General features: G+C 45.8%; 118 protein-coding genes and 2 pseudogenes (1 of these 120 running past the window's edge). 99 read left to right on the forward strand and 21 right to left on the reverse strand.

Annotation, left to right across the window (positions count from 1 at the left end; all coding sequences use genetic code 11):
* Window positions 1–476 carry the beginning of a DHA2 family efflux MFS transporter permease subunit gene (locus B9D94_RS12775; protein WP_148247173.1) on the reverse strand. Its footprint begins 988 nt before the window's first position, so only the first 476 of its 1,464 coding nucleotides appear in the window; the start codon lies at window positions 474–476; its stop codon lies beyond the left edge, outside the window.
* Between the two features lie 167 nt (window positions 477–643).
* Here B9D94_RS12775 and B9D94_RS12780 point away from each other — a divergent pair, with 167 nt between their 5' ends.
* The 13 genes from B9D94_RS12780 to B9D94_RS12840 all read left to right on the forward strand — a co-directional run bounded on the left by B9D94_RS12780 (window position 644) and on the right by B9D94_RS12840 (window position 12,479).
* Window positions 644–1,207, forward strand: a complete 564-nt coding sequence (locus tag B9D94_RS12780; protein WP_006210444.1) for a TetR/AcrR family transcriptional regulator — start codon at window positions 644–646, stop codon at window positions 1,205–1,207.
* Window positions 1,208–1,670: 463 nt separating this feature from the next.
* On the forward strand, window positions 1,671–2,462 hold the full coding sequence (locus tag B9D94_RS12785; RefSeq protein ID WP_063480770.1) for a squalene/phytoene synthase family protein: 792 nt from the start codon (window positions 1,671–1,673) through the stop codon (window positions 2,460–2,462).
* A gap of 363 nt (window positions 2,463–2,825) precedes the next feature.
* Window positions 2,826–3,560 (forward strand): hypothetical protein, encoded by a 735-nt coding sequence (locus tag B9D94_RS12790; protein ID WP_063480666.1) that lies wholly within the window; start codon window positions 2,826–2,828, stop codon window positions 3,558–3,560.
* 175 nt (window positions 3,561–3,735) lie between these two features.
* The gene (locus B9D94_RS12795) at window positions 3,736–4,146 is read left to right on the forward strand and encodes a BlaI/MecI/CopY family transcriptional regulator (protein ID WP_148247174.1); all 411 of its coding nucleotides are present in this window, start codon (window positions 3,736–3,738) and stop codon (window positions 4,144–4,146) included.
* Window positions 4,146–6,059 carry a M56 family metallopeptidase gene (locus B9D94_RS12800; RefSeq protein WP_148247175.1) on the forward strand — a complete coding sequence of 638 codons (1,914 nt, stop codon included), beginning with the start codon at window positions 4,146–4,148 and terminating at the stop codon, window positions 6,057–6,059. Before B9D94_RS12795 ends, B9D94_RS12800 begins: the two co-directional genes overlap by 1 nt.
* A 183-nt stretch (window positions 6,060–6,242) precedes the next feature.
* Window positions 6,243–6,656 (forward strand): BlaI/MecI/CopY family transcriptional regulator, encoded by a 414-nt coding sequence (locus B9D94_RS12805; RefSeq protein WP_148247176.1) that lies wholly within the window; start codon window positions 6,243–6,245, stop codon window positions 6,654–6,656.
* A 39-nt stretch (window positions 6,657–6,695) separates the two neighbouring features.
* The gene (locus B9D94_RS12810) at window positions 6,696–7,607 is read left to right on the forward strand and encodes a helix-turn-helix transcriptional regulator (RefSeq protein WP_148247177.1); all 912 of its coding nucleotides are present in this window, start codon (window positions 6,696–6,698) and stop codon (window positions 7,605–7,607) included.
* Between the two features lie 201 nt (window positions 7,608–7,808).
* Window positions 7,809–8,135: an ArsR/SmtB family transcription factor gene (locus tag B9D94_RS12815; protein ID WP_006210432.1), complete on the forward strand. Its 327-nt coding sequence runs from the start codon at window positions 7,809–7,811 to the stop codon at window positions 8,133–8,135.
* A gap of 79 nt (window positions 8,136–8,214) precedes the next feature.
* Window positions 8,215–9,222 carry an NADP-dependent oxidoreductase gene (locus tag B9D94_RS12820; protein WP_148247178.1) on the forward strand — a complete coding sequence of 336 codons (1,008 nt, stop codon included), beginning with the start codon at window positions 8,215–8,217 and terminating at the stop codon, window positions 9,220–9,222.
* A 68-nt stretch (window positions 9,223–9,290) separates the two neighbouring features.
* Window positions 9,291–10,493 (forward strand): macrolide family glycosyltransferase, encoded by a 1,203-nt coding sequence (locus tag B9D94_RS12825; RefSeq protein ID WP_148247179.1) that lies wholly within the window; start codon window positions 9,291–9,293, stop codon window positions 10,491–10,493.
* 120 nt (window positions 10,494–10,613) lie between these two features.
* Entirely contained in the window at window positions 10,614–10,997 is a 384-nt protein-coding gene (locus B9D94_RS12830; RefSeq protein ID WP_040680669.1) for a GntR family transcriptional regulator, read from the forward strand.
* A complete protein-coding gene (locus tag B9D94_RS12835) occupies window positions 10,994–11,860 on the forward strand; it encodes an ABC transporter ATP-binding protein (protein WP_148247180.1) in 867 nt (288 codons plus the stop codon). Before B9D94_RS12830 ends, B9D94_RS12835 begins: the two co-directional genes overlap by 4 nt.
* Entirely contained in the window at window positions 11,853–12,479 is a 627-nt protein-coding gene (locus B9D94_RS12840; RefSeq protein WP_148247181.1) for an ABC-2 transporter permease, read from the forward strand. Before B9D94_RS12835 ends, B9D94_RS12840 begins: the two co-directional genes overlap by 8 nt.
* Before the next feature lie 20 nt (window positions 12,480–12,499).
* Here B9D94_RS12840 and B9D94_RS12845 read toward each other — a convergent pair whose 3' ends face one another.
* On the reverse strand, window positions 12,500–13,627 hold the full coding sequence (locus B9D94_RS12845) for an MFS transporter (protein WP_148247182.1): 1,128 nt from the start codon (window positions 13,625–13,627) through the stop codon (window positions 12,500–12,502).
* Window positions 13,628–13,711: 84 nt separating this feature from the next.
* Window positions 13,712–14,245, reverse strand: coding sequence for a TetR/AcrR family transcriptional regulator (locus B9D94_RS12850; RefSeq protein ID WP_148247183.1), 534 nt, complete (start codon window positions 14,243–14,245; stop codon window positions 13,712–13,714).
* Window positions 14,246–14,695: 450 nt separating this feature from the next.
* Between B9D94_RS12850 and B9D94_RS12855 the strand changes: the two genes are divergently transcribed.
* The 9 genes from B9D94_RS12855 to B9D94_RS12895 all read left to right on the forward strand — a co-directional run bounded on the left by B9D94_RS12855 (window position 14,696) and on the right by B9D94_RS12895 (window position 22,913).
* Complete coding sequence (locus B9D94_RS12855) at window positions 14,696–15,718, forward strand: ROK family protein (RefSeq protein ID WP_148247184.1); 1,023 nt, start codon at window positions 14,696–14,698, stop codon at window positions 15,716–15,718.
* 111 nt (window positions 15,719–15,829) lie between these two features.
* Window positions 15,830–17,056 (forward strand): MFS transporter, encoded by a 1,227-nt coding sequence (locus B9D94_RS12860; RefSeq protein WP_063480676.1) that lies wholly within the window; start codon window positions 15,830–15,832, stop codon window positions 17,054–17,056.
* 277 nt (window positions 17,057–17,333) lie between these two features.
* Complete coding sequence (locus B9D94_RS12865) at window positions 17,334–17,975, forward strand: DUF8580 domain-containing lipoprotein (protein ID WP_148247185.1); 642 nt, start codon at window positions 17,334–17,336, stop codon at window positions 17,973–17,975.
* A 199-nt stretch (window positions 17,976–18,174) separates the two neighbouring features.
* Window positions 18,175–18,873, forward strand: coding sequence for a response regulator transcription factor (locus B9D94_RS12870; protein ID WP_036637685.1), 699 nt, complete (start codon window positions 18,175–18,177; stop codon window positions 18,871–18,873).
* 3 nt (window positions 18,874–18,876) lie between these two features.
* Window positions 18,877–19,815, forward strand: coding sequence for a sensor histidine kinase (locus tag B9D94_RS12875; protein ID WP_148247186.1), 939 nt, complete (start codon window positions 18,877–18,879; stop codon window positions 19,813–19,815).
* A gap of 174 nt (window positions 19,816–19,989) precedes the next feature.
* The gene (locus B9D94_RS12880; RefSeq protein WP_148247187.1) at window positions 19,990–20,904 is read left to right on the forward strand and encodes an ABC transporter ATP-binding protein; all 915 of its coding nucleotides are present in this window, start codon (window positions 19,990–19,992) and stop codon (window positions 20,902–20,904) included.
* A 7-nt stretch (window positions 20,905–20,911) separates the two neighbouring features.
* Window positions 20,912–21,610, forward strand: a complete 699-nt coding sequence (locus B9D94_RS12885; protein WP_148247188.1) for an ABC transporter permease — start codon at window positions 20,912–20,914, stop codon at window positions 21,608–21,610.
* 19 nt (window positions 21,611–21,629) lie between these two features.
* A complete protein-coding gene (locus B9D94_RS12890; RefSeq protein ID WP_148247189.1) occupies window positions 21,630–22,508 on the forward strand; it encodes an intracellular short-chain-length polyhydroxyalkanoate depolymerase in 879 nt (292 codons plus the stop codon).
* A gap of 96 nt (window positions 22,509–22,604) precedes the next feature.
* Entirely contained in the window at window positions 22,605–22,913 is a 309-nt protein-coding gene (locus B9D94_RS12895; RefSeq protein ID WP_148247190.1) for a hypothetical protein, read from the forward strand.
* A 354-nt stretch (window positions 22,914–23,267) separates the two neighbouring features.
* On the opposite strand, the gene B9D94_RS12900 is transcribed toward B9D94_RS12895, so the two are convergent.
* On the reverse strand, window positions 23,268–24,458 hold the full coding sequence (locus tag B9D94_RS12900; protein ID WP_148247191.1) for a YhgE/Pip domain-containing protein: 1,191 nt from the start codon (window positions 24,456–24,458) through the stop codon (window positions 23,268–23,270).
* 12 nt (window positions 24,459–24,470) lie between these two features.
* Window positions 24,471–25,115, reverse strand: coding sequence for a TetR/AcrR family transcriptional regulator (locus B9D94_RS12905; RefSeq protein ID WP_006210413.1), 645 nt, complete (start codon window positions 25,113–25,115; stop codon window positions 24,471–24,473).
* A gap of 562 nt (window positions 25,116–25,677) precedes the next feature.
* Here B9D94_RS12905 and B9D94_RS12910 point away from each other — a divergent pair.
* From B9D94_RS12910 to B9D94_RS12930, 5 genes are all read left to right on the forward strand, one after another.
* Window positions 25,678–26,604, forward strand: a complete 927-nt coding sequence (locus B9D94_RS12910) for an ABC transporter ATP-binding protein (RefSeq protein WP_063480684.1) — start codon at window positions 25,678–25,680, stop codon at window positions 26,602–26,604.
* Between the two features lie 4 nt (window positions 26,605–26,608).
* Window positions 26,609–27,511 (forward strand): ABC transporter ATP-binding protein, encoded by a 903-nt coding sequence (locus tag B9D94_RS12915; RefSeq protein ID WP_148247192.1) that lies wholly within the window; start codon window positions 26,609–26,611, stop codon window positions 27,509–27,511.
* A complete protein-coding gene (locus tag B9D94_RS12920; protein ID WP_006210407.1) occupies window positions 27,504–28,289 on the forward strand; it encodes an ABC transporter permease subunit in 786 nt (261 codons plus the stop codon). Before B9D94_RS12915 ends, B9D94_RS12920 begins: the two co-directional genes overlap by 8 nt.
* Before the next feature lie 193 nt (window positions 28,290–28,482).
* The gene (locus tag B9D94_RS12925) at window positions 28,483–29,517 is read left to right on the forward strand and encodes a helix-turn-helix transcriptional regulator (RefSeq protein WP_253806150.1); all 1,035 of its coding nucleotides are present in this window, start codon (window positions 28,483–28,485) and stop codon (window positions 29,515–29,517) included.
* Window positions 29,518–29,613: 96 nt separating this feature from the next.
* Window positions 29,614–30,408: an SDR family NAD(P)-dependent oxidoreductase gene (locus tag B9D94_RS12930; RefSeq protein WP_148247194.1), complete on the forward strand. Its 795-nt coding sequence runs from the start codon at window positions 29,614–29,616 to the stop codon at window positions 30,406–30,408.
* A 98-nt stretch (window positions 30,409–30,506) separates the two neighbouring features.
* Here the strand turns inward: B9D94_RS12930 and B9D94_RS12935 are convergent, their stop codons facing one another.
* The gene (locus B9D94_RS12935; protein ID WP_006210405.1) at window positions 30,507–30,938 is read right to left on the reverse strand and encodes a DUF4395 domain-containing protein; all 432 of its coding nucleotides are present in this window, start codon (window positions 30,936–30,938) and stop codon (window positions 30,507–30,509) included.
* A 213-nt stretch (window positions 30,939–31,151) separates the two neighbouring features.
* Between B9D94_RS12935 and B9D94_RS12940 the strand changes: the two genes are divergently transcribed.
* The 3 genes from B9D94_RS12940 to B9D94_RS12950 all read left to right on the forward strand — a co-directional run bounded on the left by B9D94_RS12940 (window position 31,152) and on the right by B9D94_RS12950 (window position 33,300).
* Window positions 31,152–31,649, forward strand: coding sequence for a DinB family protein (locus B9D94_RS12940; RefSeq protein ID WP_036637698.1), 498 nt, complete (start codon window positions 31,152–31,154; stop codon window positions 31,647–31,649).
* Window positions 31,650–31,829: 180 nt separating this feature from the next.
* A complete protein-coding gene (locus tag B9D94_RS12945; RefSeq protein ID WP_006210403.1) occupies window positions 31,830–32,315 on the forward strand; it encodes an RrF2 family transcriptional regulator in 486 nt (161 codons plus the stop codon).
* A gap of 97 nt (window positions 32,316–32,412) precedes the next feature.
* Window positions 32,413–33,300, forward strand: a complete 888-nt coding sequence (locus tag B9D94_RS12950) for a class I SAM-dependent methyltransferase (protein ID WP_148247195.1) — start codon at window positions 32,413–32,415, stop codon at window positions 33,298–33,300.
* A gap of 157 nt (window positions 33,301–33,457) precedes the next feature.
* Here the strand turns inward: B9D94_RS12950 and blaOXA are convergent, their stop codons facing one another.
* Window positions 33,458–34,267 (reverse strand): class D beta-lactamase, encoded by an 810-nt coding sequence (gene blaOXA / locus B9D94_RS12955; protein ID WP_006210401.1) that lies wholly within the window; start codon window positions 34,265–34,267, stop codon window positions 33,458–33,460.
* 182 nt (window positions 34,268–34,449) lie between these two features.
* Here blaOXA and B9D94_RS12960 point away from each other — a divergent pair, with 182 nt between their 5' ends.
* The 5 genes from B9D94_RS12960 to B9D94_RS12980 all read left to right on the forward strand — a co-directional run bounded on the left by B9D94_RS12960 (window position 34,450) and on the right by B9D94_RS12980 (window position 39,042).
* Complete coding sequence (locus B9D94_RS12960; protein ID WP_148247196.1) at window positions 34,450–35,814, forward strand: aminotransferase-like domain-containing protein; 1,365 nt, start codon at window positions 34,450–34,452, stop codon at window positions 35,812–35,814.
* Window positions 35,815–35,986: 172 nt separating this feature from the next.
* Window positions 35,987–36,352 carry a hypothetical protein gene (locus B9D94_RS12965; RefSeq protein ID WP_148247197.1) on the forward strand — a complete coding sequence of 122 codons (366 nt, stop codon included), beginning with the start codon at window positions 35,987–35,989 and terminating at the stop codon, window positions 36,350–36,352.
* A 58-nt stretch (window positions 36,353–36,410) separates the two neighbouring features.
* Complete coding sequence (locus B9D94_RS12970) at window positions 36,411–37,082, forward strand: DNA-3-methyladenine glycosylase family protein (RefSeq protein ID WP_148247198.1); 672 nt, start codon at window positions 36,411–36,413, stop codon at window positions 37,080–37,082.
* Window positions 37,083–37,121: 39 nt separating this feature from the next.
* A complete protein-coding gene (locus tag B9D94_RS12975) occupies window positions 37,122–38,258 on the forward strand; it encodes an epoxide hydrolase family protein (RefSeq protein WP_148247199.1) in 1,137 nt (378 codons plus the stop codon).
* 277 nt (window positions 38,259–38,535) lie between these two features.
* On the forward strand, window positions 38,536–39,042 hold the full coding sequence (locus B9D94_RS12980; RefSeq protein WP_148247200.1) for a DoxX family protein: 507 nt from the start codon (window positions 38,536–38,538) through the stop codon (window positions 39,040–39,042).
* 59 nt (window positions 39,043–39,101) lie between these two features.
* Here the strand turns inward: B9D94_RS12980 and B9D94_RS12985 are convergent, their stop codons facing one another.
* On the reverse strand, window positions 39,102–40,004 hold the full coding sequence (locus B9D94_RS12985; RefSeq protein ID WP_036637708.1) for a LysR family transcriptional regulator: 903 nt from the start codon (window positions 40,002–40,004) through the stop codon (window positions 39,102–39,104).
* A gap of 197 nt (window positions 40,005–40,201) precedes the next feature.
* On the opposite strand from B9D94_RS12985, the gene B9D94_RS12990 reads away from it, so the two are divergent.
* The 15 genes from B9D94_RS12990 to B9D94_RS13060 all read left to right on the forward strand — a co-directional run bounded on the left by B9D94_RS12990 (window position 40,202) and on the right by B9D94_RS13060 (window position 51,118).
* Window positions 40,202–40,669, forward strand: a complete 468-nt coding sequence (locus tag B9D94_RS12990) for a DinB family protein (protein ID WP_006210391.1) — start codon at window positions 40,202–40,204, stop codon at window positions 40,667–40,669.
* A gap of 87 nt (window positions 40,670–40,756) precedes the next feature.
* Complete coding sequence (locus B9D94_RS12995; RefSeq protein WP_063480695.1) at window positions 40,757–41,161, forward strand: nuclear transport factor 2 family protein; 405 nt, start codon at window positions 40,757–40,759, stop codon at window positions 41,159–41,161.
* Between the two features lie 126 nt (window positions 41,162–41,287).
* Window positions 41,288–41,827 (forward strand): DinB family protein, encoded by a 540-nt coding sequence (locus B9D94_RS13000; RefSeq protein WP_148247201.1) that lies wholly within the window; start codon window positions 41,288–41,290, stop codon window positions 41,825–41,827.
* 47 nt (window positions 41,828–41,874) lie between these two features.
* Window positions 41,875–42,291 (forward strand): DUF1761 domain-containing protein, encoded by a 417-nt coding sequence (locus tag B9D94_RS13005; RefSeq protein ID WP_148247202.1) that lies wholly within the window; start codon window positions 41,875–41,877, stop codon window positions 42,289–42,291.
* A gap of 98 nt (window positions 42,292–42,389) precedes the next feature.
* Window positions 42,390–42,749: an MBL fold metallo-hydrolase gene (locus B9D94_RS13010; protein WP_063480696.1), complete on the forward strand. Its 360-nt coding sequence runs from the start codon at window positions 42,390–42,392 to the stop codon at window positions 42,747–42,749.
* A gap of 153 nt (window positions 42,750–42,902) precedes the next feature.
* On the forward strand, window positions 42,903–43,457 hold the full coding sequence (locus tag B9D94_RS13015; protein WP_148247203.1) for a biotin transporter BioY: 555 nt from the start codon (window positions 42,903–42,905) through the stop codon (window positions 43,455–43,457).
* A gap of 64 nt (window positions 43,458–43,521) precedes the next feature.
* Window positions 43,522–45,015, forward strand: coding sequence for an AMP-binding protein (locus B9D94_RS13020; protein WP_148247204.1), 1,494 nt, complete (start codon window positions 43,522–43,524; stop codon window positions 45,013–45,015).
* Window positions 45,012–46,163, forward strand: coding sequence for a thiolase family protein (locus B9D94_RS13025; protein ID WP_063480699.1), 1,152 nt, complete (start codon window positions 45,012–45,014; stop codon window positions 46,161–46,163). The genes B9D94_RS13020 and B9D94_RS13025 overlap by 4 nt, the downstream gene beginning before the upstream one ends.
* Window positions 46,160–46,552 (forward strand): FAS1-like dehydratase domain-containing protein, encoded by a 393-nt coding sequence (locus B9D94_RS13030; protein WP_006210381.1) that lies wholly within the window; start codon window positions 46,160–46,162, stop codon window positions 46,550–46,552. Before B9D94_RS13025 ends, B9D94_RS13030 begins: the two co-directional genes overlap by 4 nt.
* Window positions 46,537–46,887 (forward strand): MaoC family dehydratase, encoded by a 351-nt coding sequence (locus tag B9D94_RS13035; RefSeq protein WP_006210380.1) that lies wholly within the window; start codon window positions 46,537–46,539, stop codon window positions 46,885–46,887. The genes B9D94_RS13030 and B9D94_RS13035 overlap by 16 nt, the downstream gene beginning before the upstream one ends.
* Complete coding sequence (locus tag B9D94_RS13040; protein WP_148247205.1) at window positions 46,884–47,711, forward strand: SDR family NAD(P)-dependent oxidoreductase; 828 nt, start codon at window positions 46,884–46,886, stop codon at window positions 47,709–47,711. The genes B9D94_RS13035 and B9D94_RS13040 overlap by 4 nt, the downstream gene beginning before the upstream one ends.
* Window positions 47,705–48,514, forward strand: a complete 810-nt coding sequence (locus B9D94_RS13045; RefSeq protein WP_148247206.1) for an energy-coupling factor transporter ATPase — start codon at window positions 47,705–47,707, stop codon at window positions 48,512–48,514. Before B9D94_RS13040 ends, B9D94_RS13045 begins: the two co-directional genes overlap by 7 nt.
* Window positions 48,499–49,347, forward strand: a complete 849-nt coding sequence (locus B9D94_RS13050) for an ATP-binding cassette domain-containing protein (RefSeq protein ID WP_148247207.1) — start codon at window positions 48,499–48,501, stop codon at window positions 49,345–49,347. The genes B9D94_RS13045 and B9D94_RS13050 overlap by 16 nt, the downstream gene beginning before the upstream one ends.
* 2 nt (window positions 49,348–49,349) lie before the next feature.
* The gene (locus B9D94_RS13055; RefSeq protein WP_148247208.1) at window positions 49,350–50,150 is read left to right on the forward strand and encodes an energy-coupling factor transporter transmembrane component T family protein; all 801 of its coding nucleotides are present in this window, start codon (window positions 49,350–49,352) and stop codon (window positions 50,148–50,150) included.
* A gap of 5 nt (window positions 50,151–50,155) precedes the next feature.
* Window positions 50,156–51,118 carry an NAD(P)H-dependent flavin oxidoreductase gene (locus B9D94_RS13060; protein WP_148247209.1) on the forward strand — a complete coding sequence of 321 codons (963 nt, stop codon included), beginning with the start codon at window positions 50,156–50,158 and terminating at the stop codon, window positions 51,116–51,118.
* Here the strand turns inward: B9D94_RS13060 and B9D94_RS13065 are convergent.
* Window positions 51,115–51,474, reverse strand: a complete 360-nt coding sequence (locus B9D94_RS13065; protein ID WP_148248776.1) for a MerR family transcriptional regulator — start codon at window positions 51,472–51,474, stop codon at window positions 51,115–51,117. The two genes, B9D94_RS13060 and B9D94_RS13065, sit on opposite strands and share 4 nt — an antisense overlap.
* 117 nt (window positions 51,475–51,591) lie before the next feature.
* Here B9D94_RS13065 and B9D94_RS13070 point away from each other — a divergent pair, with 117 nt between their 5' ends.
* Together B9D94_RS13070 and B9D94_RS13075 are read left to right on the forward strand one after the other, a co-directional pair.
* Entirely contained in the window at window positions 51,592–52,230 is a 639-nt protein-coding gene (locus B9D94_RS13070; RefSeq protein ID WP_006210373.1) for a nitroreductase family protein, read from the forward strand.
* A gap of 494 nt (window positions 52,231–52,724) precedes the next feature.
* Window positions 52,725–53,009, forward strand: coding sequence for an SDR family NAD(P)-dependent oxidoreductase (locus B9D94_RS13075; RefSeq protein ID WP_301337250.1), 285 nt, complete (start codon window positions 52,725–52,727; stop codon window positions 53,007–53,009).
* On the opposite strand, the gene B9D94_RS13080 is transcribed toward B9D94_RS13075, so the two are convergent.
* The gene (locus tag B9D94_RS13080) at window positions 53,006–53,623 is read right to left on the reverse strand and encodes a TetR/AcrR family transcriptional regulator (protein WP_006210368.1); all 618 of its coding nucleotides are present in this window, start codon (window positions 53,621–53,623) and stop codon (window positions 53,006–53,008) included. The genes B9D94_RS13075 and B9D94_RS13080 overlap by 4 nt on opposite strands.
* A 285-nt stretch (window positions 53,624–53,908) precedes the next feature.
* On the opposite strand from B9D94_RS13080, the gene B9D94_RS13085 reads away from it, so the two are divergent.
* The 4 genes from B9D94_RS13085 to B9D94_RS13100 all read left to right on the forward strand — a co-directional run bounded on the left by B9D94_RS13085 (window position 53,909) and on the right by B9D94_RS13100 (window position 59,133).
* Window positions 53,909–55,309: an FAD-binding oxidoreductase gene (locus tag B9D94_RS13085; RefSeq protein WP_148247210.1), complete on the forward strand. Its 1,401-nt coding sequence runs from the start codon at window positions 53,909–53,911 to the stop codon at window positions 55,307–55,309.
* A gap of 557 nt (window positions 55,310–55,866) precedes the next feature.
* The gene (locus tag B9D94_RS13090) at window positions 55,867–57,348 is read left to right on the forward strand and encodes an alanine/glycine:cation symporter family protein (RefSeq protein WP_036637737.1); all 1,482 of its coding nucleotides are present in this window, start codon (window positions 55,867–55,869) and stop codon (window positions 57,346–57,348) included.
* 335 nt (window positions 57,349–57,683) lie between these two features.
* The gene (locus B9D94_RS13095) at window positions 57,684–58,751 is read left to right on the forward strand and encodes an undecaprenyldiphospho-muramoylpentapeptide beta-N-acetylglucosaminyltransferase (RefSeq protein WP_063480712.1); all 1,068 of its coding nucleotides are present in this window, start codon (window positions 57,684–57,686) and stop codon (window positions 58,749–58,751) included.
* 97 nt (window positions 58,752–58,848) lie between these two features.
* The gene (locus B9D94_RS13100; protein WP_148247211.1) at window positions 58,849–59,133 is read left to right on the forward strand and encodes a hypothetical protein; all 285 of its coding nucleotides are present in this window, start codon (window positions 58,849–58,851) and stop codon (window positions 59,131–59,133) included.
* A 154-nt stretch (window positions 59,134–59,287) separates the two neighbouring features.
* Here the strand turns inward: B9D94_RS13100 and B9D94_RS13105 are convergent, their stop codons facing one another.
* The 3 genes from B9D94_RS13105 to hisC form a co-directional block, all read right to left on the reverse strand.
* On the reverse strand, window positions 59,288–60,034 hold the full coding sequence (locus B9D94_RS13105) for an EcsC family protein (protein WP_148247212.1): 747 nt from the start codon (window positions 60,032–60,034) through the stop codon (window positions 59,288–59,290).
* 468 nt (window positions 60,035–60,502) lie between these two features.
* On the reverse strand, window positions 60,503–61,369 hold the full coding sequence (dapA, locus tag B9D94_RS13110) for a 4-hydroxy-tetrahydrodipicolinate synthase (RefSeq protein ID WP_367613815.1): 867 nt from the start codon (window positions 61,367–61,369) through the stop codon (window positions 60,503–60,505).
* 46 nt (window positions 61,370–61,415) lie between these two features.
* Entirely contained in the window at window positions 61,416–62,525 is a 1,110-nt protein-coding gene (gene hisC, locus B9D94_RS13115) for a histidinol-phosphate transaminase (RefSeq protein WP_063480715.1), read from the reverse strand.
* Between the two features lie 251 nt (window positions 62,526–62,776).
* Between hisC and B9D94_RS13120 the strand changes: the two are divergent.
* The 3 genes and pseudogenes from B9D94_RS13120 to B9D94_RS13130 all read left to right on the forward strand — a co-directional run bounded on the left by B9D94_RS13120 (window position 62,777) and on the right by B9D94_RS13130 (window position 65,158).
* A pseudogene (locus tag B9D94_RS13120) lies at window positions 62,777–63,378 on the forward strand (bifunctional 4-hydroxy-2-oxoglutarate aldolase/2-dehydro-3-deoxy-phosphogluconate aldolase).
* A 346-nt stretch (window positions 63,379–63,724) separates the two neighbouring features.
* Complete coding sequence (locus B9D94_RS13125) at window positions 63,725–64,114, forward strand: SRPBCC family protein (RefSeq protein WP_172963941.1); 390 nt, start codon at window positions 63,725–63,727, stop codon at window positions 64,112–64,114.
* A gap of 219 nt (window positions 64,115–64,333) precedes the next feature.
* Complete coding sequence (locus tag B9D94_RS13130) at window positions 64,334–65,158, forward strand: manganese catalase family protein (protein ID WP_367613816.1); 825 nt, start codon at window positions 64,334–64,336, stop codon at window positions 65,156–65,158.
* A gap of 212 nt (window positions 65,159–65,370) precedes the next feature.
* Here the strand turns inward: B9D94_RS13130 and B9D94_RS13135 are convergent, their stop codons facing one another.
* Window positions 65,371–66,333, reverse strand: a complete 963-nt coding sequence (locus B9D94_RS13135) for a helix-turn-helix transcriptional regulator (protein ID WP_063480716.1) — start codon at window positions 66,331–66,333, stop codon at window positions 65,371–65,373.
* Between the two features lie 110 nt (window positions 66,334–66,443).
* Here B9D94_RS13135 and B9D94_RS13140 point away from each other — a divergent pair, with 110 nt between their 5' ends.
* From B9D94_RS13140 to B9D94_RS13220, 17 genes and pseudogenes are all read left to right on the forward strand, one after another.
* Window positions 66,444–66,923, forward strand: a complete 480-nt coding sequence (locus tag B9D94_RS13140) for a GyrI-like domain-containing protein (protein ID WP_006210348.1) — start codon at window positions 66,444–66,446, stop codon at window positions 66,921–66,923.
* A 94-nt stretch (window positions 66,924–67,017) separates the two neighbouring features.
* The gene (locus B9D94_RS13145; RefSeq protein ID WP_036637757.1) at window positions 67,018–67,482 is read left to right on the forward strand and encodes a DUF8821 family protein; all 465 of its coding nucleotides are present in this window, start codon (window positions 67,018–67,020) and stop codon (window positions 67,480–67,482) included.
* Window positions 67,483–67,719: 237 nt separating this feature from the next.
* Window positions 67,720–70,329, forward strand: a complete 2,610-nt coding sequence (ppsA, locus tag B9D94_RS13150; protein ID WP_148247215.1) for a phosphoenolpyruvate synthase — start codon at window positions 67,720–67,722, stop codon at window positions 70,327–70,329.
* Window positions 70,330–70,530: 201 nt separating this feature from the next.
* Window positions 70,531–70,809, forward strand: a complete 279-nt coding sequence (locus B9D94_RS13155; protein WP_006210345.1) for an ArsR/SmtB family transcription factor — start codon at window positions 70,531–70,533, stop codon at window positions 70,807–70,809.
* A gap of 39 nt (window positions 70,810–70,848) precedes the next feature.
* On the forward strand, window positions 70,849–71,232 hold the full coding sequence (locus B9D94_RS13160) for a VOC family protein (protein WP_006210344.1): 384 nt from the start codon (window positions 70,849–70,851) through the stop codon (window positions 71,230–71,232).
* Window positions 71,233–71,483: 251 nt separating this feature from the next.
* The gene (locus B9D94_RS13165) at window positions 71,484–72,287 is read left to right on the forward strand and encodes an undecaprenyl-diphosphate phosphatase (protein ID WP_006210343.1); all 804 of its coding nucleotides are present in this window, start codon (window positions 71,484–71,486) and stop codon (window positions 72,285–72,287) included.
* 103 nt (window positions 72,288–72,390) lie between these two features.
* The gene (locus tag B9D94_RS13170) at window positions 72,391–72,936 is read left to right on the forward strand and encodes a TetR/AcrR family transcriptional regulator (protein ID WP_036637761.1); all 546 of its coding nucleotides are present in this window, start codon (window positions 72,391–72,393) and stop codon (window positions 72,934–72,936) included.
* 303 nt (window positions 72,937–73,239) lie between these two features.
* Window positions 73,240–74,151 carry an alpha/beta hydrolase gene (locus B9D94_RS13175; RefSeq protein WP_006210341.1) on the forward strand — a complete coding sequence of 304 codons (912 nt, stop codon included), beginning with the start codon at window positions 73,240–73,242 and terminating at the stop codon, window positions 74,149–74,151.
* Between the two features lie 44 nt (window positions 74,152–74,195).
* Window positions 74,196–74,834, forward strand: a complete 639-nt coding sequence (locus tag B9D94_RS13180) for an SDR family oxidoreductase (protein ID WP_006210340.1) — start codon at window positions 74,196–74,198, stop codon at window positions 74,832–74,834.
* 261 nt (window positions 74,835–75,095) lie between these two features.
* The gene (locus B9D94_RS13185) at window positions 75,096–75,560 is read left to right on the forward strand and encodes an MEKHLA domain-containing protein (RefSeq protein ID WP_006210339.1); all 465 of its coding nucleotides are present in this window, start codon (window positions 75,096–75,098) and stop codon (window positions 75,558–75,560) included.
* 192 nt (window positions 75,561–75,752) lie between these two features.
* Window positions 75,753–75,974, forward strand: a complete 222-nt coding sequence (locus tag B9D94_RS13190) for a hypothetical protein (RefSeq protein ID WP_148247216.1) — start codon at window positions 75,753–75,755, stop codon at window positions 75,972–75,974.
* 182 nt (window positions 75,975–76,156) lie between these two features.
* Window positions 76,157–77,011, forward strand: a complete 855-nt coding sequence (locus B9D94_RS13195) for a stalk domain-containing protein (protein WP_063480720.1) — start codon at window positions 76,157–76,159, stop codon at window positions 77,009–77,011.
* A 687-nt stretch (window positions 77,012–77,698) separates the two neighbouring features.
* Complete coding sequence (locus B9D94_RS13200; RefSeq protein WP_063480722.1) at window positions 77,699–79,066, forward strand: cytochrome ubiquinol oxidase subunit I; 1,368 nt, start codon at window positions 77,699–77,701, stop codon at window positions 79,064–79,066.
* Window positions 79,063–80,076 (forward strand): cytochrome d ubiquinol oxidase subunit II, encoded by a 1,014-nt coding sequence (locus tag B9D94_RS13205; RefSeq protein WP_006210333.1) that lies wholly within the window; start codon window positions 79,063–79,065, stop codon window positions 80,074–80,076. Before B9D94_RS13200 ends, B9D94_RS13205 begins: the two co-directional genes overlap by 4 nt.
* Before the next feature lie 69 nt (window positions 80,077–80,145).
* Entirely contained in the window at window positions 80,146–81,942 is a 1,797-nt protein-coding gene (gene cydD / locus B9D94_RS13210; protein WP_148247217.1) for a thiol reductant ABC exporter subunit CydD, read from the forward strand.
* Window positions 81,935–83,662, forward strand: coding sequence for a thiol reductant ABC exporter subunit CydC (gene cydC, locus B9D94_RS13215; protein ID WP_036637769.1), 1,728 nt, complete (start codon window positions 81,935–81,937; stop codon window positions 83,660–83,662). The genes cydD and cydC overlap by 8 nt, the downstream gene beginning before the upstream one ends.
* A gap of 23 nt (window positions 83,663–83,685) precedes the next feature.
* Window positions 83,686–84,091 (forward strand): annotated as a pseudogene (locus B9D94_RS13220) (FAD-dependent oxidoreductase); the annotation flags it as partial.
* Between the two features lie 733 nt (window positions 84,092–84,824).
* Here B9D94_RS13220 and B9D94_RS13225 read toward each other — a convergent pair.
* Window positions 84,825–85,475 (reverse strand): anti-sigma factor C-terminal domain-containing protein, encoded by a 651-nt coding sequence (locus B9D94_RS13225; protein WP_148247218.1) that lies wholly within the window; start codon window positions 85,473–85,475, stop codon window positions 84,825–84,827.
* Window positions 85,476–85,668: 193 nt separating this feature from the next.
* On the opposite strand from B9D94_RS13225, the gene B9D94_RS13230 reads away from it, so the two are divergent.
* From B9D94_RS13230 to B9D94_RS13265, 8 genes are all read left to right on the forward strand, one after another.
* On the forward strand, window positions 85,669–86,535 hold the full coding sequence (locus B9D94_RS13230; RefSeq protein ID WP_148247219.1) for a carbohydrate ABC transporter permease: 867 nt from the start codon (window positions 85,669–85,671) through the stop codon (window positions 86,533–86,535).
* Between the two features lie 17 nt (window positions 86,536–86,552).
* Window positions 86,553–87,431, forward strand: a complete 879-nt coding sequence (locus B9D94_RS13235; protein WP_148247220.1) for a carbohydrate ABC transporter permease — start codon at window positions 86,553–86,555, stop codon at window positions 87,429–87,431.
* A 37-nt stretch (window positions 87,432–87,468) separates the two neighbouring features.
* A complete protein-coding gene (locus B9D94_RS13240; protein ID WP_148247221.1) occupies window positions 87,469–88,626 on the forward strand; it encodes an efflux RND transporter periplasmic adaptor subunit in 1,158 nt (385 codons plus the stop codon).
* A 41-nt stretch (window positions 88,627–88,667) separates the two neighbouring features.
* Window positions 88,668–89,975: an ABC transporter substrate-binding protein gene (locus B9D94_RS13245; RefSeq protein WP_148247222.1), complete on the forward strand. Its 1,308-nt coding sequence runs from the start codon at window positions 88,668–88,670 to the stop codon at window positions 89,973–89,975.
* A 95-nt stretch (window positions 89,976–90,070) separates the two neighbouring features.
* Window positions 90,071–92,989: a hypothetical protein gene (locus B9D94_RS13250; RefSeq protein ID WP_148247223.1), complete on the forward strand. Its 2,919-nt coding sequence runs from the start codon at window positions 90,071–90,073 to the stop codon at window positions 92,987–92,989.
* Window positions 92,990–93,397: 408 nt separating this feature from the next.
* Window positions 93,398–94,093: a response regulator transcription factor gene (locus B9D94_RS13255; protein ID WP_148247224.1), complete on the forward strand. Its 696-nt coding sequence runs from the start codon at window positions 93,398–93,400 to the stop codon at window positions 94,091–94,093.
* Window positions 94,086–95,192, forward strand: coding sequence for a sensor histidine kinase (locus tag B9D94_RS13260; protein WP_063480731.1), 1,107 nt, complete (start codon window positions 94,086–94,088; stop codon window positions 95,190–95,192). Before B9D94_RS13255 ends, B9D94_RS13260 begins: the two co-directional genes overlap by 8 nt.
* Window positions 95,193–95,234: 42 nt before the next feature.
* A complete protein-coding gene (locus B9D94_RS13265; protein ID WP_253806151.1) occupies window positions 95,235–95,930 on the forward strand; it encodes a copper amine oxidase N-terminal domain-containing protein in 696 nt (231 codons plus the stop codon).
* A gap of 131 nt (window positions 95,931–96,061) precedes the next feature.
* On the opposite strand, the gene B9D94_RS13270 is transcribed toward B9D94_RS13265, so the two are convergent.
* Window positions 96,062–97,081: an alpha/beta fold hydrolase gene (locus tag B9D94_RS13270; RefSeq protein WP_148247225.1), complete on the reverse strand. Its 1,020-nt coding sequence runs from the start codon at window positions 97,079–97,081 to the stop codon at window positions 96,062–96,064.
* A gap of 149 nt (window positions 97,082–97,230) precedes the next feature.
* On the opposite strand from B9D94_RS13270, the gene B9D94_RS13275 reads away from it, so the two are divergent.
* The gene (locus B9D94_RS13275) at window positions 97,231–98,160 is read left to right on the forward strand and encodes a LysR family transcriptional regulator (protein WP_148247226.1); all 930 of its coding nucleotides are present in this window, start codon (window positions 97,231–97,233) and stop codon (window positions 98,158–98,160) included.
* A gap of 157 nt (window positions 98,161–98,317) precedes the next feature.
* Here B9D94_RS13275 and B9D94_RS13280 read toward each other — a convergent pair whose 3' ends face one another.
* Window positions 98,318–98,938, reverse strand: a complete 621-nt coding sequence (locus B9D94_RS13280) for a flavin reductase family protein (protein WP_148247227.1) — start codon at window positions 98,936–98,938, stop codon at window positions 98,318–98,320.
* Between the two features lie 98 nt (window positions 98,939–99,036).
* Here B9D94_RS13280 and B9D94_RS13285 point away from each other — a divergent pair, with 98 nt between their 5' ends.
* Window positions 99,037–99,726 carry an ArsR/SmtB family transcription factor gene (locus B9D94_RS13285; RefSeq protein WP_148247228.1) on the forward strand — a complete coding sequence of 230 codons (690 nt, stop codon included), beginning with the start codon at window positions 99,037–99,039 and terminating at the stop codon, window positions 99,724–99,726.
* Window positions 99,727–99,980: 254 nt separating this feature from the next.
* Here B9D94_RS13285 and B9D94_RS13290 read toward each other — a convergent pair whose 3' ends face one another.
* Window positions 99,981–100,322 (reverse strand): winged helix-turn-helix transcriptional regulator, encoded by a 342-nt coding sequence (locus B9D94_RS13290; protein WP_006210310.1) that lies wholly within the window; start codon window positions 100,320–100,322, stop codon window positions 99,981–99,983.
* Window positions 100,323–100,577: 255 nt separating this feature from the next.
* Here B9D94_RS13290 and B9D94_RS13295 point away from each other — a divergent pair, with 255 nt between their 5' ends.
* The 5 genes from B9D94_RS13295 (at window position 100,578) to B9D94_RS13315 (ending at window position 103,499) form a co-directional block, all read left to right on the forward strand.
* The gene (locus B9D94_RS13295; RefSeq protein WP_148247229.1) at window positions 100,578–100,940 is read left to right on the forward strand and encodes a hypothetical protein; all 363 of its coding nucleotides are present in this window, start codon (window positions 100,578–100,580) and stop codon (window positions 100,938–100,940) included.
* A 235-nt stretch (window positions 100,941–101,175) separates the two neighbouring features.
* Window positions 101,176–101,508 carry a PadR family transcriptional regulator gene (locus tag B9D94_RS13300; protein ID WP_006210308.1) on the forward strand — a complete coding sequence of 111 codons (333 nt, stop codon included), beginning with the start codon at window positions 101,176–101,178 and terminating at the stop codon, window positions 101,506–101,508.
* Window position 101,509: 1 nt separating this feature from the next.
* Window positions 101,510–101,854: a DUF1048 domain-containing protein gene (locus B9D94_RS13305; RefSeq protein WP_148247230.1), complete on the forward strand. Its 345-nt coding sequence runs from the start codon at window positions 101,510–101,512 to the stop codon at window positions 101,852–101,854.
* A gap of 133 nt (window positions 101,855–101,987) precedes the next feature.
* Window positions 101,988–102,749: an ABC transporter ATP-binding protein gene (locus tag B9D94_RS13310; protein WP_148247231.1), complete on the forward strand. Its 762-nt coding sequence runs from the start codon at window positions 101,988–101,990 to the stop codon at window positions 102,747–102,749.
* On the forward strand, window positions 102,750–103,499 hold the full coding sequence (locus B9D94_RS13315; RefSeq protein WP_006210304.1) for an ABC transporter permease: 750 nt from the start codon (window positions 102,750–102,752) through the stop codon (window positions 103,497–103,499). It abuts the gene before it with no gap.
* 175 nt (window positions 103,500–103,674) lie between these two features.
* On the opposite strand, the gene B9D94_RS13320 is transcribed toward B9D94_RS13315, so the two are convergent.
* On the reverse strand, window positions 103,675–104,253 hold the full coding sequence (locus tag B9D94_RS13320; protein WP_148247232.1) for a class I SAM-dependent methyltransferase: 579 nt from the start codon (window positions 104,251–104,253) through the stop codon (window positions 103,675–103,677).
* A gap of 177 nt (window positions 104,254–104,430) precedes the next feature.
* Here B9D94_RS13320 and B9D94_RS13325 point away from each other — a divergent pair, with 177 nt between their 5' ends.
* The 8 genes from B9D94_RS13325 (at window position 104,431) to B9D94_RS13360 (ending at window position 113,352) form a co-directional block, all read left to right on the forward strand.
* Window positions 104,431–104,775 (forward strand): PadR family transcriptional regulator, encoded by a 345-nt coding sequence (locus tag B9D94_RS13325; protein ID WP_172964046.1) that lies wholly within the window; start codon window positions 104,431–104,433, stop codon window positions 104,773–104,775.
* A complete protein-coding gene (locus B9D94_RS13330) occupies window positions 104,756–105,964 on the forward strand; it encodes a DUF2812 domain-containing protein (RefSeq protein WP_148247233.1) in 1,209 nt (402 codons plus the stop codon). The genes B9D94_RS13325 and B9D94_RS13330 overlap by 20 nt, the downstream gene beginning before the upstream one ends.
* Before the next feature lie 71 nt (window positions 105,965–106,035).
* Window positions 106,036–106,671 (forward strand): Vat family streptogramin A O-acetyltransferase, encoded by a 636-nt coding sequence (locus B9D94_RS13335; protein ID WP_148247234.1) that lies wholly within the window; start codon window positions 106,036–106,038, stop codon window positions 106,669–106,671.
* A 500-nt stretch (window positions 106,672–107,171) separates the two neighbouring features.
* Window positions 107,172–108,518, forward strand: coding sequence for a lytic polysaccharide monooxygenase (locus B9D94_RS13340; protein WP_148248780.1), 1,347 nt, complete (start codon window positions 107,172–107,174; stop codon window positions 108,516–108,518).
* A gap of 128 nt (window positions 108,519–108,646) precedes the next feature.
* Complete coding sequence (locus B9D94_RS13345) at window positions 108,647–109,567, forward strand: protein phosphatase 2C domain-containing protein (RefSeq protein WP_148247235.1); 921 nt, start codon at window positions 108,647–108,649, stop codon at window positions 109,565–109,567.
* 112 nt (window positions 109,568–109,679) lie between these two features.
* Complete coding sequence (locus tag B9D94_RS13350; protein ID WP_148247236.1) at window positions 109,680–110,360, forward strand: hypothetical protein; 681 nt, start codon at window positions 109,680–109,682, stop codon at window positions 110,358–110,360.
* Between the two features lie 231 nt (window positions 110,361–110,591).
* A complete protein-coding gene (locus B9D94_RS31770) occupies window positions 110,592–111,734 on the forward strand; it encodes a collagen-like repeat preface domain-containing protein (RefSeq protein ID WP_148247237.1) in 1,143 nt (380 codons plus the stop codon).
* A 271-nt stretch (window positions 111,735–112,005) separates the two neighbouring features.
* On the forward strand, window positions 112,006–113,352 hold the full coding sequence (locus B9D94_RS13360; RefSeq protein ID WP_006210291.1) for an FAD-binding oxidoreductase: 1,347 nt from the start codon (window positions 112,006–112,008) through the stop codon (window positions 113,350–113,352).
* 178 nt (window positions 113,353–113,530) lie between these two features.
* On the opposite strand, the gene arsC is transcribed toward B9D94_RS13360, so the two are convergent.
* Entirely contained in the window at window positions 113,531–113,950 is a 420-nt protein-coding gene (arsC, locus tag B9D94_RS13365; RefSeq protein ID WP_036637801.1) for an arsenate reductase (thioredoxin), read from the reverse strand.
* Window positions 113,951–113,975: 25 nt separating this feature from the next.
* On the reverse strand, window positions 113,976–115,271 hold the full coding sequence (locus B9D94_RS13370; protein WP_148247238.1) for an arsenic transporter: 1,296 nt from the start codon (window positions 115,269–115,271) through the stop codon (window positions 113,976–113,978).
* Window positions 115,272–115,343: the final 72 nt, after the last annotated feature.

The following is a 115,343-nucleotide window of genomic DNA, read 5'->3' on the forward strand; positions in this document are numbered from 1 at the left end:
ATAAATCCAGCTAAGGTTGGGGCAATAGCAGGGGCGAAGATAATGGCAAAGCCGATTAGGCCCATGACGCTGCCCCTTTTTTCAATTGGAAAAACAATCAGTATGACACTCATCATAAGCGGGGTAATGATCGCCGCTCCGGCTGCCTGGATCATGCGTCCCATCAGTAAGATGCTGAAATTTGGTGATACAGCGCAAATCACTGTGCCAATCAATAAAAATAACATAGAGCTGACGAATAACTGCCTCGTCGTAAATCGTCTCATCAAATATGCCGTAACGGGGATTAACACGCCATTCACAAGCATAAAACCCGTTGCAAGCCATTGGACGGTCGTTGCTGAAACCTGAAATACATCCATAAGGTCATTCAGTGCAACATTTAATAATGTTTGGTTCAAGGTCGATAAGAAACAACCTAAAATCAGTATAAATAATAGTATCCCTTTTTTTACATTCGGCTTCTCTTGCTGCATTATTGTACTCCTTCCAATCATTGCTTTCTCAACACCATATCGATAAAATAGATAATATCATACCGGAAAAAGAGTGCCTATTTGCAATTTCACTCAATATGTCGACTAATCAACGATGGATCTTGATTCGTTGATAAAATAGAAATTAATCGATAAAGGAGCAGAGAATGACAATCGAAAAAAAAGAAGATCCTAGGGCTGTCCGCTCAAAGAAGCTGTTTAAACAAGCTGCACTATCTCTACTGATCGAACAACACTCCATCTCACAGCTAACCGTTCAGAAGGTAGCGGATCGCGCTGAATTGAACAGGGCCACGTTCTATCTGCATTTTGAAGACATCCACGATTTAATGTCGATTGTCACGAATGATATTTTTGACGAACTGTCAATAAAATTGGAGCCGTTGGTGAATTCCGAGATCCATGATAATCGGGAGGGCTTGACTGTGTTTTTGGATTATATCTATGAGAACCGGAAATTCTTTGCCGTATTGTTTGAGTATAAGCATTATGAAGGCAGACTGTTCGGCCTATTTAAACAGCTGATAGAAGCCCGAAGGGACAGAGCAAAAAACGAAGGCAGAATCTCAAAAGACTGGGTTTCCATTGAGATTCTCACGGCATCAATCATCGGCATCATCATGTGGTGGATTCGAGAAGGGATTCATTTCAGCTCTGAGCACATTGCAAACCAAATCACGCAATTGTATAAGAAATCGCCAATTACTTAATATGGAAAGAAGTCCCCACGGTAAGTATTTGCTGCTCTTGTAGAAGGAGCAGGCGCATGTCGATGACAGAGGAAATCCTGCTTCAACAGACGATCCAAAAGACCATGTTGATTCATCCTGGATCATTTGGTGTATACGTAGGTATAAATTCTTAACAAACAATTCATCGTGGCGGCGAATCCCGGTGCTGCTCTGGCATTCGTGGTGACCTATATCCCTAGACAGGAGCTGCATTTGGGATCGAAAAAGGGTGGCTTCTATGAGGTCACCCTTTTACTTGAGGTATCTACTTGCATTGCCGAGGGCTGCGCTGTGCAGCAGCTTCTCTTTTGTACGAGGACCGGAGTATCATATTTGGATTGAGAGTACAAAATTATGTTATCATGGTAAAACAACGAAAAATAAAAAGCTGAGCTGATACTTGGAGGGAGTAGTCATTAATAACGTCGCATTGAATGAAGCAATGACCATGCTAAAGAAGACGAGCCGAACGTTTTATATACCCATAAGTTATTTGGAATTAGGCTTAAGGGAGGCTGTTGCCTCTGCCTATCTATGCATGCGGGCAATAGATGAAATCGAGGATCATCATGAGCTCTCGAATGAACTGAAGATCGAACTGCTTCGTGGCATTTATGAAACATTTAAATCCCAGGATGATAGAATGGGTGTACCGCAAGCACATATTGTACTATCACCCTATCGGACGGTATTACCGGATGTTACGATGCAGCTGGACGAATGGGCCGCTCTGTGTCCCCCCACCGCAGCTCCAATCGTATATCGTTACACTGCTAAGATGTCGTTACATATGGCTGACTGGGTTCAGCACGGATGGAACATTCATACCGAAGAGGATTTGGACAAATACACCTACAGCGTTGCCGGAATGGTTGGTGAAATGCTGTCAGAGCTTTGGTTATGGTATGATGGAACGCAATCCGATTTAACGAAGGCCGTTGCTTTCGGAAGAGGGCTGCAAGCGGTGAATATTCTCCGAAATCGGGAGGAGGATCTTAAACGTGGCGTTGACTTTTATCCTGACGGATGGGGATTCAAGGAAATGCAGCAGTACACTCGGCGCAATTTGCAAACCGCAGACTCTTATGTTGCAGACCTGAAACATGGTCCAGCATTAAAATTTTGCAAGATTCCACTGGCGTTAGCTCACGCTACGGTGAACCTCATCTCCGCAGGTGGAAGCAAATTAACAAGAGATGCCGTTCTGAAAATTGTAAATCGTGTGACAGGATAACATCCCTTGTCGCATCTAGAGAACAAGAAGCCGGAAGCTATGGGTAACGGCTTCTTTTCTGTTTGTTCTGATAAAGAGCCGATGTATGCCGCAAGTGAACCAAAAATGTTATTATGGCTAACCGAGAACTATAGCTTAACGAACAGCGGCAGTCCAGGACGTTCTCGTCTTGGCTGCCGCTGTTTTGGGTGGATTCACAGGGTCATCAACAATATCAAGCGGAACAATAGAAGGTAAGTTTGACATGAAGCCAAAAAGGGTCTGAACAAAATAGTTGACATTATCAAACTACAGATGTAGTATTGAATTGTAACTACAGCTGTAGTCTTACTTAAAAAATTATAGCAAAGGAGCATTACAAAAATGAAAGCACCAACAAAAGTGGCAATAGCAGCATTAAGTTGCATTCTATTGCTAGGTTCTTCCGTAAACCTTGGGGCAGAGGCGGCATCCACCAAAGGGGCCCCGAAAAACGTTGTTGGCAAAGCGGCCAAACCAGCCAAGTCCATATCTGCGGAGGACAAAAAGTTTATCGAAAATGAGATCAACCGCGTTAAGGAGTTAACTAAGAATTCAGATGATATGTATGTCTTATATCATAAATACAAGGAACTGAATAGCGGATTCGATCTTAGTTATTGGGGAGGGATTCATCAGTACACCTCATACGAAAACTATTTGAAAAAGGCATCTGCCCTGGAAGGCTCCATCTTGGTGCATCCTTCAAACCTGCCAAAAGGATATAAGTTTTCCAAGGCCAGGATTGAAGGGCCAACGAAAGGAAAGTTCAATGATGAAGTGAGAGCCGAGGGCAAGAAAAGCGGAAAACCTATCTACATGAAAAAGATAGATTGGAAAGAGGCTGTAACTATCCGCCTTGAGTATATAAAAGGGAAAGACACACTGGCCATTTCCAAACATGCATTGGACTCAGAAGGAAGTGCAAAAAAAGGATTCTTTGAAGATGACTTCCCGGCTCATATTTATCCCAAATACGTTTATTGGCATACCGACAAATTCGAATATAGTATTTCAACCTCAACGAATATGCCTAAGAAACAAAAGATCGAGATTCTGAAAGCTGCGGTCAAAGAATAACTTTTTGTGATCCAGTCTATAAGTTTTATGCACAGACTATACGGCTAGTTATTGCATGTAACAGAGAGATAACGTTATTCTCTGCCAAAACGTGTTGACATTACGAAACTACAGATGTAGTATTTATTTAAACTACACATGTAGTCTGAGTAAATTGATTTTGGAGGTTTCATGCATGAATCACATACCACCGATTACCGAAGCAGAACTGGAAATTATGCGCGTCCTATGGACAAATCCGGATTCTCCTTCCAGTCACGTCGTACAACAGATGACCGAACGAATGGAATGGAGCCCCAATACAACCAGGACGCTCCTCAGTCGATTGGTGCAGAAGGAAGCGGCTGGGGCGAAGCCGGGAACGAATTCGAAGCGCACCCAGCTGTTTTATCCTCTCATTAGCGAACAGGAATATCTGCGATCAGAAACCAAATCCTTTATGAAAAAGCTGTATGGCGGAGCTTTACATCCAATGCTGGCTAATTTCTTGAAAGATAAAAAGCTGAATGCGCAGGAAATCGAGGATCTGAAGGCTTTATTTGATGAAAACGGCAGCTGCGGTGAAGCAGAAAAGAGAGATACGTGATGAGTCCTTCCTTGCATGCAAGTCTTTTGTCTGTTTTTGGCTGGGTCCTGCGTGGATCATTCATGGCTGGCATCTTAATTGTTCTTATCCTGGCCCTGCAGTTTCTAATGAAAAACAAGCTTGAATCCAGATGGAAATACTTGCTTTGGATTCCTGTGGTGATCCGCTTGCTGCTTCCTTCGGCACCGGAATCTTCATTAAGCTTATACAATGTTTTTTCTCTGGAGGCTATAGCGCCCGGTATTCATCAGCAAACCCAAGGCTTGTCATTCTGGCATAAATGGTGGAAAGAATCAGGTACCGAGAGCGAAATAGCAGTTCAAGCGGAGCCAACTTTCGTTGCAGAGAGAAATGGCTTCATAAGAGAAGCTGCGGGAGCAACCGACCCGTCTCAACTATCGGTACACTCGCAGGATAGGCCAATGTGGTGGAGTGGGTTCAAGCAATTGAGCTTCACCAATATGCTAATGTTGGCTTGGTTATCCGGTGTTCTGATCCTAACCGTAAAAACAGTATGCGATCAGCTTCGACTAAAACAAGCTCTCCGCACAGGACGTCCTATTGAAACTCCTCGTTTATCATCATTGTTCGATGAAACGAAGCTGCTATTGGGTGTGAAGCGTAAGGTGCGGTTTGTGGCATCGGAACACATTCCCGGGCCTGCGGTGGTCGGTTTTTATAAACCTGTGGTTGTTATTTCACCTCGTTTGCTTGTTACGTTGAAAAAGGAGCAGATTCAATATATTCTGGCGCATGAGTTCGCCCATATACGACGCTGGGATGTGGCCATGAACTGGATCATGCACATCGTTCTGATCCTTCATTGGTTTAATCCATTAGTATGGCTTGCCATACATAGAGCAAGGCAGGATCAGGAAATAGCCTGCGACGCATGTGCCCTGGACCGGCTGAGCCCGCAAAAAAACAATGCATACGGGCAAACGATCATTCATGTGCTGGAGCATTTTTCAGGCAGCCCTCATCAGCCTGGACTTGCTGCCCTGTCTGCGACGCATAAACAATTAAAAAGGAGACTTACCATGATCAAACAATTTCAGAAAAAATCTTATCATATGTCCATCCTGGGGATGACAATGATTCTCGCCCTTGGCAGCGTAACATTGGTTGATGCAAAAGAAAGCGATGCAAAAAGCACAGCGCAAATGGCTTCCGTTCAATCGGAACAGGATTCAAAAGCCGCCCTGAATAAACCATGGAATTATAACCTTCCCGAGCAAATTACGGCTTCTTCGGTGAATCTTGAGAGCTATACTAAAGAACAAGAAAAAGCCGTGAAAAAAGCAACGGAAGCAGCGAAGCTTATACCTGCAGAGGACATAAAGTTTATCGAAAATGAGATCAATCGAATTAAGGAGCTAACGCTGGAGTCCGATGATATGTACGTCTTGTTTCATAAATACAAAGACTTGAACAGCGGATTGGATTTAAGTTATTGGGGAGGGATCCAACAATACACAGCATACGAGGACTACTTGAACAAAGCTGCTGCGCTGGAAGGCTCCATCTTGGAGCACCCTTCAAATCTGCCAGCGGGGTATACATTTTCCAAAGCGAGAATTGAAGGTCCGATCGAAGGAAAATTCATCAATGAAGTCAGAGCCGAAGGTAAGAAGAGCGGTAAACCTATCTATGCGAAAAAGATAGACTGGAAAGAGGCGGCAACCATCCGTCTTGAGTATAGTAACGGGAAAGACGTATTGGCAATTTCCAAATCTACATTAGACTCTGAGGGAAATACGAAAAAAGGATTCTTTGAAGATGACTTCCCTGCTCATATCTATCCAAAATACGTTTTTTGGCATACCGACAAATTCGAATACAGTATTTCAACCACAACGGATATGCCCAAGAAACAAAAAATTGAAATCCTGAAGGCAGCGGTAAAAGAATAACGATTTTGGTCCATCTATGTAATTCTATATTAGACCCATGCCATTCTGGAAACAGGATGGCATGGGTTCTTTAGACTGCCAAATTGTCCTGAACAAAACATGTTGACATTAGCAAACTAGAATTATAGCATGGATGTAACTACATGCGTAGTTTGAATTGAATTGACTTTGGAGGTTTCATATATGAACCCAATACCACCCATTACGGATGCAGAGCTGGAAATTATGCGTGTCTTGTGGGCAAATCCGGATTGCCCATCCAGTGAAGTCGTAAAACAAATGACGGATCGAATGGGGTGGAGCCCGAATACGACCCGGACGCTTCTCAGCCGTCTGGTGCAGAAGGAAGCAGCGGGTGCGAAGCTGGAAAAGGGCTCAAAACGTACCCAGTTATTTTACCCGATTATCACTGAAGAGGAGTACCTGCGGTCCGAAACCAAATCTTTTATGAAAAAACTGTATGGTGGATCATTAAAGCCGATGCTGGCCAACTTTTTGCAGGATAAAAAGCTGAGCGCACAGGAGATTGCGGATCTGAAAGTTTTATTCGACGAGAACGGGGACGACGAGGATCCCGAAAAAAAGGATAACACATAAGCAGGAATTAAAAATTGTGTGATAACGGGTGGGGATATCATGAAATTGGAAAGATTGATCTCGATGATCTACAAGCTGTTAAACCACGAGGTTTTATCCGCCTCCACCTTGGCCGAAGAGTTTCAGGTTTCCCCAAGAACCATCTATAGAGATATCGATGTGATCTGTGCAGCCGGCTTTCCGGTCATATCGTATCAGGGAAACAAAGGTGGATTTGGCATCATCGACGGATTTAAAATGGATAAAAGCTTGCTCGGTTCGTATGATGTCTCTACTTTGATCACGGTGCTCAGCAGCCTCTCCTCGGTATTTGAAGACGGCCGTGCGCAAGGAACCATTGAACGATTGCAAACGATTGAAACGGAGTATCGGTCTTCCAGTTTAGCGGTGGATTTTGAGACCCATCGTACGGATTTTGGAGCACTTCCTGTTTTGCGCACGGCCATTACGAAGCGTAATATCATCCGTTTTGATTACATTAATGGAAAGAATGAACTTACAACCCGTGAGATGGAGCCTGTGAGACTTCATTTTAAATATAGCAATTGGTATATCTATGGTTATTGCATGAAACGGCGAGATTATCGAGAATTCCGGCTATCCCGGATGATGAATTTGTTCTTAACAGAGGAAACCTTTCAGCCGCGTCACGATACGGACGAGATTGGTTTGTCTAATGGGGCAGGGCAAGATCAGGTGGAGGACGTAGTGATCCGAGTGGGACCTGATGCTTTAGCAGAGGCGATGGATCAGTTTCACCAGGTGGAGAAGCAATTTCATGAAGACGGCAGCATGATCATGCGAATTCCTGTTAACAAGCCTTTGCAAGCACGCTGGCTTTGGTCTATACTGCTGGGTTTTGGCAGCGGGGTCGAAGTCCTTGAACCTTCTGTACTGCGAGAAATTTTAAGAGAAGAGCTCCAGAATACACTTAAACATTATGAAGTATGAAGTCGTATGACAAGCAGTTGTCATGCGACTTTTTATATATGCTAAACCACACTATCATTCCATCGTCAAGGAATTCTGGACCGCATTGTATATAATTAACTGTGACCGCAATCCAGACGGTATAATCCAGTTTGATTTTATCAACAAGAGGATTATAATAGGTTTATATAGTTAAACGAATAAACGGAAGGCGGGAGCTATATGAGCCAGAAAACGGAGCATATTGTGCAACAATTCAAAGAATGCATTCCTTTGCTGGACGTGCTGACAGATGAAAAACGCCAAGCCATCATTTTACTGCTTGCGCAGCATAAAGCGGGGCTTAATGTCAATACAATAGCAGAGCACATCAATTTGTCCAGACCTGCCGTCTCTCATCATCTGAAGGTATTGAAGCAGTCGGGTTATGTAAGCTTTGAAAAAAAGAGCGTGGAAAATTACTATGTACTGACTGTTCGCAAACCACTGGATCAGCTCAAATCATTAATTGCGGCCATCGAAGAGTGCACGAGCCTTCCAGACAAGTAAGAGATATTAAGGGCAGCTTGTTTTATCGTCTGATTGGTCTATATGTTTAAACATAACAACATAATGGGAGTGATGTGTGATGAAAGCCATGACAATCGAGAAATACGGAAAAAATGTTCCCTTGCTACTGACAGAAATGCCTGTGCCTCATGTCGGGGAACAGGATGTGCTGGTGGAAATTTATGCCGCAAGCTTAAATCCCATCGACATTAAAATCAAAGAAGGAAAGGCAAAATTTCTCCTGCACTATGAGTTTCCACTGATCTTGGGAAATGATTTTTCCGGAGTCGTCGTCAAGGTGGGCGAGAAGGTTAAAACATACAAACCTGGAGATGAAGTATACGGCAGACCCCGCAAAAACAGAATCGGGACACTAGCCGAATATATTGCGGTTCATGAAGAGGATATATCTCTGAAGCCACGGAATCTGAGTTTTGAACAGGCGGCTTCCATACCACTGGTCGGGCTTACGACTTACCAAGCCTTTTACGATATATTGAACCTTCAAAAAGGCCAGAAAATATTAATTCACGCAGGATCAGGGGGCGTAGGCACTTTTGCTATCCAGCTTGCTAAACAGATGGGAGCCTATGTTGCGACTACAGCTAGCGAGAAAGGTTACGATTTAGTCAAATCACTTGGTGCCGACCGGATCATTAATTATAGAGAAGAGAAATTCGAAGAACTGCTGTGGGGATATGACGCGGTGTATGATACATTAGGGGGTGAAGTGCTGGAAAAATCTTTTCGAGTCCTCAAACCCAATGGAAGAATCGTATCCATCTCCGGTTGGCCAAACGCAAGATTCGGTAAAGAAGCACAGTTAGGATGGATTAAGACGTTCCTGTTGTCCATGGTTAGTCGTAAGATCACGAGCCTGGAGAAGAAAAGTCACACGAGGTTTGATTTTCTCTTTATGAAACCAAGCGGAGCGCAATTACAGCTGATCAGGGAATGGATTGAAGCAGGTCATCTTCATCCTGTGATAGATAAGGTATTTGAATTTAAGAATGCCGCTCAGGCGCTTCAGTATCTTGAAGGCGGAAGTGCCAAAGGAAAGGTTGTTGTTACTGTGAAGGAGTTATAATGGAACAATAGAGCCCTATGGTAATCTAAGTTGTCTTACACACTGTAGAGAACAAGGAGTGGTAGAAATTGGCACGTGTTTTGTTTATCAATGGCGGATCAGAAGGGCATGTCAATCCAACGATTGGAGTTGTGCAGGAGCTTGTGTCGCGCGGGGAAGAAGTTGTGTACTTTTGTGCAGAAGCTTTTCGGGAGCGTATTGAGAAGACAGGGGCTTCGACGCGAACATTCGACGACCAACAATTCATCAAAGTCTTTATCTCAGGTGGAAGAGATTATTTGCTTGAAAGGATCAACGGTCTCTTACTTACGGCGGATATCGTCATACCAAGCGTTCTTGAACAGATCAAGGGAGAACAGTATGACTACATCATTCATGATTCCATGTTTGGTTGCGGACGTTTGCTCTCCCAAATTCTTAGGCTTCCAGCCATCAATTCCTGCACCTCATTTGCACAAACCAAAGAATCCTTCGATCACACGCTGAAGCATTTTTTCGAACAGGTTCCTGCTGAAGTTGTTAAACCCATAGAAGATAAATATCAAAGCCTGACGGCAAGTGTGTGCAAAAAATACGGCGTAGAAATACATTCGCCATTTGAAGTGTTTTGTAATCCCGCTCCCCTAACCCTCGTATATACAACCCGAGAGTTTCAATATGAAGGAGAGGCACTCGACGCAACGTATCAATTTGTAGGACCCTCCATTTCTTCGCGATTGAATCAGGAGCCCTTTGACTTTACTGCAATCGAGGGAGGAGAACCCATTTACATTTCACTGGGTACGGTCTTTAACCAGGCGCTGGAATTTTACAAGCTTTGTTTAGAGGCATTTGGGAACACGGGTTACCCGATTGTCATGTCGATTGGACATCAGATCCGTTTATCCGATTTAGGGGAAATCCCGGAAAACTTCATCGTAAAACATTATGTTCCGCAAACTGATGTATTGCAGTACGCCAAATTGTTTATCACACATGGTGGAATGAACAGTGTCCACGAAGGTCTCTATAACGGAGTTCCGTTAATTGTAATTCCACAGAGCGCGGATCAGCCTGTAATCGCAAGGCAAGTGGCTAATGTCGGAGCAGGCATCACCTTATCCATGCAAAGCTTGACCGCAAATGAACTTCGTGAAGCTGCAGATCAAGTGTTAAACAACCTGTCTTTCAAGCAAGCTGCTGCACACATGAGGAACTCGTTTCTAGAATCAGGCGGGTATTATCAAGCAGTGGATGAGATATTCAAATATAAAAGTCAATACAATATCTAGCTGCCGAAGATGGCAGCTTTTTTTTGATTTCACGTGGGCGAATGATTGACGAACTTGTGTATAGTGTATATATTATATATATACGGTATGCATTCAACTTCGACTGTGAGGTGACAGAACATCAACATCATTATATCCAACGCATCCAGCGATCCGATTTACATACAGATTATCAATCAGATTCGACAAAGCATCCTCAGTGGAGAAATGCAGGCAGGGGACAGCCTTCCCTCGATTCGGCAGCTTGCGAAAGACTTGCAGGTTAGTGTAATTACAACAAAGCGCGCCTATGAAGAGCTGGAGAAAGAAGAGCTCATCGACTCCGTTGTAGGCAAGGGCTGCTTCGTATCAGGAGCCAATAAGGATTTTATCAGGGAACAGCGCATGAAGAGACTGGAAGAGAAGATGCTGGAGATCATTCGGGAAAGCAAGGAGTTAACCATGAGTCAACAAGATCTCATCGATCACTTGAACCTATTGTTTGAGGAGGACAACACCCCATGAATGCAATCGAATTGCGCAATTTAACCAAAAAATATCCTCTGTTTTCCGTCGATCAGATATCTCTGGACGTGAAACAAGGCTACATTACCGGACTCATCGGTCCGAATGGCGTGGGTAAAAGCACTTTAATCAAGATGATACTCGGCAACGTTCGCCCGGATTCCGGCAGCGTCAAAATATTAGGCAATGATATGCCTGCGCATGAGGTCGATATCAAACAGCGTATTGCCATTGTCTCGGATGATTGCTTCTATTATGAGCATCTCACGATATCCGATACCAAGAAAATGATTGCGCCCTTCTATAAGAAATGGAATGACAAGAAATTCAACAACTATCTGGAACAATTCGAGTTGTCACCCAAAAAGAAGATTGCCGACTTGTCCAAGGGGATGAAAATCAAGTTTGCTCTTGCTGTGGCATTATCTCACGCGGCTGAGCTGCTTATCATGGATGAGCCGACCTCTGGTCTGGATCCTGTATTTCGAAGGGAACTGCTGGATCTGCTTGCGGATATGATGCAGGACGAGAGAAACACAATCATCTTCTCGAGCCATATTACGACGGATTTGGATCGTATTGCCGACTATATAACGTTTATTAATCGGGGGAAGATTGTGTTTAACGAAACGAAAGAAGAAGTCATGGAGAGATACGTTATTGTGAAGGGCGACAAGCAGCTGCTGGATTCCGACATTCGAAATGACTTTATCGGGCTTCGTGAGACAGCAGTTGGTTTCGAAGGTTTAGTGGATGACAGGCAGGAGGCGGAACGATTGTTTGGAGGGTATGCTCTGTTGGAGAAGCCATCCTTAGAAGACATCATGTATTTTACCGCCAAAGGAGGACGAATCCATGCTTAATCTGCTTCGTAAAGACTTCATTGCAATCAAAAGCTCACTTTGGACGATCCTCATATATCTCGCTGTATTCAGCCTCGCTTTTATACCAAGCAGCGAGATATCATTTCATTTCGTTGGAATCTATACAGCTTTCGGAGCGGTTATTCTCGTTACCATGATCGATATCAAAAACAATAACCATCATTTTCTGGTCACACTTCCGATTAGCCGCAAGCATATCGTGCAAGCGAAATACTTAACAGCCATTGTATATATGTTATTTGGAATTCTGGCCTCCTACGGAATTCACTGGATCGTTAGACTTGCTGTCCCACAACTCAACAAACCGGATAATTCGATTGCAACTATACTGGTGTCCATGGGAATCGTGCTTGTTCTCATTTCAATCTATATGCCGCTTTTTTATGCGCTGAACAAGAAAGGAGCCGGCATCATTAATGCGGTATTCATGATCGCCCTCATTGTTCTGGCGCAGCCCGCAGCTTTCCTCATGCAGCAGATCAGCGTAAATGGAGGCATTGGCGGTAGGGCATTGCTGTTAATCCCCGTTGGCCTCATCCTGTTATGCATCGGTTCCTATTACTTGACGGTGTATTTGTTTAACCGGAAGGACATATAAGCTCCACGGAAGGTGGCCGTTCAGCATGAATCGGCTGCCTTTTCTGTAGGAAAGAATAGACCGATCAATCCTATTCCAGCAAACAGAATAAAACTAAACGGGTAACTGGTCATCTCTATCAATCTTCCAGCAAAGAAAGAGCCGAGCGCTTGCCCAATGCCCAATGCTAGGAAAGATAAGCTTACTCCCAAAGCTGGTAGGACGCTAAATATTCTTGTTGCCCAAACGATAAACAAACCTGTTAGAAATATATAGGAACTCCCAAATAACGCTGCGGAAAAATAATGAGTCCAATTCAATGGAACCGTAAGAAGAACTATAGAAATAAACAATAAAAATAGAAGGAGGCGGTAAGACCAGGCTAATCCGAGTTTTTGGATAAACCCGCCTGCTGCTCCGCCTACAATACCAGCCACCCCCATTATGATCCAAAAGACCACACTTTCATTTGTTGTCATATTATATTCAACCGTTATATAGCTTCTTGAAAATGTCCAGTAAATGGATGAACTTATACCACTTATGAGGGAAGCTAATAATAAAAACTTCGATTTATTCATGACGGATAGCCAATTCATTTTTTGATCCATAGCTTGTTTCTGGTCATAACGAGATGGAATAGAATAATAATTCCAATACAACACGCCTATAGCGATAATAGCAAAGAAAATATACGATAGTCGCCAATGTTCCGCAAAAAGTAATACAATGGGACCTGTTAAAATGACGCCAAAACTTGTTCCACTGTTTATCCATGTGTTCCCCTGATCAAGCTCTTGTTTGGAGAGTGCACTTTGCGCCGCTTGACTTAATGCGGGGGAGGCCAAGCCACTGCCAATACCAGCGATAAACATGCTAATCACCAGGTGCAGATAAGATTGTGCAGAAGCAATTCCTGACAACCCCAAAACTGCCGTCAGACCCGCAATGACTATTACCTTGTGTTGTCCCAGCTTTTTAATTAAGGCTGCAGAAACAAGCAAAGCGATTGAATATGATAGGTAAGCAGTAGAGCCGACAAGCCCGCTGTCGCTTTCGCTTAATTCTAAAGAATTTGAAATATCGGGAAGAAACAACCCGAAACTTAAACGAGCTAAAGCATACGTTACAGCAATCATGGCCAAGCCCGGAAACACGATTTTCCACACGATACGATCACCTCATAATGTAGATTACCCAAAAATAGATAGAACGATCATTCTATTTTAGATCAAATAAATGACTTAACCACATTAAGAAAATAATTTCTCAACAGAGTAAGCTAATTCTTGAGCGACTGTTTCTACCTCAAATACTTCCGCCAATGCTGTAGCTCCTTCAAATAATAAGACTAGTCGAATAGCTTCTCTTATATCTAACCCTTTTTCTTGAAAAAAGGTTAACAAGTGATTTTTATGTGCTTCTGCAAAAACGACAATTTCACTATTCTCCGACTGCTCCAGAGAAAATTCTTCTTTTGCCCTTAAGAACATACATCCATTTGAATCGTAAGAACGTATCCAGTCCATGTGAGCTTTTGCTAATGCTTGTGCTAATTCAGCGTTTGTTTTTTTGTCCAAGGCATCATTTAATGAGTTAAGATATCTTGTTTCTCTTCTTTTTAGTACTTCCAGGATCAAATCTTCTTTGGAATCAAAATGATTGTATAAGGTCATAAGAGCAACACCGGATTGTTTGATGATCTGCTTAAGACCTACAGTATGGAACCCATGTTTATCAAATAAACGTTCGGATTGTTCAAGCAGCTGTTCTCGTTTTTTACTCATATGGCATCCCGTCCTTTGGATATAACGATCGCTCTATTTTATCCCAATGTCTTTTGTTAAGCAACCATTACAAATGCATATCGTGTCCTTAATAGTAGATAACACCTAAGACGGGGGATTTAATGACAGATACGCTGCCCGCAACATGAGAATTAGAGTTCTCTATAAAACAATAGTTTACATAATAAATGTTATGATCCTATCTCATTCAGCAACCTGTATTCCATATTCTATCAAATTCATTATCTGGTTCTACTGGGACCTATACCTTGTTTGCATCGGTCTGCCATGAGATACTGTGTAATATAAGTTTCCAACTACAGTTATGATTATGAACGAAGAGGGATCAAGACCAAGACCATGGCAAACGGAAGTTCTGACGTTGTATAATGACGTCATCCAGGTCCGACCGCCGTACAAACCAAGTGAACATGTCATGAAGGGGGACGTATGAAAAAAGCTGACGCCAATCTAATGAAAGAAATCAACTTAAACAATGTTCGTCAAGCCATGAAGTTAGTCGAGACGGCTACCAAACCCCAATTGGCTTCGTTGACCAACCTGAGTGTCGTAACGGTGAATTCCTTGGTTAAAGAACTGCAGGAGCTTGGAGAACTGTTTGAAGACGACACGGTTCCGTCCAATGGAGGAAGACCTGCGTTAACTTATAAATACAATTATGATCATAGCCTTGCTCTTGTGATCTATATAAAGGAGAATGACGGTCAGGAACTGATTTCGGCTACCGTCGTGAACTTAAGAAACGAATCACTGGATAAAAAAGATGTCATCCTGTCCGTGTTCCAACGCAAACGAATGTATCAAATGATCGAGCAATTGGTGGGACTATATCCTTCAATCAAAGTCATCGGCATTGGCATACCCGGGCAGGCCGTGAATGGCGAGATTATGGTCAGCAGCCATCGCGAGCTGATGGGAGTCCGGTTGATCGAGGAGTTGGAAACGCAATTCAAGTTACCCGTTATGGTCGAGAATGACGTAAATGCAGCTATTTTCGGATATGCCATGAATCAAGACTTGGAAGAAGACCAGTGCATGCTCGGAATCTACTTGCCCCAATCCTATCCTCCCGGTATGGGCATTTATCTGAACGGAAAGATATTTCGAGGCAAGAATGGCATGTCTGGCGAAGTGAAATATCTCCCGCTCGGCCTGGACTGGGCAGGGGAGATGGACCCAAAGCTATTTATAGACGGAATATGTCGGTTGATTCAAACCGTAAACATTGTATTGGCACCTGACAGAGTGGTGATTTATCAAGATATCGTTGATCCTGAAACCTTGCAAGCAGCGTGGAAAGCATTCAACAGGGAACATTGGATGCCGTCGGATCCGGATCTGATCTGGGAACAAACCTTCCAACAGGATTTCGAATCGGGATTACGCAAGCTCACACTGCAAGAGTTAGAGCCAGCCCAGAATAGGAGTGCCAGCCACAGCCCCTGGAATTAGAATCCGGGGGTTTTTCGGAGATAAACGATTGACAAAGGTGCAAAGCTGCAGCATATTAATAAATATACTTTATAAAGATCATTTATTAATGGAGTGGAAGAGGGTGTACGTTTGGCAACTTGGTTTTTGGTCATTATTTATTTGGCTTTTATTAGCTTGGGACTACCGGATTCCCTGCTGGGGTCGGCTTGGCCGGTTATCTGGCCGGATATCGGTTCTTCCGTAGGTTCTGCCGGCATCATCTCCATGATCATCGCAGGAGGAACCATCGTTTCGAGTCTTGCCAGCGGTTCCATGATTCAACGCTTCGGGACCGGCACCATCACATTGGTCAGTTGTTTTCTGACCGCCGGTGCTTTGCTCGGCTTCTCTATGGCGCCGTCCATGGCCTGGTTCGTCGTGATGGCCATCCCTTTGGGTTTAGGCGCAGGTGCTGTGGATGCGGCCTTGAACCATTATGTAGCCGATAACTATAAGGCGCATCACATGAATTGGCTGCACTGTTTCTGGGGAGTCGGGGCCACGATGGGACCGATTATTATGTCCGCTTCCATTGCCGACCATAACTCTTGGAGATCGGGTTATACTGCCGTTGCAGTCATTCAGTTTGCGCTGGTTGTGATTCTCCTTGTTACGCTGCCGCTGTGGAAACGTGTGGCAGCCAAACGTGTTCATGTCGGTCAAAACGATGAGTCCCATGGACGCCTCGATCAGGATACGCCGGCGCCGTCAAGGCTAACACCGACTGCAAAAGCCAACTTGTTCGGCATCCGGGGCGTGAAACCCTCCCTGCTCGCATTTCTATTCTACTGCGGCGTGGAAACCACCGTGGGATTATGGGGAGCGAGTTACCTCGTCGGTACTGGAAATATCACGGCAGAGAAGGCCGCCCTCTGGATATCCCTGTATTACGGGGGCATAACGATAGGAAGGCTGGTCACCGGTTTCATCACGCTGAAAGTGTCCAACCGATGGCTGATTCGTTACGGACAACTTGTTACAATTGTCGGCGGTATCATCTTGCTGCTTCCATTGCCCATTTCCTCTTCGCTGGTCGGCATCATTCTGATCGGACTTGGACTTGCTCCGATTTATCCAGGCCTGCTGCATGAGACGCCAGCCCGATTCGGACGAGAGAATTCCGCCAGGTTGATGGGATTCCAGATGGCCTTTGCTTACACGGGAACAACAACGATACCCCCTTTGTTCGGACTGGTCACGACCCAATTCAGTATCGGATTATTTCCGTACATCGTGCTTGCTTTACTGGTCCTGATGTTCTTGAGTGCCGAGATTGTGAACCGGATTTTGGGTAAACAGGTGCTTGGTACCGGGTAGTTAGAAAGGTTTGAGATGGTTTATAAGCCATTTCGAACCTTTTTTTAAAGACGCTATCGCTGACGATCCGTGATGTAACCATGAAATTCTAATGCAATACATCTAAACCCGCCATTAAAGGCTGCCCAGCCAGGCGGGCTTTTTATCTTCTAGACATGAACAGCAAAGCATGGAATAAGGATAGGATCATAGGACCCGGCACTTAATCGAGAAGTTTTGCGTATTATTTTCCAAATAAGGGTAATAACTCGAAACCATCGAAAGGCGTGATCCAATCGTGAAACCAAGATGCTCCGTATTCTTGAAAATGTCGGTATTCGTCATAGCGTTATCGCTAACAGCGTGCTCAGGAAATGGAACAACGGAACCTGTCGCCACACCGGAAACACCACCACCGGTGAATGAAGAAGTTCCGGCACCTGAGACAGATAACGAACAATCCCCGAAAGAGACGCGTCCCGAGAGTGAAACTTTTGACATCATGACCGGCGAAGGCAACCAGCCGCATTCCGCCAGCTTGCAGCAAGGCGAAGGTTTTTCCTTATATGTGTTTGAGAATTTCGATTTCGATGCTGCGAAGGGACGTCTTTTTCTCACCAGCAATCCGGAATACTATGTAGATATCGAATTGCTGCCAGCCGATTATGATCTAACGGAACTTGAAACGGCAGGCCAGGAGGAATTGAAAGCGTTTGGGGAAGTATCCAATCACAGCGGTGAGCTTGTCGAGCATCCTCTCGGTCTCGCAGAGCTCTACCTTCAAACCTCAAGCGAGGAAGGAATCCGCGATTATATCGTATGGCAGTCAGAGACTGGCGATGCTTTCTTGTTCCGTCTTCGCAATCCAAAAGGCGAAGAGGCTTCGGATTTTGCCGGACCAGTTCTCGTCTCGTTATCTACGGTTCAAATCGATTCATAATGAATGAGGTCAGGCAGCAGGATCTTGGCCAAAGGGACATCCGCTTCTTTAGGAACGGATATCCCTTTTTTTTATGTTTTACAAAGTCCAAATCTGCAGCCTAGCTCATGCCAATTTGTGTTAAAATCGAAAAATAACAACTGTTCCGTGATGATCGGAGCATCGATATTACCCTTTCATGCTCAGGAGGATTTCAGATATGCAAAAGCGAATTTTGCTCGTTGAAGACGACCATGACATTCATCAGTTGATTGAAAGCCAGCTGCAGCAGGATCATTACCATGTAGATTCGGCACGCGACGGGGAGGAAGCCGTTGCTCTTTTTCACAGCGGGAAGTTCGATCTTATATTGCTTGATTTGATGCTCCCCAAGATCAACGGGATGGATTTGCTTCGGCATTTCCGGGAGAGCAGCAAGGTTCCCGTCTTAATCATATCTGCGAAAGGCAGCGATCTCGACAAGGCCATGGGCCTTGGATTCGGAGCGGATGATTATATCAGCAAGCCTTTTTCCATGATCGAATTGACCGCAAGGGTTCAGGCTGCTATCCGCAGGGCAACGCTATACGCCGAAACGGACAGTAAATCTGCCGAACCTCCTGTTATTTCGTTTAAGGATTTGATCCTGGATTTGCATTCGTTCTCTGTAAAAGTAAGGGGACACCATGTCCCGCTCACCTCGAAGGAATTTCATATTTTGAAGCTCCTTATGACGAATCACAGCAGGGTATTCACCAAGGAGCAGATCTATCAATTCATTTGGGAAGACGATTATTACGGGAATGAGAACGTGATTAATGTACATATTCGAAGGCTTCGGGAGAAAATCGAAGAGGATCCGTCCACGCCGCAATACATTCGGACGATTTGGGGAATCGGATACAAGATGGGGGACTAAGCCATGATTCTTCTTTTATCCCTCATTATTGGAGTATTAGCTGCGATCATTGGCTGGCAATGGCATTCCACAAGAAAACGGAGCCATAGCATACTTGAAATTACAAGCACAATCTCCGATATTATGAAACATGATACCGCCGAGAAAGTGCTGGTGCCAACCGACGATGACCACATTAGGCAGCTGCTCATTCAGATCAACCGTCTTCTGGATAATAAACAGAAGATCTTTGCCGATTATGCCAGAACGAAGGACAGCCAAAGGAAAATGATCTCGAACATGTCCCATGATTTGAAGACGCCCCTCACGGTCATTCTGGGTTATACGGAGAAACTGAATCAGAAGCCTACGTTGACAGAGCAAGAGGAGGAGCGAGTCATTCTAAGACTGAACGAAAAAGTAAACAGTCTGATCGCATTGCTGAATCAATTTTTCGACCTGGTCAAAATCGAATCGGAGGACTATGATATCCCGTTAAACAAAATATCACTTAGCGAGGTTAGCCGGAACAGCGTCCTTGAATTTTACGATCTGCTTGTATCCAGAAATCTTCGTGTTGAGATCGACATTCCCGAACTCCCCTTTTATTTCCTCGGTAACAAAGATGCGCTGCAGCGAATATTAAGCAATTTAATATCGAACTCCATTCGCTATGGAAGCGACGGAGGGGTGTTCGGTTTAACGGTTCGTGAAGAAGGGGAATTCGTAGTGCTTGACGTGTGGGATCATGGCAAAGGAATTGCCGAGATTCATCAGGAGCACGTATTTGAAAGACTCTATACGCTGGACGATGCCAGAAACCCGAATTTTCAAGGAAGTGGGCTGGGACTCAGCATTTCCAAACGTTTAACGGAGGAGATGAATGGATTGATTAGTCTAAGCAGCTCACAGGCTGAGAAAAAGACGACCTTTACTTGCAAGTTTAAGAAATTAACCTATTAAAATCATTCAAGAGATGTTGCTTCGTTGTTCAACGTCTCTTTTTTTATTCCAATCGCAACCGGCTGTTTCATTCTTAAGAAACATGTAAGGAATGGGAAAGGAATATCTTAATTCTTCAGTCTAAGATAAAGGTAACAAAGGAATACACATTGTAATCAAGGTGGTGCATCTTCCATGAATTTCATTATTCAAACTTCCGAACTAACCAAAACGGTGAAAGGAAAATCGATTGTATCCGGAGTTAACCTGAACGTGGGAAAGGGCGAGATTTATGGTCTGCTGGGTCCTAACGGCGCTGGCAAAACAACCATCATGAAAATGCTCACCGGACTCATTCTTCCGACCTCTGGAGCGATTATGTTGTTCGGTAAGCCATTTTCCGAAACTTCGAAAGAAGGATTGAAACGCGTAGGGAGCATCATTGAATACCCGATATTTTTCGAGCATATGACGGCTATGGAAAATCTTGAAATTCACTGCGAATACTTGGGTTATTATGATAAAAAGGCTATTCGTCAAGCGCTGGATTTGGTCCAATTAGCAGAAATCGAAGATAAAAAAGTGAAGGATTTCTCGCTTGGCATGAAGCAGCGCCTTGGCATTGCAAGGGCCGCCATCACCAAGCCGGAACTGATCGTGCTGGATGAACCTACAAACGGACTCGATCCCATCGGCATTAAAAACATGAGGGATTTGATTCGAACGCTGAATCAGGAATACGGCATCACATTTCTGTTGTCGAGCCATATCTTAGGGGAAATCGAGCAGGTTGCGGATCGGATTGGCGTCATACAAGACGGTCAAATGGTCGACGAAGTGTCATTGTCGGACATTCGGATGCAGCGAACCGATTATATTGAGCTTCTAACCTCGAACGTGCAAAAATCCTCCTTTTTGTTAGAGCATGAGCTTCGAATTTCCAATATCAAAATCGTACAGGATCAGCGAATCCGAATCTATGATGACGATATAACGACAAGTCAAATTACAAAGCTCCTGATTGCGCATGAGATTGAGATCGAGGAGATCCAGAAGCATACCAGCACGCTGGAAGACTATTTCTATCATCAAATTCAAGGGAAGGGGTGAATCCCATATGATGAAGTTAATTGAGCTGGAATGGAAGAAGCTGGAGCGTAAGAAAGTGATAGGCGAAGCCATTACGTACTGGGTCATTCTCATGTTTCTGCCGATCTTTTTTCTCAAAGTGGTCTTTGCCGATATGCCGATGGTTCGTTTTGGCGAGAGTTATACAGCCGCGATGGATCTGATGCTGCCGATGCAGATGGGACTCCTCTTGTTCGGAGCGTCGCTGATCAATCATGTATTCATAGAAGAATATAAGAACAAGACGATAGCCCTATCATTCGGATATCCGCTCAGTCGAAAAAGACTCGTGGTAGCTAAAGTTCTATTTATCGTATTGGGGGTTTTCTTCGGCACGCTGGTATCCTTTGTGCTTAGCGGCATAGCGACCTATGCGCTTAATCAGATCATGAATGTCATTCCCGGAACACCAACCGTGGCTGAACTGATGAACTATGCGGTCCGGATGGTCATTCACTCCATTGTCGTTGCGCTTGCCTCGTTGACTCCGTTATTTTGCTTTGGGATATGGAAGAGGGCGGTCATCCCTACAGTCATTTGCGCTATTTTCCTGGCGCAGTTTCCTAATTTCCTCGGAATGATGGGGATTACATTGAACCTGGACTTTCTCTATGCGGTCCTCAGCGTATTAGGTGTAGTAAGCGTTTTGTTGTCTGTTAAATTCGTGAATATACTAGGGGATATATAAATGAGAGGATGTGGCGATTATGACGATTGACGTCAAAACAGTATTGCTTCATAACGGAGAAAAGCTGACCTACAGAGAAAGAGCCGGAACTGAACCTCCTCTGTTATTGATACACGGGAATATGGCTTCTTCGGAGTTGTGGGAACCCCTATTAGAGCATGAAGGCATCACCCAGCGTATAATTGCAGCTGATATGCGCGGTTATGGCGAGTCCAGCTATTATCATCCCGTAGGTGATATGAAGGATTTTTCTGCAGACCTATATGATTTCACAGAACAACTCGGTCTGAATGATGTCATGATTATGGGTTGGTCAAATGGGGGAGGAATCGCTATGCAGTTTGCGGCCGATTATCCGGATCGTGTGCGGAAATTGATTCTGTTAGCCTCCATATCGACAAGAGGTTATGCAGCTGTAAGTGCAGATGGCGATCGCCTACAGACCAAGGAACAAATTGCTAAAGACCCTGGACTTGCGATGACCTTTCAGGCTAATCAGGAGCAAAATCAGGACTATTTTGAACAGGCGCTGAATTACTTATTGTTCAATAATCATCAGCCGGATGCCGCAATCCGTACGAATTACATCAAAGCCTGCATGAAGCAACAAAATATGATCGATGTTGCCGATGCCGCCAATCGATTCAATATCAGCTCCTCATCGAACGGTCTTACCAATGGAACAGGAGATCTAAACCGAATTCAATGTCCGGTACTCGTCATCTGGGGCGTTCAGGATTTGATCACCATGCAGCAGATGACAGGGGAAATACTCGAAGACTTTGCAAGCCATGGCAAGTCGGTCCAATATATAACCCTGGACGCGGGTCACTTTCCACTCATCGATGATTTATATGGATTGGTTGCTTCCGTGAATTCGTTTATCGCACTGCCTTAGAAATGAACCTGGGACAACAATCTCCATTGACAGAGATCAATGAAATGATTAAGGTGATGAATAGGACACAGGTTTCATTTATTTTGGAGGATATTTATGAATCAACGTTTTCGAATAACCAGATCCATGCAACAAAACAGTGAAGCTCAAGCGATTTCACTGGAGGAATGCAAACTCTATTTTTCATCTAGAGCTGATTTCACTTATCAGACAGCGTTAACCGTGAAAGGACCAGAGAGCACCATGTCGGTAGAAGGGGATTTCTTCATGTGGAACTTTGAAGGAACGCATATTCCATTCCGACACTATATGGGGGACTTGTATGCAGCCATTACGCGTCAAGAGATCATGCCCGTCATGATCGAGATTGCAACGGATCTGCGTGCAGATATTGTGGAAGGCTGATGGGTTGCAAAATTTCTACGGTGGCTCATTGTTCAAGGCGTCCCTGATCGAATTTCTAGCCGAACAAGCAAATTACTCGAGCCGAATATACGGTGGCTGGTCCGGGCTCTCGGATTTCATTCAATGGATCAGCCTGCCAGCTGTATGAACGTTAAGAGGGTCTGTGGTCTTCTGTGGTATTATGAAGCGGTCTCCATTGAGGCAAGCTAGAGCTATGGCTTCCAGCGCTTCCTGGAGGCGGCCAAATTGAACTAAAGGCAGCAAAAAAGCCTTCAACCACCATTCAGTTGGTTGAAGGCTCACTTTTACAAAAGCATGCGAGTCCCATGGACAACTCGCATGCTTTTTTTTGTTCTACCCTTCAAGTTTATAGGGTTGTTCAGCCGCTCGCGGCTTCCATGCGGAAGCCAGGATGACGATAACACTCCCCAGACCGATCCAGGTAAGCGTGGATACGGCATGATTCCAGTGCAGCCCGTTGCCGAAGAAGAACAGATCTCGAAGACCATCCACCATAAAACGCATCGGCAGCCATGAGTGTACCCAGTCCCGGTAGAAAGGAGACATCATCTCCGGAGCTAAAGCAAGCAGCGGTGCACCAAAGAACAGAATTAAGGCAAAGATGGCAATCCCTTTGATGCCCACAAGGGACATCACGGCGGAAATCATAAGGAAAAAGCTGAAAAAGGTAATGGATAAGAACAGTGCTGTATCCGTAAACTGTGGGATATGCAGTCCGATCATGCTGTCAGCGAGCCAAGTTATGCCAAATCCCACGACTAATGATACAACGGCTCCCATGGCAATCTGGATGGATTTGGCTGTCAAGTTATCTTTGCGGGATGTAATCTTACTCTTGCTGACTGCTAAGAAGAGGACCGCCGCGCTTGCCATACTAGCCATCCAAAGCGGCTGGAAGAGAGAAATCGGGGAATTGCCGTTGGCGCTGTGGGTCCCGATTTCATTGACATTCGTTACCTTCTTGGTAATCGGATTTACCAGGCTGGAAGCCTGCTTCACGGATAGCGTTGCACCTTGGGCATCGAATCCTTCAAGGATCTGCGTGCGGACTTGGTTATTCATGTTATCCACGATGCCGTTCAGGATTTGTCCTGCCATGGTGGAAGCGGCCGTGTTCATGCCTTGATTGATGAAAATTTCAACTTCAGGCGATTCCGGCGCCGGACTGCTTAAGGAAACTTGCTTCGCACTGAAATCCGCAGGTATGACCAGCGCAGCGTAGTAATCCTGGTTATCCAAGCCGGCTTGTAATTCTTCCATACCGTCGACTTTGACCCACTTGACAGCCGGTTCCTCTCCAGATGCGGACGAAGCGGTCTGCTCGATTGTGTCCAAGAACGTTTGCCAGATATTTCGCTTCGGTTGATTGGGAAGCTCAACTCCTTGATCCTCGTTGACAATGGCCACCGGCAGATTTTTGGGCTTGACTTGAACAGATGGAAATAACGTAAGCGAGAAAATAAAAATGACCACGAATGCCAGGATGGGCGCTACCCATACAAGTTTGTTATTCAAGACTTTCATCAACTTTCACTCCTATCGATGTCGAATGCCATCCATGACGAAAGTGATTGCCTCTTCAATTTCCTCGTCAGGGATGGAATCCATATTGAACAATACAAAACGCGAAATCATAAATCCGCCAATGAAACCGAAAACCAATTTCAATATTTTGTCGACCGGGATGTCGGCGAGTTCACCCCTTTCTTGGAAGGCTTCAATCAATTTCGTCAAGCGCGGTACAATCAGATCGGATACGTAAGGCAGGAATTCGTGCTTCAATTCTTCCTTGTATATGACCTCCTTGATAAGTACCTGAAAGATCTCCTTGTTTCCCCGGATGAATTCGATGCGATTATGAAGAAAGGTCCGCAAGAATCCTTCGAATGTCGAATCCCCATTGCTTATAATCTGATCCAGCGCCTCGTTCGCCATGGAAGGAAAAAATTCCCTAATGTACGGGACGATAAGGGACAACAGCAAATGGTCCTTTGTTCCGTATTGCTTAAAGATACTTGCCTCAGATACCTCGGCGACCTTAGCGATTTCAGCCGTTGAGGTATTGGAATAGCCTTTATCAGCAAACAATGAAATGGCTGCCTCGACAATCCGTTGCTGCTTCACCGTTCGCTTGGTGGAGTGTATGGACAGGATTTCGTTAAACAGGTTGTGCTTGGGCAAAATTCGGTTCACCACTTTCAGTATGTCGATGATAACTTCAGCAAAAAGTAAGTAATCACTCACTATGCTAATATGGTTTTAACACTGCAGCTGTCGATTTGTCAACAAAAAAAGTGAGTGCTTACTCACTTTTATCTATCATGCCGAACACCTTATCATGTATACTGTAACCAGATGATGATTAGACTCGTTTTGGCATCGAATAAGGAAAGGGATAGATAAATATGACAGAGCGTCTACATGGCCAAATGGTTGAAAGAACGCGCCAATTAATTAACATATAAAATCCATGATTTAAATCAATGAACAACGTGCTGATCATCGATCTGTTAACGGGTCCCGAATAACGCCATCGTGCGGTTCATGCACAAAGCCTATTGTATGGCGCAGCAGCTCTGATCTTCTATATGAAATAATGTACATAAAAGGAAAAGGTGTTGTTTATCCAGCACATCAGATAATTCTGATCATTGTTGAAGTTTGCTTAAGTGATTATAATGAACTCATATAGAAAAACAACACGTTGTCTATTTGAGTGATGAGCAGAAAGGTGGAGTTTATCATGCCTGTCATCGAAATTGAGCATCTGACTAAGGATTATGGTCATCATCGAGGCATATTCGATGTTTCTTTTAACGTTGAGAAAGGGGATGTATACGGATTTCTAGGTCCCAATGGAGCTGGCAAAACCACAACCATCCGCCATATCATGGGATTTTCCCGTCCGCAGCAGGGACACACCTTAGTCAATGGGCGCAGGAGCTGGGACCATGCAGCAGATATTCAGAAGGAGCTGGGTTATTTACCGGGAGAGATCGCGCTGCCTGAGTCGCTCACCGGGACACAGTTCATAAAAATGATGGCGGAATTACGCGGGATTACCGATATGACCTACACGCAATCTTTGGTAAAAAAATTTGCGCTCGACCCCTCCGGGAGCCTGAAGCGGATGTCGCTTGGCATGAAGCGAAAGCTGGCCATTGTCACGGCGTTCATGCATGACCCGGCCGTGCTTGTGCTTGACGAGCCTACAAGCGGATTGGATCCCATGATGCAGGCTTTATTCATCGAGTTCATTAAGGAACAGAAGGCAAAAGGCAAAACGATATTGATATCGAGCCATATTTTCTCCGAGATTGATGCGACCTGTGACAAGATTTCCATCATTAAGGACGGCCGGTTAATCTCTTCGTTTGTGGCGGATGATTTGCGACATCAAGAATCCAAAACCTATGAAATCGAGTTCAAATCCGAAGTTGCATTCCAGCGTTTTGAACTTGAAGTTAAGGCTGAGCCCGAACTTGAAGTGCTTTCGTTGACGCCTTCCAAGCGGCAGACGATATTACGAATCCGGGATACGGATATCAATCGCTTTATTTCGTTCATTGCTGATTATGACATGAAGTTCTTCTCGGAGATCAAGTTCACTTTGGAGGATTATTTCATGAAGTTTTACGATCGCAACACAAGCCTTAAGGAAGGGGAGTAAACGTATGCCATGCATCGAAATTAGCGATCTAACAAAAGACTTTGGCGATGGGAAAGGCTTGTTTAACCTCAACCTGAAGATTGAAAAGGGCGAGGTGTTTGGATTCGTCGGTACGAATGGAGCCGGCAAAACAACGACCATCCGTCATATCATGGGATTCTTGAAACCGGACAGCGGTTCCGTGACTGTTCAGGGGCTGGACTGCTGGGCTGATTCCGCCAAGATCAAAAAGCTGATCGGTTATATTCCTGGGGAGATTGCGTTTCCTGATGCCCCGACGGGGAGCGAGTTTTTGAAGCGGCAAGCAGAGCTGTTGGGTTTGCAAGATATGTCGTACGCAGAGCGTATGATCCAAAAGCTGCAGCTTGATCCGTCAGCCCATTTGAAAAGAATGTCCAAGGGGATGAAACAGAAGACGGCGATTGTCGCCGCATTCATGGCCGACCCGGAAATATTGATTTTGGATGAGCCGACAACGGGCTTGGATCCGCTCATGCGAGCGGAATTCGTAGATATTTTGCAGGAAGAGAAGAAGAGGGGCAAAACCATATTCATGTCGAGTCACATGTTCGAGGAAGTAGAGCATACGTGTGACAAAGTCGCCTTAATCAAGGAGGGAAAGCTGATTGCCGTCAAGCCGACGGTCGAGGTCAAGCACAATGAGAACAAAGTCTATAAATTGGAGTTCCTTCAGCAGGAGGACTACAAGCGCTTCTTGTCAGAGCCCTTTCAGATCACGGAGAAACGGGAGAATCAGAATCAAGTGCTTATCGAAATCCATGATCGTGACATCCAAATGTTATTTCGTACATTGAGAGGTTATTCCGTGAAATTTATATCCGAGAAGAAGTTTACGCTTGCGGATTATTTTAATGGCTTATATGAGGAGGAAAGCGCCCATGCTTAGCAAACCGATCTTCAAACAAACGCTTAAGGCCAATTTTAAGTTATGGTTTATCTTCACACTCATCATGACCGCGCTTCATATCGTACTGATTGCCGTATTTAATCCAAGCACCTTATCGGACATGTCGAACATGGTGAAGGATACTCCGCTTGCAAATCTGCTCGGAGAAGCGACATTCCTTGGCATGCTGTCCAAAACCTTCTATGGCATACAAGGGGTGCTTCTGCCGATTGTGTTCATCATTATGACCGCTAACAGTCTCATCGCTTCGCAGGTGGACCGAGGTTCCATGGCATACTTGCTGTCGACGCCGACCAAGAGAAGCACCGTTGTCTTGACTCAAGCTGCTTACCTGATCCTGTCCCTGATCCTGATGATTCTCATCGTGACACTGGCAGGTCTGGTTTCCATCTCGGTATTTCAGGCTGACATTCAAGTAGATACGACAAATTATCTCATGCTAAACCTGGGCTTGTTTCTGCTGATGTTTGCAACCAGCGGGATTTCGTTCTTTTTCTCCTGCGTATTCAATCTCTCCAAGAACTCACTGGCTTGGGGGGCCGGCCTCCCGATGGCTTTTTTCCTCCTGAAATTGATGGGAGATGTTGATAGCAGCCTGGAGGGTCTGAAATACGTATCCATGAATTCGCTATTTGATACTTCCGCGATTATAGATGGCGGCAATGTTGCGGTTCCGTTCGCTGTGTTGGCGGTTATCGGGATTGCACTGTATCTGTTCGGAATGCGTGTATTCAAGGAAAAGGATTTGCCGTTGTAAGATCGTATACAGAGTTAGCAGCCGCTGCAAATGCGGCTTTTTTGCTTTTGGGTGTGTAAACATTCCACGAGAGCAGCTTTTTTACATGGTAATAACTGTAAGGAGTGGCATGCTGCCCTATCGTTAAGTTATGATTCTCTCTATATCATGGTATCATTTGAAATACGCGATTTGTGAAAGGAGGCCCATACGAGTGAAGTCTACTACTTCGGATCGTGTAAAAATCCCGCCGGGATTTTGGGAAGGATTACGTCAATTGGGGATCACTTCTCACGACGTGGTTCGCTCAGCAGGGCTGCCGTTAACCGTTATAACTGACCCTATCGTTACAAGCGCCCAGTATTTCGCAATTTGGCATGCGTATTCCGATCTCATGGGCGACACGGCCAAGGGAATCGTCGAGCTTGCCACCGTATTTGAAACAGCGCAGTATCCACCGACCGTCTTAGCGCCTTATCACGCACGTGATTTCCGCGACGCCTTACAACGAATGTCACGGTACAAGCAAATGTGTCCCCCTGAAGGCTTGCGCATCATCGAGGAGGACGAGTATTGCTTAATCGAGTTGGAATGGCGGCATACCGAGCAAAGTGGTCCCCCCGTGTTAGTGGGAATCACATTGGCATGTCTTCTGGAGCTCGGCCGGAGGGGCACAGGCCAACCATTGACGGCACAGTTGGTCGAATTTTCGAACGACATGGGTGATGTAGAAGCCCTTGAAGCGTACTTCGGCTGCCCCATACGGACAGGTGCAGCATGCAACCGATTGACACTGCATCGAAGGGATTTGGATATCCCTTTTGCTTCATACAATGAAGAGCTGTTAGAGATCTTGACCCCGGTATTGGACCGAACGCTTGATGAACAGCAGCGCAGCTGCTCCATCACAGAGCGGGTCAAATGGATCATGAAACGCAATCTGACCGGAGGGCGGGCAGATGTTCAAGCCGTCGCGAGAGAGCTTGGCGTGAGTGATCGAACCTTGCAGCGCAGGCTGATGGAGGCGAACACAAATTTTAAGCACCTGTTGGTACAAGCAAGACATGAGTCGGCCTTGGAGTACTTGAGAGACCCTTCGCTTGATATTAAGGAAGTAGCATTCCTGATTGGATATGAAGACCAGAACTCATTCTATCGCGCCTTTCGAAACTGGGAAGGGGAGACTCCCTCAAGTTGGCGTGTGAAGCAAGAAGATTGGCGTCATGCGCTAGTTACCGAATCATCCTGACAAGATAATATTATCAATACCCGGAGCACAAGACTGTTTCCATTATGACTATGAAGCAGCTTGCCGTGAATGATAAATTGAAGGAGATTTGAAGCAATGGAAATGGGATTAAATCATAAAACAGCATTAGTTACGGGATCGACAAAAGGCATCGGAAAAGCCATTGCCATGGAGCTTGCAAAAGAAGGCGTGCATGTACTAATCAATGGGCGAAATGAGGATGAGGTGGAACGAACGGTACATGAAATAAAGTCTAATTATCCGGCGACCTCTCCCCAACCCGCTGCTGCCGATATGGTGGACATAGAGCAAAGAGAGGCTTTATTCCTGAAATACCCTCATGTAGATTTGCTGGTCAACAATATGGGAATGTATGAAATTATGCAGTATGAGGACGTGGTCGATGAGGTGTGGGAGAAATACTTTCGTACGAACGTTCTTGCCGCCAACGCATTATCTAAATTTTATTTGCCTCAAATGCTGAAAAATAACGATGGCCGCGTGATCTTTATTGCAAGCGAAGAAGCCTTGATGCCTTCAGGACAAATGCCGCAATATGCAATGACCAAGTCCATGCTCCTGTCCTTATCGAAAAGCTTGTCCAAATTAACGATCGGTTCGGAAGTTACAGTCAATACGATCTTACCGGGACCGACACTCTCTGAAAATGTACAGCAGATTATTGAGGGAATATATCCGAATGAAGATTTGACTTTCTCGGAAAAAGAGAAAAGATTTATGAAAACAAACCTGCCTCAATCTGAAATCCAGCGATTTATCAAGCCTTCTGAAATAGGCAGGCTGGCCGCATTTATATGTAGTCCTTATGCATCCGCATTTAAAGGATCTCCAATTCGCATGGATGGGGGAATGATACCGACTATTTTTTAACAACAGCTGGCGGGTTCATGGTAATTGAAAAAAAAGGGTGACTTCCTAGTGGAAGTCACCCTTTGCATGTTAGAGAGCGGCTGGCTGCATCACTTTATTCATGACGGATGACTGCGCGAGCGCAGCAGCTTCCAGCGCTTGTATTGATAATAGATCGTGCAGCCAACGCAATAACCCATGACGGCTACAATGGCCGCTACAGCTACCATAGCGGATGCAGCATACGCAGCCACTTGCCATCCCAACAAATAAGCTGCGGCTGAGATGCCAAGCAAAATGACCGCGATGGATTGATTGAATCGAGCCAGTTCCTCGGCCTGCCCTTCCGATTTCTTCAGCCTTTCTCTGCCAATAACAGCCTTGGCCAGCTGAATGAACAGATTGCCCTTGGCACCTGCCAGTAAAGGAATTACCTGTATCAGGAATAGAATGTAAATAAACCAGGGTTGTTGAAACACGAATGATAAAAGAACGAACAGCACGATTCCGATTTGGTTCGCTTTTACAAGCGGAAGCGGAATTTCTTTCATCAGGAACACCTCATTTTCCGTAAATGTTAATCTTATTAATCAGACTAGTTTACTATGATTAGAATGTAGCATGGGCTTTATCGGTTGTCAATGCATCGCATATTGGACATGTTTCCCCATAGAAAGAAAATTGCTACAACGGCGTAAGACAAGCTTTTTACTTCAATAGGATTATTATAGTATGCTATCCATATAAAGGAGGAGAGGTAGTATATGGTAAAAGAACTGATAGTCGGAGACGCCATTAATGAGCTGGCTGCTACGCGGCGCATCCTTGATCGGTTACCCGAGGAGCATATGCGTTGGAGGCCTCACGCGAAGTCGATGACGCTTGGCGGGCTTGCCACGCACCTGATCAATCTGCTGAACTGGCAAATCACGATTTTTCTTTATCTGGAATTCGATCTTTCGACCACACCGCTTCGGCTGAAGCCTCTGGAGAGCCGCAAAGACGTGCTGGAGCAATTCGACGCAAACGTCATCAAGCTTGAGCAGCTGTTAGCCGAATGCGACGAGAAATCCCTTGGCGAGGAATGGATCTTGCGCAATGGTGACCATATCATCCTGCGTCAACCGCGGGCAATCGCGCTTCGCACCTTCGGATTAAGCCACATGGTCCATCACCGGGCGCAGCTCGGCGTTTATTATCGGTTACTAGATATTCCGGTACCGGGACTTTACGGCCCATCGGCCGACGAGGAAGGCATATGACCCAAACCGCACCGTACTGTCGCACGGTACCGGCATGACATAAGGCAATCTTGTCTCAAAGATAAAAATTAGCATGCAATCGGGGAGAGGAGAACAAATATATTTGCAAATCGGAGCCCAATCATATATTATGGACATTGCGGGTCTGTAATGAAGATCCGATGAAGGGAGTAGTGAAACATGCAGTTTTCCAAAAGCACAGATTATGCACTCCACGCCTTAATTCATTTGGGGCTCTCGGAGCGCAATAACAATATCGGAATCAAGGAATTATCTGCGACGCTTGGCGTTTCGGAAACCTACTTATCCAAGATCATGTCCAAGCTGAGGCAGGATGGAATTGTACGCGCTGTGCCAGGGGTAAATGGCGGTTATGAACTTGCAAAGTCGCCTGAACAGATTACTTTTCTGGATGTTATTCAAGTGATTGAAGGAAGACAGCATTTGTTCGAATGCTCGAATACCAGTTCGCGGCAGCATGAGGTGTTAGCAGAAGTCGAGGATGATCAAGGGGATTCGATACGTCCAAGAAAGAACGGATGCTTGGTTGAAAAAGTGATGCTTGGCGCCGAACAGCATATGCACCAATATTTGCGGGAGTATACGATACAGTATGTACTTGATGAGGCGTCCAAGCATTGTAACCATGCTCAAAACAAGAAGTAATACACTTCTTGTGCTTTTATTATGGATAATATAGATCCACAATAAAATATTTGTCAGTCTTCGTAGCAAAATAAATCTATCGAAATGAGGAACAAACATGAATCATTTTTTTAACGAAGCCACTTGGGAAAAAGAATGGAAAGACCGTGGAGCTGCCATCTTGGAAAAAATGAAAAGGGCCGGAATCGAGCCATCCAGAGACTTTGATCATAAGGCCAGGACGTTCAACGAGCAGTCGTTTAATGAAGAGGGAAGGAAGAGAACCAAGCGAATCATGAACTGGCTTGAGGGGCAAGGCGTCCAATTCGAGAACGCTTCTGTGCTGGATATTGGAGCTGCCTCGGGAGTGTTCTCGGTGCCGTTTGCGGAGCGGGGTGCTCATGTAACCGCGGTAGAGTCCTCCATTCCCTTGGTGGAACTGCTGACAGAAAATTTCGCCAAGTTCCCCGATGACAAAGTGAAGATCATTCCCGAACGGTTTGAAGATATTGACGTGCAGGAGAGAGGCTGGAGCCAAGCCTTCGATCTCGTATTTGTCTCCATGTGTCCTGTCATTCTGGATTGGGGGAGCGTGGAGAAGATACTCGATTGTGCCAGTCAGTATTGTTACATCAGCATGCCGGTTGGTTCCACGGAGCTCAGTTTGATTCACGAAATTTGGCCACTTGTCACCGGGCAGTCCTTCAGAACAAAACATACGGAAATGGGGTATTTGCTTCATCTGCTCTATCTCAAAGGTTACGCCTACGAATCCCTTATTACCCGGGAAACAAAAACGATGGAATACTCCAGGGATGAGGCGTTACAGGAAATGATGGTATGGCTGCGCAGACACGATCTGCCTGCAGATGATCGGAATCGGAAAATCGTAGCAGACTATTTGGATCAGGCGTATCCATCCGGTAAAGTGACTGTCCAGCAGAGCGGCCGTTATGGCAAGGTGCTGATTCGATTGCAGGATCAGAACATGTACACAAGAGATTGATCACACAAGTGTGAAAAGTCAAGTGACGCCTACCCGAGGGTAGGCGTTTTATATTAATATTGCACATAGGTGAGCACGGAAGGGGCGTGTCGCCCCCTCCATATACAGTCCTGCCAAAGCATTTGCCGTTGCGCTCAAAAAACGTTTGCTTTTTCCCTTAATCCTTCAGAATCTTCATTGTTTTCAGCGTCTCTAGCGTCAATTGTTTGGCGGTTGCACCGCTCTCGGCCACATTGGTAGCGAAAACCCACGTGTTCCTATCCGTCTCGACATAACCCACATACCAGCCAAGCCCCATATCGGAGAGCCTTGAGCCTGTTTTTCCATGAATCGTATACTCGTCTTGTTCGTCATCAATCATGATCCGTTTGACGGTCTTCATCGTTTTCTTCTGAAAAGGCAGATCCTCCTCAACCAGCCGCTCGATAAAATCCGCCTGTTCTATGGCCGAAATCTTCAAGCTGCTGTCCAGCCAGAATGTATCGATTCCTCCCGAGATGTCACGGTTTCCATAGTTGATTCGATTCAGGTAGTGCTGCATCGGAACTTGGCCGACATCGCGAGCCATGGCTTGATAATACCAAATGGCTGAATCCCTCATAGCCGAAGCGAGCGAATGATCCCGGTTCCAGACCGGAAAATCTCTTACGATACCGTCCCATCTCTTCACATCATATTCGTCGGCAACCGCCTTTACTTCCAGTCCAATGAGGGCATTTGCCACTTTGAAGCTTGATTCCGGCGTAAACCGCTGTTGGCTTCTCCCGGGATTGAATTGATAGACTTGATCGGTCTTCAAGTTCTTGAGGACAAGTGTTCCTTGAGTGTCGTGAAATATGTGCTGCAATTCAAGCGGGCGGACGCCAGGCTTGGCATCAGCACTCGGCGAATAGGCAAACAAACCAACAAGCGTAACGAGTACAACCATCAAATGGGATAAACGGCGTAACTTTTTCATCTGTAACACGTCTGCATCACTCCTGCACATCCATTTTTTCGGGAAGGGTTTCAATGGCCATCGAACAGAATCATTTCCCAGCATCAAATGCATTTTGATACTATTAGTCTATGGATACAGGTACGGCAAGTAAATCTTGTTATCTACGGTTTGTGCCTGTACAGATTGAAGAAGAGAAGAGGGGGACACTTATGATCTATGCAGAGGTCATGTTGCATATTGAAATGCTAATGGACACCGGAGAGTTAAAACCGGGCAAGAAGCTGCCCTCCATTCGGTCGCTGGCCAAGCGGCTCGATTGCAGTGTCAATACCATCATCAAAGCGTATTCCGAATTAGAGAAGAAACATAAAATCTATTCCGTCTCGAAGAGCGGTTATTATGTCGTGGAGCAGGTTCCCTCCCGCCATTCAGGTGCGGCTAACACAGGAGTCATTGATTTTCTCTCGGCTGGTCCAGACAAGAAAGCCATGCCTTACCGGGATTACCAGCACTGCATCAATCAAGCCATCGAAGTGTATAAAGAGGAGATGTTCACCTACTCCGAGATCCAGGGGCTGCCTTCACTGCGAGTGGAACTGGCACGTCATCTGCGGGAACTGCAGGTGTTTACCGTACCCGAACGAGTCTGCGTTGTATCCGGATCCCAGCAAGCTATTCATCTATTGATTTCACTCCCGTTCCCCAATAACAAAAAGAACATCTGCGTCGAACAGCCTACGCATCTGAGTATGATCGAATCGATTAAATATCAGCAGGCCACGGCATACGGAATTGAGATTACGGCGAATGGACTCGACATGGACCGGCTGGAGCATCTGTTCAAATGGAATGACATTAAATTTTTCTACACCGTGACCCGATATCATAATCCGACCGGCTACAGCTACTCGAACAAGGAGCGACGGAAAATCGTGGAGCTGGCACAAATATACGACGTTTATATCATCGAAGACGATTACCTGGGCGACCTGGACCCCGACATGCAGCAGGACCCAATGTTCGCTTACGATCCGTCAGGAAGGGTCATCTATATCAAGAGTTTCTCCAAAGTGATGCTGCCCGGTTTAAGATTGGGGCTTGCGGTAATTCCGGAATTCATACGAGATTCATTCTTAAGCGCGAAGTTCGCTTCGGATTTGCATACACCGGTTCTGACGCAAGGTGCACTGGAAATCTATTTGAAGAGCGGCATGTTCAAGGCTCATATTCAGCGCATGAGATCGATCTACACCAGAAAAGCAGCTTTACTGCAAAAAGCCTATCAGGAACTGCTGCCGCCAAGCGCCGCCTATTCGGGTTCGCTTTCGGGATTCTATTCGACGATTCGATTGCCGAATCCGTTAAAAGCCAAGACGTTCATCGAGCATTTGAAGCAGGAAAACGTACATGTAGATGACGCCCGAAAAATGTATTTGTCCGATTTTGTACAAGATTCGGTCATTCGCTTGAGTGTATCGCAGGTGGAGGAGGCGTATATCGAGTCGGGTGTACAAACCATAGCTCGCGTGATGAAAGAGCTCATCAACACAACGCCTCAAGTTAAATTTATTTAACAGGGCGGGTAAGCTGGATCGTCATTGTTGTGGATTCAGGACAGAGATCTCGGAATACTGCTTGGCCATCCGGACATCATCTGTACGGGTACAGAGTCGGAAAACAAACGTTTCTGCGGCATGGCAATAGAAGTATACTCTACAATACAACAGGCGTTGTGATGTCATTATATTGTTGGACAAGGAAAGCGAGGTGTCGCCAGTAGGTTTTTTATGGTTCGAGCGGTGGGGTGTTTATGCACTGATTGGAGGTTATCTGGTGTGGGCTTACTGGACCCGTAAACCAACCAAAGCGAAGGTGCTCCCTTTATGGGGGCTGTTGATTGGAAGTGTGGTTATCCAGGCTGCTGCTGCTTCGCTTCTATGGTTCGTTCTTCTGTTTCCGATTACCGAGGCCGTACTATGGAGCTTGACCGCAGTTACGTTGGTTGAGGCCATCCTTGCCCTTTACCGAAAACAGCATGTTAAATGGGTGACGTTATTCATTCTCGTGCTTGTGTGTGTGTCTCTGCTCATATTGTTACTAAGGGCTATGTAGAATCTTCTCCAAGAGATTCGCGGCTCCTCCAGATGTTGCCGGGGAGCAGTAAGAAAGGATGATTGAATTGCAATATCTCTTCGATGTCCATCCAGACCATCCTCATGTGCGGCAATTGTGCATGGCTGACCCTCTGCTCGGAGAGTTGGTCCAACGGATCGGTCACATCCAGGTCCCCTATGAGCCGGATGGCTTCACCTACATAACGAGAACGTTGATTGGTCAACAGCTTTCGATTAAAGCTGCCAGAACCATCTTTCTCAGAGTAGAACAAGTTTGCGGCACAATTACAGCTGACGCTATCCTAGCTGCAGCAGAAGAGAGCTTGCGCTCAGCGGGATTATCGTGGAATAAGCTAGGCTATATTCGAAACGCTGCGGAACAAACGAAGTTGGGAGCGCTTCATTTTCCATCGTTAGCCGATCTGGATGATGATGAGGTCGTTCGTCAGTTGACCCTGGTGAAGGGAATCGGTCGGTGGACCGCGGAGATGTTCCTCATTTTTCACTTGGGAAGACAAGATGTCCTATCTTTCGGCGATCATGGCCTTAAACGTGCTTCGGAATGGTTGTATGCAGCTGAAGCAAGCGAAGGCCGCTCTCCATTGCACCGGAAACAAGCAGAGTGGAAGCCTTATTCTACGATTGCATCCTTATATCTGTGGGAAGCTATTAACGCTGGCTTAGTGCAATCCGGGCCGTTTATAACGCAATTTAAAAATACTCCATGACCAGACACCGACTATTAAAAAGTGATGGAGGTTTTATTGTTGAACAGTTCATTTGGCGATAACTTCAATTCCGAGATACAACCCTTTCAAATCCATGTTTCTCAGGACATCTTGGATGACTTGCAGAACCGATTGGCTAAGACGAGATGGCCCGATCAAGCAGAGAATGCGGGCTGGAGGATGGGGAGTAATCTTGATTATTTGAAAGACTTTGTAGAGTATTGGCAATATCAATACGATTGGAGAAAGAATGAAGAGGAACTGAATGCATATAACCATTTTACAACCGAAATCGAGGGCACGAAACTGCACTTTATTCATGAGCCAAGCTCAAATCCGGATTCAATTCCCATCCTGCTGATACATGGTTGGCCGGATTCATTTTACCGATACCATAAAGTGATTCCAGTGTTAAAAGAAAATTTTCACGTCGTTGTTCCTTCGATTCCAGGTACGGGATTTTCCGAGCGGAATTCTCTGCCCTTTGATCAAATCGCAGATCTGTTCGCCACCTTAATGACTGCTAAACTCGGATATACCCAGTTTATCTCTGCGGGCGGCGATATGGGCTCAATTGTGAGTTTGTCTTTAGCCAATCGTCACCCAGAGGCTCTTCTAGGTATGCACTTGACGGATGTCGGTTATCCCGACCACAACACGGATTTTGCGAGTCTGACTCCTCCGGAACAGGAATTTGCGGCTTTTATTCAGGGATGGTGGATGAAGGAAGGCGCATTCAATATGATCCAATCCACGAAACCACAAAGTTTGTCCTATGGGTTTAATGACTCGCCCGTTGGTTTGGCGGCATGGATTATGGGCAGTATTACGATGTCCTCGACGGGGGAGGAGATTGAAGAACGGTTTAGCCGTGACGAGCTCCTAACTAATATTATGATCTATTGGGTAACCGAGACGATTGGCTCTTCCATGCGCATTTATTATGCAGAATCGCAGGCAGCACATTCTAAAGAATCATACGGGAAAAGTGAAGTTCCAGCAGGTGTGGCACACTGTCCATGGGATGCTCCTCTTCCGAAGGAATGGGCGGCACGGAAAACAAACCTTATTCATTTTTCAGATTTAGAAAAGGGCGGTCATTATACAGCCTGGGAGGCTCCGGAAGTCTGGGTCAAGGATTTCCGCGATTTTGTACAGAGATTGACTTCGATGTAAGTACGGATATATTAGACAGCGAAAGCCCCTTTGGGGGCTTTTCCCTTTTATAGATTCCATAAATTTGAATTATGAAGAGCTAAGTACATCAGTTGGGAAAAAGCCTTCATTAGGATAATGTTACATATTCCCTTAAGAAGTGGCAGAACAGAATGAGCGACTTTATTTTCACTATTTACAAACCGATGGTCGGTATTTATAATGAATTCATAAATTAGATTGTTGAGAGGCTGTCATTCTTCGGATGATTCCTAATGGAGGAGGTTTACTAAACCATATGGAACCACTAATCGTTCTTATTGGTGTCACCATGGTCATTCTTGTGGCGGGTGCTGCGGGGGTGAAGCGACTGCGTCCTTGGCCAGTTGCGCTTCGGGGCGGAGTCGCAGCCATGTTTATGTTAACAGGCACGGTTCATTTCGTATGGATGCGGGAAGAGCTCATCAGCATGGTGCCGCCTTTTCTGCCCAATCCCGGGTTTATCGTGACACTTACCGGATTGCTGGAGTGGGCAGGAGCTATAGGTGTTCTATGGCTGCCGACTGTACCCTGGGCCGCTGGGGGACTCTCGCTTCTGCTGCTTATCATGTTCCCTGCAAATATTCACTACGCCCTCTCAGGCCTCGCGCCCAAACCGGAAGATGCAATATTTCCACGCACTCTGATGCAAATCGTCTTCCTGTCCGCGAGCATTACTATCATGCTCTACTATTCCCGCCAACGATCAGTACGGCGGCGAAGCCTCAATGAAACCAACAACACTCCAAAGTCCGTTCACAACTGAGTTCTACCATTCCCGTATTGGGTCAACAGACCCGTAATATCAACCTTTGCAACAGGATATCATGAAGACTTCGAGTGGTGGATGGCTGTCTCGATATAAGCTTTCAAAGCCTTGATGAACGTGCGCATGGCGTATCCGACATATCTATCGCTCCGGTAGATCAGACAAATGTCCTGAGAAGGCGTAGGATTCTTCAGGTGCACGACTTTTATATCTGGATGTTGAAGATTATCCAGTAGAAGCCGAGGCAGCACACAAGCGCCAACTCCGCTCTGTACCATCTGGATGAGGGAGGACAACGTTGTTGTCACCATATGCGGCTGCAGAGTAAACCCGTTGTTTATGCAAAAGCCATCGATCAGCTTGCGGCATTGATGGTCGGGTGGGAACATAACCATCTTCAAGGTATGCAGTCTGTTCAAGGCAATGAAGTTCTCTGTGGCAAGAGGATCATGCCTGCTTACCGCCAGTGAAAACTCCTCATGGAACAAGGGGATTGACGTGAGACGTTCATCCACAACGGGGCCGATGGTTACGCCGACATCGATGCTCCGATCCAGAACCTGTTCTGTTACTTTTGTCGTTTCCAGAAGAGACAGCGAGATGGTCGGGTAGGTCTGATGGAAGTTCAGCAGCAAGGCATTAAACATGAGATCCGCATCGCCGGGCAAGACGCCGATGGATAGCGATCCGCCTTGCATCTGCTTCAGGTCAGCAATGGCGTCGCTCGCTTGCTGCAGATGCGTGAACACAGCTGCACCATGCTCACGAAGAATCGCTCCGGCATCTGTAAGGACAATGGTTTTGCCCACGCGATCGAACAACAGAACCCCTAATTCTTCTTCCAATCTCCTTATTTGCTGGCTGATGTTGGGTGCGCTGACTCCCATTTTATCAGCCGCTCTCGTGAAGTGAAGCTCCTCGCATATGGCCATAAAATACTGTAGCTGCTTTAACTCCATAACTCACACCTGCTTTCCATGACATCGCTGGATACATGTTCAATGCTTATTGTTACGCCATCTTCCTGATCCTGTCAACGATTTATCGTTAACTTATACTTAACGTTCCGGTAATGTCGACTGCATTGATGAAGTGTTGCATAGGACCTATACTGGGGACATATCAAGCGGTTCCCATAACAAAGGAGGAAACGAATATGTCTGGAATGATCATCAGCACTGCAAAAATAGTACGCCAAGTGGTGCTGCAGCAGGTGCAAACGATCCCCGAGGAGTTGTTCGACATCCAAGCGGCAGGGTTTAACAATACAATTCGTTGGAATGTCGGTCATATCATTTATTGGATGGATCAGTATTCTATCCTAAGCCTCGGCTTTCCATCGGTTATACCGGACTCATATGTTACGCTGTTTAGCTCTGGAACCAAGCCCTCGGATTGGACGTCTGCTCCTCCATCGAAGGAGGAACTGGTCGAGATGTTGAAGGCACAGCTTTCCCGACTATCTGAATTGACCCCTGAATTGCTGGAGAAGGAGCTTTCAACACCATATGCCTTTGGACCGTTTGAATTCAACACCGCCGGCGAGCTGTTTAACTTCGCCCTGATTCATGAATCTATTCACCTGGGAACGATATCGAGTCAGCTAAAGGTGGTTTCGTGCTAATTAAAGTTTGAATGCCGAGAGATAAAAGACGTAAGGAAAACTTGAGACTCAATTAATCGACGAATAACCATAATGAGGAGGGTAGTCATGGAAAAATCCCTAGACGCAGTCACATCTCGAACCAGCGAATGTTTTGATGCCTTCAGGCAGGCTTTAGAAACAGGGAATACCGAGAATTTTCTGAAGAAGGTTGCAGAAGGTTTTCATTTCTTCGTCCCGCTTCCGCTGGAGGGATGGAATCACAAGCAGCAAGGCAAAGAGCGGTTCGAGGAATTGATCAGATTCGAGCGCTCGGTGTTTCAGATGTTGCTCACTCCGCTCCTCTTGCTTGAGGATCAAGATCACGGAATGGTGGTATTTCGCTCGGAAGGTCCCCTCAATGGGCGGCCTTTCTCCAACGAACTTACGATTATCTTCGAGTTCGAGGGAGATCGGATCCGCTCTTTCCGCGAATATGTAGGCATGCCGTTGAATAACTACGAGAACCCGTAAAGCGATACGAGAAAAGTACGCTCGAACTTTATGAAGTAGTATGACAGACCGTTGTCATATTACTTTTTTTATTATAACAACAGATACAACAACCAAATTCATTGCACGTCAAAGGAGACGATACGAATGACAAGTCATCCAGTAGAAATGTTCGACTATCACGCATGGGCTATTCAAACCCTCTTGGGAAGAATCAAGGAACTGCCGTCCTCGGTGCTGCAGCAAGAAGTAAACACCTCGTTTTCCACCATTGGCGAAGTGTTCGCGCATGTCTATGCGCTCGACAAGTGCTGGCTTCAGGTTCTGAGTGGAACCAGTATGCCCCAAGCGCTGGAAGCCTGCCTTCCGCTGCAACAAGAAATCCTTGGGTACGTTGTCGATGAATTCGCAATTGCCTTTCGTGAGTTAGCCGAAGAATACAGAGCATGGTTCCGAAGCCAAAACGACTTGGAGCAAAGCATTGTGCTCGACAATCCCTACGCCGGAACGCGCAGCACGCGATTATCGGAAATTGTGATTCAAGCGGTCAACCACGGCACCTACCACCGGGGCAATATTTCGACTATGCTGCGTCAGCTGGGCCATGCGTCTATCATGAACGATTATTCTCTTTACTGGTACCGGCAGCCTGCGAGATCTCATGAAGTAGAGGAGTCCGCTAAATAAGCTAACAAATGAAAGAATAAGAGGTTATTTATCATTGGAGGAACTATATGTTTAACGTCATGCAGAATTTAAATTGGATTTCGATCGTGCTCGCTACATTGTCTCTTTCTTTGCTGGGCGGCGTTTGGTTTACTGTTTTATTTGGGAAGGCGTATGCTCTGGCATTAGGCAAGGAGGGTTCGTCAAAAGTAAAACCGGCTCCTATTTATATTCTGGGACCCTTGATATGTGGACTGGTAACTACTATCGCAATGGCGATTCTGATCTATGCTTTCGAGATCGAATCTTATGTTGACGCTATTGTTTTTGGTGGAATCGTTGGACTAGGCTTATTAGCCTCAACCACCATCAATACGGGGATAAATCCTAACATCCCACGGCCGCTTGTATACGGACTTGTCAGCGGAAGCTATTTTTTGCTCTCAGGATTGCTTGCTAGTATTATTCTTGTAGCTATGAAATAATCGATGCCAAGCAGCTATGCTTTTGTAGAAAAAATCTTCTCTTCGGACGATCATGAAATAGTATATAATCGACTTGATTCGAGAAGGGAGAGGTATCCATGAAGAGCGAGACAGTCGTGTTCAAAGGCTCCAAACATTTCGTGCTGAATGATGTTGCTGAGGGCGTATTTGCAGTGATTTCAGTTCCCGGTACGGGCTCATTAGGCAATGCAGCAATCATTGATCTGGGTGATTCTACGCTAGTTGTGGACACATTCACGACAATAGAGGCTGCCGAGGATTTGCAGGCAGCCGCAGAGTTTCTCACGGGAAGAACAGCTTCCTACGTAATCAACACGCATTGGCATAGTGACCATACGTTTGGCAATCAAGTGTTTGCCTCTACGGCTCAAATCATATCTACGTCAACCACAACTCCAGCCGAACAAGCAGCAACCAACTACCGTTGCCACTATTAGTAGCATCCTCGTTGCTTCAGCATTGTTTTCATTGTCAACCAAAAACAATAGTTTTTATGTTTACAATTAGAAACTTGCACATTATAATTCAATTCATTAGACGTCGACGCTAATCAAATATCTTGTTATTGGTTCCCGATGGAGGTTACTACTTTGAAAACAAAAGAACTCGTATATGCTGCATTATTCGCTGCATTCATTGCGGTATTGGGTCTGATTCCGCCACTTCCTCTAGCTTTCATACCTGTCCCGATCACGGCACAGACCCTGGGCGTCATGCTGGCAGGATGCTTCCTGGGCAAACGCATGGCAGCGTTCAGTCTCATCATCTTCATCATTCTGGCAGCGATTGGCCTGCCTGTATTGGCAGGCGGTCGAGGTGGTCTCGCCGTTCTGGTTGGACCCTCAGCAGGATACATATTTAGCTGGCCGATCGCAGCCTTTTGCATTGGATGGGCTTCGGAGAAGATATGGCCGCAAGTCAAGACATGGAAGCTGCTCCTCATCAATATCGTGTTCGGCGTGATTCTTGTGAGCTTGATTGGCGCTCCGGTTATGGCGCTGATTACCAATACGTCCATCTGGGCAGGACTGCTTGGTGCCCTATCATATCTTCCGGGAGACTTGATCAAAGCTATTATTGCAGCCATCGTTGCCATGCAGCTTAAAGCCATCAGTCCGATCGAAGAGAAGATACACAATTCCTGACTCTATACGACGCTGCAAGAAGCGGAAACGCGAAGGAAAATCTGACATATAGGCGTGATAACAAATGAATCTGATACAGCCCATCCTAAACCGTGCAGCAGAGGCACCCGGTCGAATTGCCATCTCCGACGGTAGGAAACAGCTTACCTATGCGAGTCTTATAGAGCGGGTCAAACGCATTGCACAAGGGTTCCGGCAGTCTGGCTATGTGCATGACAAGATGGCTATGCTGTCCGCGAACCGTATCGAGTTTGTCGAGGTATTTCTGGGTGCAGTGTATGCAGGATGCGTGCCTGTGCTGCTTGACCCGAAATGGAGTGTTGCCGAATTGCAAAGGGTGATCCAGCAGTGCAAGCCTCGGGTCATCGTTGGTGAGAGACGTTATGTGGAAAAAATAAACGAACAGCACGCTGCCATTCCGTGTTTAACTTTTGCTGAACATGAACACCCGGGAACCTACGATACATGGCTGTCGTCATTTCAGCCAGCAGGAGATGCGGATCAAACTAACGAGTTGCTGTTTATCGGCTATACTTCAGGAACAACCGGTCGCCCCAGGGGTTATATGCGCACCCATGTCTCCTGGCTTGGAAGCTTTGAAGCAACGGGCGAGGCCTTCCAATTAGACCGGATGGAGCAGGTGCTTGCTCCAGGTCCGTTTGTGCATTCCTTGTCCCTATTTGCTCTTATGCAGTCGCTCTACAGCGGGGCGACCTTTCATATTCTGGAGCAGTTTGCTGCCCGTGAGGTCCTGAACCTGTGCTCCAAAGTACCCGATATGACTTTATTTGTCGTACCAACGATGATTGATTCCTTGTTACAATACGCTGCAGTGGATTCGGGCAAAGTATCCATTCAGGCGATGATCAGTTCAGGAGGTGCATGGTCCGAGTCATCCAAACAACGGTGTCGCGAGATGTTTCCCGATACCCAATTGTATGAATATTATGGCTCTTCGGAAGCGAGTTATATCAGTTACATAGATGTAGGCAAAGAAGACAAGCCCGGTTCTCTCGGAAGACCGTTTGACGGTGTGCAGATATCGATTCGAGACGAGTTTTTTCGGGAGGTGCCTGTGGGTGAGATCGGCCAGTTGTACATTCGCAGCGAGATGATGTTCACGGGTTACTATCAGCTTCATGAAGATACAATTGATGTTTTTCGCGATGGCTGGCTTCAGACAGGCGACTACGTGTATGTCGATCTGAACAACGATCTTTATCTCGCAGGACGTTCCCAGAATATGATTAAAAGCGGCGGCTTGAAGGTATTCCCGGAAGAAGTGGAGGCTGTGCTTGGGCGAATTCCGTCCGTACAGGAGGTTATGGTATTCGGCAAACCGAATGATCGATGGGGGGAGCAGGTAACCGCTCTGATTCAGTGGCAGGCTGGCGAGCGCCAGTGGACACTGGATGAGGTCAAGCAGTTTTGTCTGAAGTTTCTGGCCAGCTATAAGATACCCAAAGAACTCATCGACATCGATCGGTTCCAGTATACGAGCAGCGGGAAAATTGCCCGCAAAGTGATGAAGGATAATGTGGAAAGGGTGATCCTGTGACAGATGCAGTCATTGTGATGGCAAAACGTACACCGATTGGCCGCATTGGCGGAGCATTAAGCTCGCTGGAGCCGGAGGCTCTGCTGGCACCCCTGATTCGCCACATCTTAGCGGAAACCAACGTTCCGCATCACATGATAGATGATGTGGTGATCGGAAATGTGGTTGGACCGGGCGGTAACATCGGCCGCGTGGCCGCCCTTGAGGCCGGTCTTCCCGTCACGGTGCCCGGCGTAACCATTGACCGTCAATGCGGTTCGGGGCTGGAGGCCATCAATATGGCTGCGAGGCTCATTCAGAGCGGTGCAGGCGAGATATATCTGGCTGGAGGTGTGGAGAGCACGAGTCGGGCACCCTGGAGAATGTTCAAGCCGAAGACGCTGACGGGGACGCCTGAGCTGTATACGCGTGCCCGTTTTACGCCGAGCGCTTATGGTGATCCGGACATGGGGGTGGCCGCAGAAAACGTGGCCCATGCCTACGGGATATCCAGAGCAGCGCAGGATCGTTATGCGCTGGACAGTCATGAAAAGGCTGTTCGCTCCCGGCAAACCGGGCGATTCCAGCAGGAGATCATTCCACTTGAAGTACAGGGGTGCTTGGTAGATACAGATGAATGTCCGAGAGCGGATACAAGTCTCGAAAAGCTGCAGCGGCTGAAGCCTGTGTTTGCCGATAACGGCACCGTGACGGCTGGCAATGCATGCCCCATGAATGATGGGGCGGCGCTTGTGCTCATGATGTCCCGAGACAAATGCAGGGAGCTGAACCTTCGGCCCGTGCTGCGCATCGTGGATGCAAGGGTGGCCGGAGTCGATCCGCATGTGCTGGGCATAGGCCCTGTTCCGGCAATTCTCAGCCTGTTACGTCGCCAGCAGTTGACGGTGGATGACCTGGACGTCATCGAATTCAACGAGGCCTTCGCTTCCCAGGTGCTTGCATCATTGCAGGAGCTTCAAATCCCGTTGCACAAGGTCAATCCTGGCGGAGGAGCCCTTGCTTTGGGACATCCTTACGGAGCATCCGGTGCAATTCTAATGACGCGTTTATGCGCCGAAATGCAACGGCAGCCATTTCGACGCGGATTGGCTGCGCTTGGAATTGGAGGAGGCATGGGTCTTGCCACTCTGGTGGAGGCAGCCGAATGAACAAGCTTGAATTTGCATATCACCTTACGCCAGAAGCGATTCTTGCGTATGCGCACAGCATTGAAACTCCCTTGCAGAAGATCGATGGGACATGGCTTGCTCCGCCTACGATGCCGGTTACGTTTTGGACCTTAGCCGATGTTCCGTGGCTGGACAAGGAGCGTACGTTCATCCATGGCAGCCAGTCGTTTGCTTATGAGAAACCGCTCTTAGCCGGCGCTCATCTCGACTGTGTGCTGACCCTCACTCGAATGGAACAGAAAACGGGCCACAGTGGAGCGCTCACCTTGTATACCCACTTGCTGGAATGCAGATGCAAGGGAGAACTGGTTGTGAGTGCAGAGACGGTATTAATATCGCTGGAGGATCACGCATGGAAAAAAAGATAACAATGGAAGCGATCAGGCTGTTCGCTGCTGCTTCCGGGGATGCGGCTGCCTTTCACACCGATCCCGAAGCGGCGAAGGCCGCCGGATTCAAAGGCCCTGTTGCCCATGGCATGTACATCATGGGAATTGCCCATTCCATGTATTTGAGCCAGCACTCGGAGCAATGGATCAAGTCTTCCCGAATGAGGTTTATGAAGCCTGCATGGGCGGATACGGTGGCGCGATTTGATTATGATTGCGCAAACCATGAGATTCAGGTCACCGTGACAGGGGAGAATGGTGAAACGCTGGCGAATGGTTCGTTTTCCGTTGGCGGAAAGGTGGATGATCTTTGAATAAAACGGTTTTGATTACAGGTGCCACAAGAGGGATCGGGCGTTGTCTTGCTCTCCGATTGGCCCGTCACGGCTACCGCGTGGCTGTTAATGGAACCCGGCAGCCAGGCATCGATTGTGTAGTGGAGGACATCCGCCAGCATGGGGGAGAGGCATCGGGTTATTGTGCAGATGTTGCCAACCCTGATGAAGTAACAGCTATGGTCAACGCCATTGTGACGAAATATGGAAACATCGATGTTTTGATTCATAATGCAGGCAATTTGCGGGACCGTAAATGTATGAACATGACCGATGAGGAATGGAATACGGTGATTGATGTACACCTGAATGGCGCCTTTTATTGCATACGGCGGGTGCTGCCACACATGACTGAACACGGAGGGGACATTGTACTGATGACCTCAACAGCCGGATTGAAAGGTTCCGTGGGGCAAGTGAACTACAGCGCAGCCAAGGCAGGCATGCTCGGCATGGTATGGACGCTGTCAGAGGAACTGCGGCGATACCGTATTCGCATCAATGCGATTGCGCCAGTAGCCCTGACCGATATGACCCGTCCTGTAATCGAGTTTTTGACCGAAAAATATGCCCAGCGCAATGAGCCATTTCCCGAGCACTGGAAGGTAGGTGAAAGTGATGATGTTGCGTGTTTCGTGAAGCTTTTGCTGGAACAGCCCGATACGGATCTTACAGGGGAGACGTTTGGTGTCAATGGCTCCGATGTGACCTTGTGGCAGAAGCCCTCGATCATTCACAAAAGCGGCGATGCAGCAGCCATTTTCGACAGCTGGAGAAACAGGAGAGGAGGCGGGAGATGTTAACGTTGAATCAGGTTCAATTTTATTATCGTAAGGGACAGTCGGTTCTTGATGAGATTAGCTTTGCCGTGAAGAAGAGAGAGTTTCTTGCCATCGTCGGCGGGAATGGTTCCGGTAAATCCACCCTGGCCAAGTTAATGAAGGGCTTGCTGCTGCCGAAGAAGGGCAGCGTCCAATTCAACAAGCTGGACACCACAGAGCCCGAAGTGGCAGCAGGTATTCACCGTCGTATCGGCATCGTTTTTCAAAATCCTGATGATCAGTTCATTACAACAACAGTGACGGATGAGATTGTGTTCGGCATGGAGAACCTCCGTATTCCGCGGGATGAAATGCATGCTCGCCTGAATCTGGTTCTGAAGGCTGTTGGATTGGAGAATGAAGCGGAAGCCATGCCGCATCAGTTGTCCGGTGGACAGAAGCAGCGTGCTGCCATTGCAGCCGTCCTTGCCATGCAGCCTGACATGATCATTCTGGATGAGGCGACCTCCATGCTTGATCCAGAGGGAAGACAGCAGATGCTGCTGATCATGCAGGAGCTTCATCGTCAGGGTGTGACGATTGTACACATCACGCATCACATGGATGAGGTCCTGCATGCCGAACGTGTTCTGCTGCTGCATGAAGGACATATTGCGTATGATGGAACGCCGGCAGTACTGTTTGAAACGGTGGCATTGGCCGATTACGGACTTCATGCGCCGTTTGCCGTAAGGCTCCGGCAATCGCTTAGTAAAGCTGGTCCGGCAGCTCCATTAATACCGGATTGGAAGGAGTGGACCCGATCGCAATGGTCTATGCGTTGAATCAGGCAAGTGTACGCTTCGCGGATCGGGTTGCACTGCGAGATGTGAGCTGCACCCTTGGGGAGGGGAAGTGGATTTCGGTTGTTGGACCGAGCGGTGCCGGAAAGTCTACCTTCGCCCATGCACTGAAGGGGCTGCTCCCGTTATCCGAAGGTGAGTATTTCATTAATCAGAGCCCTACCCCGAAGAACGCCAAGGGACATAGCAGCGTTATAACCGACATCGGCTTTGTATTCCAGTATCCGGAGCATCAAATATTCGAAAGCACCGTATACAAGGAACTTGCATTCGCACCTCGCATGCAGGGTTGGTCATCCGGGCGAATCGAAGAGGCTATCGAGCAGATCCTGCCATTGGTGGGTATGGGGAGGGAACTGCTGCCTTGGGTTCCCCTCCAATTAAGTGGTGGGCAAAAACGGCGGGTGGCTCTTGCCTCGGTGCTGCTCATGAATCCGAGACTGCTCATTCTGGATGAGCCGACGGCTGGATTGGACCCGGCGGGCAGGTTTGCACTCCTGCGCATGCTGCAGGCATGGCAGAAGGCAGAGAACCGAACGATCGTGTTCATCTCGCATCAGATGGAGGATGTTGCCGAATTTTCGGACGAGGTCATGGTGTTCCATCAGGGGCAACTTCTGGGACATGAGGATACCCATACGCTTTTTTTTGAGCGATCCGACCTTCTGGAGCAAGCAGGACTTCCTCTGCCTGAAGCTGTACAGCTTATGAGATTGGTGGAGGAGCTGTCTGGCCGAAGCATCGGAGTGAGCAGCTGCAGAGAGAAGGATATTCTGGACGCGGTGCTGCCGTTCTGGGAAGTTAGAGGGCAATAAATATGCAGAAAAATATACTGTTTGGACAATTCATCGAACAAGATTCCCTGATTCATCGATTGGACCCTCGAACGAAACTGCTTGGCATGGTTCTGATGATGGTTAGTTTTTTGGCACTACGGACTTGGGTCGATTACGCTGCTGCCACAGCTTTTGTTCTTATCGTCATGGGGCTGTCTCATATATCCATATGGATGTATTTGCGGACATTAAAGCCGGTCTGGTTCATTTTAGTGTTTACCTGGACATATAACGCCATTCTTACTCCGGGTACAACGATATTGTGGTCCTGGTCGTTCATATCTTTGACAGCGGAAGGCATCGAGACGGGAACGGTTGTCGTCTGGCGTATCGGCTTGATGATCCTTCTTGCCTCAATCCTTACCCTGACCACCAAGCCGTTGGCATTGGCTCTGGGATTGGAAAAGCTGCTGTCGCCGCTGTCCAGATTACATGTACCCGTTGAACAGATTTCCTTGATGGTGGTGATTGCCATACGCTTTATTCCCACCATTATGGAAGAACTGGAACGCATTATGCTCGCCCAAAAGGCAAGGGGATATGATATCACCGCCCTCAAGCTGCCCAAGCGGCTGCTTGCCTATATTCCCATTGTAGTGCCGCTCTTCATGACGACCATTCAACGCGCGGAGCAGTTATCGCTGGCCATAGACGCCAGAGCTTATGGTAACGGGAAGGGCAGGAGCTCTTACCGAGTATTGAGATTGACGACTACGGACTTTAGGGCAGGAGGATGCACGATCGGTTTCATCTTCGTGCTGCTTCTGCTCACAGGAGGATAATAGATATGGAATGGAGCACACGTCTTACGGATCTTCTGAACATTCAGTATCCTATCATTCAAGGGGGATTGGCTTACCTTGGCTATGCCGATCTGGCAGCAGCCGTATCCAATGCCGGCGGACTTGGGCAGATTACGGCTATGAGTCTTCCTGATGCGAATTCCCTGCGCTGCGAAATTCAGCGGATTCATGCCTTAACGGACAAGCCGTTCGGGGTCAATCTTGCTCTGGGCATGCAGCGAGCGGATCTTGCAGACCGTCTGCAGGTCATCAAGGAAGAGAACGTTTCGGTGGTATCCATTACAGGAGGCAACCCGACTGACATGCTGAATGAGCTGCGGAGAACGGATATAATCACACTGGTGCTTGTCTCATCACGCAGACAGGCGCAAAAAGCGGAGGCGCTTGGCGCATCCGCAGTCATTGTTGTGGGCAATGAAGGTGGAGGGCATCTTGGACGCGACGGAGTGGGCACCATGGTACTGCTGCCCAGCATTGCGGATGCGGTGCAAATCCCCGTCATTGCTTCAGGTGGAATTGGAGACGGCCGAGGCTGGATGGCTGCTCAGGCTCTGGGCGCGGAAGGAATCGTCATGGGTACTCGTTTTATTGCCACACAGGAATGCGTGCATGCCTCCGAATCCTATAAACGGGCGCTGGTCAGCAGCTCAGAGACGGACACAACGATCATTAAAGCGTCCATCGGTTCTCCGGGGAGGGTGCTGCGCAATGCTTTTGCCCAGCATATTGTTGAGACCGAGCAAAGGACACCCGGTTATGAGCAGATCCAACACTTGATTCGCGGTCAGGTAAACCGACGCTGGATTCACGACGGTTATGAAGAGGAGGGGTTCGGCTGGGCTGGGCAGGTGACTGGATTGATTGAAGATATCCCTACCGTTTCCGAACTGATCAACCGAATGATTGCGGAGGCAGGGCGTATCCGTCATGCGTGGGGAAGTTCTTAACACTTCGTTTGAAAGTTTGCTTTTCCTTCCAGGATAGTGTTCAAGAATTTCTTTGACTTTCTTAATCGCTTCTGGATATCTTCGATTTCTTTGATTTTTTGTTCAACGATCATTTTCTTATCCTCGTATGCCAAGTCAATTTGTTGATTAACTAGCGTACTTAATTCTTCTATAGAAAAGTCTACGGACAGGAGCACCTTGACATCATCGAGGAATTCAACGATCTCTTCTGAATAAATACGGTAATTGTTTTCATCTCTTGCAACAAACCTGTCCGGGATCAGGTTTTTGCGTTCATAGAATCTCAATGTTGATATAGGCAGACCTGTTAATTTTGAAACCTCATTTATTTTCATATTGCGGCCCCTTCTCTCTCTTGCTATAAACTTAGGTTTATAGTTCATAATACGATTATGATAACGAACGACATACACCATGTCAAAAAAATGAATGTTATCAAAAGGAGAGATTCGATGTTTAACCATATTCTGAATAACGATTTTGCCAATGTAGTTAAGGGGCGACGTTCTGTCCGCAAGTATGATGAGAGTATCAAAATATCGAGAGAAGAAATGAGCGAAATGATTACGGAAGCCAGCTTGGCTCCATCCTCCGCAAATATGCAGCCTTGGCGTGTTATCGTGGTTGATACTCCGGAAGGAAAAGAAAAACTAAGACCTCTTGTACGTTTTAATACATTACAAAACGATACTTCCTCGGCCATGTTATTAATTTTTGGCGATACTCAAAGCTATTTGAATGCCGAGGATATTTACAATACAGCTGTGGAGCAAGGGAAAATGCCAGCCGAAGTACGAGATCGTCAGCTGGAAACCATTCTGTCCATGTTTCCGACACTTCCAAAAGAAGTGAAGGTTGAAGTTGCCAAAGTCGACAGCAGCCTTTTTGCGATGCAGTTCATGTTAATAGCTCGTGCACATGGGTATGATACGAATCCAATGGCGGGCTTCGAAGTTGATCAACTGGCAAAAGCATTTGATCTAGATGAAGAACGCTATGTTCCCGTAATGATGATCTCTATAGGAAAAGCCAAAGAAGAAGGTTATGAATCAGTTCGATTAGGTTCCGATAGAATTACTTTTTGGAAGTAACCTGGCGGTGGAGATGAGGTCACATTTGATTATGGCATAATCGGATGGAGTAAATTTACGTGTTTGGCTGGGGGACAATGAGCGAGTGTTGTATGAAACTTCTAGTATACGGCAATCTTTTGGCTGGTGGAAGGCCTTACTGGGTTTCCTTGGCTGCTAGATCCTATTAAAGTTTTGGAGCTTCACCGCCAGTCATAACCCAATAACAAGAAGGGGACTCGAGTCGAGTGCCCTTCTTGTTGTCTCTAAGCAAAATTAACTTGAAAAAATTAGCACATTTACGAATGCTGTTGGATACCCAACACACCGGGCATATCTGATCGTTGTTGAAATGTGTGAACTATTTCTATAATAGAAGTTGTTTAATAAAAACAACGCGTTGTTGGTTTTTTTCTATGCAAGGAGAACAGAGTGGGTAACATGAACAGAGAGGATAGGGGAACCTAATACGGGTTTGCCTCTTCTGGAATTTAATTATGAAGGGAGTTCTTTTTATGAGTGATTTTTCATTATCGATTCCTACACCTGTACCGTTTGATCGTATGTTATCGCTAGAGGGTAAGTGTGCAGTAGTTACAGGCGGCAGCCGCGGAATTGGCGAGGCGATTGTCACACGAATGGTTAAGGCTGGTGCCTTCGTTGTGCTGACAGGCAGAGGACAAAAGGCTCTGACACGTGTCGAGGCAAAAATCGCCGCAATGGGAGGAAAGGTTGTTGCCGTTCAGGCAGATTCCAGCAGCGTGGAAGATTCTAAAAAGTGGGTTTTCTCTATTCTCTAATTCTTCAATCCGGCCGCCGTGAATGGACCTTTCACCGTAATTGTTGCAAGAATACGAGCCATCTCTTCAGGAGATTCGGTTCCGTTGCCATTCAGCCACTGCTCAATGACACCGATATGGGCCGAAACCAAATAGGCAATTAAGTACTCGCTGGGAACAAGCAATTTCTCTTGCTTTACCAGAGGGAACTCTTTTCTAACAAACAATGTATTCCACAAGAACTCCTTCATTTTTGTTTGGAAGGATAGGCCACCTTTGGGACCGGATACGGCCCTCATAAACTTTCGGTTCTGATCCAAATACTCAAACATGGAAACCATGACATTAAGGGGCAGCGTTGGGGGTACATTCGAATCTGCATCTACATTAACGTCCGTAACTTTTTGTTTAACGATGTCCCTCATTTTGTCCATAAACTCTTCTTGGCATCGGGCCATTAAATCAAATTTATCCTGATAATGCGCATAGAAGGTTCCGCGATTAATTCTGGCCCTCGTTGTAATATCCTTAACTGTAATGGCTTCGAATCCTTTTTCCTCAATTAAATCAATCAAGGCTTCACGGATGAACTCTTTCGTTCGAATAATTCGCAAATCTTTGCTCGGTTCTCGCATTCTTAAGCCAACTCCTTTTTAAAAAATGTATACACAGACAAATAGTGCCGATACCTGGCACAGGAACGATTCGAACATGGTTGACTGTTACATGATATTATAATAAAAATCGTATAGTTAAACAACACGTTGTTTGATTTTGTGAGAAACGAAGGCTTGTCCTAATCATATAATCCAAAATCAAACCCGCCTTACAAGGCAGGTGCCGTTACCGGGTCAAGTGTCCCCACATAGGAATAAGCAGATAAGAACGGTTTATTACATGTACGAGGATGGTGAGATTCAATGGCACTGAAGCCAATAAAAGCAGGTACGAGGTTGACCGGAAGGGTTGTGGTCCCGGGCAGCCCGTCGTACCGTGCGGCCAGAATGGAATACAACAGGCGCATTTCCAAGTTTCCACGGGTCATCGTTTTTTGCAGACGAACACAGGATGTGATCAATGCCGTCAAATGGGCTCGTGAACGGGGCGTACGTCTGCGAGTGCGCAGCGGGCGGCACAGTTATGAAGGATTTTCGACAATCAATGGCGGGATTGTTATCGATGTGAGTGCAATGAATAAGGTGAAGGTGGATCGCAAGAACAGGGTGGCCCACGTGCAGACAGGCAATCCGCTTGCCCGTGTATACAGGAAGCTGTGGGATAAGGGCGTAGCGCTCCCGGCAGGGACGGCACCTGATGTGGGTGTTGCAGGGCTTACCCTGGGAGGCGGGATTGGACTGTTGTCTCGTAAATATGGACTTACCTGCGATAACCTGAAACAGGTGAAGATGGTTGTAGCTTCGGGAAGGTATGGGGCGAAGACGATCATCGCGAATAAGAAAAAAAATTCCGATCTTTTCTGGGCATCAAGAGGTGGCGGGGGAGGCAGCTTCGGCATTGCTACCCGCTATACGTTTCGGGTACGGCCTATCCGGACAGTCTCCATCTACAGCATAACCTGGAAATGGCGCGACCTGGAGAAGGTATTTCCGGCTTGGCAGCGCTGGGCACCTTCGGTCACAAACCGCTTAACCTCAACCATCGAGGTGGCTGCCAAGCAGGTGGGGACGATCGTCTCGACGGGGCAATTGCTGGGCGGTGCAGAGGAGCTGCGTCGACTGATCCGACCTTTGCTACAAGTAGGAACTCCGGTGAAAGTGATGGTGCGAACGGTACCTTTTATTGAAGCGACCCAATTTTTTGCCGCTGGAGATCTGAATTTGGAACCGAAGTTTAAAATAACCGGGGCTTTCGGATATAAGACTCTACCTCCTGAAGGGGTACGGATGATTCGCGATTTCCTCTCGAAAGCACCTAATAAGCATGCTACCGTGTGGTGTCAAAGTTTAGGGGGTGCCGGCAGCGCGGTAAGCAGGGTATCTCCGACTGCAACAGCCTATCCTCATCGGAAGGCAGAAACGGTTTATGAACTGTCGGCGCGGTGGAGGAATGACAAAGAGCAGCAGCGGAATATTCAGTGGGTGAAAAGGTTCCGTAAAGCGTTACGTCCCTATGTAGTAGGAGACTATGTGAACTTCCCGGATCTGGGGATCAAGAATTGGCCGAAGTCGTATTACGGCGTGAACTTTGCCCGTTTGAAGCGTGTGAAACAAAAGTATGATCCGTTAAATGTATTTCGTTTTGCCCAGAGTATTCCGGTGGGGAAGCGATCCGTTCGCAGATTAGACAAAAAGAAAAGTTAGGATATATAGGTTACAAATAAAATTGAAGTAAAAAAATGTAATAACATTGGAGTTTACTCCAATGTTATTTTTTGTATGGAAAAACAATATTCTATTAAAGAGGTTTCACGGCTGCTAATATTCCGAAGGATACGCTTCGGTATTATGACCGTATCGGAGTTGTATCCATCTCGGGTACACAATTCCTACCGTATGTATTCTAAGGAGGACCTCATCGCCAGCATTTATGGGAACATTAATCGATTCATAATACTCACTTAAGATGATAGATAATATCCTTATTTTCTTATTAATTCAGAAAAATCAGCTTTTAGAGAAGAAATAATGAAATATATATTGACATTTGGTGGGCGTTAATCAGTATAATAGTAGAAAAATATCCATAATCATATAAATATGTAATGAAACCTATCATTGAATTGGATATTTAAAGACGATTGATTTTGATTCAAGGCGGTGATGTTTAAAGAGGGACCTTGAATATACCTCATGCGTTTACACTACATGATATTCATTTATCTTAATGAGACCAGAATTTGAATCTTAGGAGGCAGAGGATGGAGACCGTAGTCAATTGGCTAAACGGAATTATCTGGAGTAACGCTTTGATTTATCTATGTTTGGCAACAGGCTTGTTTTTTACGATTGCAACCCGATTTTTGCAAGTTAGACACATCAAGGATATGCTCAAACTGATGTTTCAAGGTAAAGGTTCCGAAGCTGGCATATCATCATTTCAGGCGCTGTCAATGGCTCTTGCCGGAAGAATTGGGGTCGGAAATATCGCCGGTGTGGCAACAGCAATCGCATATGGCGGACCAGGAGCTGTATTCTGGATGTGGTTGATTGCATTTCTGGGTGCGGGCTCTGCATTTGTTGAAGCTGCACTCGGTCAGGTCTATAAAACCAAACAAAATGGTCAGTACCGCGGGGGACCAGCATATTACATCGAAAAAGGCTTGAATATGAAGTGGTACGCAGTCCTATTTGCGATTGTAACGGTCATTGCAACGGGGATGCTGCTTCCCGGAGTGCAAGCCAATAGTATTGCAGTAAGTATGGAATCGGCCTTTAACATTAACCCTGCCATCATCGGCGCGGTGCTTGTACTGATTCTGGGTGCGATTATTTTCGGTGGCGTTAAACGCATTGCTATGGTTGCCCAGGTCGCTGTACCCTTTATGGCCGTTGGTTATATCATTATTGCACTTATTATAGTTATTAGTAATATAAATGAGCTTCCAGCTATGATCAGCCTGATCTTCTCCAGCGCCTTCGGTGCAAATGCCTCTTTCGGTGGAATTTTGGGGGCAGCTATCAGTTGGGGAGTGAAACGGGGCATTTATTCCAATGAAGCGGGACAGGGGACAGCTCCTCATGCAGCGGCGGCCAGTGAAGTGTCACATCCCGCCAAGCAAGGGCTAGTCCAATCGTTCTCGATCTATATCGATACCTTATTCGTCTGTTCAGCTACCGCATTCATGATTCTGATCACCGGAATGTACAATGTAACGCCAGAAGGAGCCGGCGCTATTGTGAATAATCTGGGAGACGTTGGACCGGGGCCTGTGTATACGACACGGGCAGTTGAGACGCTGCTTCCTGGCTTTGGCTCTGCGTTTGTTGCTATTGCGCTATTCTTTTTCGCCTTTACGACGATCATGGCTTATTACTATATGGCGGAGACGAATCTGGCCTACATTAACCAAAAATTCAGACGGGTTTGGATGGAATATGTATTGAAAGCGGCTATTTTGATTGTCACCTTCTATGGCTGCATCAGAACAGCCGACTTGGCATGGGGACTTGGTGATATTGGCGTAGGAAGTATGGCCTGGCTGAATATTATAGCTATACTGTTATTGACTAAGCCGGCGTTGAAAATCCTTCGCGATTACGAGCGGCAGAAGAAGGAGGGCAAGGATCCGGTATTCGATCCTGTCAAGCTGGGGATTAAAAATGCAGACTTTTGGGAGAAGGAATACACTCCAATCGATTCTCCATCACAGCAGCACAAGAACAATTCGGTGCATATGTAAGTGTCTGGTTCATATGATTGGATCAGCAAAAAGATCAGCAAAAAGAAGCTGCGTCCATCGCAGTTTCTTTTTGCTTTTATGATGAGGCGGCTCTGCCAAGAAGATTAGGGTTTGGGGATGTTGAGGTTGAGCTGACATCTTCGCCATTTGCACCTGTACGATAATCGTCATTGTTTTGACATTGAAGGTTATATTTTTTCTATCAAGAGCATGGATTGCGTCTTTTTATGTTTTGTGAATAAAACCGATTTGCGGATTGCATTCTACCCTTAAGCTAAATAGAGTATTATGATAATGAATGTAAGTAAAAACAGCATGGTTGGGTGGCTGAATAAATGAAAAAGATTCTCTTCACTGGCGGAGGTTCGGCAGGGCATGTAACGGTTAATCTTGCGTTGATTCCAAAGTTTATGGATGCAGGCTGGTCAATGGATTACATAGGTTCAATAAATGGCATCGAGAGACAACTTATTACCGCTATTCCTAATGTAAAATACCACTCGATTTCAACGGGCAAGCTTAGACGATATGTAGATTTGAAAAACGTAAAGGATCCCTTCCATGTAGTCAAAGGGGTTGTCCAAGCGTATCAACTGATAAAAAAACTAAAACCAGCCGTAGTCTTTTCCAAAGGCGGCTTTGTATCCGTCCCTGTTGTTATTGGAGCATGGTTGAATAAAGTACCTGTAATTGTACACGAATCAGATTTGACCCCAGGGTTAGCCAACAGGATAACTAGCAGGTTCTCAACTGTAATATGCACCACCTTTCCGGAGACTGCTGCGGCCTTCAAAAATAATAACGGCCATCATGTAGGCCCGGTTATTAGAGAAGAAATGAAACAGGGCAAGGCAGAACGAGGTCGTGAGTTTGTTGGATTTTCCAAAATGACGAAGCCTACTATTCTCGTAATGGGTGGTAGTTTAGGAGCCAGGAAAATTAACGAAGTACTTCGGGAGTCGTTAAATGAGCTAACAAAGCAATTTAGAATCATTCATCTTTGTGGAAAAGGGAACCTTGACTCCTCGATATCGAATCCGGATTATAAACAATTTGAATACATTGATCAAGGGCTGCCCGATATACTAGCTTACTGTGATTTCGTTATTTCTAGGGCAGGCTCCAATTCGATTTTTGAATTCCTGTTCCTGAAGAAACCGATGCTTTTGATTCCTCTAACTAAACAACAGAGCAGAGGGGACCAGCTTTTAAATGCCGCCTCTTTCGAACGTGAGGGTTATTGCAAGGTTCTGCATGAGGAACTGCTGGATTCTAAAAGCTTGATAACGAGTGTTAGGGAATTGGCTGAAGAAAAAGAGGTCTACATAAAAAACATGAATGGTTTCAAACATCATGATGCCTTAGGCCTTCTCTATAATCTCATTATTGAAACAGCTAAATGAAGCAAAATTATCGTTATTTATCTGTTCATGAAACCACATCACGTGCTTTCAGTATAATTAATAGATTCATATCTTGATGAGGGAGTGTGAGGACGTAATGAATGAAATCATCAATATGATTATGTCTCTGTTTGAAAAGCTAACTGATGAAGAGAAGGCATCCATAAACAGTGCCCTTTCCGGGTTGTTTGAGAGACCCATTCCATGTTTCATTTCAGAGCTCTCTACGTTTAATGAAGAGGAACTAGTTGTCACTAAGAACACAATAAACGGGTTGATTCTCACTAGAGAGAATGTACCTAACCTTTTAGAAGCGTACGAACGATTAAAGAACAAAGATCTACCTCAAAAAGTCTCCTTTGGGCACTTGACAGTAGATTAAGTTAACGGGAAAACACTCTATCTTGATAAAAAATGAAGGCAACCAATCATAATGATCGGCTGCCTTGCTATGGCTAACTCGAATGGGGTTATCTGCAACTCGCTAAAGAGAGACGTTAGCCACAAATTGATCTACATGGCGAAAATGAGAGGAATTAATCCCAAACCTCAAAATGATCGTGCAATCTACGCAGGCGGTAGGCGTTCATGGCAAACTCGCGCACTTCTTCAAGAATGGTGTAATTTGCCCATGCGCCTGCGAAAGCGCCAATCCCAGGCACCATCTGTAACATTTTCCGGAAGTCAATGGCATCGCGGTACTCGATCTGAAATGTCTCCCAGTCCATATTCCGGGAGTATTCGGCGTCGGAGAGCCACTGTTCCTTTTCCATATGCCAATGCTTAATGGAATGCAATAACCTTGCACGGTTCTCCGGCCCCGAAAACGTCATTTGAAATACTTTGAGAATGAATACCCGCTCGGAGAAGTGTTTGGTGTCATAACCATAAACATGCGCCAGCTCGAACAAAAATTTCATTTTGATCGCAATTAAAGCCGGAAAGTCTACCATACTAAACATAATGCCACCGGCTCCCGTTCCAGCGCCTTCGGCAACCGCGATTTTTTGGTACAGGGCAAACAACTCTTTCGCTTCTTGATCGGCAGGCTCCAGTTCCAAAGTGCGCTGCACCGGTCGGCCGGGTGTATATTCCGCACCGAACAGTGCAGTGCGCACGATCGATCGGATGGTGGTGGTCATGATGCTGTGCATCTTCGGGGGAATCAAATGATTGATTCGAGTGCCGATGGTTTTCGATGTTTTTTCGAGCCAACCGGGCGGTTTGAACATTTTTCGCTCCCACTCGGCAACTTCCCTCTGTACTTTATGTTCGTAATTCATGCTTAACCGCTCCTCCAAAACATTTGGTTATATTGTAGCGAATAACTCCGTACTACGGAATAGACCGTAGCAGGATGCGGACCTCGACTAAAGTCCAGCGCCAGCTTACATAAAAGGATAGGCAAGATGAAAATGCTCCAAGGCCGCTTGTGTTTTTATGGCTCTGTCAATATAGAACTGCAGTTGATCTGAAATGACCTAACTTGATGGGCTGACCGACAAGAGGAAATCAACACAGGGTGAATTGAAGAGGAGGGATATTATAATTTATAACGAGGTTGTTAACATCAGTAATGCCTATTTTCCTCCAGTCATATAATTTGCTGGAAGAGATCACGTATCATGAGCACACCTTTTATATCTGCCTGTTTGAAAAGGCCATTTTGCAGAGTCTTTGATTTTTTTGTAACTATAGTAAACAGACAACCAGTCCCCTAAGAGGCTGGTCGTCTGTGTTTACACCATGGTTTACTTGAAGTGAATTGCTTTTTGTGCAGTTTCGTTCGTGATTTGTGTCATAGGTAGACGAAGTCGATCCGATCGAATAAGCCTGTTTTGAGCAAGCAGCCATTTGAGCGGAGCCGGATTAGGCTCAGAAAAGAGAAATTGAATAAGTGGCGTAAGGCTATCAAATTGTTCTCTGGCCTCTTGATTTTTTCCATTACGGAACGATTCATATACTTGTACAAATTGTTGGGTTTCTAAATTGGCACTAGCCAGGATTCCTCCTTTGCTGCCGCAACATAACGAGGCATAAAACAAATCGTCTTCGCCGCACAAAATCGGTTTGGATTGGGTTCTGGTAAGTTGGAATAGACGTTTTATGTCGCCTGTGCTATCTTTCATTCCGATGACATGATCCATCTTCAATATGGTCTTCACTGTGTGCAAATCCAGCGTTGCGGCTGTACGATGCGGGATGTCGTAGAGAATAATGGGCAACCCTGTTTCGGCCAGGGCTAGAAAATGATACACGATTCCCTGCTGTGAAGGACGATTGTAGTAGGGGGTGGCGACCAATGCGGCATCGGCCCCAAGTTCTTTTGCCCGGGCTGTTTTTTTGATGGCAGCGGCCGTATTGTTAGATCCAGTACCTACAATCAAGGGAAGCTCTTCAAGTATAATGCGGGCCTCGTAAATCATCCTTTCAAGCTCTGAATCCCCTACTGTAGGCGATTCCCCGGTTGTTCCGTTGACGACCAGCCCGTGAATTCCGCTATTTCTCAAACGTGTAACGAGCCTCTTAAAAGATTTGATGTCAAGATATCCTTGTTCATCAAACGGCGTGACAATAGGAACCATGACTCCGCGCAATGACTCTTCATTTAGCATCATTTTGATTTCTCCTCTCTCAAGTCATCTCTGTGATGGACAATTGTTGTTATTCGCATGCAAGAATATCGGAGATGGCTCGAATGAGTACTGAGTTTTCTTCTATATTTCCAATTGAAATACGAAGGTGGCCGGGCAGGTTCCATATACCTCCGTATCTCACGATGATCCCATGGGCCATGAGGGATTCGTATATATCTTTTGCTGCAGCCCCTAACTCAACTAACAGAAAATTACTTGTACTTTCCACATAAGGCAGTCCCATTTGTTGAAAAGCGTGATAAAGCTGCAGTTTCCCTTCATGATTTGATTTCAGTGTCAGACGGACATGCTCAACGTCTTGAAGAGCAGCAGTTGCTGCGATTTGAGCTAGTGTGTTCACATTAAACGGTTCCTTGACTTTGGCTATTTGATGAACAAGCATCTCATGGCCCACACCATAACCGACTCTAAGTCCAGCCAGGCCATACAGCTTTGAAAAAGTTTGCAATACAATCACCGGGTATCCGGATCGAACAAATTCAAGGCCATCGGTATAATCGGATTCATGTGCGAACGGACTATATGCGGCATCCAACAGAACAAGGACATGCTTGGGAAGTGCATCCAGGATATAGCGTAGATCTTCCCTCGGAAGGAACGTGCCAGTCGGATTGTTTGGCGAACAAAGGCAAAGCCAGCGGGTTCGGTTGGTCACTGCATTGACGATGGCCTCCCTGTCAAACTTGAACGAAGGACTTAAAGGAACCGGAACGACGGTTGCTCCCATCAGATGCGCGCCAAATTCGTACTCGCTGAACGAAGGCGAACATATAATCACTTCATCTTCTGGTTCCAGGAAGGTTTCGGCAATGAGTGTGATCAGTTCATCACCGCCGTTACTTATGATGAATTGTTCAGGAGCCATCTGATGGTGAGCTGCCAGTGCTTGCCGCAATTGGACGGTGCTCGCATCCGGATATCGATGTAAATCGGATAAGGAATGCGCAATCGCTTCAAGCGCTTTGGGCGATGGACCCAACGGATTTTCGTTAGAAGCTAATTTGATGATATCGGACAGCCCCAACTCTTGTTGGAGTTCCCGGATCGGTTTTCCCGGCGAATAAGGCGACAAGTTACCCAGTGCGCTCCGCAATGGAATCGTGAATGAATGGTTCATGCTGGTTCCTCCTTCCTGTGAAAATGGGCCATATGGCATGAATATAAACCGTCCCATCTGAAAAGTAACCATCCAATTGGGTCCCTTTTCATCAAGCCGATTGGGAAAACTGAGCGGTTGGTCCGGAAAAATACGAAAGTGGATGGTTACGCAATGCTGGATTGCCGTTATATTCAGATTAATTTTACGTTAAGGGGTGAAGAGACAGTATGACTGTGTTGGAACAACTGAACAAGGAAAAAATAATGGCGATGCTTCGAGGCGTACATCCGGATGCAGCGGACCGGACCGTCGAAGCGCTGGCCCAAGGCGGTATTCGTTTCATCGAAGTGACAACCAACACCGAGGGCGTATATGCTCTGATTGAACGATGGAGAAAAACGTATGACCACGATTTAATTGTTGGTGCCGGAACCGTATTGGATGTGGAAATGGCGAAACAAGCCATAGCTTCAGGTGCGCAATTTATGGTGTCACCCAATCTGGATGAAGAGGTAATAGCATACGGTGCCATGCATCACATCGATGTGTATCCCGGTGTCATGACGCCAACGGAAATCGTACGAGCGATCAAGTTTGGGGCAAAGCCGTCAAAGTATTTCCGACTGGCTCGCTTGGAGGCGCTTCCTATTTAAAGGAAATCCGTGGGCCGCTCAATAATATTCCTATGATCGCGTCTGGCAGTGTTGGGCTGAATAATATACGGGAGATTCTCCACGCTGGCGCGTTTGCGGTAGGGATGGGAGGAAGTCTGGTAAAGCAGGATTGGATTGAATCAGGCAATTTTTCTGCTATCCAGAGATTGGCAAAAGAGTTGGTCCATGTTGTAGCCGAGGAGCGGGCGACACATTAAATCCTGGGAAGCACGCTTTAGTATTCGTGTCTGAGCGCACATCAGAGGACAACAACATGTACACCATATCTAATTTGGAAGCCGCATTCAATGCGGCTTTTTTATCTAAGTACAAACAAACCGAAGATGTTGATGGATTTCTTTGTTACTTCAACACAGCCAGCAACCTTAATCATCCGCATTGAAATGTAACAATGCTTGATTATGTAATATGGCTTCTTAAACACTGACACACCGTGGTCAGTGTTATATGTTTATCATAAAGGTTGTAATGGATGAAGGATTATCTTGGACTCGTCTTATTTCCTACACGAGGAATAACGGCGGAATTGGGAGGGGAAGAACTATGGCAACTATCTATCGTGAGATTGAAATCGACTGCAGTCTTGATAAAGCTTGGGATCAGCTTCGGGACTTCGGGAATGCGGCTAGACTATTCGCTGGCGTCCTTGCGGATTGCCAGGAGGCTTCGGGCGAACGAACGGTGACCTTCAACAACGGATATGTGGTTCAGGAGCAGCTAGTAAGTCTAGACGAGGAGAAGTGTCGTCTGGCCTACACTGTAGTGAACGGCGATTTCGCCCATCACAGCGCGTCCATGCAGATGCTCCCTTCTGCTGGAGGAGTAAAATTCGTCTGGATTAGTGATTTCTTGCCCCATGAGGCGAAACAGCGCGTTGAACCTCTTGTCGAGGCAGGCTGTCAAGCAATCAAGCGATTCCTCGAATCACTCTGAATGGGAGGCAGGCGGGAGCTGCATGGTTCTGACGAATTCTTACGAGTGGGGTATATGTTATCACATTGCACGTGAAAGATTTGTATACGGTACGGAAGGACGAACTGGGTACTACTAACAAATAATTACAATGTATGATTTGCTTATGGCTGCCCCATAATATGTCTGTCTTTAAAGGAGGTGTTTCCCGTTTATTTCTATAAAGAAGACTTAATTAATATGATTGTGCCGGATAAACCTGATCCGGCTGCAGCAAAGGTCCTGCAGGAAGCCTTGGGTGGTCGATTCGGTGAGATGCGCACGATGATGCAGTATTTTTTTCAAAGCAGCAATTTTCGGGGGAACAAGGCTCAGTACCGTGACTTAATTCGCGGAGTTTTCCTGGAGGAAATCAGCCATGTTGAGCTGGTCCAGACAACCATTAATCAGCTTCTGAACGGATCGGGAGAGGAGGTACCGGGAAATGCCGGGGTTGATGGAGCTCCGTTGGATGAAGCGGTGCGCCATGCCAATCCGCATCATTATATCGTGGGGGCGCAGGGGTCTTTGCCTGTAGATGCAGCGGGCAATCCCTGGATGGGCAATTACGTATATAACCATGGAAATCTCGTAGCCGATCTGTTGGATAACCTGGTGCTTGAATCAACAGGGGTTTTGCAAAAATCTCGAATTTATGAAATGAGCTCCAACAAAACATTTAGAGAGACACTTGCCTTTCTGATCGTTCGTGATAATGCGCATCAGAATGCATTCGCAAAAGCCCTTGAATCGCTGGGTGTGGAGTGGGGCAAGTTGTTTCCAGTTCCTAATTACGATATCAACAAATATCCGGAATGCAAAAAATACGTGGATATGGGCTTCCACAATGCTCAATTCAACTTCAGATTGGACAATACCCGAATTGCCGAGATCTTCAGCGGAAAATCTCCAAGTCGGAATGGGGGAGAGCTTGAGATAACAGATCCTCCGATGGGTTATCCCGTCCCCGTATTGCCAGAAATGCCAAATGAGCATGCGCCGGGGCTTCACGATTTAAACACATAGCAGGTTCAACGCGAGAAACGATAAAAAACACCATTCTCAATATACATGTTCGTCTGTAAGATTCTGGCTTAGAAGCCAGAGTCTTATTTTTTGTGTGTAAATCCTGTAGACCCCAGGAGTGTGAACATGGACCATTGGGAAATATCGAATGCAAAGCTTGGGACGATCCTGTTGTTTCAGAAATAAGCCGCAACGGTTTTAACGGACCCGGTTTATGGGCAATATAAGCGTAATCTCTCTTGCAAACCCTCCGAGACTTCTTCGGGCACTTCCCTGACCGTGATATCTCCGCCTAGGAAAAGCAGCCAGTTTGTCATTTCAGTTAATTCTTCGGTATGCTCTACATTGACAAAGGTCTGTAGAATAGCAGTGGTTTGGTAAGGATTCGTATACGAAATAGACACGTTTAAAGGATGGTATTTTTTGAATTGGGTGATCGCCTTTGGACCAAGCTCCAGGACAAGGTTAATGACATCTTCCTGTTTGCTTAGCAGTTCTAAAATTTTTTTCTTGCTTGCTCTTTTTTTCGAAGAGTATGGTTCTACATGGGTGAGATGGTCGACAGGAATTATTCGTCTCTTCTCATCCTCTAAGTCAAAGCCTTCAATTAGCCATAGGCTCTTCTCATGGTATAGGTGCAAGAGATAAATGGGATAAGATTCTATGACTTTCCCTTGTTTGACGGTGACCCATAAGTAGCTATCCATCAGAAGGATTTGAATCAGTTTCTCCAACATGGGGTGGGGGAGGTCTGACAGATCAAGCAGGTCCGGATTATGAGGGTTGGTCCCTTCAAAGAGCAGTATTTGATTTAACAGTACAAGGTCATCCTGCTGATTATTTGAGATGAGGCCTAGTAATTTTTCAGCTAAAGAATGACGACTCTTCAGATAAGGGAGCTGCTGATTTCTGGTTGCCATGAAAGCAATAAATAGAGCTTTGATCTCATTATCGGTAAAACGAACCGTGGGCAGAACCGAGTTGTTCATGACAGAATAACCCCCATCCCTTCCAACTTCAGCGACAAGGGGCATTCCCATGGCTTCGATTTCCTTGATATCCCGGATTGCTGTCGAACGGGAAATGTTAAATTCCCGCATGATTTCAGAAATGGTAAAGTGAGCGCGGTTGTTGATATATCGCATGATGATATTAATCCGTTCAACCTTATTCATCGAGGCCTCCTAAACAGTATCATTTTCTGACATGGTTTAAGGTTATTATAAACCTATCAAGTGAAAAGACAAATCATTTGATCATCTTAAAACAAAGGAAGGTTTTGAACATGGCAGATTATATTCTTGAGGAAAAAGACAGCTTTACCGTTTTAGGCATTGGAACAGAGCTGAAGAGCAATTACACCGACTATGCCGGCATAAATAAAGAAAAGGCAGACTTCTGGTCGTCGGTCAAAGAAGATGGAAGACTAGACACATTAAGAGGTTTAGCCGCAAATGACTACATTTTTGCCGTGAACGAAGCGGTGAATAACAAGATGATGCACTATGCTGGTGTTATGACAGAGGCATCGTTACCGGAAGCTACGAGAGTTATCCAATTTCCTAAAGGGGAATATCTCGTGGTAAAAGGGGAAGCCAAGACGGCTGAAGAGCTCAGTAATACCCTTACTGGCATCGCCTTTGGTCAAGTTTTGCCAGAAGCTAAGCATATTGCCTATGTTGGCGGGCCGAATACAACGGTTGAGATGGGGGAGCGAAACGGCTTCATATACGGTGAATTGTGGATACCTGTCGTAAGGAAATAAAGATAAGCAGATGATGATGCGCACATATGCGAGTGTTGCTCAAAGCAGGTTGTAGAGAGCAACACTTGCTCACACTTTAAGGGGGGATAAAATGATGTCCTATACCGTTGATTTTAAACATGTGTCTACGGTTGGTTTAGAGTCTTCACCCGTAGCGGACACGCTTGCTGGCTTACGAGCGAACGAAGCCCGCTACTTTATGAACAAATATAAGCATGAATTTACAGTTGTACCAGCGAGCGAAAGCCAGGAGACCCTTGATTATGTGAACCGAATTTTGAAAGAAGAACGTGATCTTGCGTTTGCGGCCAAACCACTTGAAACGTCGCGTTTTCAAGTGGACAACATCCAGTTTACCTATGTCTTTTATGAGGATGGTCTTGGACTCAATGTCATGTATACGGTGGATGACCCGAAGAAACGGGCCGTTGGCTTTAAGCTTTCTGAGGGAATGGAGATACCGCAGGAATTGGAAGGGAAGTTTAAGTTTGCGAGGCAGAAGTCTACCTTAGCTGGAACCATTCGGGGCTCCTTTTTTGTAATCAAAGGCGAATATTAGAGCTTAATGAGGACCCGAGGCAAGCTGAGGATTACCTTAGCGGAAAATCAAAAAAAAGAACCTGGATAAATGAACAGGTTCTTTTTTTATTGCGTATAAACAGACCCGATGATATAATCAGATCACGACTATGTATTATAAAAAGTCAAAGTTATTTCATCTTACAATTTTATTGTATCATGCAAAAAAAACCTTGTCAAATGTTTTTTTGCAATTTAATGGTTAGGAGAGATGTGAATGAATTCGTTGGTCCTCGGCTTTTGGGAAATCGAGAAAACGCAGCTTTTGCTTGTTGGTGGTAAAGGGCTCCATCTAGGGGAATTATCAAAAATGGAAGGTATACAAGTACCTGAAGGATTTTGTATTACAACCCTGGGTTATCAAAAAGCTATGGAGCAAAACGAAACCTATCATGCTTTGATCCATCAACTGAACCTGCTAAAAGCAGAAGATCGTGATCAAATTGCCGAAATCAGCAGAAGGATCAGGCAAAGCATTGTGGAAGTAGAAATTCCTTCCGAAGTTGCAGAAGCCGTTACTCAGTATCTCTCCCGGTTTGGCGAAGACCACGCTTATGCTGTGCGTTCTAGCGCGACTGCTGAAGATCTACCACACGCCTCTTTTGCAGGACAACAAGACACCTATTTGAATATCATCGGCATCGATGCCATCCTGCAGCATATCAGCAAATGCTGGGCTTCCCTATTCACGGATCGCGCGGTCATCTATCGTATGCAAAACGGGTTTGACCACAGCCAGGTGTATTTGTCCGTTGTCGTTCAGAGAATGATTTTCCCGCAGGCTTCAGGGATTATATTTACCGCGGATCCCATGACTTCGAACCGAAAGCTGCTATCCATCGATGCCAGCTTTGGACTTGGAGAAGCATTGGTCTCTGGCTTGGTATCCGCCGATGGTTATCAAGTGCAGGAAGGGAAAATCGTTGACAAAAGGATAGCAACCAAAACATTGGCGATCTATGGTCGAAAAGAAGGCGGAACAGAGACCCAGCAGATTGATCTCGATCAGCAAAAGGCTCAAACACTTACGGAGCAGCAAATTTTAGAGCTGGCACGCATCGGAAGACTGATCGAAGCTTATTTTGGCTCACCCCAGGACATCGAATGGTGTTTGGACCAGGATACTTTTTACATTGTCCAGAGTCGGCCCATCACGACGTTATATCCTATCCCTGAAGCGAAGGATGAAGACAATCACGTTTACGTATCTGTCGGACATCAGCAAATGATGACAGATCCCATGAAACCGCTGGGATTGTCTTTTTACCTGTTAACAACTCCTGCCCCTATGCGTACAGCCGGTGGAAGGCTGTTTGTTGATGTTACACCTATGCTGGCTTCGCCTGTCAGCAGAGAAACGATATTGAATACTCTGGGTCAATCTGATCCGCTTATTAAAGACGCGCTTATGACCATAATTGAGCGAGATTTTATCACATTATTACCAAATGAAAACAAAGAACCGGCTCCCAGTAACAGCAAAGCTAAATCGACGCCGGGTGTTCAAGCACCGATCGAATACGATCCGTCCATCGTTTCTGATTTAATCAAACGCAGTCAAGCCTCAATAGAAGAGTTGAAACATAACATCCAAACGAAATCGGGATCCGGTTTGTTTGATTTTATCCTCGAAGATTTTCAGCAATTAAAGAAGATATTATTTGACCCGCAAAGCTCAGCTATCATTATGGCCGCTATGGATGCTTCAGCGTGGATCAATGAAAACATGGAGAAGTGGTTAGGTGAAAAAAACGCAGCAGATACACTTTCTCAATCGGTATCAGGCAATATTACTTCGGAAATGGGACTTGCGCTATTGGATGTCGCTGATGTAATACGTCCTTATCCAGAAGTGATTGATTATTTACAGCATGTAAAAGACGACAGCTTTATGGATGAACTGATCAAGCTGGACGGTGGACCGGAAGCCCGGGACGCTATCTACGATTATCTGGGCAAATACGGCATGCGCTGTGCTGGAGAAATCGATGTAACCCGCACTCGTTGGAGCGAAAAACCCATTACACTTGTTCCGTTAATTCTTGGCAATATCAAAAACGTTGAGCCTCATGCAAGCCAGCGGAAATTTGAACAAGGGCGGCAGGAAGCTCTGGCAAAAGAACAAGCGATATTAGATCGATTGAAGTCATTACCGGATGGTGAACAAAAAGCAAAAGAAACCAAGCGAAGGATTGACCTTATTCGGAATTTCAGCGGCTACCGGGAATATCCCAAATACGGCATGGTGAATCGCTACTTCGTATATAAACAGGCGCTACTGAAAGAAGCCGAACGACTCGTACAAGCGGGCGTTATTCATGACCAGGAAGATATATATTTTCTCACTTTTGAAGAATTTCACGAACTCGTACGCACCCATAAACTGGACTGCCAGATCATCAGCCAACGAAAAGAAGAGTACAGGTTATACGAAAAGCTAACGCCGCCACGCGTCATCACATCGGATGGTGAAATCATTGCTGGTAAATACAAACGAGAACATCTCCCAGCCGATGCTATGGCAGGTCTGCCTGTTTCTTCCGGAGTGGTAGAGGGACGCGCACGTGTCATCTTAAACATGGAAGAAGCTGATCTCGAAGAAGGAGATATATTAGTCACCTCTTTTACGGATCCAAGCTGGACACCGTTGTTCGTTTCCATAAAAGGTCTGGTCACCGAAGTTGGTGGACTGATGACCCATGGAGCCGTGATCGCACGAGAATATGGCTTACCGGCCGTTGTAGGCGTGGAGAATGCAACTACAAGGATCCTAGACGGGCAGCGCATTCGCGTGCATGGAACAGAAGGGTATATCGAAATCGTGTAAAACGTACCTTCACGGATAGTAAGAAGCCTGGCTAGAGAGCCGGAAATATGGTCTATGTGGACATAAAGCTTACCATTACATCTGCTATCAAGGAAGTAATCGTAAGATTGACTAATGGGGCATTTTAGTTAAAAAATTATGACGCAACTCTGCGGTTGCTTAAGGTTGACAAGCAACCGTAGAGTTGCATATAATCGATATATGAATTGGGATAAGGATGCTGTATTCAAAGCGCTTGGCGACTCGACTCGGCGACTTATGCTGGACGAACTATCCGAACGCAACGAGCTGACGTTGTATGAACTTACGGTTCGTCTCATTATGAAGCACGAACTCTCGATTTCAAGGCAAGCGATAGCTAAACATCTTGCTGTTCTGGAAGATGCAGGACTTGTTATATCAAAGCGAAAGGGTAAATTTCGAGTCGTAATATTTAACAACGAACCGCTTAAGAATTTGCTGAATGGATGGATAGACTAATTTTAGTACAACCCATATGTCGAAGGAGGCACTAACAGTATGAAAATCGTAGTTACCAGTCTTTTTGTACAAGATCAGGACAAGGCATTGGCATTTTATTCTGAGAAGCTCGGTTTTGTTAAGAAGCAGGACGTACCTGTCGGAGAATTCAGGTGGATAACGCTTGCTTCTCCCGATGATCAAGACGGCACGGAGCTGCTGCTCGAACCGAATGACCATCCTGCCGCCAAGGAATTTCAAAAGAAGATATTCGCTGATGGAATACCAGCAACCATGTTTGGTGTGGAAGATATTCAAGCAGAGTACGAAAGACTAGTAGACAAAGGTGTAAAGTTTACGATGCAACCGACTAAAATGGGCGAGCTCACCATAGCCGTCTTAGACGATACATGCGGGAACCTGATTCAGATCGTGCAGAAGTAACTTCTCAAAAAAAAGTGAAATGGTCCCTTAAATCCAAACTGGAAGCATGACAAAACACAAAACCCAACGATCAGTACTCAAGTCCTGATCGTTGGGTTTTGTTTTGCATTTGCATTGTCCCAGTTCCCGATAGTGACAATAATGTCACACGGAATCGATTATTGTTATGTCAATCGAAGGAAATAAATGGGTGTCCCATTTATACTGGAAATTGCTTGACGAATTTATTTCCGAAAGAGGGATATTCACGGATGACTGATGTTATGAAAGCGATAATACTTGGCATAATAGAGGGCTTAACTGAATTTTTACCAGTCTCGTCTACTGGACATCTTATTTTAGCAGGGCATTTGCTTAGCTTTGAGGGACAGACTGCAATAACTTTTAAAATTGTTATACAGCTGGGTGCGGTGATGGCAGTTCTGCTTCTTTATTGGAAAAGGTATTTGGCCATCGGGGCTAATCTCATTAGAATGGATTTTTCCCCAAGTAAAGGGTTAAATGTAATTCATATGATGTTGGCTATGCTGCCAGCATTAATTCTGTACCTTCTCTTCAAGGATACAATAAAAAGCCAATTATTCGGCCCAATTCCGGTCCTGATCGGTCTGGTTGCTGGTGGCTTGTTGATGATCATCGCCGCACGGAGCAGGAGAACGGAAACTGCAGAGACTATGGATAGGATTCATTATAAACAAGCGTTTGGGATTGGTCTGTTCCAGTGTCTGGCTTTGTGGCCGGGATTTTCGAGATCGGGTTCGACGATTTCAGGCGGCCTTTTGCTTGGCACCAGTCAAAAAGCCGCCGCCGATTTTACGTTCCTTATTTCCGTGCCTGTTATGTTTGGTGCAAGCGTGTTGGACTTGTACGATAGTCGAGAATTGCTGGACTCTGACGATTTATTCCTAATGGCCATTGGCTTTATGACATCCTTTCTTGTAGCTATGATTGCAGTAGTGACGTTTATTAAATTGATTAAGCGGCTTCGATTGGAATGGTTTGCTCTATATCGTTTTGTCTTAGCAGGGCTATTTTACTTAATCGTCCTTCAGTAACCGATAAATGAGTAGCATATTGATGCAGTATAACACAAGCGTGTATAATTGATTTGATTCAAATTACACAATTCTCGTTAAAGAAAGTGTGGTACTTCCATCAATGGTTAAAGTGGATAGACGAAGTCTCAGATCTCAAGAGTCGATTAAGGGCGCTTTTATTGCGCTGCTGGCAGAAAAAAGCTTTGACGAAATTACGATACAGGATATTGCCGATAAGGCAAACGTAGGCCGAAGAACCATCTATCTTCATTATTTGGATAAATACGATCTGTTAGACAGACTCATTGAAGAGTACATTAGCGAGCTGAGGAGGCTCTGCCAATCCTCGTCGGATTTGAGCTTTGTGGATGCGATGCGGATCTGGTTTGAATTTTTCGAACAGAATTACTCCTTCTTCGCGACCATTTTGGCGAGTAAGGGCGCTTCTTCATTCCGCAGCGGTTTTATTAAGCTTGTCAGTGAAGAACTCGAGGGTGAATTGGATGTAGCTGAAGGCATAAATAAGGGCTTCAGTAAAGATATCGTTCGCAAATTTATGGTAACGGCGACGGTGGGGATCATAGAATCCTACTTTACCAAGGAAATCACCGACCCGATCGATGTCGTGTCCGAACAAGTTGGGCGCTTGTTAGAGCGGAATCTATAAGGAGTTGAAGCGGAGCTCTACTGGGAGGTATGGATTTATGATCCATGCCTTTTTGTATTTTCGTAATCACGGCACAATTTCGATCGATGTGTGCATTAATGCACACGATGCGGTCATTTGATCATTGAAGATATTTCATTCCTGTTTAAAATAATACACATGAGGTCGTTATCGCACACTTACGCATTAACGAGATTTCATAACCATGATGCATCAGAAAAAGACATGGATCCATTTGTAAGTGATCCAATCGGCGAAAATAGCAGGTCAATCACAATAAAAAACAATCGGAGGACTAAAATTATGCAAAAAAACGTTAAATTTAAAAACAACCAATTGTTGTTGGCAGGTAACTTGTATGTTCCAGCTGGATTCGATGAAACCAAGAAATATCCGGCAATCGTTGTCTCCCATCCTGGCGGCGGCGTAAAAGAACAGACGGCGGGACTTTACGCGAATAAACTTTCTGAATCAGGTTTTATAACTTTAGCATTCGATGCATCCTATCAAGGAGAGAGTGAAGGGACCCCGCGTTATCTCGAAGATCCGTATGCTCGTACAGAAGATGTTCGTGCAGCAGTGGACTATTTAACGACATTATCCTATGTAGATACCCGTAAAATTGGCGCGTTAGGTGTTTGTGCCGGCGGGGGCTATACAGTAGCGGCTGCACAAACCGAACGCCGCATTAAAGCTGTAGCAACGGTTAGCATGGTCGATATCGGATCACTATTTAGTGAAGGGATTGCTCGTGCAGTACCGGTCGAAGACCAAATCAAACTGTTGGAACAAGTTTCTGGACAACGGACAGCCGAAGCCAATGGAAGTGAAACGCTCCATGGTCCGTATGTGCCGCAGGAATTGGAAGAAGGCATGACGGGTACAATGGCGGAAGGACACGAATATTATGTAACCGCACGCGGATGCCACGAAAATGCACCTAACCGTTTCGTGTTTACAAGCTTCGATAAAATTTTTACCTTCTCTGCATTTAGCCACATTGATAAGTTCTTAACGCAGCCATTTTTAGCGATTGCCGGTAGTGATGCGGATACTCGCTACTTCAGCGAAGAAGCGGTTCAAGATGCTGCTAGTCGGGATAAAGAATTATTCATCATGGACGGTGCTACACACGTTGCATTATACGACCAGCCTGAATACGTGGGTCCGGCAGTGGAAAAGTTAGAGCAGTTCTTTACAGATCATCTAAAATAATATGATTCGCTTAGATTCAATAAACAAGGGAAAGGAGTATTAATGTGACCTCTATATTAATTCTTGGAGCCGGAGGGCAAATCGCAGACCAAGCGATTGATTTATTCCTGCAGGAAACCGATGTACAGTTGACTCTATATCTGCGAAACGCAAACAGACTGAAGAAATATGAATCAAATCGTGCACGCCTGGTCGAAGGCGACGTCTTGGATCACACAACATTAAGAGAATCAATGGAAGGACAAGATGCGGTTTATGCCAATCTGTCCGGCGACGATCTGGAGGACCAAGCGAAAGCCATCGTAGATGCAATGGAATCGACGGGCGTGAAACGCTTGATTTTTATCAGCTCGCTCGGTATTTATGATGAAGTCCCGGGAGATTTCGGCAAGTGGAATAACCGCACAATCGGTGAATATTTGGGACCATATCGCAAATCAGTCGATGTTATCGAGGCCTCGAATCTCGACTACACCGTACTCAGACCTGCATGGCTGACCGATTATGACGAGATTGAATATGAGGTTACGGAGAAGGGCGAGCCGTTCAAAGGCACGGAAGTATCGCGCAAGAGCGTCGCGGCCCTAGTTGTCAAATTAATTGAATCTTCGGATCTCCATGTTCGCGGAAATTTAGGGGTCAACAAGCCGAATACCGATGGTGAAAAGCCAGCCTTCTATTAAGCAGTTCCCGCTTAGTTTATAAAGAAGATCATAGTAAAATGAGGGTGTCTCAAAAGATATTAGACCTTGCGAGATGCCCTTTTTGCTGTCTGAAGACGTCCATGAGCGAATCGTTCCACCTGTACGGTTACCCTGACCCCAAGAGTCAGGAATGGTTCTGAGCAAGATAGTGCTACTTTTTAAACGCAAAGAAACCAATCTTTGGTAAAATAGAGATGTGATTCACCTTTTACGATAGCAGCAGCAGGGAGGACGGGGAAAATGAATAACAACAGCTTTCATACATCCAACAAGCACGCCAGTGTGATTCTGAACAGCTACCTGAGATGGACAGGAAAGTCGCTTCTTGATCATTCAGTTGAATCAGGTACAGAATCAGAAGTACTGTTCCGGGCTCCACTCGTCATACTGTCCCATGGAACAGAGCCGGACCCGATTTTGAACTATGGTAATCAGATGGCGCTTGAATTGTGGGAAGTAAACAGGGAGACCTTCACCCAAACGCCCTCGAGGCTAACGGCAGAACCGATGGAGCGCGAGGAACGCGCGGCCTTCCTGAAAGCTGTCAGTGAATATGGATATGTCGATAATTATACAGGTATTCGTATTTCCAGCACCGGCAGAAGATTCTATATCATGCAGGCGACGGTATGGAATCTTACAGACGATAACGATGTATTTCATGGACAAGCTGCTGCTTTTCGTCAATTTCGTTACATAGAATGAAAGAAGCATATGACGATATGGCCACAATAGCTGTGACTTGAAGAAGGAGGAATAAGCTTTTCCTTCATTGACTATAGAATTTTAATGTTAGTAAGTGATGATGTTCTGAGAATTCAGGGGATACCAGGGTTACCGCATCAATTTTCAATATGTTTGTCGTCCATAAATAATATTCAGAAATGAGGAACCGTTATGGAGGAAAAAGATGGTCGTGTATCAAATGATACCACCGTGGAATCTATCAAAAGTTTAACAGATAAAGATGCGAAGACTTTCTTGAACCTTATATACGCAGTTTTGAAAGATAACACGAGTCCTAAAGAACAATTGATTTCAAATGTATTGTCCATTTATGAGAAGCAAATACCGAGAGTGGTTAAAGCAAGACAGAATCATAATGATGGATCAAGCTGATAGATATAAAAGCCGTATAAGTTACACCTAAAGAAGAGGCTGGACTCTCTCACAAGGCGTTCAAAACCGGTAGTCGTGAGACGCACGATCTACGGAACGGATTTTACTGTCGCAGCAACTTTTCTAAGATCTATGTGTTACTATTGGAGTATTGAACTTTACATTAAGTGGGTGATCATTACTTGAAGATTAAGAAATGGAAAAATGCAATTGCCGTTATACTTATGATATCCGTACTTTTACCGCTGGGAGCACAAAAATCGGATGCGGCTTCGAAGTACGTTGAACTGGAGTTGCAATGGGAAGACGGCCGAATCTCTCATATTGAGACGCTGCTTAAGGACGGGGTTACTTACGCAAGTTTTTTCTCACTCGGCAGTGCGGCAGGTCTGCTGTGGAAGATGGAAGGTGACGATGTGGCCGTTCTGACAAGGGATCAGAAACGCATTGTTGTACACATGGGCAGCAAAATTGCTGAAGTTGATGGTCGAAAAGTGGATATGGGCAGAGAGCCTGTGTGGTATATCAGTCACCTTTATGTGCCGATTCAATTTCTCGCATCTGCTCTGGATGGGGAAGTGGCTAATCGTGACACAAAGACGGGGAAGGTAACCGTGACTGGACTCCACAATTATACGGATACTTTCTATGGCAGCATGATGGGATACAGCTATGTGATTCGTGCAGCAAGAGGGGATCTTGAGATTACTAATGCTGTTACGGGACAAAAGAATTCGATTCCGCTAGGCATCAAGGACATTAATGTGAATACTCACGATCTCAGCTTACAATTCAAGCGGACTCCCGAAAATTTACTTATTGTAATCATTGAGTATTCTAATCGAAAGACTGGAGAATATGATCTGTATGCATTAGTATTTAAGAATAAAGGGCTAATTCGCAAATCTGTTGCTCACGGGTTAATGGAGCAGCATGAATGGTTGAAGTCGGACGGCACCATTCAACTCATTGATGATCACAATATACGTATGATTGATGATGGAAGCGGCAATGTACTTGAAGTGATTGCTCGGTAACGTTGGACAACAAGAACATAAAGACTCTAAAAGTCGCTTAATATGCGACTTTTTTTGAGGCTCCATAAAAAGAAGAGGGCTATGGGAACAAGGTGTTCAAGTCCCAAATCCATAAAAAAATTTGGCGCTTTAGCCTTTCTACTCTTTTTATTTTTGTACCTAATGGGTAATAAGATGATGTTGGCTCTGATGGGAGGGATACGCGCATTACCACGTATGAGGGAGATGAATCAATAGCTCCTTCGAGTGCATTCTGTATTTTTCACCAAGTTGTCAGAAAGAGTTGACCCTTTCTTGAACGTTTAGGGACGAAGACGTGTCAGTGATTGATTTGCTAGGAGACAAAGATATAATAATTTTAACTATTAGGTTTCATCTAGTCATTTAAATGCATGTAGTACCAGGTTTATACAGGCTCGCAAGATCTCGCTTCAGTCGGGCAAACGGTAGTCAAACGAAGCAACCAACATATTGCCCAACACAGTGCTGTCATTTACGTTACTTTGTGAAAAAATTCTCTTTTTATATAACAGAGATCGAGGAACGATTCATAAAACGCAGCTTGCAGCGATGTCGCCTAAAGCCTATCCAAACCTGATATTGAATGCAGCCCAACGGGTGGCAGGCCTAATCCAAAGTTTAATTTATCACAATAATGGAACAGAGTTTAAAAGGAGGCAGTATAAAATGGCAATTGATACGGTAATGTGGAGCAGGCTGGTGACAGGCATGACACTCGCATTCCACGTTATTTTTGCGACACTTGGTGTCGGTATACCCTTAATGATCGCTATTGCAGAGTTCATCGGGATTCGCAAGAAAGATCCCCATTATACACTGATGGCGAAGAGGTGGGCACGAGGTTTTGTCATTTCTGTCGCGGTTGGTGTCGTGACCGGCACCGTGATCTCCCTGCAGTTGGCTCTGGTGTGGCCGAACTTTATGAAGCTGGCTGGGAATGTCATTGCACTGCCATTATTCATGGAAGTGTTTGCGTTCTTTTTTGAGGCCATTTTCCTGGGCATTTATTTGTATACGTGGGATCGATTCAAAAATCCGTATATCCACTGGTTGCTGACCATTCCGATTGTGTTGGGCGCAGGCATGTCGGCTGTCTTCATTACAACGGTGAACGGATTCATGAACCAGCCTGGAGGCTTTGTGATGGAAGCAGGCCAATTCACGGCGGTTGACCCGGTGCAAGCGATGCTGAATACGGCAACGTTCTCCAAGGTGTTCCATGTATTAAGCTCGGCCTATTTGACAGGGGCAGCCCTGTTAGCCGGTATCGCAGCCTTTGCGATGCTGAGAAAAGGGGTATCCGCCTACCACAAAAAAGCCTTGAACCTCATGATGGCCGTTGTTTTACTGTTCGGGGTGCTGAACACGTTAGCCGGGGATGTGTCCGCCAAGTTTTTGGCTGAGCATCAGCCGGAGAAGCTTGCTGCGGCAGAGTGGCATTTTGAGACGGAAAGCGGCGCGGATTTGATTCTAATGGGATGGCTGAATGCAGAGCATGAAATTCTAGGGGCTCTTCACCTGCCGAAACTGCTCAGCTTCCTGGCCTTTGGAGACTTTAATGCAGAGGTAACGGGGCTGGAGGAATTTCCCCAGGACGAATGGCCGCCGCTTCTCGTTCATTACCTGTTTGATTTGATGGCCGGAATCGGATTTGCTCTGCTCGCTATTGCGGTGCTGTATTTCCTGTTTGTGTTCTGGAAAAAACGCAATGAGCTTAACAAGTGGATGCTTCGCATTATCGCACTGGGCGCACCGCTTGCTTTCCTGGCTGTTGAGCTGGGCTGGTTCTATGCGGAAATTGGGCGACAGCCGTGGATTATCCGCGGGATTATGCGGGTGGAGGAAGCTGCTACGTCTTCACCGAATATAAGAATTTTATTCTTCGTTTTCTTGCTCCTGTACATCGTACTGGGCATCATGTGTGTAATCGTGTTAAGACGCTTGTTCAACAATAATCCGGCGGAAGTCGAGATGGAGAAATGGCTGAAGGAAAAGCCTGATCCATCTACGGAGAAGGGTGGTCCTGCATCATGAGTTACGAATTGATTGGCATCTCGGTGCTGTGGCTGTTCTTGTACGGCTATCTAATTATAGCCTCTATTGATTTCGGGGCGGGCTTCTTCGCTTTCTATGCACGCTTGACGAAGCAGGATCATCTGATTAATCGTTTGATCTCCCGTTATTTATCACCCGTTTGGGAGATCACGAATGTATTTTTTGTCTTTTTCTACATTGGTATCGTCGGATTTTTTCCGGACACGGCCTTTTATTATGGCTCCGCGCTGCTTGTTCCGGCCAGCATAGCCGTAATACTGCTTGCGATTCGCGGTTCGTTTTATGCTTTTGAAAATTACGGCTCCAAGAAAAACATTGTGTATCTGTTCTTATACGGAGCAACAGGTTTGCTTATTCCCGCTTCATTATCAGTGGCGCTAACGTTGTCTGAAGGCGGCTTTATCGTGAAGCAGGGGGAGACGGTTTCTCTGGATTACTGGGAGCTGTTTACCAATCCGTTATCGTGGAGCATTGTGGGACTCGCAATAGTGTCCGTGTTGTTCATTAGCGGCACATTTTTGACATTTTACGCTTCTCGGGCAGAGGATCATTCTGCGCTGAAGCTGATGCGGAATTATGCCCTGTTCTGGAGCACACCGACCATTATTCTCGCACTGACAGCATTTATTTATTTGGGTCAGCACAATGAGCGTCATTTTCAAAATATGATGGATTTATGGTGGCTGCTCGCGCTTTCCGTTGCTTTCTTCATGATTACGATGTGGCTGTTATACAACGGACGACGTTACGGTTTAGCTTTTATATGCGTCATGCTGCAATTTTTCTGTGCCTTTTTCGCTTACGGGATTGGGCAATACCCTTATATTCTTGATCCGTACATCACGATTCAGAGCAGCGCAACTTCACCGGCCATGGGCTTCGCACTGGTTGTTGTGTTTGTCGGTGGACTGCTCCTGTTGATCCCATCCCTTATTCTGGTGTTCCGACTATTCCTGTTTGATGCGGATTATGTAAAAGGGAAAAAATAAAGAGAATTGATCCATTACGGCTTGTAACAGGTTTCTATACAGGCCTATATATATAAGGAGGAGAGATCTGTGAAGAGGAGATCCAGTCTGATTTCTCAGCAAATGTCTTCACAACGGAAAAGTATGACCCTCCTCGCGGTCATTTCGCTCGCGCTTGGTGTTGCTATTGTGAGTCAGGCTGGACTGCTTGCTGAAGCAGTCCAGCGGGTTTTTGTAGAGAGTGCTTCCTTTTCATCGGTTGCCGTGCTGCTCGGCCTGCTTCTGGCTGTTATGGTTATACGCACATTGTTGTCGTATGGAAACGGTAAAGTTGGCTTGCGTATGGCTGCCACTGCGAAGACGAATATGCGAGCAGCTGTGCTGCAAAACTTGACCCATGCCTCCATGCCTTCAACCCTTCTTGGACAGACGGGAGGGAAGGTCAGTATTGCTCTGGATGCTGTGGATGAGGCTGACAGTTATTTCAGTCAGTACATGCCGCGTATGATGGAAGCTGCCATGATCCCGCTACTGATTCTGGTCGTTACATTTACCCAACATGCCAACACAGGTTTCATTATGCTGTTTACGGCTCCGTTTATCCCGTTGTTCATGATTCTGGTGGGGCTGAAAACGAAGAATAAATCCGAAGAAAAATATGCGCAGCTGGCCGAGTTTTCAGGTACGTTTCTGGATTCTCTGCAAGGGCTGGTGACGTTGAAACTATTTGGACGGGCCCGCCATCAGCAGCAGGAGATTGAACGCAGCAGTCTGGGCTACCGTGATGCCACGATGGGCATTTTGAAGATTGCGTTTACGAATACCTTCATGCTGGAATCGATCGTGATGCTAAGTATCGGTATTGTCGCGCTCGAACTGGCTATCCAGCTGCTCGTTTTCAAATCGATGACGTTCCATACTGCATTTCTCGTTCTGCTGCTCGTTCCCGAGTTTTACAGTCTGTTAAAGAACACGGGAACGGCCTTTCACAGCGGACGAACCAGTATGGGAGCGGTTCGCAAGGTGGAGCAGATGCTGGAGGAAACGGCAGGGGAGAGCTGGAACGCGAATGACAATGAAGGAGCAGGTACATCCGAAGGAATCGACAAGATCATTGCTCATTTCGATCCAATTCACATGCCGCCATCGTTGGAACTGGACCATCTCCGGTTTCGATATGCTCCCGATTCTTTCGAGCTGGAGACTGGACGGATCACGCTGGGTCCGGGAGAACACATTGCCATTGTTGGCAAGAGTGGTTCCGGCAAAACGACTTTGCTCCATCTCATTGCAGGTTTGCTGAAACCAGCCTCGGGAACCGTACTGGTGAATGGAAGCCCACTCTCACAATACGATGAGAGCGCATGGTTCGAGTATGTTAGCTACATTACACAGCATCCGTATATTTTTGCAGGCACATTGGCTGAAAATATTGCAATTGGGGCTGGTGGAAACATCACCAGGGCTGAAATTGAGCGAGCGGCAGAGGAAGCCGGACTTGCCGCGCTTACCGCCCAATTGGAGCATGGATTTGATACCTTTGTGGGTGAAGGAGGCAGGGGGCTGTCCGGCGGGGAGAAGCAGCGGCTTGCTCTGGCACGCGCTTTTTTGAAGCGGCCTGCCATCATATTGTTTGATGAACCTACAGTTGGGCTGGATTTGCACACCGAGCGGGTACTGCAGCGCTCCATTGCCAAGCTGGCCAAGTCGGCTACGATGATAACGGTGGCTCACCGATTATATACGATCCAACAAGCCGACAAAATTTTGTATATGGACCGTGGAGTGCTGGTGGACGCCGGACGGCATGATGAGCTTCTGGAGCGTCTGCCCCAGTATGCCGAGATGGTTGATGTAGAGCGGAAAAGGGGGGATGACCATGAATGAGCTGGCTGTTCTGTCCAAAGCGATGATGCAGGAGCGCAAGGATATTGTCCTATCGATTTTGGGTGGTTTTATCGCTGGCATAGCCGGTGTGGCACTCTTTTCCGCGAGCGGTTATTTGATTTCGCAAACGGTATTTGCGCCACCGCTCTATACATTGATTGTGCTTACCTCGCTGGTCAAAATGCTGGGTCTGCTTCGGGCGGCGAGCCGTTATGGAGAACGCTTGTATTCTCACCGGGCGACGTTCTCCATGCTCAGCCGTTTGCGCACATCCTTTTTTGCCAAGTTAATTCCTTTAACGCCCGGTATACTGAACAAAAATCGAAGCGGGGATTTGCTTGCGCGGATCGTTGGGGATGTGGAAAGCCTGCAAAATTATTTCTTGCGTGTTGCTTATCCCCCGATCATGGTAGTCATGGTGTTTTTAGCAACGGTGTTGTTTACTTCTGCCTTTTCACTCTGGATTGCCCTTCTGTTTGTGCTGGGCATGCTGGTAACGGCATTCGTTGTACCGGGAATTGTTTTGCTCGGGCAGCGGAGAATCCATGGACGCGTTCGCGAGCAGCGGGCGCAGCTTTCCACGGAAGTTACCGAAGTGTTGTATGGATTCCGGGATTTAAAAGTATACGGGCAATTGGCACAGCGGGAGCAGCAGCTTCAGCAGGCTTCCTCAACACTGGCGGCCGAGCAGCAGCGAGCAGCCGGGCACTTGCTGCGCGGGCAATCGATGCATGCTTTGGTTACGTTTCTCATTTCCTGGGGGGTGCTCGCGCTGGGTGCCTATTTAATAATGGACGGGGCGCTCGCCGGGGTGTTTCTGGCTATGCTGGTCATGGCCTCGTTAACCGTATTTGAAGAAGCGGCGGCAATGGCGACATTACCCGCGTATAAGGAGGATAGCGAACACGCAGCTAAACGACTGACGGAAACGGTTCAGTCCACCGCCGTGCAATCTTCGCAGCCAGGCGGCACGTTGGCTGTGGATCATGCTGTTTCGATTGAGCTATCCGGTGTTACGTTTCAATATGAAGGGGAATGGAGAGCGGCGCTCAGGGATATGTCGCTGCTCATTACACCCGGATCCAAAACGGCGATTGTCGGGCCGAGCGGTTCAGGAAAATCAACGATTATCGACTTGCTGCTCAAGCTGCGTACACCAATGGATGGTGATATACGATTAAACGGCATTTCAGTGAAAGAACTGGATGAGGCGAGCATATGGCAAGCGGCTAACGTGGTGCTGCAGCAAAGTCATTTCTTCCGGGGAACGATCCGGGACAACCTGCTGTTGAATGGAGAAGAGCACACAGACGAACAATTGTTGGAAGTGCTGACTAAAGTGCAGCTGCCCGATACATCGTTGACCGATAGGGTGTATGAAAAAGGGGAGAATCTGTCAGACGGGGAGAAGCAGCGGCTGGCTCTGGCACGGGCGATGCTTCGCAAAGGACGGTTATGGCTGCTGGACGAACCCACATCATCGCTGGATTATGTGACAGAGCAGCGCGTTATGAAGCATCTCTATACACAGGCAGCTCATGATACACTTCTCCTGATATGTCATCGGCTTACCGGATTGGAAGAGATGGACCAGATTGTGGTCATGGACCAAGGCAGGGTAATCGAAACAGGTTCTTATCCGGAGTTGATGGAGCAAAAAGGCTATTTTTATGAGATGAAGCAAATTGAGCGGCAAATGATCGGAGAAGTGGGAGCGTAGACAAGACGACAACTCGCCCATAAGGTGTAGCCTACTGCCCGCACTGTGATGGTCCTCTGTTTGCAGGCAAGGACGTAGCGGTTATTGGCGGAGGAAACTCCGGCATCGAAGCAGCGATTGATCTTGCAGGCATTGTAAGTCATGTGACGGTTCTCGAATACAATACGGAGCTAAAAGCGGACGCCGTTCATCAAGATCGTCTTTACAGTCTGCCTAACGTAACGGTCCTGAAGAACGTTCAGATAAAAGAATTTACTGGAACAGATAAGTTGAACGGTGTTTCTTATATTGCCACCATGGCGCTACCACCTTGCCAGGTGTGTTTACTGCCGGCGATTGCACAAACAGTCCGTACAAACAGATCATCATTTCTATGGGATCGGCGCAAATGCTGCTTTAGGCGCATTTGATTATCTTATCCGCAATTAATACAATATCTAATGTTTAAGCGGTCGCCTAACTACCAATCAGGTAGTTAGGCGACTTTTATTATTTTGATAGGAATCAATCCCAGCACCATGTTCACGTATAATCTTTAGTAGATAATGAAGGTATATTTAGGAAATTAGTGTATAAAGAGTCATTATTTCCTACGAAGCAAGTGCAGTATTGATTGACCTTGAGGGAGGCAATCCCCGAGGTTTTTTATTCATATGGACGTTCGCCTTGTCAACGAGTAAGAAACTGAATACCTTATGACATATAACCATAAAAGGAGGAAAACACATGAGTGAAGTTCTAAGACACGGATACCATCATTGTCATCAGGGTCATGGTTCAGTTGGGGCAATATTGGTTCTTTTTATCTTGTTGGTGATAATTACTAGTTCTTTCTGTGCTTGGGTATAATTCTCTCGCCCAAGGCTGTTATGCCCGTTTCTTTAATGGCATAAGTGTCATGCATGATTGCCTTCATGGCTTAATTCCTATTCTGAACTGTTGCCTATGTGTGATAAAGTCCCCAAGACTTTAACTTTCATATCCATTCAAAAGGCCATGAAGCCCATGCCTACATGGCCTTTCTTCCGAATTTACCATATGCAACACCGATATTCACCTATCACTTCGCTCATGAATCATTCCACCTACCTTATCGTATGATGGTTACATAGAAAGGTAAGGGTGTACAAAAAAAGTTGAATGTGGAAGGGGGGAGCAGCATTTAGTACTTATCAACTACAGCCCCTAATGTAATCCCTCTCACATAAGGTTTTCCACTGAGTACCTGAAACTCTTCTGCTGTCCCTGTAACAACCACGCCCAAAATACGAACATCACTCGCATCCGGTTTAGATTTATCTTTCTTTAAATAATTGTAGATTCGCTTGAAATCATAATGGTAGTTTCCTTTCAGCTGAACTCCCCGTTCCAAAGCATCAAGAAACGGCTGTTCCGTTGCTTCAATTGCAGGTTCGGTTGGGGAGATGCCAAATCCGTGAGCCCATGACTCTGAATGAGGAATTGCGTAGCTCTTGTTTCCGTTTCCATCGATATAGGGTTCATAAATTTTTTTGTTATCGTAGGTGTCCACCCAATACCAAGTCTGGGTTAGTCCTGAAGGAGTCAGCTGTTTCACCTCACTTAATGAATAGCTTTTGTCAAAAGAAATGGCCATTTCAACCAGCTTTGCTGGATCCATTTCCTGAAGCAGGGGGAGATCATTAAGGATTTTGCCGTTATAATCTACTCCGGGAATATAAAACAGCATTTCTCGTTGCCCGTTCAGACCATTGTAACTGCGTGAATACTCATAACTGTTTTTTTGCATGTGAGCATCGGGTATTGAAATGCTTTGCTTGGTACTTCCAGACAAGGAAGCGAAACTGCTTTTTGTTATACCATTTTTGTTTTTAACGCAAGCGATAAATCCCTACAATATTTTAGGTTTTTTTAATATTTTCCCACTTTTTTCTTAAGCAATCTTTTCTATTCTTAATGCATTGGGAAACGTAACAAGCCAGGATGGAGGTCTGAAACTTAACTGAGAAAGGATGGATCGGTCAATCATGAAAAAATGGCTCCGTAAGGATGCTTCGGCGGCCATGTTGTTTCTCGTGCCAAGTGGTATCGGATTTGCACTCTTTTATCTTATTCCATTTGTCATGGGCGTGTACTATTCCTTTATGAGCCAATCGGTGGACGGTCATTTTGTGGGGCTCGATAATTACCTGGAGCTGCTTGGAAGTGGTTCCTTCCGCAAGGCGGCATCCAACACGTTTTACTTCAGCGCGGTCAGTGTTCCGCTTATGGTCATGCTGTCCCTGGGATTAGCGATGCTATTGAATAAAAAAATATATATTCAAAAATGGCTTCGGACAGCTTATGTCATGCCGCTTGTTGTGCCCGTCGCCTCCATCATCATGATCTGGCAGCTGCTATTCGATTGGAACGGCTCCTTGAACGCCTGGCTGAACAGCTATGGATATGAACGGGTGGATTGGATGAAGACGGAATCGGCACGTGGGGTCGTAATCATGGTGTATCTATGGAAGAACATCGGTTACAACGTCATTTTATTCCTGGCGGGGCTGCAGCAAATTCCGAAGGATTACTATGAAACGGCCCGGATTGAAGGGGCTGGTCGTTTACGACAATTCCGAAGCGTGACGCTGGTCTATCTGACTTCCACCATGTTTTTTGTTGTAATTATGTCCATTATCAACTCATTCAAAGTGTTTCGGGAAACGTATCTGATCGCAGGTGATTATCCTCATGACAGCATTTACATGATGCAGCATTATATGAACAATATGTTTGCATCACTCGACATTCAGAAGCTGACCGCAGCGGCATCCTTGATGTTTGTCTGTATTATGCTGATCGTCCTGGTGCTTTTTGCGATTGAACGACGGCATCGACAGTACATGGAATAGGAGGTGGAGCGAAGTCTGTGCGAGTAGTCTACATATTGAAAAAAAGTGCTTTAACGTTTCTCATGGGCGTTATTGCTGTGATCTTAATATCACCTCTTGTGATTACATTCACAAATTCATTGATGACAGAACTGGAAATTGAGATCAATTATGGCCTCATCGGGCAAATGAATGAAGCGACTCCAGGTAGAGACGACTCCTTTGCAAACCTGAAACTGATTCCGGACAAGGTGTCTTTTGCACAATATGGGAAGGTGTTCATCGACAATCCGAAATATTTGAGCATGTTTTGGAATTCCGTGTTCATGGTGGTGCCAATCATTGCGGGCCAGACCCTCGTAGCAGCCCTAGCTGCCTATGCATTCTCCAAGCTGAAATTCCGCGGCCGGGATCCTATGTTTCTTGTATATGTCATGACGATGCTCATGCCATTCCAAGTAACGCTGGTACCCAACTATATTATGGTCGATAAGCTTGGCATGCTGAATACCACAGGCGCCATCATCTATCCTGGCATTTTCGCAGCATTTGGCGTGTTTATGCTCAGGCAGTTCATGCTGGATATTCCCTATGCCTACATTGAAGCTGCCAAAATGGATGGCGCCGGGCACTTGCGGATATTTATGACAATGATCGTTCCGATGATTAAGCCAGGACTGGCCGCTCTCGTGATTTTGCTGTTCGTCGATTATTGGAACATGGTGGAACAGCCGCTTGTTTTTCTGGACGACCCATTCAAGCAGCCGCTGTCCGTTTTTTTATCCAGTATCCATGATAGCGAGCGGGGGATTGCCTTTGCTGCATCCTTCCTCTATATGGCCCCGATGGTGATGTTATTTCTGTATGCGGAGTCGTATTTTATTGAGGGCATTCAATTGTCAGGAGTTAAGGGTTAACTTTTCAGGGCGGTTTTTAGGAGGAGAAGAAAAGGATATGGAGTTAGGAAAAGGGGTTGCTGACCTAAGACGAAAGCGAATCATTCAAGTCGTGTTCATGGGTTTTATGGGATTGCTGCTGTTCTTCACGTTATTCAGTAACACGCTGCAATCACTCACCTTGCCGAAGGTGACTACGGAACAGCCGAAAATGGGAGGCATCGAGTTAGCAATCGAAGGAAGCGGAATCCTTCAGTCGATTGCTGATACTAAACTATCCAGTTCAACGGACTGGAAGGTTCAGCAGATTCTCGTGAAAGAAGGGGAACGTGTTAAGAAGGGGCAGAAGCTCATCACCTATGATAGTCAATCGGCAAGACAAGAAATAGAACTTGAAGTAACGAATCTGGAAAAGCAGAGAATCGAGCATCAGAATCTTCAGGACCAGTTTATTCAGTCGTCCATCGATGAAGATGAACTTAAGCAGCGCAGCGCAAAACGTGAAATTGAAAAAGGTAAACTTGATATGGTTGCGCAGGAACGCAAGATCAACCAGATGAGAGAACGTCTGTCAAAAGATCAAGTACTGACGGCTCCGTTCAACGGGATTGTAACCAAGCTGAATGCAGTAGAAGGACTGTCATCTGCGGGCGAGCCGGATGTCATTATCTCGAACAGCAGCCAAGGCTACCGATTTGAAGTGGGTGCGGATGCCAAGCGCTTGTCCAGCATAGGGGTATCCATCGGAGAGCGGATTGAGGTTGAGGTAGATACAGATAACAAGCAGCGAAGCAGTGTCATGGACGGTGTCATTGAAGAAATAACCAATGCGGAGCCGCTTATAGAGGGGGGATCGGATGAAGGAGCGGTGACGACAACCGTCCCTCAAAAGATCATTCGCATTAAGATCATAGATGCCAAGCTGAAGGGAGGTGAGCAGGCTCGAATCAAAATCGAGAAAAGCTCACACGAAAAAGGACTGCTTGTTTCAAGCGGCGCTGTTCATCAGGATCGGGATGGCATGTATGTTTTTGTGGTTGAAGAGCAGCCAGGTGCACTCGGTAATGTATTTGTTGCCCGTAAAGTGAACATTGAAATCAGTGAAAAGAATGACAAAGAAACGATGATCCAATCCGATCGCATCTATGAAGAGGATAAGATCATTCTGAAAAGCAGTGAGCCTCTGCAAGATGGAAACCGTATTCGATTGGAATAGTGAGGCGTTTCAATAAGAGAAGATCAGGAGGAATTTGTAACATGAAAAAATGGCTATCGATCATTTCAATGGGTGTTATTATCGCAAGTTTAACCGCATGCGGCTCTGGAGAAAGCGGGAAGGCGGGTCAGTCCACAACGAAAGAGGGAAAAACGGTGCTCACCCTGTCGCTGTTAGAGTCGAGTCCGTTCTATAAGACGCTGGAAAAAAAGTTTGAAGAGAAACATCCGGATATTGATCTGCAGATCCATGAATCTAAAGACTACGAGAAGTATCGAAACACAACGAATACAGCCATGTTATCGGGAAAAGGCATGGATATCATTGAAGCTGACGTCCTGCCTCTTAATGAATATGTGAGCAAAGGTTTTCTTCTCGATATGAATGATTTACTGGAGCAAGAACAGACGTTGAACAAAGACGATTTACAAACCACTATTTTGGACGGTTTGAAGGTGAATGAGGGGGTTTACGTGATCCCTTCGGGCTATTCCTTCAGTGTGTTTATAGGTGACGGGGACATGCTGGGCAGCGCCAATGTGAAGTTCGATGATCAGACCTGGAACTTGAAGGAGTTCGAGCAAGTTTCGAAGGAAGTTATCCAAAAGAATCGTGGTGCCGATGAACTTTATGCGTTGGCAGACTATCCGCCGGAATACCTTTTTCAGGAGATGTTATTTACGAACTACACTGCGTTTGTTGAGGCTTCCGCCAAAAAGGCAAAGTTCGACTCGCCCGAATTTGTGGATCTGCTCCAGCAAGCTAAGAAAATGTCTGACGATAAAATCATCACATCAGAAGTGGCAAAGGCGGGCAATCAATTGTTCTACTCCAGCCGGATCGGATCACCAACTGATTTTATCGAAGGTCCTTATACGATTTTTGATAATCCCAAGCTATTGCAAATACCGCAAGCGGGAGAAGCCGGAGATCGTACAGGCGCGAGAGTTGTTCCTTTGTCTCAGTTCGTAATCAATGCCAAAACGCCGGTAAGAGATGAAGCCTGGAAGTTCATCACTTTCTTATTGTCGGAAGAAGCACAATCGATACAAGAAAGAACAGGGTTCTCGATGCTTAAATCCGTGAATGAAAAGATGATCAATGACCTTCAGGAAAAAGTGAAAAGCGGCGATTATACGCTTTCGAATGGGGAGCAGGCAAAAGTATCTGATGAACAATTCACCGTCTTTAAACAAATTGTAGAATCCGCCGATCAATACGTGGAACTGGATGCTAAAGTGTTAAACATTGCCCGTGAAGAGTCCTATGCGTTCTTCAGCGGACAGAAGACTGCGGAAGAAGTGGCTAAGCTGATCCAGAACCGGGTAACCACCTATTTAAACGAATAGGAAAATGACAGGAAGCAGCCCACATACGTGCGCTGCTTCCTATTTCACAGAAGAGGGAAAGCGAAATATAGATTTTTTTATCGGGAGGTACATTTATGCACAGGCCAAAAAAATACATGGCAGTGGTGCTATGCGCTGCGGTGTTGAGTCAATCTTTTGCCTTTGACACATACGGGGCATCCGCAGCTGAGTCCCTTTCCAAATCTGCTGCAGCCGCGTCGATGTTCACACTGGATCAACTCGGCTCGGTCACATTGAAGCAGAGCGTCAGTGTGAAGCTGACGGATATGAATATTTTTGCACAACCTGACGGGAATATCCTCACGTACACGCTTCGTTACAGCAATAACAGTGGCAGCAGAGTAGATCTTATCGATTATTTTTCCAAGGTTTCCACGCCAAGTGGCGCCATCGTAAAAGGAAAAGTTGTGACGAGTGATGCTGGTAAAAGAACGGTGCCTGCGAACAGCAGTCAATCCGTGACGTATTATGTGAACATTGTACGATCGGCACAGGTAAACGGAATAAAGGTTTCCATATTCGGATGGGATTTTAGCAGCGCCACTTATGAGAAGAAGCTGGGAGGTTTCACGATTCCGGCTCAGTACTCATCTGTAGTTCCTGTAGGCAAGAGCAAGAAGATGAAGATGAATAATCTTTCAGTTACGGCCAAGGCAGACACGGTACAGAGGTATAAAATCAATGGAAAAGTATATATAAAATTGGGGATGAAGCTCTCGAATGGAGGAACCAAGGTGCTTAGCGATCCAGGATATAAAGCATATCTCAAATCGGCCGGCGGCTCGATATTTGAGCTCTTGCCCGAATCGGTTAGCACTGGTTACAAGCTCCAGCCTCAGGAGAGCAGAGTCATTTATTATTGGGCGGAGATTCCTTCCACGATGAAGACGAATGGTATGACATTGCAGCTGGCGCAGGAAGACGAAGCTTTGAAAATACATCTTCCGGTGCAATCGTTCAAACTTTCTGCGGCAGCTTCGGATATCGCCGTGGCTAAAGGCAAAAGCACAAAGCTTATGATGAAACAGCATCCTGTGACAGTGAAGGCAGAAAGAATGCAGCGTATGAAACATAACGGGAAAGTGTATTTGAGAGTCGGGGTCAATTTTGCAAACGGAGGTAAGAAGGTGCTAAGTGACCCTGGATATAAAGTACAAGTAAAGTCGGCTGGCGGCTCGGTATTCGACCTAGTGCCTGAGGACGAAACAGGAGGCAGTTTCAAGATCCAGCCAGGGCAGAAGCGAACGATTTATTATCTGGCTGAGGTTCCGTCCACACTCAAAACCGATAATATGACGATGCAATTCATGCAGGAAGATGAAGCATTAAAAATGACGCTGCCAGTAAAAACCTTCAAGCTGCCTTCCGTTACGGCTGATGTGCCTGCAGCGGATTATGCCGTCAAAAAAATATCCGTTAATGACCTTATGATTGAAACGCAGTTGAAAAGTGCTTCCGTATATGCTGAGAACGAAACCGGGAAATGGAGCCTACAATTCCGAGTTAAAAATCTTGGTGAAAAATCATTGAAGCTGCCGGCGTATGAGCTTTCCATCCTCACGAATGAAGGATACAGCATCCCGGTGAATGCGAAGGCACTTGCCAATGTTACACTGAAGCCGTTAGAAGAAAAGCTGATTGATCTCAATGCAGATGTACCATTGAACATGAAACAGAATATGCTGCAGCTGCAATTAACGGAGCCTGCGGTGGAAGGGAGGATCAGCTTCCCGGCTGCCCACTATAAAATTCCTTATGCTCAGGAAGGTAAAAGCCATCTGGGCTCAGAGAATGTCATCGAGAACGACCATGGGACATTCGGCGTAAAGCTGAACTCATATCAGCGGCTGCCATGGGGAGATGGGGATCAAATTGCAGCCCGTATCAGCATTCGTAACACCAAAGCGTTAACCGTACAGCTGCCGGAACTCAAAGCCCAAGTTAAGGCTGATATGCGAGACCTCAGCAGTACAGCTCAAATCGTGATTCCGAATGATCAGACGACTCTGGCGCCTAATGAAACCGTAGAGCTGTATGTACTTGCCAATGTACCGTATTCCTACAAATTTAATCAATTACGAATTGAGCTGCAGGAAGTTTCAGGAGAGGACGTCACGAGGTTTCTGTCACTAAATACCCGGGCGGTCAACAATGTGGTGAACCAGGTTGCTGCAGGCGAATCCTATCGTATCGATACTCCAGGCAAGAAAGCGGAGGTCCGTGAACGAATGAGTACCGTCTACCAAGACAGCAACTCCAATTTGATCTACACGGAACTGGAGATGACCAGTCAGGAAACACGTCAATCCAAGCAGGCGCAGCTGGTGGCTTACTACAAAACACCGGATAACGAGTATTTTGAGGCAGAGGTCAATCAATCGTCCGTCAAGACAGGCCCGAACGGAAAAAATCTAGTTACCGTTTGGAGCAAGCTTCCGCTGAATGTGAATACTTCACAGCTTGTATTGTATGTCGGCGAAGGTGTAGCAGGCGAAAAGTTGACAGATCAGCGGGAAGAATCAACGGAAGTTATTGGATCGATCAATACGGTGGGATTAGCACTTAGCCCTAGAGCTTTCCAACCAGCAACGAATCTAGGAAATGTGGAATTGTTTCCTTATAAACTCTCCATTACGAGAGGAGAAGCTAGACTTAGTGAAGGGAAAGACACGCTTAATACCGCTATTCATTATAACCTCTCCAGGAATGGCGATTACGAGACAGGTGAATATGAACATAAACTCATTATGGAGATGATTGACCCGACCGGACAATCCACGGAGAAGACGTTAACACTCGGCACCGATTTGACCATCGGCAGCAATAAATCATACACCATTACATTGAATAACGACTTCCGCAAAAACGTAAGTGGAGGGGGAGTTCGCCTCAATCTGTATGATGAGTTCCAAGGGCGGAGAATGCTGCTTGGAAGCCAGTCGTTTCCGATTATTTATGAAGAGAATCAGGGGAACAAGTCGGATAGCGATTAAATACGATCTATATAGATTGAACTAATGAAAAGAAGAATTTCAACGGAGAAGACGGAATTATTCTGGAGAAGCGGTAGCGGTCGCCCGAAAGCTTTCCAAAGGAAAGCTCGCATCGGAAGCATATACAGCACCCGGATTTCAACCATTTTTAAATAGATTGATAGAAATCTGGGGGCAACAGCGATCGGAAGAATAATCCGTATTCGTAGTAATGCTCGGGCTGAGAATCTTTAGTTCAACTTATATAGACATAACTCTTTAAGAATTCTAAAAGGATTATTGAGATATTCCAGCTAGACTGGTATAGTCGGGAGGTGCTTACAAGCGGTTGGATTGAATTACTGAATCCTCCTGCCTGTAGTCTCAAGTTTCAATAATGTTGCAAAGTGAACGAAGAGGATGGATACCATGAAGCGGATTACAATTCTCGTTGCAGACGATGAGGCAGAAATTGCGGACCTGATTGAGCTGCACTTAAAAAAGGAAGGCTATGATGTCCTTAAAGCGGCGGACGGGCAGGAGGCGGTACAAGCAGCTCAGACGCATTCCGTCGATCTGGCGATACTGGATATTATGATGCCCAAGCTGGATGGTTATGAAGTCATCCGGCAAATTCGGGAACAACATCACATGCCGATCATTTTTTTGAGCGCCAAAACGTCCGATCTTGATAAAATTGCTGGGCTGGTGAGAGGCGCAGACGATTATATGACCAAGCCCTTCAACCCGATGGAGCTGATCGCGCGCGTGAATGCCCACCTTCGCCGTTATATGCAAATGAGTCAACCGACGACTTCCGGCAAACCCGCGCTGGAAGCGGGAGGGGTGGTCATTTACCCCGATCAGCGGATTGTGACCCTGTACGGCGAAACGATCGAGCTGACGCCCAAAGAATTTGACATATTGCACTTACTGGCCAGTTACCCAAAAAAGGTGTTTAGTACCGAAAATATATTCCAGCACGTATGGGGCGAGGCCTACTTTGAAACAAGCAATACGGTTATGGTGCATATTCGGACATTGCGGAAAAAGCTGCATGAAGATACAAACAAAAACAAGCTGATCAAAACGGTTTGGGGGGTAGGCTATACGTTCAATGGCTAACTTGATACGAAGCTTCCGCTCCAAAATGATTGTGCTCTTTGGCTTAAGCATGCTTATATCCGGCATCATCATGTTCGCATTATACAAAATTCTGCAATATTATTACCGAACTCAGGTCAAATTCGAGGATCCGCTGGCTTATGTCCGCTTGTTCATAAGAACGGTCGGGGACATTAATTTTTTTCTGATATTTTTTATCCCGTTGGCGGTCTTTTTTTTCTTACTGCTTACGAAGCCTTATGTGGCTTATTTTAATGAAATTTCTGCGGGGATTCGGCATCTCGCCAACGGTGATTTTGACAAGCGGGTTTCGATCGCGTCCCGGGACGAATTCGGGGATATCGCGGCGGATATCAATCTGACCGGTGAGATGCTCAAGCAAGCGGTGGCGAGAGGGGATTTTGCCGAGAGCAGCAAAGATCAGCTGATACTGAATTTGGCCCATGATTTGCGTACACCCCTCACTTCCGTTATCGGTTATCTGGATTTCATTCTCAGGGACGAGTTATTGACCCCGGAACAGGTTCGGCATTATACAGGCATTGCTTTCGCGAAGTCGAAGCGCCTGGAGAAGCTGATTGATGAATTGTTCGAAATCACGAGAATGAATTACGGTATGCTGCCGGTCGAAAAAGCACCCATCGATTTAAGCGAGCTGCTGACGCAGTTAAGCGAAGAATTACTTCCGGTTTTTGAGAAGAACAAACTGAAAGCCCGATTGTTTGTTACTCCGCATCTGATTATTTCGGGTGATGGAGATTTGCTAGCACGCGTGTTTGAAAATTTGCTGACCAATGCGATTCGGTACGGCAACGACGGTCAGTTTGTCGATATTCACGCTTTCCTTGAAGCAGAAGTAGCGGTAGTTCAGGTGATTAACTTTGGCGACCGCATCCATCCGAACGAACTGCCGCATCTATTTGACATGTTTTATACTGGCGATAAATCCCGGAATCATCGGGAGGGCAGCACAGGCCTCGGCTTATTTATCTCGAAAAATATCGTGATGCAGCATCATGGAACGATTACGGCCGACAGCAGCTTGATTCGTACAGCTTTTGAAGTACGGCTGCCGCGAGGCATGCAGATACCTGAATAAAAAATGATAGGACTGACTATGAAAGGGGGCGCGGAGGGCGATTTGCGGAAATATGTATGGGTATGGTTATGGTTCGGTTTATTAGCTGTTATCGGCTTGGCCGCTTATGGCGCAAGCTCCTCGATTGACTTCCAGTCATCCGGGAAATTTGAGATTAACGGTAAAACCGTGAGGCTTCCTGTAATTAACTACAACGGAAACGTCTACGTCCCGCTTCGCCTTGTAGGGGAAGAAATGCATTCCGAAGTTTATTATGATGAGAACAAGGAATTAATCTCGATCAAACAGCACAGCTTAGCATTCGATGAGCAAATAGAGGCACCCGTTCCATCCATTGCTTATGAGCACGAGTATAAGGATGGTAGCGTATGGATGCAGGAGATTCCGCTGCTGCAGGGAAACTCCTGCTGGAATGGATGTCTGGAAATGAACGATCCGGTAGTACAATGGGTGTCTGAATCCGGGTATCCACCGGTTCGCATGAAGCCTGGATCAAATCTTGTCATCACTTATCCGACTGGATTGGAGCCTGACGGATTGATGATATCTAACGTCCTTGATATGGGCAACGGCACAGAACAGTATATTGAGATGATGGCGGATAATCATCGAGTACAGCTGCCAACGGAACAGGGATTTTATACGATTTTAGTTAATTCGGACTGGGAGAGAGGATTCACCTCGTATGCTTTTGTTATCCATATTACGGACTCCGATGATCTAGGCGATTCATCATGAATCAGAAGCGTTAGCGAATGCGTCGGTGTCACTTTTCAAAATTAAAAGTCTAAAAACCCCATCATGTTTTCATGATGGGGTTATATTCATTGTCAAACTGCCTGACTGGACACTTCAATGCTATTCATGATCTATCCGTTTGTACTAAGCGCCAACAACCGTTTTAGATTATCGTCGATAAATTGATTATCGGCACTGTTGATCCCGCGTCCGGCAAAGTGGCCCCAGATCGACTCGATCGGATGAAGAACAGCATTAGGCATAAGTTTAGCCTCGTATTCGTTATCGTCGGCCGAGCAGAAGAGATCCGTGCTCCCTGGCATGATGCAGGCCAGTGCTTGAATACTTCTGAGCGCCTTATCGAAATCTCCGTTATAGGAGGGGGTTGCGCTAATATCTGCATGTTGTCCTGTCCATAACATGGCCAGGACATTGTGCGGATCCATCTTCATAAAGCTATCTTCCCAGACGCCAGTCATAAAATCCGCCAAGGATTCAAACCCCATCTCACGATAAAGTCCCTCTCTGTAAAATGCCTGCGATACGCCCCATCCTGCATAGACTCGACCAACGGCACGCATGTCGGCAGAAGTCAGCTGATGGAGTTTACTTGAGTCGAAGTGGACTGCAGCCAAGAGCGCGGCTTTCATTCCGTCCAGGACTACATTCGTGTGGGGCCAGGTCTTGGCTAAGCCGGCGAAAGGTGCAATTCGTTCCACCATGTCGGGATAACTTGCTCCCCATTGGAAGGCTTGAATACCTCCCATGGACCATCCCACTACAAGCGCAATCCTTTGAATGCCGAATTTTTCGGTTACCAGCCGATGTTGTAATGTAATGTTGTCATAGATGGTTACCTGCGGAAAATGGGCCCGGTCGAACGGGGGAGGCGTGTTGCTGGGTGACGAGGATAATCCATTGCCCAGCAGATTTGGAACGATAATGAAATATTTGTGCGGATCCAGTGCCATGCCGTGTCCGATCAGCCATTCGTTCTGGACATGCTGGTCGCCAAAAGCCGTTGGATAGACGATGACATTATCTTTCTTTTCATTCAATGTTCCATAAGTCTTATAAGCAAGAAAAGCGTCCGGTAGCGTTACTCCTGATTGCAAGGTTACGTCACCCAAATCATAAATCTCATAATCCATCGTGTTGTTAACTCCCTTCAAAATAAAACCAACTTGTAGAATGTATTTCTTGTGATTAGTATAGATCTGTTATACTCTCAATAAAAGTGAATGGATTTCAAAACAGCATTCAATTTTATTGAAAGTAAAAGTAAAAGGGGGAAGGCATAATGGAATTACGCCAACTGAATACGTTCCGCACGGTTGCTTCAACATTAAACTTCAGTCGGGCTGCGGAAGTGCTGAACTATGTTCCTTCCAACGTCACGATGCAAATAAAAGCATTGGAGGATGAGCTTGGTGTTCGCCTCTTTGACCGCTTGGGCAAGCAGCTCGTTCTCACAACGGCGGGTAAGCGTTTTTTAACTCATATTCAAGGAGTTCTAAACCAATTGGACGAAGCTCGCAGCGTTGTTCATGACAATGAACATCATCTGAGCGGCACCTTAACGATAAGTGCCAACGAGGTTATATGCGCCTATCGGCTTCCAGCGGTCTTTCAATTATATCGCTCACGTAATCCGGGAGTACGCCTTATCTTCCGTTCCGTACCCAATCAAGAGCTCAAGCAGACGCTCTTTGAGGGAACCGCGGATGTTGTCTTCATGTTGGACGAACCTATTCGATCGAGCGGACTTGCAGTGGAACCGCTGCTGGAAGAAACGTTCCGCTTATTCGCTGCACCAGATCACCCGCTCGCCAAACGAAGTGTTCTGCAGCTGGAAGATTTTCACGGGGAAGTGTTCCTGACGAATGAAAAGGGTTGTCCCTATCGAACCATGTTTGACCGGTCATTTGAGAAAGAGGGCATTGATAGTATCACGTATTTAGAGTTTCAAAGTGCCGAAGCCATTAAACAATGTGCAATCTCGGGAATCGGTATTGCCTTTCTTCCTGAAATAACGACGGAAGCCGAGGTTGAACGGGGAGAACTTGTTGCTCTTCCATGGCAAATTCCAGATCTGCACGTGTATACACAGATGTCATGGCATAAAGACAAGTGGCTATCACCGATCATATTATCTTTCATTGAAGCTGCAAGGGAGGTTATTGCAAGCGTGGAGGAGGATAAAAACCGCATACGAGATCCAAGGGATTAGTGCTGACGACCCTTGAGGAATACTTTAGAGGCGCGGCGATTGCTTATATTTATTCGAGAAAGATTGGTTGTTGGACCGTTAGTTGCGGAAGTGTTGCCAAAATTCGCAGGACAAACAAGGCCCGTGAATGGATTACGGGCCTCCATGAGTTACAGACTTATGTCTCGGCTCGAAAGGTTTTGCCTAAAGCTTGGCCTAGACCATAATAGTGCCGGAAATTGTAGATGAGCGGACTCCATTTGCCTGGGTCAATGTGTTGTTCATTCTTCATGATGTCCTGATGGGCATGCACATGTACAGCCTGCGTTTCTATAATGGCAAAAAAGGGTGAATCCTCAGGCACCCGAATGTGATTTACCCTGGCTTCAATCTGGATCGGACACTCCAGAATACGAGTCGGCCTGACAACGACGGAATCCACTGGCGTTAATCCGCTTCGTTCAAACTTATCTTTTTCATATGTAAATCCGCTCTCAAGTTTATAGTCCGGAACAGGATATTTCCCTGTCAATGGGGCTAATTGTTCGACATTCTCCCATAATGAAGGGTCCGGTATATTGATGACGCATTCAGGATGTCGTTCCAGATTCTCAATCGCTTTACCCCCAAGGCCGATACCTAGAATGATATATTCTCCCAGCGCCCATGATGAGGAGATTGGACTAATATTAACGGTGTGATCTCCATTTAGCGTGTTGAGCAGTATAACCGGGGTTCCATAATATAGGATTCTCGGTTTAATTATTTTTGTGTTTATCTTTTGAGCGGTTTTCTTCATACCATCGTTCCTCCCATGAACTATTCTATCTCCACTCATTGTAAAATAAAAAAGGTTCGATGCTCATCGAAATATGGATTACATTAGGGGGGAAGAAGATGAATCCGAATCCAAACATAGCACAGATCGCCTCACTGGTAAGCGATGCATCAAGAGCAGCCATCCTGACCGCCTTGTTGGATGGGCGATATCATCCGGCAGGAGAACTAGCGCATATGGCAAATATTAAACCGCAAACGGCCAGCTTTCATTTATCCAAAATGGTTACAGCGAATCTGGTCACCGTTGAAAAACAGGGAAGGCATCGTTATTACGGAATAGCGAATCAGGAAGTAGCCCGGATCATGGAGACCCTTTTATCCATATCGCCACCTGTTGAAATAAGATCATTAAACCAAGCCTTGGAGCATAAAGCGATACGCCATGCAAGGACATGCTACGATCATCTTGCAGGGAGTCTGGGAATCCAATTGACGGATTCGCTTCTCAGCGCAGGAGTCTTATCCGATGTGGGCGATCAATTTACGGTTACAGAAAAGGGAGTTGCCTTCTTCCAGACATTCCAGATCGATCTGGAACGCGTGAAGAAAAAGCGCCGCTCCTTCACGCATCGATGCCTGGATTGGAGTGAGAGACGTCATCACCTTGCCGGAGCATTAGGCCATGCCCTGCTAGAAAGGCTATTAGAATTAGCTTGGATACAACGCATGCCAAAAACCAGGGCTATTTCTATCACACCGGAAGGCAAAAGGGGGCTAAAAGAAACATTCCATATTGATATCGAATAGGCACCATACACATGGGGCAAGCCTATCGCGCGCGTGACGGGATACAATCGTTCTGGAAGCGATGCTTAACCAAAGGGGCTTGAGATCCCGGAGAGGTTTACAAAACTGTCTGTACCAGCATGAACATGGGCTATCTTCCCGGAGCCGCTGCTTTTGCGGTTTTTGGGCTACAAGTTCTTGTTCCGAGTTGAGGACAAGAACTTGTTTTTTTCTGTAGAGGACAAAACTTGTACGAGTCTAAAGTGAATATAGATTCAACGATCCTGGTTCTTGACTCCCCACTCACATAAGCCTTCCAAAACAGGCAATAGGGTTTCCGCTTTCTCTGTGAGACTGTATTCCACCTTAGGGGGAACTTGAGGGTATTCTATCCGTTTTACCATGCCGTCTGCCTCCAACTCTTTAAGCTGTGAACTTAACATTTTATAAGTGATAGCTCCGATCTGCCTTTTCAGATCATTAAAGCGAACCGTCCCGTTCTCGGCGAGAAGGTAGATAATGACCATTTTCCATTTCCCGCCAATCACCGATAAGGTATAACCAAATGGCGTATCTTGAATATTTCTAACCTTACCTTTAAATTCAGCCATACTCATGTTTACACTATCCTTTCTGGAAGTACCTATCTAAAAAGCATATACTGTTTTTTTGTATGATTACATTTTAAACTAGATCTACTTTAAGTAAAGGGGATTATGAGTCCGTATGCTAATCTTTTCTTGAATGATTATTGCGAAATAAAGGCACCAGACGGACTAACCTTAGCCATTGCATAAATGTTGTACAATGAAGTCAGGTAAACCATTGCTTGCGCACACATGCGCTGCAAACGGAGAAAGGACAATATCAATATGGAAAACGTGTCTATTTCAGATCAGTTGGAATCCATAAGGTCTTTGCAATCGACAGTCAGCAAACTTGAGAATGCCCTGTCCCAGATGAATCAAAGTGGTGCAAATACTACTCTCGTAAAGAAACGACTTCAAGCTGTTTCTATTGGCTTATCCATGCTGGAGCACGTTTGGAATCAAAGCCCCCATCATCACGCCCAGGAAGAATTAGCAGCTGCTCGCCATGTTATAAATGGTTTATTACCATCCATCCAGAACAGCTACGCTAAGTCTAAGGCTGGCAGTCCCCAAAGAACGCTTCTGGAAAGAAGAATGAGAGCGTTGGAACTTGCTGTTCAAGCGATTGACGATTACACCTCATAAGAAAGGGGAGGGAGTATTCGGGGGCATGAAACGATCGATTCTGTGAGGCTGGAAAAATAATTTATAAAAATAGTTGACGGCATCACTACTCGGTGTTACGATGTACATGTAATAAGTAATACTAAATAGCGTGATTTCCATAAGCTACGGAGTAAAACTTCCCTTGGAACTATGTTGTACTGAATATATAGGTCAGACTAATTAGAGGAGGGACGAAATAAAGGAGGTTCTGAATATGGACAATTTAACTGAAATGCTGAAGGGTTCGCTGGAAGGCTGCGTATTGGAAATCATCAGCCGCCATGAAACCTATGGCTACGAGATTACCCGCCGACTGAACGATCTAGGGTTTACCGAAGTTGTGGAAGGGACAGTCTACACCATCCTCGTGCGATTAGAAAAGAAACAGCTGGTGAACATCGAAAAGAAGCCGTCAGATATGGGGCCGCCCCGCAAATTTTACTCGCTTAATGAAGCTGGCCGCCAGGAACTTGAATTGTTCTGGGAGAAGTGGGATTTTGTATCATCCAAAATCAACGATTTGAGATCAAAGGAGGATAAAAATTAATATGATGGAACTGTTCAAAAAATTGATCGGTGATAAAAAAGAATACAAGATAATGATGGCACGGGTGGATGCCCTGCCAGAGGATTATCAGTTCGTATTTAAGAAAATTCAAAACTATATGTGGAATTTCGCAACGGGCAGCGGAATGGATATGCTGAACATTCAATATGAATTAATCGAATTGTTTGAAGGTGGTGCGGCGGAAGGAAGACAAGTGCTGGATATCACCGGAGACGATGTGGCTTCCTTCGCCGACGAATTAGTCGCAAATGCGAAAACCTATGTCGCCAAATACCGCGAAGATTTGAATCAGAGCATCCAGAACCGGTTGGGAAAAAATAAATAAATAGATCATATCGACTGATTAGCTGGTTACCCAATGTGAATTGCCGCCTTCGCTATTCAGTTATATTTTTGGTCCGGTACTAAGTAATACTTATTATAAGTCAGACTAAATAGCTTATGAGGAGGAAGACAGTATGAGCCATGCAGCAATTTCTGTAAAAGAGTTGAAAAAATCCTTTAAAGACAAGGAAGTCTTAAAGGGGGTGGATTTTGAAGTGCAACGTGGTGAGATATTCGCCCTGCTGGGCTCCAATGGAGCGGGCAAGACGACCACGGTGAACATTCTCTCAACGCTGATGAAGCCAGATGGCGGCGAAGCTCGGGTTAGTGGCTTTGATGTGCAGCGTCAACCGGATGATGTTCGCCAGAGCATCAGTCTGACAGGACAATTTGCAGCTATAGACGGCATGCTCACCGGGAGGGAAAACCTGATCATGATCGCCAAGTTACGGGGCGTTTCCAATCCCGATCAAGTTGCCGACAATCTGCTTGCAAGATTCAGTCTGACCGATGCGGCCCATCGCCGGGCAGACCAATATTCCGGTGGGATGAAGCGCCGGATTGACATCGCCATGAGTTTGATTGGAACGCCAGCCGTCATTTTTCTCGACGAACCGACGACAGGACTTGATCCCGAAGGGCGAATTGAAGTCTGGGATACCGTCAAGGAGCTTGCCGGAGGCGGCACGACGATCTTGCTGACGACCCAGTACCTGGAGGAAGCCGAACAACTGGCGGACCGTATCGCCATCCTGCATGGCGGGAGAATTATCAAGACCGGTACCCTTACCGAACTCAAAGCGATGTTCCCGCCAGCGAAAGTGGAATATATCGAGAAGCAGCCGACGCTGGAGGAAATTTTCCTGGCGATGACCGGCAATAAGGAGGGAATGTAAATGAAAAGCAACACAGGGATATTACTTGGGCGTTTAATGCGCAACATCATGCGCAGCCCGGATACGATTATCACGGTGGCAATTACGCCGATTATGATGATGCTGTTGTTTGTTTACGTATTAGGGGGGGCCATAGAGACCGGCACGGACAACTACGTCAATTATTTATTGCCGGGAATCTTGCTGATGGCTATCGCATCGGGTGTAGCATACACGAGCCTTCGACTGTTTAATGATGTAAAGAGCGGGCTGATGTCGCGTTTCATTACCATGCCTATTAAGCGCTCGTCGGTATTATGGGCGCACGTATTGACTTCGCTTGTATCCAATGCGCTTACGATTGTAGTGGTTTTCCTCGTAGCGCTCCTGATGGGCTTCCGTTCCAGCGCGAATATCCTGGATTGGCTCGCGGTAGCGGGTATGCTCGGACTGTTTACACTGGCGCTGACATGGCTGGCGGTCATTCCCGGATTGACGGCGGGGTCTATGGAAGGGGCGACAGCCTACTCGTATCCGTTGATTTTCCTTCCGTTTATCAGTTCGGCTTTTGTTCCAACCGAGACTATGCCTACCATTGTCCGTGTGTTCGCTGAGAACCAGCCCGTGACTTCCATCGTGAATGCCATTCGGGCCCTCTTGCAGGAAGGGACTGTCGGCAACGATATCTGGATCGCGCTTGCCTGGTGTGTCGGTATCATGATTATCGCTTATTTCTTTGCAAGTAAAGCATTTAAACGCCAGTTAGGCTAATACACCATGATGGTTATTACATCAATTGAGCAGAACTTTTAAAATCAGATGAAAATAAGACAGAGGCAGCCGACCCGATGGAGCGGCTGCTTTTGCTCATATTACGGATGAATCTATAGCAAGTCATACTACTAAGCAATCAATCCTCTTTCCCCCATCAGGAACAGCTCATTCATCAAAAAGCATACACATACACCTTGGTGCATAGCGCATCCCGGCACGTGATGGTACGCAGCGGTACCTTGCCTGGCAAAGCAAAACAGACACTAATCACCCTGGCACCAGCCGGCAGTTCCCGGATGAATTTGTCCACGAGAAGATTCATCGCTCCGGGGAATAAATAACAGATCACACAATCCGCATGTTCATATGAACGGCTGTAGATATCGCCACGAATGAATCGCAGCCGTCCCTCCAGAGAATTCCGACTGCCTCTGGTCTGTCGAATGCGGACATTTACAAACGCAAGCAGCTGCGATGACCACAAGGGGACGAGTGAGTTTTCAATACCCGTAAGCCGTTTCCCAGGACAAGACCTGACCACGTCCAGAGCCAGCGTTCCCCACCCAGAGCCCGCTTCAATCACATTACCGTAACCGGGAATGCGGTTTACTTCCTGAATAACGACCTGTCTGACATGACTGGATGCAGGCATGGGCGAGATTCCGTTTTTCCAGCTGACCAGCACGATGGAGACCACCAATATAAGTGTCACCAGAGCAATCAACCATAGTATCAATTGAAATATGACCATAACCTCAACCCTTTGTATTTAAAATAAGAGGCTTTTACTTCTACATCATAACAAGAGAAGCTCCCCCAGGTCCAAATAGGCAGTGTTGAACTTTATGTCACGACGTGATATAGTCGTGACGTGATATATATAGTTGTGACATAGTTGAACAATACAAAGACAAGTGAGGTGGAAATTCTGGACATTGAAAAAGTGCTGAAAAAATATATACCCATGACTGAAACGGCCTTTTATATTCTTCTGTCCTTGGCTGAACCGCGTCACGGATATGGAATTGTTAAACACGTGGAGGAAATTTCCAATTCGCGAATCCGATTAGGTTCAGGTACTGTATACGGAACTTTAACAAAAATGCAAAAAGACGGGATAATAACCGTATTTGCCGACGAGGAAAGAAAAACGGTATACGGAGTGACTGAGATCGGACAAAAATTAATCATGGCTGAGATCGACAGACTTAAAGAGCTGTACCAGAATGCATTGAAATATGGGGAGGGTTTTTATGATAACAAAGATTTTTAGGCCATTCTGGAGCTATGATGTACAGAAAACCGAAGAGTGGCTCTCCTCTATGGCGGAAAAGGGTCACCAATTAGTGAAAATAAATAAAGGTACACGGCTTTTTATCTTTGAGCAAGCTGAGCCGAGAAAAAGAACGTACAGGATCGGATTCGACAAAATCCAACCCCATTTGCTTTCTAAAGTTTTATTAGATGATGGATGGGTGAAGATTCTGCAAAGTGGAAGGTGGTATGTAACGGCGAATGAACAACCTCAGAAAATAATTAAGACCTTCCCAGTACGCGAAGTCATAGTCAAGCACAATAAGTCGATAGGGTACATCTTCGCAAGTGTTTTAATCTATTTAACGATCATTGTTATGTTTAATCTTATCATCCGTTCGACATTGTTTTTTCAAGATGTACCGGTTCATTTTGTCGAAAGTCCTCTTTGGATTTTAACATACAGTTCAATGGGCATTGGAATTGCCCTATGGGTACTTGCACTTTATTCTGTTATGAAAATTAACAAGATCAACAAGAAATTGATCGCAGAAAACACACATCGAAAGAAACTCCAGGGAAGCGGCACCGTTGAAAGAAGGTTAAGCCAGGATGAAGAGAAGTGGTTAATGCGTTCAGGTCAACTAGTGGTTAAGAGAAGAATTGCATGGATGTATGCTCCGGATAAGCTTGAAAAGTGGCTTGAAGCAATGGAAGAACAGGGGCTTAATCTTTTTCGTGTTGGTAAAACAGGAACCGTTTTTTATTTTAAAATAGGAAGTCCTCGCAAAATAAGTTATTGCGCGGATTATCAAAATAATACAGATGAAAGCTACTTCGATATTCATAGAGATGCTGGCTGGAAGAGTGCTTATGTTTCCACCTCATCCTTTCAAAAATGGACTCTATGGAGCCGTGAATACTCAATGGGCGAGGAAGAACCACAAATCTACAGTGATAAATCACATCAATTAAAACATGCTAGACGTATAGCCGTCACCTATTCTTGTATGTTCATTCCATTAGTCATTTTTAATATTTTATTCATAGGGGCAAATATTCATCAGATGTTCAACTACAATCTGGATAAAATTGAACTTTTAAACATGATTTTGTTTGTCATATTAATCTTAATCTATGGTTCGTTCTCAATCAGGACTTGGCTGTACTACAGGCGACTAAGTAAGCGTTATAATTACAATATGTGACTATAATGGCGTTTTCTCATACGGAGTAGAACATCGTCTTATTAACTAAAACACGAAGGAGGGACATGGATATGCAATATGGGCCTGATCCTAATGCAATCTACCCTAATGAAGCAATTAAAAGCATATGCTATATTAAAAACGTTGTAACACGTCCCAATATTATTGTTGGTGAATACACGTATTATGACGACATAAACGGTGCTGACGAGTTTGAAAAGCATGTCACACATCACTATGAATTTATTGGAGATAAACTGATTATCGGAAAATTTTGCGCAATAGCAAAGGGAATTGAATTTGTCATGAATGGTGCAAATCATAGAATGCAGAGTGTCACTACCTATCCATTCAACATTATGGGCAATGGTTGGGAGAGATCGACTCCAGCACTGGAAGATTTGCCCTTTAAAGGTGATACTGTAATTGGAAACGATGTGTGGATCGGACAAAATGTTACCGTAATGCCAGGTGTCCATATTGGTGATGGAGCAATTATTGCTGCCAACTCTGTTGTTGCAAATGATGTCCCTCCTTACCATATTGCAGGCGGGAATCCCTGCAAAATAATTAAGAAAAGATTTGATGACGACCTCATCAATGATCTCCTGGCCATTAAATGGTGGAACTGGCCAGCTCGTAAAATTTTTGATAATCTTGAAGCCCTATGCAGCGGGGATCTTACAATAATCAAGGAAATTAAATAACTCATTATAAACAGAGTGGGAAGTCGAGAATAAGGCTTCCCACTTTGCTGTTCGGTGGAGTAAAGATATACTTTCTAATACAGGAAAAATATGGTTTAATTGTATTACGCGTTTGGCACCAAGCACCGACAGCCGTAGATAACATTCCATTTGCGCTCAAGACAGTCCTCCATCTTTAGTCGGGTTAACTAAATCCATACTTCATGGCCCCATTCTGCATGTTCATAGAATCCTCGATTTCATCCACAATCACGCATCTTGGCATATTCTATAAAGTTCAAACAACGAAGATTTTACCAACTCTTCGAACCTCTCCCAGCTTGTGTGTGGAACGAACGAATATAAGCTCCCATGTGAGTTTATATATATTTTCGTGATCATGAAGGAGGCGGTAGTGTTTATAGGGATTGAGGGTTTGGAAGTTTATTTTAAATAGGAGGTGAGTTACAAGCAGCTATGGGCTCTCAGATTAACAAAATATAATAATGGAGGAATTCATGATGCCTGAAGTACGTTTATTTTGTGTTAATAAGTCCAGAATGCTGATTACTAGCGGAATTATATTCATGCTTTTATTTGCAATGTCGCTGTTGCTTACGGAACAAGCTTCCGCCCACGGAAATGTGACCAACAGTCGTGCAGGACTCTGTGAGAGCAACGTTAATAAAAACTGTGGATTGATTATTTATGAGCCCTATAGCTTGGAAGCTCATAAAGGGTTTCCGGCCGGAGGCCCTGCCGATGGGAAAATTGCAAGCGCAGGCGTACAGCATTTCTCTCCGCTTGACGAGCAGTCGGCAACGCGTTGGTCCAAAGTGAACATAGCACCGGGTTCAAACACATTTAATTGGAAGATTAAAGTACCGCATGCAACAGCGAGCTGGAAATATTACATCACGAAGCAGAACTGGAACCCTAATGCACCGTTAACTCGCGATTCCTTCGACTTAACTCCTTTCTGTACGGTGCCTTACAACGGTCAATTGCCTGGCAGTACCTATTCGGACACTTGTAACGTACCAAGTCGTACCGGATATCAAGTCATTCTAGCGGTCTGGGAAGTTTCGGACACGCTAAATGCCTTCTATAATGTAATTGACGTTGATTTCGGTGGTAGCATTGACAATATCGCACCTACTGCCCCTACAGCAGCTGCAGTATCCAATATTGGGACAACAAGCGCAACGATTACTTGGAATGCTTCTACAGACAACAAAGGTGTAATTGGATACCGCATTTTCAACGGCTCCAACCAAATTGGATCGACTAACGGTGCATTAACCTTCAACGCAACGGGTCTTACAGCCAATACTGCCTATAACTTGACGGTTAAAGCGATTGATGCAGCCGGTAACATCTCCGCCGCGAGCAATGCCGTTTCCTTTACAACGCTTCCTGTGACGGGTCCAGATACAGAGGCGCCAACAGCACCAGGCCATCTTCATGTCATGGGAACCAGAACATCCACAACGATCCCTCTCATGTGGGATGCTTCTACCGATAATGTAGGAGTGACAGGCTATCAAATATTTGCAGGCAATACGCTGGTAGCCACGGTCTCGGGTGGAGCGACCATCGAACATCTTGTGACTGGCTTGACGCCGGATACCCTCTATCAATTTACTGTCAAAGCCGTTGATGCCGCTGGCAATGTATCCGCTGCAAGCAACGTTCTGACTGCAAGTACACCCCCAGCTCCAACCACTTATCCTGCTTGGAATTCTTCTACAGCCTATCTAGGTGGAACCAAAGTCACACATAACGGCTCCAACTATGAAGCAAAATGGTGGACACAAGGTGAAACACCTGGAGCGCCAGGTGTTGATGTGTGGAAACTAATCCCTTAGTATAAGGGATATCATACGAGCTATCTATAAATGGCGGGAAAGCATGTTCGAGATGCTGCCCGCCATTTTGTTGTAGCTGCTTACGGGCAGGATAGTACGGCATCCATGTTGAACTATGGATAGAGTGTATGAATAAGAAGTGTGACTATGAGATTGGAGAACGGAGTGACAAGTTGATTGTAACTTTTGAGGTTATCACCCAAAAAGGCGTTGGGCTACTAAACGAGGATGCCGTTATTTCTCATCCCACAGCAAATGTGTACGGAGTTGTGGATGGAGTATCTTCATTGACAGCCTACTTAAACACCAACAAGGAAACTGGCGGTTTTATTGCAGCGAATCTGTTAAGAGACTACTTCGAATCTCTTGCTGAACTTGGAAGTCTAAGGGACCATATAGTTGAGGTCAATAATCATCTTAGGGAACAAATGGTACTTGCAAATATTGACTTGGAGAAAAAAGAAGAGCTTTGGGGAGCGGCATTGTCCATCCTACATGTTCAGGATGATGGCGTGGAATTCATACAGACGGGGGATTGCATGATTCTGGCCGTGTATGAAAATGGAGAGGTACGCCCTTTAACTTGGAGACAAGTTTCTCACTTAGAAGCACCGGCATTCGCTAAATGGCAGGAAGGAATATCGAGGGGCTTGAACACCCAGAAGGAGCTTCATGAAACCGTGATTGATACAATAACCAAGAACAGATATCAGTCTAACACGGATGGAGGCTACGGAGTCCTCAATGGGGAGAAGAATGCCGTGCGTTTCCTCGAATACGGAAAAATTAATCTGACAGGTCTGAAACATATTATTTTGATGACCGACGGGATGTTTTTGCCGAGCAGTGTCGTGCCTGAACAGAACTCGTATTGGAGCTTTGTTGCCCATGAAATATTAACAAAAGGTATCAAACTGTACACTCAAGAGTTACTGGAACTTGAAGATAGCGACCCAGAGTGTATAAACCATATCCGATTTAAGAAATCGGATGACAAGACCGCAATGGTGATTCATTTTCAAAGCGATAAACCTGACGAGTGTAGCTAAAAGAATACCGCGGCAGCTGATTTGAATGGATTAGTGCCAATACAAGGTCGATAACTTGTTGAAAACAGGTTATAAGCTGGAGAGGGAAATGTAAAAGGGAGGATTAAACAGCGTGTGGAATTATAGAAAATCAAGATTCTGGCTGCTTCTATTCTCAATTGTTATTATGTTAGCAGTTGCATCCGTACAGATTACGAACTCGAAGAATACACCATCAGGTGAGGAAGCAAATTTGGAGCTACCAGAGAAATCAGCAGCAGAGATCTTAGGGGACCTGGCCAATCAACAATTTTCAATTCTAGGGAGTCAAATTCGTGATGATGATAAAGAAACCGTTGTCGCATTCGCAAAAGCTTTTGTGAATTTATATACCGGTGCTATTGCAGAACAACAAACAGTCTCATTTAACAATTACATATCGAACGGGAATCTTCTTCAGTACACAAATACCATGTTAGAGTTGGAACAAAGGCAGGAATTGAAGGGAGCCGTCAGGTTCATTTTCGGTTTGGAAAATGAATTTAAACAAGCAGAACTTCAGAAACTTGATGGCAACCTGTATTTCGTGGAGTTACCTTTTTCGAACCAAGGTGCTGGAATGAGCCTCAAGCTGTTAGTTCAAGCTGAAAACAAGGCATTAAAAATCGTGGATTTATACTTTGGCAACAAAGATGGTGTGGATACGATTGTAACAGGACATCCCGCTGTCAGAAAACTTCAAGATCCCAAACGATGGGATGACCAAGTATGGGTGGATGGCGTTTTTGAAAAGCTAGAAAAAATAGGGATTTGAATGGATTTCAGAAAACCAACTCTTTTTCAGAGTTGGTTTTCTTTGATACTACGATGAATTCGCTCTATTCTTGCTTATTAATTTTAATGGTGATGAATCCGAGCGAGTCGGAAAACGGCTGTGCCTGGTTTCGAACCTAATGAATAGGCTTTTTTCATAGGCTATAAAACAACCCTTAGATAACAACCTAGAATATAATAGGGCAAATTCAACATAGAGGAGGATACATGTGTGGGTATCCATAACAAGAAGAAGGCCCGCTTATGTGAAAGGAACACATGCTCTAAATATCGGAAACCTATTGGCCGAATAGAAAAGAGTATTGTCTTGGACTGTAAAAAGCGAATAAAATTTTGCAGACAATCATCTATCTCGCCCAACCGACTAAGGACATTAATTGGAATCCTTGAGGAATTAAACGTCAATACCTTACGTGTATTAACAGATCCGACACCTGAGAATATCTTAGCTTTTAAAGACAATATTCGGGCTTTAGCCGATTTTGTACGTTCGCTTAATATGCGATCAGCCGCACGCGCACTTCTGTTAATTCAACTGAACCTTCTCCTTACTGCTCCTACATTTGTTGTGGTCTCAACAGCAATTCAAATCAGCCAATTATTGGTAAATATCGTTCTAGTAGTTCAACAAATAACCCAAAACGTTCAAATTCAACAAAACATCACCCAAATTGTGAACAATATCCAAAATATTGTTGATAACGTAGTAAACATTAATGTTATTGGACCTACAGGACCTCAAGGCGTACCCGGACCACCAGGACCGCAGGGCCCAACAGGCATTGCTGGAGCTGCAGGTGTCACGGGAGCTACAGGAGCTGAGGGATTAGCGGGAGCAACGGGAGCAACAGGAGCAACAGGGGAAACAGGAGCAACAGGTGGAACTGGGGCAACAGGAACAGTGTCCTCTCAATTCGGTACATTTTACACTGAGGTAAATAGTACAGTGGCACCAAGCGGAACGGTTGTTCTTACAAGTGCTATAAACAATAGCTCAGGTCTTGCACTGGTAGGGGGCGGTGTTCAAATTAATGATCCTGGTGTCTATCATATAACTTATTTTGTAAGCCCATTCTCGCCGCCTACTTCTCTACCCAGCTTTGATTTACTTCTTAATGGTACTACTCATATCGTGGGTAGTGGCACTTTAACTAGTAGTACTGCTGGTCCAGGAGATCTAGGGGTTCAACCGGTAACTTGGACATTGGTAGTAGCTGGATTGAGTACTGGTGATATCATCAGGATCCGTAATACATCTCCATTAAATGTTAACCTGAATAATACCGGAACCGCCACACAACCAGTTGTAAGGTCAGGTATTACATTATTTAAACTAAGCACAACCATTCCCTGATTCTATGATTTAATAGACGCTATGCGTAAAGGTTTTCAATGATAGGTGTGGAGGCCGCGCTGAATAATGGCACGGCCTTTTTAGTCTGACTTGGTTATTCACACCATGAGTTGAATGTCTAAATGACGGACGATAAGAACTTTTCTTGACGCAAGCTGCATATCCGCTCCAGCCCATACGCCACATCACGTTCTTACATACGTTATATAGAATCTGCCTAACTTTATGATAAAGAGCATACTCATTCCAAATAAGGAGTCGGTTAAATCAAATGAGATCAGAGGTTAAGCTTACAGGACGAGTGATTTTTAGGGGAGACCCTGGTTATGAAGCAGCCCGCAAGAACTGGGATCCGCATACGGACCGATATCCGAAAGTGTTCGTATTCGCTCAGAAAACACAGGATGTGGCAAACGCTATCCGCTGGGCTCGCAAGAATAATGTCCCGTTACGTCCGAGAAGTGGCAGGCATGCCCTGGAGGGCAATCTTTCACAGGTTAATGGAGGACTTGTCATCGACGTTAGCGAGATGAAGAAGATTCAATTGAACAAAAAGAGCCGTACAGCCGTTGTGGAGACAGGGAACCAGGTAGGAAGAATCGTGGATACGCTGGCGCGGCAAGGCTATATGGCGCCATTTGGCGATAGTCCGAGCGTTGGGATCGGCGGCATTACGCCGGGCGGTGGAATCGGGCCGCTGCAGCGGACGACGGGGCTCATCAGCGATAATCTGATCGAACTCGAAATGGTGGACGCGAAAGGGAGAATCATTCGAGCGAATAAGAAACAAAATTCCGATCTCCTCTGGGCTTCCCGCGGTGGTGGCGGTGGCAACTTCGGTGTCTACACCAAATACAAATTCAAAGTGCTGCGCGCTCCGGCTAATGCTACCGTATTCAGCATCATCTGGCCATGGGAGCAGTTCGAGAAAGTCGTGAAGAAATGGCAGGTATGGGCTCCTAACGCCAGCACTAAGCTCGGCAGCGAATTAAGTGTCGGTCCCAAAAAAGGCGGGAATGTCAGCATGCTGGGGGTCTACCTCGGGTCAAAAAGCGAGGCGCTTCGTCAGTTGGAGCCTATTCTTAGCGTCGGTACACCGACTCAAAAAACCATTCGTTACCTGCCTTACAGGGAAGCAACGAAGTTTTTGCTAGCCCCTGATCCAGTGCTTACGCAAAGGTTCAGTAACCAGTTCTCCAGCGGCTTTGGCAAACGCCCATTTCCGAATAAAGCTTACAAAACCATACGTAAATTCTTAGAAAAAGCTGAAGGGGGCACGCCAGCCGGCTTCTACTTCCTGAACTGGGGCGGGGCCATAAGTCGTATCGCACCTCGAGCCACCGCATTCTATTGGCGAAAACCCAAATTTTACGTTGAATGGAACAGCTCATGGGTGAAGCCATCCCATGCTGCTAGAAATATCGCCTTAGCTCGGAACACCAGGAAGAAGCTGCAGCCTTACATCGTAGGTTCCTATATTAACGTTCCGGACCAAGGCATCAAATGTTCAGGGCCAGTCTATTATGGAAAGAACTACGCCAGATTAAAAAGAGTGAAAGCGAAGTACGATCCGAATAATGTATTTAACAATCCACAGAGCATTCCTCCAGCTAAATAAGGACAGAGCAGCTAACATCGGAGTTAAGGCAGTGAGATTCAAGCGGTTCGATATGTATTGATGGTTTAGATGGCAAAGAACAAGCCCTAGGGATGATCTGACCCCAATTGTTAGAGACACACACTAACAGTTGGGGTTCAGTTCAGCTCACCGGCTTGTTCTATTTGTTATCTCTAGTTCATTCACCCGTTTCGGCAAACCGTTGAATTCTATGACCAATCTCATCCCGAACCTTCTGGAATACTGACCATTTTTCTTCATCTGTTCCTTGGGCTTTGGCGGGATCATCAAACCCCCAATGTTCTCTTCTTACGTTCGGTGGAGTGACAGGGCATTTATCCGCAGCATCACCACACAGCGTCACAACCAAATCTGCGTTATATAGCAGTTCTGGATCGATGATATCGGAGGTTTGGTCTGAAATGTCAATGCCAATCTCATGCATAGCTCGAACAGCATTCGGATTCAGGCCATGTGCTTCGATACCCGCGCTGTAAACATTCCAGCTAATTCCCAGATGTTTTTTGGCCCACCCTTCTGCGATCTGACTCCGGCATGAGTTACCTGTGCACAAAAAGTATATCGTTTTTTTCTCCATGATGGATCTTCTCCTTATATATGAATTACAGAACAGTTAACCACAGATAAAGCCCCAGCAAAGTAATAAATAATGTCGGGATCGTGAGGATCATCCCCGTTTTAAAGTATGTCCCCCAAGAAATCTTAACCCCTTTGTTGGAAAGCACATGAAGCCATAGCAAGGTAGCCAATGAGCCGATAGGTGTTATTTTTGGTCCCAAATCAGAACCGATTACGTTAGCATATATCAGCGCTTCTCGGATCGCTTCAGACGTCTGGGTAGCGTCAATAGCGAGCGCATCAATCATAACAGTGGGCAGATTGTTCATGATAGATGACAGAATCGCAGCAATGAACCCCATACCCATTGTAGCGGCAAACAATCCTTGATCTGCAACGGATTGTATTACTTGTGCCAGCAGGTCTGTAAGCCCTGCATTTCGAAGTCCATACACCACGACATACATGCCAATGGAGAAAAAGACAATGGACCAGGGAGCTCCTTTGAGAACCTCTTGAGTTGGGACGCTGCGGCTCCTTTGAGCACATAGCAGGAACATAAAAGCTATGATACCTGCTATGACGGACACTGGAATACCAAGAAACTCGCTAATAAAATACCCGAACAATAGAAGCGTGAGGACATACCAGGAAATACGGAACATCAAGGGATCCTTGATGGCATCAGCTGGCTTCTTCAGGCGAGTGGCTTCAAATTGCCGCGGGATGCTTTTTCGGAAGAAGAGGTACAGGACCAAGATGCTGGTGACCAAAGAAAACAAATTCGGTATGATCATACGACTGGCGTATTCCGTGAACCCGATCCCAAAGAAATCAGCGGAAACGATATTGACCAAGTTACTTACAACGAGCGGAAGTGAGGTGGTGTCCGCGATAAATCCACTCGCGATGATGAAGGGAAATACTTTTTTCTCATCGAAATTAAGCGCCCTTACCATTGCCAACACGATGGGTGTCAGAATCAACGCTGCTCCATCGTTTGCAAAAAATGCAGCTACGATAGCGCCCAAAACACTGACGTACACAAACATACGGATGCCACTTTCCCGAGCAGCTCGTGCCATATGCAGCGCAGCCCATTCAAAAAATCCAATCTTATCTAAGATTAAAGAAATGATGATAATTGCGACAAAAGCCAGGGTTGCATTCCAGACCATTTGAGTTACGTCCCAGACGTCTTGGATATTAACTACTCCTACAAGCAACGCAAGGACAGCACCGCCACAAGCTGACCATCCGATGGATAAATTTCGAGGCTGCCAAATGACCAGAGTTAAGGTAATCAAAAAAATAATACATGCTAAAATAACAGTTACCATTACGACCTCCGTTAATGATTAAGTCAGTATTTCATCGATCATTATATAACTATGTACTTATATAAAGGGCGC

This window comes from Paenibacillus sp. Cedars, assembly GCF_003184205.1.
GTDB lineage: Bacteria > Bacillota > Bacilli > Paenibacillales > Paenibacillaceae > Paenibacillus_AQ > Paenibacillus_AQ glucanolyticus.

What these genes read in the sequence shown, in the direction of transcription:
- B9D94_RS12780 (WP_006210444.1), top strand. Translation starts at nt 644, where the DNA reads ATGACAATCGAAAAAAAAGAAGATCCTAGGGCTGTCCGCTCAAAGAAG.
- B9D94_RS12785 (WP_063480770.1), top strand. Translation starts at nt 1,671, where the DNA reads ATGACCATGCTAAAGAAGACGAGCCGAACGTTTTATATACCCATAAGT.
- B9D94_RS12790 (WP_063480666.1), top strand. Translation starts at nt 2,826, where the DNA reads ATGAAAGCACCAACAAAAGTGGCAATAGCAGCATTAAGTTGCATTCTA.
- B9D94_RS12795 (WP_148247174.1), top strand. Translation starts at nt 3,736, where the DNA reads ATGAATCACATACCACCGATTACCGAAGCAGAACTGGAAATTATGCGC.
- B9D94_RS12800 (WP_148247175.1), top strand. Translation starts at nt 4,146, where the DNA reads ATGAGTCCTTCCTTGCATGCAAGTCTTTTGTCTGTTTTTGGCTGGGTC.
- B9D94_RS12805 (WP_148247176.1), top strand. Translation starts at nt 6,243, where the DNA reads ATGAACCCAATACCACCCATTACGGATGCAGAGCTGGAAATTATGCGT.
- B9D94_RS12810 (WP_148247177.1), top strand. Translation starts at nt 6,696, where the DNA reads ATGAAATTGGAAAGATTGATCTCGATGATCTACAAGCTGTTAAACCAC.
- B9D94_RS12815 (WP_006210432.1), top strand. Translation starts at nt 7,809, where the DNA reads ATGAGCCAGAAAACGGAGCATATTGTGCAACAATTCAAAGAATGCATT.
- B9D94_RS12820 (WP_148247178.1), top strand. Translation starts at nt 8,215, where the DNA reads ATGAAAGCCATGACAATCGAGAAATACGGAAAAAATGTTCCCTTGCTA.
- B9D94_RS12835 (WP_148247180.1), top strand. Translation starts at nt 10,994, where the DNA reads ATGAATGCAATCGAATTGCGCAATTTAACCAAAAAATATCCTCTGTTT.
- B9D94_RS12840 (WP_148247181.1), top strand. Translation starts at nt 11,853, where the DNA reads ATGCTTAATCTGCTTCGTAAAGACTTCATTGCAATCAAAAGCTCACTT.
- B9D94_RS12850 (WP_148247183.1), bottom strand. Translation starts at nt 14,245, where the DNA reads ATGAGTAAAAAACGAGAACAGCTGCTTGAACAATCCGAACGTTTATTT.
- B9D94_RS12855 (WP_148247184.1), top strand. Translation starts at nt 14,696, where the DNA reads ATGAAAAAAGCTGACGCCAATCTAATGAAAGAAATCAACTTAAACAAT.
- B9D94_RS12870 (WP_036637685.1), top strand. Translation starts at nt 18,175, where the DNA reads ATGCAAAAGCGAATTTTGCTCGTTGAAGACGACCATGACATTCATCAG.
- B9D94_RS12875 (WP_148247186.1), top strand. Translation starts at nt 18,877, where the DNA reads ATGATTCTTCTTTTATCCCTCATTATTGGAGTATTAGCTGCGATCATT.
- B9D94_RS12880 (WP_148247187.1), top strand. Translation starts at nt 19,990, where the DNA reads ATGAATTTCATTATTCAAACTTCCGAACTAACCAAAACGGTGAAAGGA.
- B9D94_RS12885 (WP_148247188.1), top strand. Translation starts at nt 20,912, where the DNA reads ATGATGAAGTTAATTGAGCTGGAATGGAAGAAGCTGGAGCGTAAGAAA.
- B9D94_RS12890 (WP_148247189.1), top strand. Translation starts at nt 21,630, where the DNA reads ATGACGATTGACGTCAAAACAGTATTGCTTCATAACGGAGAAAAGCTG.
- B9D94_RS12895 (WP_148247190.1), top strand. Translation starts at nt 22,605, where the DNA reads ATGAATCAACGTTTTCGAATAACCAGATCCATGCAACAAAACAGTGAA.
- B9D94_RS12900 (WP_148247191.1), bottom strand. Translation starts at nt 24,458, where the DNA reads ATGAAAGTCTTGAATAACAAACTTGTATGGGTAGCGCCCATCCTGGCA.
- B9D94_RS12910 (WP_063480684.1), top strand. Translation starts at nt 25,678, where the DNA reads ATGCCTGTCATCGAAATTGAGCATCTGACTAAGGATTATGGTCATCAT.
- B9D94_RS12915 (WP_148247192.1), top strand. Translation starts at nt 26,609, where the DNA reads ATGCCATGCATCGAAATTAGCGATCTAACAAAAGACTTTGGCGATGGG.
- B9D94_RS12920 (WP_006210407.1), top strand. Translation starts at nt 27,504, where the DNA reads ATGCTTAGCAAACCGATCTTCAAACAAACGCTTAAGGCCAATTTTAAG.
- B9D94_RS12930 (WP_148247194.1), top strand. Translation starts at nt 29,614, where the DNA reads ATGGAAATGGGATTAAATCATAAAACAGCATTAGTTACGGGATCGACA.
- B9D94_RS12935 (WP_006210405.1), bottom strand. Translation starts at nt 30,938, where the DNA reads ATGAAAGAAATTCCGCTTCCGCTTGTAAAAGCGAACCAAATCGGAATC.
- B9D94_RS12940 (WP_036637698.1), top strand. Translation starts at nt 31,152, where the DNA reads ATGGTAAAAGAACTGATAGTCGGAGACGCCATTAATGAGCTGGCTGCT.
- B9D94_RS12945 (WP_006210403.1), top strand. Translation starts at nt 31,830, where the DNA reads ATGCAGTTTTCCAAAAGCACAGATTATGCACTCCACGCCTTAATTCAT.
- B9D94_RS12950 (WP_148247195.1), top strand. Translation starts at nt 32,413, where the DNA reads ATGAATCATTTTTTTAACGAAGCCACTTGGGAAAAAGAATGGAAAGAC.
- B9D94_RS12960 (WP_148247196.1), top strand. Translation starts at nt 34,450, where the DNA reads ATGATCTATGCAGAGGTCATGTTGCATATTGAAATGCTAATGGACACC.
- B9D94_RS12970 (WP_148247198.1), top strand. Translation starts at nt 36,411, where the DNA reads ATGATTGAATTGCAATATCTCTTCGATGTCCATCCAGACCATCCTCAT.
- B9D94_RS12980 (WP_148247200.1), top strand. Translation starts at nt 38,536, where the DNA reads ATGGAACCACTAATCGTTCTTATTGGTGTCACCATGGTCATTCTTGTG.
- B9D94_RS12985 (WP_036637708.1), bottom strand. Translation starts at nt 40,004, where the DNA reads ATGGAGTTAAAGCAGCTACAGTATTTTATGGCCATATGCGAGGAGCTT.
- B9D94_RS12990 (WP_006210391.1), top strand. Translation starts at nt 40,202, where the DNA reads ATGTCTGGAATGATCATCAGCACTGCAAAAATAGTACGCCAAGTGGTG.
- B9D94_RS12995 (WP_063480695.1), top strand. Translation starts at nt 40,757, where the DNA reads ATGGAAAAATCCCTAGACGCAGTCACATCTCGAACCAGCGAATGTTTT.
- B9D94_RS13000 (WP_148247201.1), top strand. Translation starts at nt 41,288, where the DNA reads ATGACAAGTCATCCAGTAGAAATGTTCGACTATCACGCATGGGCTATT.
- B9D94_RS13005 (WP_148247202.1), top strand. Translation starts at nt 41,875, where the DNA reads ATGTTTAACGTCATGCAGAATTTAAATTGGATTTCGATCGTGCTCGCT.
- B9D94_RS13010 (WP_063480696.1), top strand. Translation starts at nt 42,390, where the DNA reads ATGAAGAGCGAGACAGTCGTGTTCAAAGGCTCCAAACATTTCGTGCTG.
- B9D94_RS13020 (WP_148247204.1), top strand. Translation starts at nt 43,522, where the DNA reads ATGAATCTGATACAGCCCATCCTAAACCGTGCAGCAGAGGCACCCGGT.
- B9D94_RS13030 (WP_006210381.1), top strand. Translation starts at nt 46,160, where the DNA reads ATGAACAAGCTTGAATTTGCATATCACCTTACGCCAGAAGCGATTCTT.
- B9D94_RS13035 (WP_006210380.1), top strand. Translation starts at nt 46,537, where the DNA reads ATGGAAAAAAAGATAACAATGGAAGCGATCAGGCTGTTCGCTGCTGCT.
- B9D94_RS13045 (WP_148247206.1), top strand. Translation starts at nt 47,705, where the DNA reads ATGTTAACGTTGAATCAGGTTCAATTTTATTATCGTAAGGGACAGTCG.
- B9D94_RS13050 (WP_148247207.1), top strand. Translation starts at nt 48,499, where the DNA reads ATGGTCTATGCGTTGAATCAGGCAAGTGTACGCTTCGCGGATCGGGTT.
- B9D94_RS13055 (WP_148247208.1), top strand. Translation starts at nt 49,350, where the DNA reads ATGCAGAAAAATATACTGTTTGGACAATTCATCGAACAAGATTCCCTG.
- B9D94_RS13060 (WP_148247209.1), top strand. Translation starts at nt 50,156, where the DNA reads ATGGAATGGAGCACACGTCTTACGGATCTTCTGAACATTCAGTATCCT.
- B9D94_RS13065 (WP_148248776.1), bottom strand. Translation starts at nt 51,474, where the DNA reads ATGAAAATAAATGAGGTTTCAAAATTAACAGGTCTGCCTATATCAACA.
- B9D94_RS13070 (WP_006210373.1), top strand. Translation starts at nt 51,592, where the DNA reads ATGTTTAACCATATTCTGAATAACGATTTTGCCAATGTAGTTAAGGGG.
- B9D94_RS13075 (WP_301337250.1), top strand. Translation starts at nt 52,725, where the DNA reads ATGAGTGATTTTTCATTATCGATTCCTACACCTGTACCGTTTGATCGT.
- B9D94_RS13080 (WP_006210368.1), bottom strand. Translation starts at nt 53,623, where the DNA reads ATGCGAGAACCGAGCAAAGATTTGCGAATTATTCGAACGAAAGAGTTC.
- B9D94_RS13085 (WP_148247210.1), top strand. Translation starts at nt 53,909, where the DNA reads ATGGCACTGAAGCCAATAAAAGCAGGTACGAGGTTGACCGGAAGGGTT.
- B9D94_RS13090 (WP_036637737.1), top strand. Translation starts at nt 55,867, where the DNA reads ATGGAGACCGTAGTCAATTGGCTAAACGGAATTATCTGGAGTAACGCT.
- B9D94_RS13095 (WP_063480712.1), top strand. Translation starts at nt 57,684, where the DNA reads ATGAAAAAGATTCTCTTCACTGGCGGAGGTTCGGCAGGGCATGTAACG.
- B9D94_RS13100 (WP_148247211.1), top strand. Translation starts at nt 58,849, where the DNA reads ATGAATGAAATCATCAATATGATTATGTCTCTGTTTGAAAAGCTAACT.
- B9D94_RS13105 (WP_148247212.1), bottom strand. Translation starts at nt 60,034, where the DNA reads ATGAATTACGAACATAAAGTACAGAGGGAAGTTGCCGAGTGGGAGCGA.
- dapA (WP_367613815.1), bottom strand. Translation starts at nt 61,369, where the DNA reads ATGATGCTAAATGAAGAGTCATTGCGCGGAGTCATGGTTCCTATTGTC.
- hisC (WP_063480715.1), bottom strand. Translation starts at nt 62,525, where the DNA reads ATGAACCATTCATTCACGATTCCATTGCGGAGCGCACTGGGTAACTTG.
- B9D94_RS13125 (WP_172963941.1), top strand. Translation starts at nt 63,725, where the DNA reads ATGGCAACTATCTATCGTGAGATTGAAATCGACTGCAGTCTTGATAAA.
- B9D94_RS13130 (WP_367613816.1), top strand. Translation starts at nt 64,334, where the DNA reads ATGATTGTGCCGGATAAACCTGATCCGGCTGCAGCAAAGGTCCTGCAG.
- B9D94_RS13135 (WP_063480716.1), bottom strand. Translation starts at nt 66,333, where the DNA reads ATGAATAAGGTTGAACGGATTAATATCATCATGCGATATATCAACAAC.
- B9D94_RS13140 (WP_006210348.1), top strand. Translation starts at nt 66,444, where the DNA reads ATGGCAGATTATATTCTTGAGGAAAAAGACAGCTTTACCGTTTTAGGC.
- B9D94_RS13145 (WP_036637757.1), top strand. Translation starts at nt 67,018, where the DNA reads ATGTCCTATACCGTTGATTTTAAACATGTGTCTACGGTTGGTTTAGAG.
- ppsA (WP_148247215.1), top strand. Translation starts at nt 67,720, where the DNA reads ATGAATTCGTTGGTCCTCGGCTTTTGGGAAATCGAGAAAACGCAGCTT.
- B9D94_RS13155 (WP_006210345.1), top strand. Translation starts at nt 70,531, where the DNA reads ATGAATTGGGATAAGGATGCTGTATTCAAAGCGCTTGGCGACTCGACT.
- B9D94_RS13160 (WP_006210344.1), top strand. Translation starts at nt 70,849, where the DNA reads ATGAAAATCGTAGTTACCAGTCTTTTTGTACAAGATCAGGACAAGGCA.
- B9D94_RS13165 (WP_006210343.1), top strand. Translation starts at nt 71,484, where the DNA reads ATGACTGATGTTATGAAAGCGATAATACTTGGCATAATAGAGGGCTTA.
- B9D94_RS13170 (WP_036637761.1), top strand. Translation starts at nt 72,391, where the DNA reads ATGGTTAAAGTGGATAGACGAAGTCTCAGATCTCAAGAGTCGATTAAG.
- B9D94_RS13175 (WP_006210341.1), top strand. Translation starts at nt 73,240, where the DNA reads ATGCAAAAAAACGTTAAATTTAAAAACAACCAATTGTTGTTGGCAGGT.
- B9D94_RS13185 (WP_006210339.1), top strand. Translation starts at nt 75,096, where the DNA reads ATGAATAACAACAGCTTTCATACATCCAACAAGCACGCCAGTGTGATT.
- B9D94_RS13190 (WP_148247216.1), top strand. Translation starts at nt 75,753, where the DNA reads ATGGAGGAAAAAGATGGTCGTGTATCAAATGATACCACCGTGGAATCT.
- B9D94_RS13200 (WP_063480722.1), top strand. Translation starts at nt 77,699, where the DNA reads ATGGCAATTGATACGGTAATGTGGAGCAGGCTGGTGACAGGCATGACA.
- B9D94_RS13205 (WP_006210333.1), top strand. Translation starts at nt 79,063, where the DNA reads ATGAGTTACGAATTGATTGGCATCTCGGTGCTGTGGCTGTTCTTGTAC.
- cydC (WP_036637769.1), top strand. Translation starts at nt 81,935, where the DNA reads ATGAATGAGCTGGCTGTTCTGTCCAAAGCGATGATGCAGGAGCGCAAG.
- B9D94_RS13230 (WP_148247219.1), top strand. Translation starts at nt 85,669, where the DNA reads ATGAAAAAATGGCTCCGTAAGGATGCTTCGGCGGCCATGTTGTTTCTC.
- B9D94_RS13240 (WP_148247221.1), top strand. Translation starts at nt 87,469, where the DNA reads ATGGAGTTAGGAAAAGGGGTTGCTGACCTAAGACGAAAGCGAATCATT.
- B9D94_RS13245 (WP_148247222.1), top strand. Translation starts at nt 88,668, where the DNA reads ATGAAAAAATGGCTATCGATCATTTCAATGGGTGTTATTATCGCAAGT.
- B9D94_RS13250 (WP_148247223.1), top strand. Translation starts at nt 90,071, where the DNA reads ATGCACAGGCCAAAAAAATACATGGCAGTGGTGCTATGCGCTGCGGTG.
- B9D94_RS13255 (WP_148247224.1), top strand. Translation starts at nt 93,398, where the DNA reads ATGAAGCGGATTACAATTCTCGTTGCAGACGATGAGGCAGAAATTGCG.
- B9D94_RS13260 (WP_063480731.1), top strand. Translation starts at nt 94,086, where the DNA reads ATGGCTAACTTGATACGAAGCTTCCGCTCCAAAATGATTGTGCTCTTT.
- B9D94_RS13270 (WP_148247225.1), bottom strand. Translation starts at nt 97,081, where the DNA reads ATGGATTATGAGATTTATGATTTGGGTGACGTAACCTTGCAATCAGGA.
- B9D94_RS13275 (WP_148247226.1), top strand. Translation starts at nt 97,231, where the DNA reads ATGGAATTACGCCAACTGAATACGTTCCGCACGGTTGCTTCAACATTA.
- B9D94_RS13280 (WP_148247227.1), bottom strand. Translation starts at nt 98,938, where the DNA reads ATGAAGAAAACCGCTCAAAAGATAAACACAAAAATAATTAAACCGAGA.
- B9D94_RS13285 (WP_148247228.1), top strand. Translation starts at nt 99,037, where the DNA reads ATGAATCCGAATCCAAACATAGCACAGATCGCCTCACTGGTAAGCGAT.
- B9D94_RS13290 (WP_006210310.1), bottom strand. Translation starts at nt 100,322, where the DNA reads ATGAGTATGGCTGAATTTAAAGGTAAGGTTAGAAATATTCAAGATACG.
- B9D94_RS13295 (WP_148247229.1), top strand. Translation starts at nt 100,578, where the DNA reads ATGGAAAACGTGTCTATTTCAGATCAGTTGGAATCCATAAGGTCTTTG.
- B9D94_RS13300 (WP_006210308.1), top strand. Translation starts at nt 101,176, where the DNA reads ATGGACAATTTAACTGAAATGCTGAAGGGTTCGCTGGAAGGCTGCGTA.
- B9D94_RS13305 (WP_148247230.1), top strand. Translation starts at nt 101,510, where the DNA reads ATGATGGAACTGTTCAAAAAATTGATCGGTGATAAAAAAGAATACAAG.
- B9D94_RS13310 (WP_148247231.1), top strand. Translation starts at nt 101,988, where the DNA reads ATGAGCCATGCAGCAATTTCTGTAAAAGAGTTGAAAAAATCCTTTAAA.
- B9D94_RS13315 (WP_006210304.1), top strand. Translation starts at nt 102,750, where the DNA reads ATGAAAAGCAACACAGGGATATTACTTGGGCGTTTAATGCGCAACATC.
- B9D94_RS13320 (WP_148247232.1), bottom strand. Translation starts at nt 104,253, where the DNA reads ATGGTCATATTTCAATTGATACTATGGTTGATTGCTCTGGTGACACTT.
- B9D94_RS13330 (WP_148247233.1), top strand. Translation starts at nt 104,756, where the DNA reads ATGATAACAAAGATTTTTAGGCCATTCTGGAGCTATGATGTACAGAAA.
- B9D94_RS13335 (WP_148247234.1), top strand. Translation starts at nt 106,036, where the DNA reads ATGCAATATGGGCCTGATCCTAATGCAATCTACCCTAATGAAGCAATT.
- B9D94_RS13340 (WP_148248780.1), top strand. Translation starts at nt 107,172, where the DNA reads ATGCCTGAAGTACGTTTATTTTGTGTTAATAAGTCCAGAATGCTGATT.
- B9D94_RS13345 (WP_148247235.1), top strand. Translation starts at nt 108,647, where the DNA reads ATGAATAAGAAGTGTGACTATGAGATTGGAGAACGGAGTGACAAGTTG.
- B9D94_RS13360 (WP_006210291.1), top strand. Translation starts at nt 112,006, where the DNA reads ATGAGATCAGAGGTTAAGCTTACAGGACGAGTGATTTTTAGGGGAGAC.
- arsC (WP_036637801.1), bottom strand. Translation starts at nt 113,950, where the DNA reads ATGGAGAAAAAAACGATATACTTTTTGTGCACAGGTAACTCATGCCGG.
- B9D94_RS13370 (WP_148247238.1), bottom strand. Translation starts at nt 115,271, where the DNA reads ATGGTAACTGTTATTTTAGCATGTATTATTTTTTTGATTACCTTAACT.